Origin of the sequence: Stutzerimonas stutzeri, from assembly GCF_002909485.1 — a bacterium.
Lineage (GTDB): Bacteria > Pseudomonadota > Gammaproteobacteria > Pseudomonadales > Pseudomonadaceae > Stutzerimonas > Stutzerimonas stutzeri_AH.
Genome location: NZ_PPXG01000004.1, coordinates 1 through 115343 on the forward strand (window position 1 = coordinate 1; position 115343 = coordinate 115343).

The following is a 115343-nucleotide window of genomic DNA, read 5'->3' on the forward strand; positions in this document are numbered from 1 at the left end:
ACCAGTTTTGCATCAGGTGCACGCGCAGCATCGCCATCAGCGGATAGGCCGGACGACCGCCTTCACCCTTGGGATAATGCGGCTCGATCAAGGCAATCAAACCCTTCCACGGCACCACCCGATCCATCTCGATCAGGAACAACTCTTTGCGGGTTTGTTTGCGCTTACCGGCGTACTCGGCGTCGGCGAAGGTCATCTGCTTCATCGGGAAACTCGGTGGGTGGAATCCGGGTATTTTGCCAAAATCTGGAAGTCTTCTTCAGAGTTTCCCTAGCATTAAGCTGGGCGCGACAACAGACGTCTAGTTGGGCGGCACCTGAAGGTTTCGACCAGCCACATAACGGCCTAGGTCAATCGACGGGCAAGAATAGAATGTCTCCTATAGTCCGCTAGTGTGCGCTCTCTTGCTTGGATGGCATTACGTTCTGGCCCAACGTTACTGTAGCGAATCCGCAGCAGTATCAATCAAAGCCTCCTGTATCCCGCGTGAAGAAAGACGCTACGTTGCGCCCGTTCTTCCACGGCTTCGCTTGCCGCCCCGCTACGGCAGATTCGAAGTATTCATCGAAATGTCATCCTTTAGAAGCAGTGCGTTAACAAGGAATTTCTACCCTTTGCATCGCGAACCGCAATTGTGCGGCCAGCAATATTGCGAAAGGTGATCAAATGACGCCCCATCCGATACAGGACGCCGTGCTGCGGGTCGACCGGTTGAGCGTCGTCTATCCAGGCGGCGTGACAGCCCTACGCGATACCTCGATTGCATTTCGGCGTGGTGAGTTCACCGTGCTGCTTGGTCTCTCGGGCGCAGGCAAGTCGACCTTGCTCCGTAGTCTCAATCGACTCGTCACGCCCACTGGCGGCAGTGTCACCAGCGAACTCGGTGAACTCGGCAGCGGCTCGGCCTTGCGTCAGCATCGTCGGCGTACCGCCATGATCTTTCAGCACCACCAGCTAATCGAACGTCAAAGCGCACTGGCTAATGTGCTTACCGGTCGGCTGGCCTTTCACAACACGCTCCGCTCGCTGTTTCCTCTGCCGCGTGCCGATCAGGAGATTGCGCTCAGTTGCCTCGCTCGGGTCGGTCTGGCAGACAAGGCGCTAAGCCGGGTGGACAAACTGTCCGGTGGCCAGCAGCAGCGGGTAGGCATCGCGCGTGCGCTAGCGCAACAGCCGGCGATCATTCTGGCCGATGAGCCGGTAGCCAGTCTCGACCCGGCCACTTCGGTCCGTGTTCTCGGATTGCTGCGCGACATCTGCAAGGAAGACGGCATCACCGCCATCGTTTCGCTGCATCAACTCGAATATGCCCGCCGCTTCGCCGATCGCGTCGTCGGGCTGGCCGATTCTCAGATCGTTTTCGATGCCGCGCCCTCGGAACTCACCGATGCGCAGCTTGAGCGCATCTATGCAGGCCGCTCTACGACTCAGCCAGCGAATGCTCCGGCTGAACCACCTGTCATGCTCGAACCTTCACTGGAGATGTCCCGATGAAACGCTTATCCGCGCTCTTATTGACTTGCTTGCTGTCCGCTGTTTCAAGTTTGTCCGCCCTAGCGGCCGATGCCGATCCGGATGTGCTAAAGGTTGCCCTGCTGCCGGACGAAAACGCCTCCGAGCTGATCAAGCGTAACCAGCCGCTGAAGGATTATCTGGAAGAGCATCTGGACAAGAAGGTGCAGCTGATCGTAACCACCGACTATTCCTCGATGATTGAGGCGATGCGCTTTGGCCGTATCGACCTGGCGTATTTCGGTCCGCTGTCCTACGTCATGGCCAAAAGCAAAAGCGACATCGAGCCCTTCGCTGCCATGGTCATCGACGGCAAGCCGACCTATCGCTCGGTGATTATCGCCAATGTGGCGTCAGGCGTGAATGAGTATGCCGACCTTAAGGGCAAGAAGATGGCCTATGGTGACCGGGCATCGACGTCCAGCCATTTGATTCCCAAAACCGTGCTTCTTGAGACGGCCGATTTGACGGGTGGGCAGGACTACGAACAACATTTTGTGGGCACGCATGACGCCGTTGCCGTCAACGTGGCGAACGGCAACGCCGATGCGGGTGGGCTGTCGGAGGTAATTTTCAATCACGTAGCCGAACGTGGCCTAATCGATCCGAGCAAGGTGAAAGTACTTGGTTACAGCGGCGAATACCCCCAGTACCCCTGGGCGATGCGCTCGAACCTGAGCCCCGAGCTGAAAACCAAGGTGCGGGATGTATTCGTCGGTATCGACGATCCCGAAGTGCTGCGCAACTTCAAGGCCGAGGCCTTCGCGCCAATCACCGACGCCGACTACGATGTGATCCGCAACATGGGATCGCTGCTCGGCCTCGACTTCGCCACGATGTGAGCACCGATATGTCTACTCATTACGACGTGCAGGCGCTGCCTGCAGAGCAACGCGAGCACATCCTTCGAGGCTTCGGCCTCGGTTGGTGGCGCCAGCTGGGGCAGGTGGCGATTGTATTCGGAGTGGTGCTGTTGGCCTGCTGGTACGTGGGGCTGCTCGATGCCACCACGCTGCTGAACGGGCTGCCCTCCATCGCGACCCTGGCAGGCGAGGCCATGCCGCCAGACTTTTCGGGCTATCGAAGCTGGATTCGCCCCTTGATCGACACCTTGGCGATGAGCATCGCCGGTACGGCCATCGCAGTGGTGTTCTCGCTGGTGGTGGCCTTCGTTGCAGCGCGCAATACGGCGCCGCACCCCCTTGTGTTCGGTGTTGCCCGGGTGCTGCTCAATGCCCTGCGGTCGGTGCCGGAGCTGATCATGGGCATCATCTTCGTTGCAGCCGTAGGGTTCGGCGCCTTGCCGGGCGTGCTTGCCCTGGGTCTGCATTCGGTCGGCATGGTCGGCAAGTTCTTCGCCGAGGCCATCGAGCACGTCGACGAAGCGCCGGTGGAAGCCGCTCGGGCGGCGGGGGCTACGCCGATGCAAGTGCTGCTGCACGCGGTTTTGCCACAGGTGACGCCGCAGTTCGCCGACGTGGCGATCTACCGCTGGGAATACAACTTTCGCGCCTCCACCGTGATGGGCATGGTTGGCGCCGGCGGTATCGGCTTCGAACTCATGGGCTCGCTGCGCATCATGCAGTACCAGGAGGTTGCAGCAATCCTGCTGGTCATCCTGGCCATGGTCACGCTAGTAGACGCCTTCAGTGGCGTGCTGCGCAAACGTTTCAAATAGGACAAACCATGCTGCCGAAACTCGTTATAACTCACCGAGTACACGATGAGATCCTGCAACTGCTGGCGCCACATTGCGAGCTGATGACCAACCAGACCGACAGCACGCTGACGCGCGAGGAAATTCTGCGCCGCTGCCGCGATGCTCAGGCGATGATGGCGTTCATGCCCGATCGGGTCGATGCAGACTTTCTTCAAGCCTGCCCTGAGCTGCGTGTAGTCGGCTGCGCGCTCAAGGGCTTCGACAATTTCGATGTGGACGCCTGTACTGCCCGCGGGGTCTGGCTGACCTTCGTGCCTGATCTGTTGACGGTCCCGACTGCCGAGCTGGCGATCGGACTGGCGGTGGGGCTGGGGCGGCATCTGCGGGCAGCAGATGCGTTCGTCCGCTCTGGCGAGTTCCAGGGCTGGCAACCACAGTTCTACGGCACGGGGCTGGATAACGCTACGGTCGGCATCCTTGGCATGGGCGCCATCGGACTGGCCATGGCTGATCGCTTGCAGGGATGGGGCGCGACCCTGCAGTACCACGAGGCGAAGGCTCTGGATACACAAACCGAGCAACGGCTCGGCCTGCGCCAGGTGGCGTGCAGCGAACTCTTCGCCAGCTCGGACTTCATCCTGCTGGCGCTTCCCTTGAATGCCGATACCCAGCATCTGGTCAACGCCGAGCTGCTTGCCCTCGTACGGCCGGGCGCTCTGCTTGTAAACCCCTGTCGTGGTTCGGTAGTGGATGAAGCCGCCGTGCTCGCGGCGCTTGAGCGAGGCCAGCTCGGCGGGTATGCGGCGGATGTATTCGAAATGGAAGACTGGGCTCGCGCGGACCGGCCGCGGCTGATCGATCCTGCGCTGCTCGCGCATCCGAATACGCTGTTCACTCCGCACATAGGGTCGGCAGTGCGCGCGGTGCGCCTGGAGATTGAACGTTGTGCAGCGCAGAACATCATCCAGGTATTGGCAGGTGCGCGCCCAATCAACGCTGCGAACCGTCTGCCCAAGGCCGAGCCTGCCGCATGTTGAATCCGGTCTGGCTGAAGAGCCTGGTAGCGATCGTTCAAACAGGCAGTTTTCAGAGCGCGGCGAGGGCGTTGGGGCTGGCCCAGCCGACGGTGTCGCAGCACTTGCAGAAGCTTGAAGAGCAGGTCGGCGTAACGCTGGTGCAGCGCAGTCGTAGCGGCTGCCAGCCTACCACACGGGCGCTGGCCTTCATGCCGCATGCGACCGCCTTGCTCGACATGCACGCCCGGGCGCTAGAAGCCCTGCATGGCAATCGTGAGCGCGTCGGGGCCAGCTCCAACATCGGCACCTACCTTCTCCAGCCATTCGTGCGCAACTATCTGACGACCGCAAATGAGAGGGGCGAGGTGGATCTGCGCATCGCCGCCAACCCGGATGTGGCCGACCAGCTACTGGCGGGCCAGCTCGACGCCGCGATCATGGAATGGTGGCTACCTCACCCCGACTTCGAACACCGCCTCTGGCGGGTCGAGCCGCTGGTGCTTATCGTCAGCCCCGACCATGCGCTGGCTGAAGCAGGGTGCATAGAACGTGATCGTCTGGTGGACCTGCCGATGCTGGGAGGTGAACCGGGTAGCGGTACCGGACGGCTTCTGACCGAATACTTTGGCGAACTGGGCGTGCCTCGCAGCGGTATGCAGCTAGGCAGCACCGAGGCAGTCAAACAAGCAGTGAGGGCGGGACTCGGCGTGTCGTTGGTGATGGCTTCCGCAGTACAAGACGAAGTTCGCAGTGGCGCGCTGGTAGCTCTTCCCATCCCGGGGCTTGAAAAGCGTCTCCAACTGATCTGGCGCAAACCTCCCGGAAATCTGCACCCGCCGGGATTTGTGCGGCACTTATTGGAGGAGGCAGATCTAGCTGGATAAGGTGATGGATGGTTGCGATCCAGCGCTTGGCTTGTCAGCCTAGGGAAACTCTGAAAAAGACTTTCTGATTTGGCAAAATACCGCGACCCCAACCTCGTGAACGAGCAGACGGTGGACGAGAAAGTCTACGACCGCCTTTCCGAACGCATGAAGGACCGCTTTGATCTGTTCGGATCGTTGCCGGATGGACTTGCCCCCGCCGAACCGGACACCATCAAGGACGAATGGATTGACGACATCGAGCATCTGGGAGAATTGATGGATCAGTACATCAATGCCCAGAAGCAGGAAACCGGCTTCGATCTGCGCTACAACGCCACCATGCGCCCAACCGATAACGACTGGCGCAACTGCGCACAGGTCTTGTCACGTCGAGATTTTGAGACGCTGATGAGGAAAGGGTGGTGACCGAGGTCCAATCGGTGAGCTGGTTCGCCACTGCTTATCTGGCGCACTAAGCTCGCTCAGGAGCCTTGTTCAGTGAGGCAGGTTCATAGGTGGCATTAGATAATACCTCCTGCATCCATTTCGGCATCATGCATGCTCTAAGGGTTGCCAGTTCGACAGGGCTGAGGGCGCAGGTAATTTTGGAAAGCGTCTGCGAAGACAGCCCATCTTTGCCGAGGTAATAAAGTGCGGTCAGTGCCATGCCCACCATAGTGCCAGCGTGCTGCAAGCGATGACTGGACACATGCTGTAGGCGAACCACCGCATTACCAACCTTGATTTTGCGGGTTGCTCCGCTTGTGTAGAAAGTCGGTACTACCTGCATCTGAGTACTAAGTCCCAGCCTGCGCACAGCTTCCGCACCATGTATCTGAATCGTCTCGCCATTTGCTTTAGTGAGAATGCTCATGATGGCTAGCGGGCTAGGTATGAGCCGGCGACCGGTGTAGCGGCTAAATTTTGGTCGCATGTAAATGCCGCGAGCGACGCGCTCAAGATGACCTGATTGCACTAGCCTGGAGAATGCCTTATCGACGGCAGCACGAGAGCCAGCCTCTGCGAATAGCGAGCGAGGAAAGGGCTTCCCCTTCTGCATTCGCTTAATTCGGTTCGAGATTGCTTCTGCGACGGACATGGCACCCTTAGCGATCTGATTCTTCGAAATGGACTGACTAGAGGTCTCTCTTTCAACGTCGAGTGTTACCCGTAAGCCTATGATGCAGGCTCAGCGAGCAGGCTCTGTAACTCATCTCCAACTCTCTTTAGCAGTAACTCACGGTCAGCGGGGGCCTCTGCTCCGAGCAAATAGGTGATGGCCAGGAGGGTGACCGGGTGGACATCGAGCACCTTGCAGAGATCATCAAGCTTTTCGAGCGTAGGACTGGTAGCCGCCCGCTCCAGCATGCTGACGTAGGTGCGGCTGCTAACCATTGAGAAGTCTTCCTGGGTAAGCCCCTGGCTGTGACGCACCAACCTCAACGCTTTACTAAACGAATTCCGGACTTCCATTTTGCGCTCCCGCAAAATGGAAAGATGAAGCGTGATTGAACAATATATGACTACAAAATATATTGTTCATTAGTCGAGCATGATTCTCATCAAGGGGCCTGGGATGTTCAAGACAAATCGGAAATCTGAGCTGTTTCCTGGGCGCTCCAACGGCTCTGATGACGTTCAGTTCTGGTCATTTATTGAGCAGGATGCGGCTTGGCCTTGGTTCTATCTTCAGCTGGTGGAGGACGCTGGTGGGGAATTGTTTCGCAGCATGCTAATGGTTCCGACACCCGTACAGCTTGAGCAGGTCGTAGCCGTAAAAGATGATCATGCTTGGATTGAGCAGGCCCAGCTTGTGACTCCATCGCACATCAACGATACGGAGCGCTGGACAATGGAGCCTTTGTTGGAGGTCAGTCTGATCCTTGATGATCAGGGGCTTGAGCTCGGATATAGGTATCGCGTAGAGGGAGGTCGAGAGTACAGCGTTTCTGTCGATCCGTTTCCAGACGGACAGCTGAAAACTCACATGATCTTCTCTGCTGCATTGCACATCAGGGCGGAAGACTATTGATTTCAGGTGTTTAGCTTGTTTGGAGGTGAGGCATGACAATGCCATGCGAACGTACCCGAGCAGTGATACAGACACATGACTTTCTTCTTGAGCTCTCGCGTGATGGGTCTTTGCCCGAACGGGTTCGGCGTGATGCTCGATTCCTGCTGCGTCATTATCCAAGCCGGACTGACATGCTTATGGCCGGCCGGATTGAGGAACAGGCGGAGACGCTGCCAATTGGAGCTCTTGGCCCTGTATTCAGCTCGACAACAACTCTCTAATAGGTATCGAATCGGATGTGATCGCTCTCGCCCTCTACAATCGCGGGCCCACATGAGCGTATGAGGAAGCTTTAAGAAGGGGCTCAGTCGCGCGCGGTGGGGGGATAGGCCTGTACAACTGGGCTGGCGTTTCCCTGCGGTAACGGATAACCCATATATTGCTGCCTTCAGCCGCATCACCGGGTTCGCAGCGCGAGCCGATGCTGTCCTGGCAGCTTCTGAAGGCGAGTCACCCATGTCTGAAGACATCAAGAATACCGCGATCACCGCCGCAGGTTACATTTATCAGAACCGTCAAGGCCTCAGGGTTCTTTGCGATTGGCTTGACGCACCGGCTCGCTATACCCGGGTGAGGTTTGAGTGTGACGACGAGGCTGTCGCGCCGACAGGGCTGGATGACATCGTTGTCGAGCGTGCAGATAGCCTGCTTGATCTCCAGCAGGTCAAGTTCACCCCTGATCCAAACGCGCATCCGCTCTGCTGGGATTGGATGCTGGAAAAGACTGGCAAGACAGCGCGATCGAGGTCGATGTTGCGCAAGTGGTTCGATGCTTTCAAGGCGTTGGAACCGGCGCGTACGGGCTTATTTTCGTTGACGACCAATCGCCGGCCGGATGCCGATATCGAAGCTTGCCTCAGCGGCGGCAAGATCTCCTTTGCCAGGATCCCCGAGCCCAGGCGCTCTGAGGTCATCGCGGAACTTGGTGGCGAGCAAGACTGCGAGGCGTTTTTTAGCCAGCTGCACATTTTTCACAGTGACAAGGGGTTCGACACGCTGGAGCAAGAGGTCGATGCGCGACTTCGCAAACACGGCACTCCTGAGGGTATTGCTAACCTCAAGTACGTAGCTTTGAACTGGGCGACGCGGAAAAACTTCCCACCCCCTGACGGTTGGATCACGCTGGAGCAGGTTCGCACCATCCTGCGCTCGACACCAGCGGCGCCTTTGCCAGAGGACTTCGTTGTCCCACTGGGCTACGAGGTGCCTGATGAGACGTTCCATTCGGAGTTTGCCCGTGACACCGTCAATGCTACTGGTGGGGCGATCGTGCTCACTGGGCCGCCGGGTCGTGGAAAAAGTACCTATCTGAGCGCGTTGTGCGACACGCTCGCTGAGCGGGGCATCCCTACCGTCCGGCATCATTACTTCCTCTCGACGACGGAGCGAGGGCGAGACCGGGTGAACAGCTATGTAGTCGAGCAGTCCATCGAGGCGCAAGTCAAACGGTTTCATCCGGATGTTCAGGTGCCGGTGGGCGACCTGCGCTCGCTACTTGAAGCGTGTGCTTCTCACTACAAGCAACTGGCCAAGCCGTTCGTTCTTGTCTTGGACGGGCTGGACCACGTCTGGCGCATTAACGCCGAGGACAAGCGGCCGCTGGACGATGTGTTTGCCCAGGTGATCCCATGCCCGGACAACATGGTGCTGCTCGTCGGCACCCAGCCAGTGGACGACGTCCAGTTACCGACGGACCTGCTTGCTGTCGCGCCTAAAGCGGAGTGGCGTACGCTGCCAGCGATGTCTGAAAACGCAGTCCTGTCCTATTTGCGCAAGGCATTTCAGGAAGGCAGATTTACGACTGGATTCGAGGGCGAGGATGGAGTTGAAAGGCAACTGCAGGAGACTGCGACCGCGCTTCGTACGCAGACCAATGGTCATCCTCTGCATGTCATCTATGCCGTTGCGGAGCTTGAACATACCAGTCGCAGTTTGTCGAGGTGGGACGTCGAGCAGCTGAAGGGGGACTTAAGTAGGGAGGCACAGTTCTACTACGCATCGCTTTGGCAAAGCCTCCCTCCAAGCCTCAAGGACACATTGCGGCTCGTATGCGCCTTCTCGTTCTTCTGGCCTAGATCTGCATTCGGGGAGATCGCCACAAAAGTCGGCACGGCGGAGCCGGAGGTCGCAAAAGTTGAGCATCTGCTTCACTCCTCGGCGGCTGGCCTGAAGGTTTTCCACGAGAGCCTTGCAGTCTTCGTGCGCGCAACCCCAGGCTACGTCGACCGCATTGAGGAGCTGATGCCAGCAGTAGCAAGTTGGTTGGAGAGCTCAGCGCCCACCTCGCTACGCGTGAACTGGCTCTGGACGGTTCAGGCGAGATTGGGTGACCCCAAGAACCTTATCGCCGGTCTCACCCGCGACTGGATCATGCTCCGCCTGGAAGAGGGATACCCGGAGTCGCTTTTTGACACGCTGCTATCAGACGCGCTGGTTGCAGCGCTGGATACCAAAGAGTTTGCTGAAGCCTATCGGCTCCAGCATTTAAAGGGGCGGATGGTCGGTGGGAGCCGATACCAGATGCAGAGCGACGACATGGCCAGGCTGATCTCGTTCACCTTCTTCCTCACCACAGAGGAGAGTGTCGTGCGTGAGGCTCTAGCCTCTAGACACGAGATGGACATCCTCCAGCTCGCCGCGCTTGGGTTGGCCCTGCGTACACGGGGCGATGAGATTGTGGCTGAAATGTGTGGTGAAGAGGCGCTTCGTCGGTTCAGGGGGCTTAGTCGTTTCTCCAGCAGGTACTCGTCGAGTGCTGGCTCTGATGAGTTCCAGTTCCTGGTCGACGCATTTGCACGGCTTGGCGTCATCGGTGCGACACCAACAGCGCTAGCTCAGCTGGTTTCCGAAAACGGGGCGGCCGTTTGGCTGCCAAGAGTCCAGATATTGGTTGAGGAAGGTAATTTAGACGACTTGATGGAGGTCGCTGCTTCGCTTGCTGCTGGTAGGAGCAAGAACCTCATCAGTGACGCGTGCGTTCGCGCGGCAGCGACCGCTGGAGTGAGCATCACCGAGCGCGATGACTTCAGCGCGCTTGCCCGAACGCCCCTCGTCGCTGCCGTAGAGGCAGCTTGTAAGAGGGTTTCCAAGCCCATGAACGAGCCTATCCCCATTGAGTGGCTCAATGGTAACTACTACGAGCGCAAAGAAGATCTGGCTACACTCGCGCACCACTGGTTCTTTAGCGCCGTTCATCTGAGCCTGTCTATGGCTGTAGAAGGGCAGACCGCCTTCGAGTTCGTGCGAGCTCCCTCCTACAAAGACAAGGCGAACATCACCGACTTTCTCAACGCACTCTCTGCGGCCGGTGCACAGGTTGCGCACCAATGGTGGCAGGGGGAGTTCATAGACTTCCATGAGCTGTTCGCGTTACTCCAGACAGTGGAGTTCAGGCGTTTCAGGCAAAACCATGACGAGAGCTCTGCAGCCGAGGACTTCCGGAGCGCACTGCATCGAATTGCCTGCGACATTCGTGTAGGGAGCATCCTGCAGGGGCACTTCGACGATGTGCCCCTGACCAAGGAAACTATGGAGGCGGCCGGGCAGTACGTTTGGTTTGACAGTGAGTCCTTCCGCACTCAGTACGCGTCCGGATTGCTGGCGAGGATGGGCGATGATGCGGCGGCGGCGTTCGTTGAGTCCCAGCGTATCCTGCTTGATGCAGAGATCTGCCGTGAAACCAGCGTACATCTTCAGACACCGCTCCAGCTTTGTTCCATTGCGCTAGCCCATGGGTTGAGCGCCAGTGCTCGCGAGTTGTGTAAGCAGACCTGGGAGCTGAGTACTGGCTATGCGCATCGTAAAGACCCTACGCTGAACAACACGGTCGACGCCATCGGCTACCTAGTTGATGTCGCACCGAACGACTCCCGTCGATTGCTCGGCCGTATTGCGCCGCAGGTGCACCACGTCCTGGACTACACCGACGGGAAGGGCACCAGACATGTTCTGGCGGCCGCCGATCGGCTGCTTGCGAAGTTGAAGCCGTCTGCTCTGGTAATCAAGTACGAGGAGCACATACACGCAGGCGACTGGTCGCAAGCAGAGGACAGTCTGCGGGAATACGTGGTGCAAGGCATCGAGGACGGTTGGCCTCTGGACGCGTTGATGCGAACCGCACTACATCCTGAGATTCATGACGTGCTGAGTAAACTTGCACTCGAAGGTAACTCAAGGGCTGCAGAGCGGCTTGGCGTCCTTCGGGAGCACGTCGGTTGGGACATCGGTTTGCTGCAGAGACCGGAGTATCCCGGCAGTAGTAGCGAGAGCAAACCTTACACGGGAGATGTAACGGACTTTGCACCGGAACAACTCAGCGACCTGCTCGACAGTTTATCGGCCAGCCACAGCGAGCAAGAGAAACTCCTTCGCGACTGGTATCAGCACTGGGATAAAGCGGGGCAAGGAAAGCGACTGCTCTCGGCGCTCGACGGCTTGCTTCTGTCAGAAAAGGGCTGGCCCAGCGGAGTCTTGGTGCTGTCTGACCTGGCCTTTCAGACGAGGCGCAAACTAAGTGGCGTGAAGGCAGCATGGAAGTACCTTGTCCAGGCGCATATCCGAAACGGTGCCTGGGTCGGGTTTGCGGAGAAAGAAGAGAAGACCCTCAGCAGACTCGATTTAGTCGTCAAGCATTATCCGCAGCGCTGTGACGAGTTTGTGGCTGCGACAACCTACGCCATGTTCGGCGATCCTGAACCGCCACGTGTGGCGCCCACGGAAGTTATGGTCTACTTCTATGCGCGACAAAATAGGATCGCTGAGGCAGTGAAGTTCGCGGAGACGATGGTCAATTGCGTTATTGAAGACACCCGTACCCTGCCGTTGGAGCGGCCTCGCTGGGCGGCTGAGTTGGTATCTTCTGAGATAGCGGAGGCTTGATGGACGAGCTTCGCATCCTCGTTGCTCGGCTTGGTTGGCCGTCAACGTCTACAAGGTGGTGGGCCATGCAGGAGCTGGCAGCTAGGCTGGGGGAGCCAGGTTCGAAGGCTGAGACCGAGTCCGTGCTTCTCCAAATGCTGAGCTCACGCCAGCTTGAGGCCGAAGTGGTCGAGATCCTGTGTATCTTCTGGATGGCGGTAAGAGCATGCGGCTACTCCCCCACTTCCAAGCTGGCTGAGAGCACTTCGAGGTCATCCATCCTTTCGGACCTCGTTCTGGAAAGCTGTGGTCTGTTGCCAGAGGGCGACGACGAAGCGCTGGAGGAGGTTCCCGAGGAGTTCGAGATACCCCAGGACTTTGACGGCGTGCAGGGCTCAGATTTGCCTCGGATCTTCCGAACTTCCTTGGGAAAGCTTGAGAGTCATACTGGGCTGCCGTTCGTCCGGCAGATGGCCTTTGAGTGGACGGCGAACCGCACCGCCTACCCAGACGCTCCGTTCCAAGGAGACCCCTGGCACTTCCTGAGGCCCATGGGCGAAGGTTTTGTCGGACAGCTATCCTCGCGGGCTGCTCTTCGCGCCATCTCCGCCTACCTTCGCACGCTGGCGGTTGCCGAAGATTTGTGGGGTATGCCAACGGATCTGGCGGAAGAAAGGGCTCTCTTGGCTTTACCTGTTCATCCGACCTTAGCCTTCCTCCGACCACTACGCCCTGTTTGGTTCCCTGCAACAACCGACTTCGACGGTGACACCGAGGCAATCGAAGCCTCCCTGCGAGCTCTGATTAGTCGCGTAGAGGCAGCGCGACCAAGTGACGAACTGATCGCGTTCAGTTCGCCAATCGTGATGTCGATCGAGAGGTGTGTGGAGGTCTCGATCGTTCGCTGGTCACAAGCGGCGGGCAGCGAGATCGCTGATGTGGATTTGGCTGTACATTTGGAGAACATCTGGTCCAGCGGGCGGATGCTTCGCAGTGCGGCGCCTGAGCCTCTGAGCACGACGACTCTTTTGATACCCCCCCATCTTGGCAGCCTAATAGATGGAAAGTGCAAGGCCTGGCCGCTTGCCGCGCCGCTCGATCTCGACCGCATAGGCTATCTTCAACACGATTTGTATCCGGGGCGGCTATTCCTTCCAACGCTCCCTGGCTGCGACCAGGCCGAGTTCACCCCTTGTGGTGGGCAGTTGGAGGTCAAGGTGGGCGAGCAGGTCATCGCTGATCTCTGTTACTGGAATGCGGGCTGGGGACCCGCACGCCCCATGCAGTTCGAAGGCAACTGTGGTGCCGCACTCATTTCAAGAGGTACGAGCTATCGGGAAGCGGGGGGCTCAACGGAAGGGGCGGTTCGCTCGTTCTATCTTTGGCAGGTGCGAACACTGCACCGAGACAACACCTTTGACAGGTTTAACCAAGCGCTGGCTATGGGCGCTATGTTCGTCTAGTTAGTCCCAAATCACTGTTGATGGCCGTTTATGGCTCGGGCTGTGTAAAAACCTCTGAGTTTTGCCGCTGGTTCGGAATCCCGAAGGGCCGTATTTGAGGCGCACGTAATCCCATCGAGCAAAGCTCCTGAAGGCATATCGTGTACCAGATGAACGAAGGCGTGCATGTACCCTGATTGGAGGCTTCGATGAAGATCACAGCTATGGAACAGAGCAAATCGGTCAGTGATGTCCTGTGCGACATCTGCGGCGATAGCACGCGCGTTGAAGGGCAAGGATTGCAATTTGGCACTCTTCGCGCCAGTTGGGGCTATGGCTCGGCTCATGATGGCGAGCGCTATGAGGTCCATCTGTGCGAGTCCTGTTTTTTCAGAACGCTTTTAGGTCTCAGACGTGAGCGGATGGTGAACTTCATGTTCAGTGATGAAGACCAAGATCTCAGCGACTTTGGGCGCGTTGCTCACGATGATTTTTTCAATGAGGGTGGTAGCTCGGCCACCTAATTCCCGGCTGTGGCAGCACCCAAGTCTAGCCTGCATCTCATCTTTAATTGTGAGATCAACGTCAGCTGAGGCGACGTGATCCCCTGCGCGGAGAGCACTAAACCAAACACGTCGAGGATGCATTGCCTGCTTAAATGGCTGAGTCCGTAGGGTACTTGCAATAGCAGGCGAATATTGACTACCCGCGACTCTGTAGCCGAGCAGCCTGTTGAGCCTTTTGCTGTTCCCTTGCCACAGCCTGCTGCGCTATCCGCTCCTGAATCTGGGTGTAGAGCTGAGCATGCTCATTGTCCCGATCAGCTACAGTGACCACCAGAGAATAGGGCTCCTTCTCTGCTGCAGAGGGGTTCCAGTCACGGTCTTGCCTGACCACGACCAAAAACCACTTTTCACCCGGTTTACACTGCCGAAGCGTCCAGCGTGAAGACTGGACCGTACCGCGGTTTCTCAGCTGGGCCGAGATGTCGCGATTGCTGGACTTGGCCTCCTTGAGCACCTCCGTCTCAGCCTTGAGTTCCTTGCTAAAGTGCTTCTGAACTTCGTCTAGCGAAGTGCCTACAGCCAAGCGATAGTTGATCTGAGTGGCCAAGTAATCAATTCTGGTAGTTCGGACTACTGGCGAGTAAGCCAATGTTATCGAGAGCTCACGTGTCCCACGAGCGGAACGCAGGTAGTCGTCCGGCAAAGGCAGCTCAAAGAACTGGCATCCGTCGTTTTCAATAGTCTCCTCCGACATCAGAACTACGACGTTATCGGAAGATCTGAAGAGGTCGGCCTCACTCACTACGCCATAGCCAGCGACATCTCTCGCCACATCACGCTTCCGAGTGGCTTTAGCCTCCTTGTAGCCCTTTCTGAACTCATTAGAAAACGTGGAAATAACCTCACCTGGAAGGTAGGCCTGATTGACCAGCATCGCGCGAAGCATATTCGCTGACGCAGTTGGATATTCATTCAGCAAGCGCCCGGCCAAATGAGTGATGTATGGTGCCGCGAAGCTCGTTCCGCTAACTTCTTTGAAGATGGTGTTGCCTGCCCACTGATGGTTAAGCGTAAGTACACCCAGCCCCCGCATGTGCGGCGACCACTGAGCATTGGCCTGCCTCATGGGGCTGGCAAGGTTACCACCCGCCGCAACAAGCTCGGGCTTGAGCGCACCCTTAACCGAGGGGCCATGCCGAGTGAAAGGTGATGGTTGGTTTTCCGAGGCAGGCGAGAGCTGACTGATATCTGGATATTTCTGGCTGTCAAAAGTGGCGTTGTGCCGGGAGATGCTTCCCACCGTCAGCACCATCATTGCGGGTGCCGGATCGATGATTGCGCTTTGTTCTGCGACAAGATATTCGGGGTACTCGTCACGCCAGCTGTTTACCGGAACTGGAGGTTCTTCAGAGCCGCGGAAGTTACCCGTAGAGACCACAAACAAAATGTTATGCCGCCTTGAGAGGACGTCCAGGATGTAGGCGAGCCCCCTGACATGAGCTCCATCGTACGGAGCATTATTGTTACCCAGGGAGAGATTGAAGATCCGACATCCAAGCTCGACGAAGTACTCAACCGCTTTCGTCAGTGATGCCTCAAGCGAGAGCTCGTCATAGATCGCATCGCCAGTATGCGGACACTTCTTCATCACCTTCCCATTGAAAATCCAGAGCTCCGGGCGCCAGAAATTTGAGTTGTTGCAGGCCTCTACGTCGCCATACAGGGCCACACCGGCTACAGCAGTACCATGTCCCGCCTGGTCATCGTCTCCTTCCTCATCCACAAAGGAGGCGCTTTCAGCCATCGCAGGTTTCAAGAGGGGGTGGTTCCCGTTGATACCACTGTCCAGAATGCAGACCCGTGCCGCATCTGCGGCCGGTGCAGGTATGTTTCGAGGTAGCTCGTTGATATCCCGATTCAGCTGCTGAATGCTGATTCCGGTGGCGGGAATGAGATCAACAAGCCGGACATCGCGGTGGTTCAGCAGTAGCTGTGCTTGTTCGGGCGTCACCTCAACCCGGTACATGAGCAAGCTGTCCAGATTCAGCTTGTCGAGCCTTTTAATGCGCTCCCCTGAGAGCCAGGCCTCGAAAGCATTTGTGAGTAGGATTCGCTTCGGGTGGCTCGCTACATAGACAGGCCATAGTTCGACATCAAGCTTGAAGGTGGGGGTGTCCGGAATCCCGATATGGGTGATCGCCCAGCTCTTCCGATCCTCCGCAGACCATGTCTCCACCCCTGCGATAGCCTCCAGAATCTGGCCATAGGTCAAGGCGTCGTCCATAACACCCAGCTTCGTCAGATGGTCAGCGAACTTGGCCAAACCTTCTTCTGTCGCGAAAACAACGCAAAGCTGTTTATCCTCCTGGCTGACGAACTCCAAGCCATGGACATCAAGGTTTGAGAAGTTGAGAGTGCCGTCGTATTTCAGTTTGAGGACGTAGGGAGAGTTAGCTGTCGAGCCGATCTGCTTTTTGGCTTGCCCTTCAGCCGTAAGAAAGTAAGCATTGAGTTTCTGGCCATGCCCTCGACGATCTTCACGTTTGGTGAAGGGAGGGGGATTCTTGGTCCGGCGTGAGTTATCCAGAACTTCCCGTGCAATGTTCAGATGCTTGTAGGTAGCCACCGCTTCTTCCTTGAATTGTTATGATTCAGGACTTCCTGAGATCTTCTCTTGCAAGTGCGCTTTTCAGCTCTTTGAGGGTCAGAAACTCTTGCTCCCGCAGGATCATCCGCTTCGCGGCGCGACGTATAACTCGCTCAACATCAGCTCCGCTCTTGCCCTTAAACTCCGTCAATACTTCCTTGTCGTCAATCTCAAATTGACGCCGGATTCCTCTCAGCTTCAGTGACAAAATATCTTTCAGTTGCTTCTCATCCGGGAGCGGAAATTCGATGGATTCATCAAATCGTCGCCAAATGGCAGTGTCCAGAATCTTCTCATGGTTAGTAGCAGCCAAGATCAAACTGCGACCTTCGTATGAGTCCATCATCTGAAGCACTGCGTTTACTACACGTCGCAGCTCACCATGGTCGCCACTATCGCCGCGCTCTTTACCGATTGCATCGAACTCATCGAATAGAACAACAAACGGATGCTGGGCAATAAAATCGAAGACCTTGCGAAGGTTGGCAGCCGTTTCACCAAGGAAAGACGAAACCAGCGCATCCAATCGGACAATTGCCAAAGGTCGATCAAGTTCGAACGCTACTACCTCGGCTGCCAGTGTCTTTCCGCAGCCCGGTGGGCCGAAGAAAATCACCTTGCCCGCGGGCTTCATACCGTAGCTGCGGAGCACATCAGCACGACGGTTCTCTTCGAGTATCTCCTCTAGTGCAGCAGAGCTGCTGGGAGGGAGAATCACTTCATCAAGGGAGCGCTTAGGTGACCTTATGTCAAGCAGCGGTAAACCGCGCTCTTTATCTACGGGAACATCATAGTGAGTGCGTGATGTGCTACTAGATGCTTTGAAGTTCAAGTCGCTGCCGTAGAGGATTTGCTCTAGATCATTAGCGAGAAGATGGTGTTGTTTCTGCCGCTCTTCCTCGATAACAGCTTTAGAGGCAAGGCGAAACGCATCGGTATCACCTGCAGTGCCCGCTTTGAACAACTGGCGAAGAATTTTCCCATTGGCCATAGTCGCCACCCTCTGAGTTACCGCTATTTTATATTATATGTAGGTATTGATAAACCCAGTTGCGGCTACATAACTTGCAATAAATTGTTTCGCATTTTGATCTTCATGGTCAAGGACTCCATTCCTCATTAAATAGCTAAACACACTTGAGATTAAAAGTTTGGAGTAGTGCGGCTAATATGGCAGTGTAGCCTAACTCACGTTCTAAAAACTTTAAATAACTAGCCTTCGAAATTCCGCCGAGCGGCAGAGCATCATGCCGCCTAGCGCCCAATCGCCAATGCTACCCAAGAGTGAGGCAATGGGCCTGCAGGCCTCAAAGCCTGCTAGGCAGCTGGAGTCTGATGCTTACGCAGCTTCTTCATCATCCGCCACCTCCTCGCCCATCGGGGCGGGCGGTCGTGATGGTTGGACTCGGTTTTACATTGGGCACTATTCGCGCCCAGTTGCTTTTTGGTTTTTGAATATAGTTTCCAGCTTTGCGAGCTTTGGTGCTATTGATATCTGGCAGTATCTATTGCTTGGGTTCTTTGTGAAGAAGTCTTGGTGGTATTCCTCGGCTTCGAAGAATTCAGTTAACCTCTCTAAGGTGGTTGCCGTTGGGTTTTTCCAAAGGCCATTTTTTTCAGTTTCTAGTATTGCGGTTTTCGCGGTTACTAGCTGTTCGTCGCTATCATAAAATATGGCAGATCGATATTGGGTTCCAATATCTGCACCTTGCCTATTTAGAGTGGTTGGGTCATGTATTGCAAAGAAAATCTCAAGCAATTCGGATAGGCTGATTTTGCTACTATCAAATTCAATCTTTATTGCTTCGGCATGGCCTGTTTTGCCAGTGCATATATCATCATATGTTGGTGCGTTGAGGGTTCCCCCCGTGTAGCCACATTTCACAGACTGAACGCCCTTGATTCTCTTGAAGACTGGTTCAAGACACCAAAAGCAACCGCCTGCCAGTACTATTTTTTCGGTTTTCATACGGGTCTCTGTATAAAATTCAGGGGGCTGGGGTGCTGCCGATATGGGTGCAGTATGGCTGCTCTGCTGTCACGTAGATCGCCTGGCTGGGCTATAGCTATGCTGAGGCGCGCTAGCAATAGGATTCCTAGCATAGATTTACTCTTGACTGTCCTCCTAACCCGTGAGTCGGGTTGTGAGCCTCCCAGAAAACGCGTAACAGCGTACCGTAGTCGATCTGCTGAGGATCGAAGACCACCAGTACCGCCTCCGTATGCCCGGTAAGCCCAGAACAGACTTCATCGTACGTCGGGTTCGGGGTCAGGCCTCCGGCATAGCCGACAGCCGTCGTCCAGACTCCCGGCTGCTCCCAAAACCGGCGTTCCGCTCCCCAGAAGCAGCCCATGCCAAACACCGCCTGGCAAAGCCCTGCTGGAAAGGGTGGCTGCAGCGGGTTGCCATTGACGTAGTGGGCGGGGGGGACCGGTATGGGTGTCGAGCGGCCGGGCAAGGCCTGCTCGGCGGTGGGCAGTGCCTGTTTGTTGATCAGAATCTGCGAGCGTAGCGACATGCGAGCCTCGAGCGGGGAAGGTGGCTGACGAGCTAGGCTACAAAAGCCCGGGAGTCAGTGAAAGCGCCACGGCTACCACGCGTCGCAGAGTTCTGCGCAAACGACTGGCGCTCAGCACCATTGGGGATAGCGGCGCAGAGCCTCGGTCAGGATGTTGCCGGGGATCGGCTTGTCGAACAGGTAGCCTTGACCGATATCACAGCGATGACGACGCAGGAATTTCAGCTGCTCCGGTGTTTCGATTCCTTCAGCGACGACCTTCAGGTGCAGCTTGCGGGCCATGGCGATCACTGCCGAGGTGATCTCCACGTCGTCCTGGTTGCCCGGGATGTCCTTGATAAAGCTGCGATCGATCTTGATCACGTCGATGGGGAATTTCTTCAGGTAGCTCAGCGAGGAATACCCCGTGCCGAAGTCGTCCATGGCCAGTGTCAGGCCGAGCGCCTTGAGGCCGATCAGCTGCTGTCGGGTTTCCTCGGTGGCTTCGAGCAGGAGGCTTTCTGTCAGCTCCAGCTCCAGCTGCGCGGCGGGAAGTTGCTCTTCGAGCAGAATTGCGGCAATCGTGCCAAGCAGATCCGGATCCGAGAACTGCTTGGGTGAAAGGTTGATTGCGATCTGGGGTGTGCCAAGGCCTAGCGCGGAAAGGGTGACGCCCATCCGGCAAGCTTCCCGCGCGACCCACTTGCCGATCGGGATGATCAGCCCGGTTTCTTCCGCGACGCTGATGAACTGATCCGGGCGGATCATGCCCTTTTCCGGATGGTTCCAGCGCAGCAGCGCTTCCAGCCCCTGCAGCCGGCCGGTATGCAGGCATAGCTTGGGCTGGTAGAACACCACCAACTCGTTCTGCAGCAGCGCACGGCGCAGGTTGTTCTCGACGAACAGCTTGTAGTTGGCTTCGGCATGCAGGGCTTCGGTAAATATCTGCACCTGGTTCTTGCCGTTCGCCTTGGCCTTGTGCAGCGCTTGCCCGGCATGCTTCATCAGCGTTTCCGGGTCACGCCCGTGCTGAGGCGAGCACGCCAGCCCCAGGGACCCGCTGACGCTGATCAGCTGCTTGTCGACGAATAGCGGCTTATCGAGGATGCGCAGCACCTGGTCTGCCAGGCGGACGCCTTCATCCAGTCCCTTGTCATCGAACAGCAGGGCGAACTCGTTGCTGGCAAAGCGTGCCAGTACGGCCTGCTGGCTGAGTCCGTTGCGCAGTCGGCGGGCAAGGCTGGTGAGCAGCTTGTCGCCGGTCTGGTGGCCGAGGCTGTCGTTGATGCGCTTGAAGTTGTCGATGTCCACCAGCAACAGGCAGAGCCTGGGCTCGGCCCCGGCGGCAAAGCGCTCCTCGATGCTGCGAATGAAGTACGGACGATTGCCCAGGTTGGTCAGGTTGTCGGTATAGGCCAGACGCTCGATATGCTGATGCGCCAGTTTGCTGCGGGTGATGTCCTCGTAGATGCCGATGTAGTGGGTCAGCGCGCCTTCTTCATTGAAGACCTTGGAGATGGAAAGCTGACCCCAGTACGGCTCGAGGTTCTTGCGTCGGGAGCGGAACTCGCCCTGCCAGCTGTTGCTGTGGGCAAGTACCGAAGAGGTGTCGAACAGCAGCTCGCCGAGGTTTTCCAGAGCCTTCAGATCGGCCAGACGCTGACCGCGTACCTCGGCTGAGGAAAACTGGCTGATGACGGTGAATGCCGGATTCACATATTCCACCCGGCCTTCTCGGTCGACCAGGATGAAGGCGCTGGCGCTCTGTTCCACGGCGCGCTGGAACAGGCCGAGCATATGGGTTGCGCTGAGCCGCTGCTGATTGGCCAGCACCTGCGCATACTGATCGGCCAGCTCGCCGGCGAAGGCGATCTCGTCGGCCTGCCATGCGCGCGGTTTGCCTGTGTGTTGCAGGCTGAGAACGCCGATTACCTCCCCACCGACTCGAATGCTGGCGTCCAGGATCGAGCGAACTCCCTGCGGGCGATAGATAAGCTGGTCAAGTTCGCAGGTGCGGTGATCCTGGGACACGTCCTGCGCATCGACGGCGCGACCGCTCTGCAGCGCCTGCAAGTAGCGGGGAAAGGGTGCGAGTTCCAGGGCTGAGGGCGTTTCGTAATGGTCGCTGTCGAGTCGGTAGCACGACACTGGCTCCAGGCGCGTGCCGTCCAGATGCCAGATTGTCGCGCGGTTCAGCTCGTAGACTTCGCAGGCGGCCTGGGTGATCAGCTGTGCCGCTTCCAGTTCCGGATTGGCGGAGCCGTAGCGATGCCGAGCCAGCCTGACGATCAGGCTCTGCTGTGTGCGCGAGCGCAGCATGTGCTCGATGTGTTCGTCCTGGGCTTGCTGATGTTGCTGCAGCGCCGTGCGCAGTCGGGCGTTCTGCGCCCTGAGATCCTGATCCGATTCAGGCTGGCGTCCGGGCATCAGATAGCCCCTGAGCAGCTCGCGACCATACTGCTGGCAAACTTCGCCGAGTTCGGTGATGTCCTGCACGCCGTCAGGCGTGTGCAGTCGATAGCTGACTGAATAGTGGCTGCGGCCTGTCAGCTGTTGCTGAATCTCTTCGTGTAGCTGGTGACGGACGCTGGGCTCCATCAGGCTGGCGTAGGGGGCGTCGACCAGGGAGCAAAGGTCGCCGGCGGAAACACCGAGATAACGCTCGCAAGCGGGGTCGAGAAACAGCAGTGTCCAGCTGGACTCGTTCAAGCGCTCGAAACGCAGCATGCCGAGCCGTGAAGGCACTGGCAACTGCGTCACAACCTCGGTCGCCAGACGGCTGGCGGCATCGGTATGTATTTTCATCGAGCGGTTGGCTTCCAGTATGCTCCACGGAGTCGGGCTGGCCTGTGCTCCAGGCGCCGTTCCAGCGAAGGACGATGGCTAAATAATATTAATTTCGGCAAGGGTGCATCATGCGACAGGGACTGACAAGTCGGCTTGCAAAGTTAGTGATGGTCTCGGTTCTCTGCGTGATCGGAACACCTCTGATCGCGAGTGAAGTGGTGGAGTTCGGCTCGGATGAGTCGGCTCGCTATCTCACTGAATTGAAAAAGCTTTATCTCACCAGCAGCGATCGCGAAGCGCTGCTCGCGCATAGTAACGGATTGCTCGATACCTACGCATTGCGAGCGGGTTATCAGGTTGGTCAGGCCAATCCGCAGGACTTTCTCTACGAGCTGAGCGTGGCCTCTCCTGGCGAGTTGCGCATACGCGAGGAAGTCCGCAGCAGCAGCGGCGGTGTTGCCGTGCGCAACCGCAGTCTGTCGGTATTCGGGCTTGATCCCTACCTGCAATATCAGTGTCCTGCGCAAGGGTTCAGTTGTTCGATCAGCAGCCCCATCGACGGCCTGCCCTTGTTGGTCATTCTGCGCGACCCTCAGGGTGCCGAAGAGCTGGCCAAGGCATTGTCTTTTCTGATTCGTAATCTGCAGAAGGGTTGACGCAGCAGTTGGTGCCGTGATCCCTGCACAATAGAAAACGCCGCATCTTCTTCAGAGGATGCGGCGTTTTTCGTTTGGCTCAGCCGTTACAGCAGCAGCGTGCGGATATCCGCCAGCAGCTCCGACAGCCGTTTGGTGAAGCGTGCGGCAGCAGCCCCGTTGATCACACGGTGATCGTAGGACAGCGAGAGCGGCAGCATCAGGCGCGGCTCGAATGCCTTGCCGTCCCAGACTGGCTGCATCGTCGCCTTGGATACCCCGAGAATCGCCACTTCCGGCGCGTTGACGATCGGCGTGAAGCCGGTGCCGCCAATGTGGCCAAGGCTGGAAATGGTGAAGCAGGCACCCTGCATGGCGTCAGGCGAGAGCTTCTTGCTGCGCGCTTTCTCTGCCAGCTCGGCCGCTTCGCCAGCCAACTGCAGCAAACTCTTCTGATCCACGTTCTTGATCACCGGGACCATCAGGCCATCCGGCGTATCCACAGCGAAGCCGATGTGCACGTACTTCTTGCGGATCAGTGCCTTGCCGCTTGGCGCCAGCGAGCTATTGAAGTCCGGCAGCTCCTTGAGCAGGTGCGCACACGCCTTTAGCAACAACGGCAGCACGGTGAGCTTGACGCCGGCCTTCTCGGCGGCAGCCTTCTGGGAGACGCGGAAGGCCTCCAGTTCGGTAATGTCGGCCGATTCGAACTGGGTCACGTGCGGTACGTTCAGCCAGCTGCGGTGCAGGTTGGCTGCGCCGATCTGCATCAGGCGCGACATCGCTACTTCTTCGACTTCGCCGAACTTGCTGAAGTCCACGGCCGGGATCGGCGGAATGCCGGATCCGCCCGAGGAGCCTTCGGCCGGAGCCTGCTTGGCCTTGTGCAGCATGTTCTTGACGTAGGCCTGGACATCTTCCTTGAGAATCCGGCCCTTGGGACCGGTGGCCGGAACATCGGCCAGGTCGACGCCATACTCGCGCGCAGTCATGCGAACCGCCGGCCCGGCGTGAACCTTGGTGCCGGCCTTGCTCGGACCGCTGACGGTCGGGGCCGGCGTCGCCGCGGCCTTCGCCTCCGGTACGCCCTGCTTGTTCGGTGCGACGGCCTGCTGCTGGGAAACGGCCTCCTGCGGCCTGCTCTCGGCCTTTTTCGCTGGCGCCGAGCCCTGGACCTTGAGGGTCAGGATCAGGTCGCCGGTCTTGGCATCGTCACCCACCTTGATCGACAGCGACTCCACCACGCCCGCCTTGGGCGCCGGAATTTCCATGCTGGCCTTGTCGGATTCCAAGGTGATCAGCGACTGGTCCGCCTCGACGCTGTCGCCAGCCTTGATCATGACTTCGATGACCTTGGCGCTGCCGCTGGAACCGATGTCCGGAATACGAACCTCCTCCACGGACTCGCCTGCAGTTTCGGCCGGTGCTTCTGCGGCCTGCTCGGTCAGTTTCTCCTTGGCCGGGCTTTGTGCCTGGCTGGCCGGAGCACTGGCCGCTCCCGGCTTGCTCGAGGCGGTACCCTTGAGGATCAGGATCAGATCGTCGGTACCGACTTCGTCGCCCACCTTGACCGAAATGCTCTCGACTACGCCAGCGGCTGGAGAGGGGATCTCCATGCTGGCCTTGTCGGACTCGAGAGTGATCAGCGGTTGCTCGGCGGCGATGGTATCGCCGGCCTTCACCGAAATCTCGATCACGCTGGCCTTGCCGGAGGAGCCGATGTCCGGAACCTTGATTTCCTGCGACTCGCCTTCCTCGGCGGAGGCCGAAGGATTGTCATCTCCCGGAGGCGTAGGTGCTTCGGCTTCATCAGTCGGGCCGCCAGTGCTGGCAGCGGCAGGCTCGGCCGCGGCTTGCGCCGGCGCTTCGCTGTCAGTTCCTTCTTCGCTTTCCAGCTCAAGTAGCTCGTCACCTTCTTTCAGGCGGTCGCCGAGCTTGACCTTCAAGGCCTTCACGACGCCAGCCTTCGGTGCCGGGATTTCCATGCTGGCCTTGTCGGACTCGAGCGTCAGGATGCTCTGGTCGGCTTCGATACGGTCGCCGACCTTGACGAACAACTCGATTACTTCACCCTCACCGCTGCCGATGTCGGGTACGCGTATGGTTTCACTCACAATAGGTTCTCCTGTGCGCACGCAGCATCAGCAATCCAGCGGATTGCGCTTCTCGGGGTCGATACCGAACTCGGTGATGGCATTGGCCACAACCGTGCGTTCGATGGCGCCGCGATCAGCAAGTGCCTGCAGTGCCGCGACGGCTACCCAGCGACGGTCGACCTCGAAGAAGTCACGCAGCTTGGCGCGCGAGTCGCTACGGCCAAAGCCGTCAGTACCCAGCACCTGGTATTCACGCGATGGAACCCACTGCCGAATCTGATCGGCGAACAGCTTCATATAGTCGGTCGAAGCGATGACCGGGCCTTCGCGGCCTTCCAGACACTGCTCGACGTAGCTCTTGCGGGGTTCTTCGGTTGGATGCAAACGATTCCAGCGATCCACCGCCAGGCCATCGCGGCGCAGCTCGTTGAAGCTGGTCACGCTCCATACGTCGGCGCCCACACCCATCTTGGCGAGGATGTCCACGGCTGCGCGCACCTCGCGCAGAATGGTGCCGGAGCCCAGCAGCTGCACACGGTGCTTGAAGTCGCCCTTGGCTTCCTCAAGCAGGTACATGCCCTTGATGATGCCGTCCTCGACACCTTGTGGCATGGCCGGCTGCTGGTAGTTCTCGTTCATCACGGTGATGTAGTAGTAGACGCTCTTCTGCTGCTCCATCATCTCATGCATGCCGTGGTGCATGATCACCGCCAGCTCGTAGCCGTAAGTGGGGTCATAGCTGCGGCAGTTGGGGATGGTGCTGGCGAGGATGTGGCTGTGGCCGTCCTCGTGCTGCAGGCCTTCACCATTGAGCGTGGTACGTCCGGAGGTGCCGCCCAGCAGGAAGCCACGGGTCTGCGCGTCACCGGCCGCCCAAGCCAGGTCGCCGATGCGCTGGAAGCCGAACATCGAGTAGAAGATGTAGACCGGCAGCATTGGCTGGTTGTAGTTGCTGTAAGCAGTACCGGCAGCGATGAACGAGGAGAAGGCGCCCGCTTCGTTCAGGCCTTCCTGGAGGATCTGGCCGTCCTTCTCTTCGCGGTAGTACATCACCTGATCACGGTCGACCGGCTCGTACAGCTGCCCCACCGGGGAATAGATACCCAGCTGGCGGAACATGCCTTCCATACCGAAAGTGCGCGCCTCGTCAGCGAGGATCGGCACGATGCGCTTGCCCAGATCCTTGTCCTTCACCAGCTGCGACAGGATCCGGCCGAACGCCATGGTGGTGGAAATCTCGCGATCGCCGGAACCGTCGAGCACCGCTTTGAGCGTGTCCAGCGGCGGCGTCGGGATGCTGAAGCTCTTCGGCCGGCGCTGCGGCAGGGAGCCGCCGAGCTTTTCGCGGCACTTGCGCAGGTAGCGCATCTCGGCGCTGTCTTCGGCTGGGCGATAGAACGGTAGCTCTTCGAGCTGCGAATCGTTGACCGGAATGTCGAAGCGATCGCGGAACAACTTCAGGCTGTCGATATCGACCTTTTTGGTGTTGTGGGCGATGTTCTTCGCCTCACCGGCACCGGTGCCATAGCCTTTGATGGTCTTGGCCAGGATGACGGTCGGTTGGCCCTTGTGATTGACCGCCTGGTGGTAGGCCGCATAGACCTTGTAGGGATCATGGCCGCCGCGGTTGAGCTTCCAGACTTCCTCGTCGGACATCTTCTCGACGCGCTTGAGCAACTCCGGATCGGCACCGAAGAAATGCTTGCGTACGTAGGCGCCGTCTTTGGCTTTGTAGTTCTGGTATTCGCCGTCGATAGCCTCGTCCATGCGGCGCTGCATGCGACCGTCTTCGTCGGCAGCGAACAGTGGATCCCACAGGCGACCCCAGACGACTTTGTTGACGTTCCAGTTGGCGCCTTTGAACACGCCTTCCAGCTCTTGAATGATCTTGCTGTTTCCGCGGACCGGGCCGTCCAGACGCTGCAGGTTGCAGTTGATGACGAACACCAGGTTGTCCAGATTCTCGCGACCAGCCAGCGAGATCGCGCCCAGGGTTTCCGGCTCGTCGCACTCGCCGTCACCGATGAAGCACCAGACCCGCTGCTTGCCTTTCGGAATGAAGCCGCGGCTTTCCAGGTACTTCATGAAGCGTGCCTGGTAGATCGCGGTAATTGGCCCCAGGCCCATCGAAACGGTCGGGAACTGCCAGAAGTCCGGCATCAGGTGCGGGTGCGGATAGCTCGAAAGGCCTTTGCCATCGACTTCCTGGCGGAAGTTGAGCATCTGCTCTTCGGTCAGGCGACCTTCCAGGAAGGCGCGCGCATAGATGCCGGGGGAGGCGTGACCCTGATAGTAGATCAGGTCGCCGCCATGCTCTTCGGTCGGAGCCTGGAAGAAGTAGTTGAAGCCGATATCGTAGAGCGTTGCGCTGGAAGCGAAGGTGGAAATGTGTCCACCCAGATCCGGATCCTTGAGGTTCGCGCGCATCACCATCGCCAAGGCGTTCCAGCGGACCAGGGAGCGGATGCGACGCTCCATGAACAGGTCGCCGGGCATCTTGGCTTCACGGGTGACGGGGATGGTGTTGCGGTACGGCGTGGTGATGCCGTAGGGCAGGGGGGTGCCGCTACGTGTGGCCAGTTCGCCCATCCGGGTCATCAGGTAGTGAGCGCGGTCTTCGCCCTCGCGGTCGAGGACGGACTCGAGGGCGTCCAGCCATTCCTGGGTTTCGACGGGATCGAGATCTTGCATGGCTTGCTCCATGGCGGAAAGGCTTCCAGAATCGGTCGCCTGTTCGCTACCGGCTTTGTGGGCCGGTGCGTGTAATGTTCTTGGACGAGTGCCGGGGGTAGGACCGGGCGCCTGTAGTTTTACTACAAAACGGCGCCGGGATCAGCCCCCTGAAATACTCTTTAGTAGTAAAACTACAGATCAGCGGCGCTAGCATTTTCCTGGTAAGGCATCTGCGAGGCTCTGAATCGCGCGGTTTCACTGTATTGCTGCTGTGAAGGAAACCTCAATGAGTCTGCCATCGCTGGTTGCATTGCCGCCCTCGCTTCTGCCTTTTGTCAGTCGTGCCGAAGAGTCGTTCCTCGCCGCTGCCGGCAGCCTGTCGGAAGCCCTTGCGGCACGTTGTCGCGCTTGGCTATCAGCGCAGCGCGAGGCGTTTGCCCGCGTATGCGCGGCGAGTGATTTTGTCAGCGAACAGGTTAGTCGAGATCCGCAGATGTTGCTGCAGTTGGCCGAGCAGGGCTTGCTGGAGCGATCTTTCGCGCCTGCCGAGATGCGCGACGCGCTGAAGGAGCAGGTTGTCGCTTGCGACAGTGAGGACGCCCTGGCGCTGACCTTGCGGCGCTTTCGCACCCGTCAGCAGGTTCGGATCATCTGGCGCGACTTGACCCGTCAGGCCGATCTTGCTGAAACCTGCCGTGACCTCTCCGATCTTGCCGATGCCTCGGTCGATCTGGCCTATCACTGGCTCTATACGCGTCACTGCGAGCAGTTCGGCGTGCCGACCGGGCGTCGCAGCGGCACTGCGCAGCACATGGTGATCCTTGGTATGGGCAAGTTGGGCGCCCATGAGCTGAATCTGTCCTCGGATATCGACCTGATCTTCGGTTACCCGGAAGGTGGCGAAACCGTGGGCGCCAAGCGATCACTGGATAACCAGGAGTTCTTCGTACGTCTCGGACAGCGCCTGATCAAATCCCTGGATGTCATCACCGTCGACGGCTTTGCCTTCCGCGTCGACATGCGTCTACGCCCGTACGGCTCCTCCGGTCCTCTGGTCTACAGCTTCAATGCATTGGAGCAGTACTACCAGGACCAGGGGCGCGACTGGGAACGTTACGCGATGATCAAGGCGCGGGTCATTGGTGGTGATCAACAGGCCGGCAAGGAGCTGCTGGAGATGCTGCGCCCCTTCGTCTATCGGCGTTACCTGGACTTCTCCGCGATCGAGGCGCTGCGCTCCATGAAGCAGCTGATCCAGCAGGAAGTACGGCGCAAGGGTATGGCGTCGAACATCAAGCTCGGCGCGGGCGGCATCCGCGAAGTGGAGTTCATCGCCCAGGCGTTTCAGCTTATTCACGGCGGCCGTGACCTCAGTCTGCAGCAGCGTCCGCTGCTCAGGGTGTTGGCCACGCTGGAAGGTCAGGGCTATCTGCCGGCTACAGCCGTGGCGGAATTGCGCGAAGGCTACGAATTCCTGCGCTATACCGAGCACGCATTACAGGCCATTGCCGATCGCCAGACGCAGATGCTGCCGGAAAGCGACGTGGACCGCGCCCGAATCGCCTTCATGCTCGGCTTCGGCAGTTGGCAGGCCTTCCACGAGCAGCTGTTGCACTGGCGTGGGCGTATCGACTGGCATTTCCGCCAGGTCATAGCCGACCCGGACGAGGACGAAAGCAATGAGGGTGAAGCGCTGGTAGGCGGCGAATGGCTACCGCTCTGGGAACAGGATTGGGATGAGGAGTTCGCCTGTCGGCAGCTGTCGGAGGCCGGCTTCCGGGACGGCCAAGTTGCCTGTCAACGCCTTGCGTCGCTGCGCAATGCCAGCCAGGTGCGCACCATGCAGCGTCTCGGTCGCGAGCGATTGGATGCATTCATTCCTCGGCTACTGGCGCAAACCGTCGAGCAGGATGATCCGGATCTTGTGCTGGAGCGCGTGCTGCCGCTGGTCGAGGCGGTCGCTCGGCGTTCGGCTTATCTCGTATTGCTGACCGAAAATCCCGGGGCCCTGCAGCGCCTGCTGGAACTCTGTGCCGCCAGCCCGTGGATCGCCGAGCAGATCGCGCGCTTCCCGCTGCTGCTGGATGAGCTGCTCAATGCCGGGCGGCTCTACAGTCCGCCGCTGGCGCCTGAGCTGGCGGCCGAACTGCGTGAGCGGCTGATGCGCATTCCCGAGGATGATCTCGAACAGCAGATGGAGGCCCTGCGCCATTTCAAGCTGGCGCACCGACTGCGCGTCGCCGCCTCGGAGATCGCCGGCACGCTGCCGTTGATGAAGGTCAGCGACTACCTGACCTGGCTGGCCGAGGCCATCCTGCAGGAGGTGCTGACCCTGGCCTGGCGTCACACCGTCGCGCGTCATGGCCAGCCACAGCGCAGCGACGGCACGCTGTGCGATCCGGCCTTCGTCATCGTCGGCTATGGCAAAGTCGGCGGGATCGAGCTCGGCCACGGTTCCGATCTGGATCTGGTGTTCATCCACGACGGTGACCCTGCCGCCGAGACCAATGGCGCCAAGTCCATCGACACCGCGCAGTTCTTTACCCGCCTCGGTCAACGCATTATTCATTTGCTGACTACCCAGACCACCTCCGGTCAACTCTATGAAGTGGACATGCGGCTGCGTCCGTCCGGTGCTTCCGGGTTGCTGGTCAGCTCCCTCGGCGCCTTCGAGCGCTACCAGAGTCAGGAAGCCTGGACTTGGGAACACCAGGCGCTAGTGCGTGCGCGGGTGCTGGTTGGCTGCTCGCAGCTGACCGCCGACTTCGAGCGAGTACGCGCCGGCGTGCTCGGGCGTGAACGCGATCTGGATGCGCTGCGTCGCGAAGTCAGCGACATGCGCGCGAAGATGCGTGACAACCTCGGGACCCGCGCGACGCATGCGGGGACCGCCGAGCAAGCCTTCGACGGTGCCGCCGAGTTCAATCTCAAGCAGGACGCCGGTGGTATCGTGGATATCGAATTTATGGTGCAATACGCGGCTTTGGCGTGGTCGCACCAGCATCCCGAACTGCTGCGCTATACCGATAACATCCGCATTCTCGATGGGTTGGAGCAGGCCGGGTTGATGACCGGCGATGAGGTTCGGCTGCTGCAGGACGCCTACAAGGCCTACCGCGCAGCAGCCCACCGGCAATCACTGCAGAAGCAGCCCGGAGTGGTGAGTGGGGATCAATTCCACGACGAGCGCCGCGCTGTCATGCGCATCTGGCGTGAGTTGGGCCTAAGCTGAGCCCCTCGTCGGGCTACTGGCAAATTCGAATTCTGAGGAGCTGGCAACGATGTCGATGGCCGATCGTGATGGCGTCATCTGGTATGACGGCGAACTGGTGCAGTGGCGCGATGCGACCACCCATGTGCTGACCCATACCCTGCACTACGGCATGGGTGTGTTCGAAGGCGTGCGCGCCTACAACACCCCGGACGGCACGGCGATCTTCCGCCTGCAGGCGCACACCGACCGCTTGTTCGATTCGGCGCACATCATGAACATGCCGATGCCGTACTCGAAGGAAGAGATCAACGAGGCGACCCGCGCCGCAGTGCGCGAGAACAACCTGGAAAGCGCCTACATCCGCCCGATGGTGTTCTACGGAAGTGAAGGCATGGGGCTGCGCGCTAGCGGCCTGAAAGTGCACGTGATCGTCGCCGCCTGGCACTGGGGCGCTTACATGGGCGACGAAGCGTTGGAGCTGGGCATCAAGGTGCGCACCAGCTCCTTCACCCGTCACCACGTCAACATCACCATGACCCGCGCCAAGTCCAATGGCGCCTACATCAACTCGATGCTGGCCCTGCAGGAAGCCATTTCCGGCGGCGCCGACGAGGCGCTGATGCTGGACCCGGAAGGCTACGTAGCCGAAGGTTCGGGCGAGAATATCTTTATCATCAAGGACGGCGTGATCTACACCCCGGAAGTCACCGCCTGCCTGAACGGCATCACCCGCGGTACGGTGCTGACCCTGGCTGCCGAGCACGGTCTGAAGGTAGTCGAGAAGCGCATCACCCGTGACGAGGTGTACATCGCCGACGAAGCCTTCTTCACCGGCACCGCTGCCGAGGTGACGCCGATTCGCGAAGTCGACGGGCGCGCCATCGGTATTGGCCGTCGTGGCCCGGTGACCGAGAAGCTGCAGAAGGCCTATTTCGATCTGGTCTCCGGCAAGACCGCAGCCCATGCCGAATGGCGGACACTGGTCAAGTAAGCCTGGCGCTGGGAGCCGGCGACGCATGACTCGCTTGCCGGCCACGCTTCCAGTACCTCAGCTTATGGCTTAGAGCTTATGAACATACTGATCGTAGGACCCAGCTGGGTTGGCGACATGGTGATGGCGCAGACGCTGTTCGTCTGCCTGAAACAGCGCCATCCCGACTGCCAGATCGATGTGCTGGCGCCCGAGTGGAGCCGGCCGATCCTCGAACGCATGCCCGAGGTGCGTCAGGCGCTGAGCTTCCCGGTTGGGCACGGCGTGCTCGACATGGCGACCCGGCGCAAAGTTGCGCAGAGCCTGCGTGGTCAGTATGAGCAGGCGATCCTCTTGCCCAATTCGCTGAAGTCGGCGCTGGTGCCGTTCTTCGCCGGTATTCCCAAGCGCACCGGCTGGCGCGGCGAAATGCGCTTCGGTCTGCTGAACGATATGCGCAAGCTCGACAAGCAGCGCTATCCGCTGATGATCGAGCGCTTCATGGCGTTGGCGTTCGAGCCGGGCGCCGAGTTGCCCAGGCCGTATCCGAACCCCTCGCTGCGTATCGACCCCGTGACTCGCGATGCGGCATTGGCACGTTTCGGCCTCAGTCTGGATCGTCCGGTACTGGCGCTGTGTCCGGGCGCCGAGTTCGGCGAATCCAAGCGCTGGCCGGCCGAGCACTTCGCCAAGGTCGCCGAGCTGAAGATTCGCGACGGCTGGCAGGTCTGGCTGTTCGGCTCGAAGAACGATCACCCGGTCGGGGAGGAAATTCTCGAGCGGCTGATACCGGGCCTGCGTGAAGAGGCGGTGAACCTGGCGGGCGAAACCAGCCTGGCCGAAGCCATTGATCTGCTCTCCTGCGCCGACGCGGTTGTGTCCAACGACTCCGGATTGATGCACGTGTCGGCGGCGCTTGGGCGACCTTTGGTGGCGGTGTATGGCTCTACATCGCCAGCCTTTACTCCGCCGCTTTCCAAGCAGGTCGAGGTGGTGCGCCTGGGTCTGGACTGCAGCCCCTGCTTTGAACGCACCTGCCGCTTTGGCCACAACAACTGCATGCGTGAGCTGAAGCCGCGCGCGGCGATCGAGGCGCTGGACCGCCTGGCTCCGCAGTCGGTCGAGGTGCGCTGATTGAAGGTTCTGTTGGTCAAGACATCGTCGTTAGGTGACGTCGTGCATACCCTGCCGGCGCTGACCGACGCGCAGCGGGCGCTGCCCGGCATCCAGTTCGACTGGGTGGTCGAGGAGGGCTTTGCGGAGATCCCGGCCTGGCATCCGGCGGTGGCACAGGTGATTCCGGTGGCAATCCGTCGCTGGCGCAAGCACCCGATCCAGACCCTGCGCAGCGGAGAGTGGCGGCGCTTCAAGGCGCGTCTGCGCGAAGGCCGTTACGACCTGGTGATCGATGCCCAAGGCTTGCTCAAGAGCGCCTGGCTGACCCGCTACGTCAAGGCGCCTGTCGCTGGTTTGGACCGCGAATCTGCACGTGAACCGCTGGCGGCACGCTTCTATGATCGGTGCTACGCAGTACCGCGTGATCAGCATGCGCTGGAACGGGTGCGTCAGCTGTTCGCTCAGGCCCTCGGTTATCCGCTGCCACAGGATGTTGCCGACTACGGCCTGAATCGCGAGCAGATGGCCGCGCCGAGTGATCAGCCCTATCTGTTGTTCCTGCACGGCACCACCTGGCCGAGCAAGCACTGGCCGGAAGCCTACTGGCGTGAGCTGGCCGAGCGCATGAGCGATTTCGGCTGGGCGATCCGCCTGCCGTGGGGCAATGCCGAAGAGAAGGCACGGGCCGAGCGCATCGTCAGCGGCATAGCCGGCGCGGCGGTGTTGCCGAAGCTCAATCTTGCCGGTGTGGCCCGGGTCATCGCCGGTGCACGCGCCTGCGTCGCGGTGGACACCGGTCTCGGCCACCTGGCCGCGGCGCTGGATGTGCCGAGCATTTCGCTTTATGGTCCGACCCTGCCCGGGCGAGTCGGCGCCTATGGGCGCTCTCAGGTGCACCTGTGCGCGAGCGGGCCGAATGCCGGTCGCGGTGATCGGCGTAAGCCCTGTTTCGACGATTTGCGCCCCGAGCGCGTCGTCACCGAACTGAAAGCCCTGCTGCGGGCCCCGGAGTCCGTCTGATGCAATTGGCGTTCATTCTCTACAAGTACTTTCCCTTTGGCGGGCTGCAGCGCGATTTCATGCGCATTGCCCTCGAATGCCAGCGTCGCGGTCATGCGATCCGCGTCTACGCGATGATCTGGGAAGGCGAAGTGCCTGACGGCTTCGAGGTGCTGATCGCGCCGGTCAAGGCGCTGTTCAACCACACCCGCAACGAGCGCTTCACTGCCTGGGTCAAGGCCGATCTGGGGCGGCGGCCGGTGGACCGGGTGATCGGCTTCAACAAGATGCCGGAACTCGATGTGTATTACGCCGCCGACCCGTGCTTCGAGGACAAGGCGCAGACCCTGCGCAACCCTATCTATCGCCGCTGGGGTCGCTACAAGCACTTCGCCGAGTACGAGCGCGCGGTGTTCGCGCCCGAGGCGAAGACCGAAATCCTGATGATCTCCGAGGTGCAGCAGCCGCTGTTCGTCAAACACTACGCCACGCCCGCCGAACGCTTTCACCTGTTGCCGCCGGGCATCGCCCAGGATCGCCGCGCGCCGGCCAATGCCGCGCAAATCCGTGCCGAGTTTCGCGAGGAGTTCGAGGTCCGGTCGGAAGAGCTGCTGTTGGTGCAGATCGGTTCCGGTTTCAAGACCAAGGGGCTGGACCGCAGCCTCAAGGCGCTCGCTGCATTGCCGCGCGAGCTGAGCCAGCGCACGCGATTGCTGGTGATCGGGCAGGACGACCCCAAGCCGTTCAAGCTGCAGGCCAAGACGCTGGGCGTTTCCGGCATGGTCGAATTCCTCAAGGGGCGCAGCGATATCCCGCGGTTCCTGCTGGGCGCCGATCTGCTGATCCACCCCGCCTACAACGAGAACACCGGTACCGTACTGCTGGAAGCGCTGGTCGCCGGGCTGCCGGTGCTGGTCACCGATGTATGTGGCTATGCGCACTACATTACCGACGCCGACTGCGGTCGCGTGGTGCCCAGCCCGTTCGAACAGCGCACGCTCGACCAGCTGTTGACGCAGATGCTGAGCGACGAGCAGCAGCGCGCGACCTGGAGCCGCAACGGGTTGGCGTATGCCGCCAGCGCCGATCTGTACTCCATGCCGCAGAAGGCGGCCGATGTGATCCTTGGAGAGCAGGCATGAGGCCCATGACCGGCATGTCCCCAAGCCGATCGCAAGCTACAGGCTTGCCAACCGCACTCGAAAGCCTCGCCCCGAGCTCGGGCCCCCCACAAACGTGTCGAGTGCCCGCCGATTCCGTGGGTGGTGCGCCCTCGCGGCGATTGCAGCCTGCAGGCCTGCGCGGGTTTCCAGCTCCTCGACCAGGGTTGATGCCTCGAGCTGCGGAGGCTACATGCGACTGATTTTATCGGAGCCGTTCAAAAGCCTCTGGCACGGCAAGGATCCCTTCGTAGAAGTCGAGCGTCTCGACGGTCAGGTCTACCGCGAGCTGGAAGGCCGCCGCACGCTGCGTACCGAGGTAGAGGGACGCGGATACTTCGTTAAGATCCACCGTGGCATCGGCTGGGGCGAGATCACCAAAAACTTGCTCACGGCCAAGGCGCCAGTGCTTGGCGCTGGTCAGGAGTGGCGCGCGATTCAGCGGCTGCATGAAGTGGGTGTTCCTACCATGACCGCAGTTGCTTACGGCGAGCGTGGCAGCAATCCTGCGACTCAACACTCCTTCATCATCACCGAAGAGCTGGCGCCGACTGTCAGTCTTGAGGATTTCACGGCCAACTGGCGTGAACAGCCACCTGCGCCGTTGCTTAAACGAGCACTCATCGCTGAAGTCGCGCGCATGGCCGGCACCATGCACCGCACCGGCGTCAATCACCGCGATTTCTATATTTGCCACTTTCTGCTGCATACCGACAAGCCGGTGACAGCAAGTGATTTCCGTCTGTCGCTGATCGACCTGCACCGCGCGCAGGCCCGCAGCCAGACGCCGCGGCGTTGGCGCAACAAGGACCTGGCAGGACTGTATTTCTCGGCACTGGAGATCGGCCTGACCCGTGGCGACAAGTTGCGCTTCCTGCGCGACTACTTCCAGCAACCAGTGCGCGAAATCCTGCACGAGGAGGCGTCCCTGCTGGTCTGGTTGCAGCGCAGGGCGGAAAAACTGCAGGGCCGCAAGCAGCGCTACGGAGGGGCACTTTGATGGCTGGCTGGACACTGGATCCAGCATACGCTGACCTTCGGGATGAGTTCGGCAGCCTGATGACTGTATTTGCGCTTGAGGGTGAGCGCCTGACGAAAGACCCGTTGTCGGAAGTCATTCGTGTCGAACTCAATGGTGTGCGTTATTACGTCAAACGCTACTCGGGGGCAGGCAAGGGCTTGCGGCGATTCGTTGGGCGCCCACGAGTAAAGGCCGAGTGGCAGAATCTAATGCTCTTTCGCCGCTGGGGCATCCCGACCGCCCCAATCGTGGCATACGGCATGGAGCGCCGAGGCGGCGCATTTTTACGAGGCGCTTTGATCACCCGCGAATTGGAGCAGACCGAAGATCTGGCTTTGCTGGCGGCAAGCCATGATCCTCGCCTTCGTGATCGGCGCTGGGTACATGAAGTCAGCCTGCAACTGGCGCGCTCGACTCGCGCATTGCATGACCGGGGCTTCGCCCACAATGATCTCAAATGGCGCAACCTGCTGGTTGATCCGCAGCGGCGCTTGTATTTGATTGATTGTCCGACCGGCTCATTCTGGCGCGGCCCGTTTCTGCAGCGGCGCATCGTCAAGGATCTAGCCTGCTTGGACAAGGTGGCCAAGTACCAGCTTACTCGCACTCAGCGCCTGAGATTCTATTTGCAATATTGCCAGCGCCCGCGGCTGGCACCCCAGGACAAGCCGCGGATACGGCAGATATTGAACTACTTTCAGGGACGAGAATGACCGATTTCATAGAAGAGTCCGACCGTCCTTTACTCGAGCGCAGCGGCCTAAGTGACTTCGACGCGCTCTGGGCTGTACAGCTCGAAGCTGTGGATGAGCCGAATATCGAGCGCGGAGGGTGGAGCAGCGTCTTTCGGCTTGAGCTCAATGGCGCGGCCTTCTACCTCAAGCGGCAGAGCAATCACCTGACGCGGAGCCTGACGCACCCGTTTGGCGAGCCCACTCTCGCCCGAGAATTCCGCAGTATCCGCCGCTACGCTCAGCTTGGTGTACCGGCATTACAGGCGAGCTTTTTCGGCCAGCGCAAGGTGGGTGGAGAGCGGCGAGCAGTCCTTTTGACTCGTGCGTTGGATGGCTGGATGGATTTGGATGGTTGGCTAGCTCAATGGCCGCAGCTGGCCGAATCGCAACGCCAATCGATCCTTCGCGCAACCGGAAAGTTGGCTCGCGCCCTTCACCGAGCGGGGCAAATGCATGGCTGCTTCTATCCCAAACATATCTTCCTGCGAGAGCTAGCTGGTCAGTGGCAGGCTTGTCTTATCGATCTGGAAAAAACGCGCCCGCTGCTGTTTGGCCAGCGTGACCGTATCAGGGATTTGGAGCCACTCGTGCGTCGTGCTGCCTGTATTGGTGACGACGGCGTGCGCTCCCTGCTGTCAACTTACCTTGATGACGATCGCCTGCTCGATTCATGGGTGCAGCGCCTCAATCGTCGGCGCAGAGAAAAAGAGGCGCGTGGATGAATCTGTCCCAGTTGGCTGGTACGGGGCGTCAGCCAGGCAGCCCGCTACATGTAGCGCTGCCTGGTAATGGAGTGCTGAATATTGTTCGCTGGCTGCGGATTTTGCCTGGTCATCGATATGTCGGTTGTGCCGAGTGGAACGGTCGCACCGTACTGGCCAAGCTGATAGTGGGCTCCAAAGCGCAGCGTCATCATCAGCTCGAGCGAAGTGGCGCGCGGCTAATGGCGGAGCAGCAACTGCCGACGCCCGGCTTGCTGGCCGAGGGGTGGCAGGAGGGCGAAGGTGGCTGGCTGATTTTCGATTGGCTCGACGATGCCGAAAGCCTCTGGGATGCCTGGCGCGCTGTAGAAACTGATGTGATGCTGTCTGACGGGCAAAGGGGTGTCCTTGGCGAAGCACTTGAATTGATCGCCAGGATGCATGCGCGCGGCATCTGGCAGGCCGATCTGCATCTCGATAACTTATTGCGGGCGGGCGACCAGCTTTACGTTGTCGATGGCGGCGGTGTGAAAGCGAAAGTGCCCGGAGCTCCGTTGTGCCGCGAGCAAGTGCTGGAAAATCTTGGCGTGTTCTTCGCGCAGTTGCCCGCGGAGGTCGATCCGTTCATTGAAGAGCTGCTGGTCCACTACCTGCTCGCCAATAGCGAGCATGCGTTGCCGCTGGAAGCGTTGCTCAAAGACATTCACAAGACTCGCGCCTGGCGCTTGAACGATTATCTGAAGAAGGTAGCGCGCGACTGTAGTCTGTTCAGCGCGCGTATCGGCGCGTTTGGTGCGCAGGTGGTGCGGCGTGACGAGGAAGTAGCGCTGCGGGTTGTTCTTGCTGATCCCAATGCATTTATCGCACAAGGCGAGCTTCTGAAAGACGGTGGCAGCGCGACGGTCGCCAGCATTGAGTCGAACGGTCGAGCGCTTCTGATCAAGCGCTACAACATCAAGAATCCGCTGCATTGGCTCAAACGCTTCTGGCGCCCCAGCCGGGCCTGGCACAGTTGGGTCGAAGGTAACCGTCTCGATTTCTTAGGGATTGCCACGCCTCGCCTGCTGGCTGTGATCGAGCGTCGTTGGTTGTGGATGCGTGGCCCTGCGTGGCTAATTACCGAATTGCTGCACGGTAAAGATATAATCGCGCGTTTTAAGCCATACCTGGATGGTTGCCCGCCCGAGCTTGAGCTGTCCGCTTTGGATCGACTGTTCGCGGCGCTGATTCGTCAGCGCATCAGTCATGGCGATCTAAAGGGACATAATCTGTTTTGGGAGCAGGGTCGTTGGGTCCTGATCGACCTTGATGCTGTGCAGCAGCACGACAGCGACTCGAGCTTTGCACGCGCCTATGCCAAGGATCGTGCACGCTTTCTGCGTAACTGGCCGGTCGATAGCGCCCTGTATCGGCTGCTTGACCAACGTTTACCCGCGGTGCCCGGCACCCGTATCGAAGATTAAGAGGCATTACCCGTGGCATTGACGATTCTCGGCCTTTCCGGCGCCCTCAGTCATGATCCTTCCGCCGCCCTATACATCGACGGCAAGCTGATCGCCGCCGTTGAAGAAGAGCGCTTCGTACGCGACAAGCATGCCAAGAACCGCATGCCCTATGAGTCGGCGAAGTTCTGCCTGGAACAGGCTGGCATCAAACCGGCGGATGTCGACGTGGTGGCGATTCCCTTCGCACCCATCAGCATCTTCGAGAAGGCGCGCTGGCATTATGCCAAGCGTTACTGGTACGCACCGGATCGTGCGCTGGATGCCATTCTTATGGGCAACCGCCGCTACTACCGTTACAAGAAGCGCATCGAGTGGTGCTTGCAGCAACTGGGCTTTGACCTGAAGAAGGTCAAGCTGCAGCCGGTCGAGCATCACCTGGCCCACGCCTCCAGCGCCTACCATTGCTCGGGCTTCACCGAGAAGACCGCCATTCTCGGTATCGATGGCAAGGGGGAGTACGCCACCACCTTCTTCGGTTGGGGCGAAAACGGCAAGATCCACAAGATCAAGGAGTTCTACGATCCGGACTCCTTGGGCGGGTTGTATGGCGCGATCACCGAATACCTCGGCTTCGAGATGCTCGACGGCGAGTTCAAGGTAATGGGCATGGCGCCCTATGGCGACGCCGCCAAGTACGATTTCTCGCGACTGGCCAAATTCGAGAACGGCGAGCTGACCATTAATACCGATTACGCGAATGTCATCGGCTTCCGTCGCTACAAGGAGAAGGGCAAGGGCTACTACTTCTCTCCCAGGCTGATCGAGTGGCTGGGGCCCAAGCGCGAAGGCGATATCGCCGACGACCCCTACATCCATTACGCGGCCGCCATGCAGGCGCTGTTCGAAAAGCTCGCGCTGCAGATGATGGACTACTACCTGGGCGACATCCTCCGCGAGACCGGCAAGATTGCCTTCGCCGGCGGTTGCGCGCTGAACGTCAAGCTCAACCAGAAGATCATCGCCCGTGACGAGGTCAAGGAGCTTTTCGTCCAGCCCGCGTCTGGTGATGCCGGTACCGCGGTTGGTGCTGCAGCCTATGTTTCGCACCAGCGCGGCGTTCCCGTTGAGAAAATGGAGCACGTCTACCTTGGGCCGTCCTACTCGAACGAGGACGTGATCGCGGCCTGCGCTCGTCATCCGAACAAGCCAGCATGGCAGCAAATCGACGATGTGCCTCAGCGCATAGCGAAAATCATGGTTGAGGGGAATCCGGTCGCCTGGTTTCAAGGCCGTATGGAGTTCGGCCCACGCGCCCTTGGCGGGCGGTCTATTATCGGTTGTCCGAGCATCCCTGGCGTCGCTGATCGGATTAACGAACAAATCAAGTTCCGCGAGCGCTGGCGACCCTTCTGCCCGTCCATGCTCGATACCGTTGCGACGCAGATGCTCAAGGTCGATCATCCGAGCCCGTTCATGACCTTTACCTTCGAGGTCAACGAGGGCTGGAAGGAGCGCGTCGGCGAGGTGATCCATGAAGACGGCACCTCCCGCGCCCAGGTTCTCGAGCGCCGCCACAACCCGCGCTGGTATGACCTGATGCTTGAGTTGGAAAAGCTGACCGGCAATGGCGTGTCGCTGAATACCTCCCTCAATCGCCGCGGTGAGCCGATGATCTGCTCACCGACCGATGCGCTGAACATGTTCTATGGCTCGGATCTGCAGTATCTGATCATGGAGGATATTCTCGTGCTCAAGGGTGACAAGGAGTGGTATGACCAGCCCTGAGGCACGCTGGTGTTCGCTGCCCCTGCTTGTGAGCGAAGGTAAGGACGCGTGAACCATATTGTCTATTTCTCTAAGATGTTCCAGGCCGTTCCTCATCTAGCGCAGGTGGCCACATTGTTGCCTGGCACATTTATTTCCAATCGTCGCACTACGTTGGCGGCCACGCGCAAGCTTTACCCGCAGCTTGAGCAGGCTCGTTATTCGAGGTGGCTGGGGCGATTGGCAGCGGGTAACCGAATGATGAGCGAGGCCGATGTAATAGTTACCGGGTCGCCGTATCGCAGTTTCCTGAAGCCCTACGCGTCGAAGAAATGTACCGTTTTTCATGGCACCTACATGTTGCTGAGCAAGGATGCCTTTCTGAGCAATGCGCACTTCGACCTGCTATGTGTGATTGGGCCGCGTATGCAGCAAATGATTAACCGGTTTGCCGATCAGGTAGAGGTCAATACCGCTGCTACAGGATTTCTTCCGTTTTGCGAGTTCCCAGAGAAGTCTCCAGAGCAGCGCGAATCCGTGCTGCTTGACTTGGGCTTGGCGCCTGACCGGCAAACCATACTTTTTACGCCGAGTCGTCGTGGCGTTGGGTCATGGGATTTGCTGGCAGAGAGCTTGGTGCAGAACACTCCCGCGCAGTTCAATCTCATCTTGCGGCCTCATCCCAGCCAGGCATTGACTTCACGTGCCAAGGACCGCGATAGCTTCCGGCGAGTGGCGGCCCTGGCTAAGAGGCGCCCGCATACATTGCTGGATCTGACGTCCTATCCGCTTTCCACGCTCCTGTCGGTGGCTGACCTGATGGTGTCGGATGCCAACTCCCCTGCCGAGGAGTCTCTGTTCTACGATGTGCCGCAGCTGTTAATCGAGACCCCCCAGTTTTCGCGAGAAGTATTGGCCCAAATGGGGCGTGACGAGGGGATGCACCCTGGCGACATGGATCAGTTGTTGACGCTTTACGACTGCGGACCCTCGGTATTTATAAATGAAGAAGGGGTGGATCTTTCCTCTTCTATCGAAAGAGCTTTTGTGGAGCGAGACGATCGCGCACGGCGGCGTCAGGGTTATTTCTCGTGGGTATTTGGCAAGCGAGATCGTTTGGCCAACCAGCGGGTCGCCGAAGCTATATCCGCCAGCTTTCTTAATTAGGTGAACAGTATGTTGAGAGATAAGGTCATCCTTGTTACCGGTGGCACCGGCTCGTTCGGCAACACCTTCGTGCCGATGACCCTCGCCAAGTACAACCCCAAAAAAATAATCATCTTTTCTCGTGACGAGATGAAGCAGTGGGACATGGCCAAGAAGTTTGAGGGCGACAAGCGTGTGCGCTTCTTCATCGGCGACGTGCGTGACAAGGACCGTCTCTACCGTGCGCTGGATGGCGTCGACTACGTGGTGCATGCGGCAGCAACCAAGATCGTGCCGACCGCTGAATACAACCCCTTCGAGTGCGTCAAGACCAATGTTGACGGCGCCATGAACCTGATCGACGCCTGCATCGATAAAGGCGTCAAGGGGGTGGTCGCCCTCTCCACTGACAAAGCCAGCAGTCCAATCAACCTATACGGCGCTACCAAGCTGGCCTCCGACAAGCTGTTTGTCGCCGGTAACTCTTATTCCGGGGAGCATGGCACCCGCTTTTCTGTAGTGCGCTATGGCAACGTCATGGGATCGCGCGGTTCGGTCATTCCTTTCTTCATGTCCATCAAAGACAAGGGCGTGCTGCCGATCACCGACGAGCGCATGACGCGTTTTATGATCTCGCTTGAGCAGGGCGTCGAGCTGGTTTGGCATGCGTTCGAGGACATGGAAGGCGGCGAGATCTACGTGAAGAAGATTCCGTCAATGAAAGTGACGGATCTGGCCCGCGTTGTGGCTCCCGAGGCACAGCATGAGATCATCGGTATTCGCCCGGGCGAGAAACTGCATGAGCAGATGATCAGCGCGGAGGATGCCTACTACACGTACGAGTATCCCGAGCACTTTAAAATTCTGCCGACCATTCACAGTTGGGCCATCTGCCCGAAGCGTATCAAGGATGGCAAGAAGGTCCCCGAAGGCTTCGTCTATGCCAGTGACAACAACAGCGAGTGGATGAGCGACGCCGATTTGCAGGCCTGGATCGACGCCCATTGCGAAAAAATCGGGAGCATCTGAGCGATGATTCCCTACGGCCGTCAAGACATCACCCAGGCCGATATCGACGCGGTGGTGACTGTGCTGCAATCAGACTTCCTCACTCAGGGACCGATGGTGCCGCGCTTCGAGCAAGCCGTGGCGGAGTATGTAGGTGCTCGCCATGCGCTGGCTGTGAACAGTGCTACCTCGGCGTTGCACATTGCCTGCCTGGCTCTGGGGCTTGGTCCCGATGACTACCTGTGGACAACGCCGATCACTTTCGTTGCCTCGGCCAACTGCGGCCTTTACTGTGGCGCTCAGGTCGACTTCGTCGATATTGATCCGCGCACCTATAACCTCTGCCCCAAAGCCTTGGCTCATAAGCTGGAGCAGGCCGAGCGCGACGGCAAGCTGCCCAAAGTGGTGGTCGCCGTGCATCTGTGTGGGCAACCCTGCGATATGCAGGCAATCCACGAACTAGCCCATCGCTACGGGTGCAAGGTCATCGAGGATGCTTCGCACGCCATCGGAGGCAAATACCGCGGCGAATTCATCGGCAACTGCAGCTATAGCGACATCACGGTGTTCAGCTTCCACCCGGTAAAGATCATCACCACCGCGGAGGGCGGGATGGCGCTGACCAACGATGCGGAATTGGCCGGCAAGATGGCTCTGCTGCGCAGTCATGGCATCACTCGCGATCCGGCACTGATGACCCACGATGCCGATGGGCCCTGGTATTACCAGCAGATCGACCTCGGCTTCAACTACCGCATGACGGAGCTGCAGGCTGCGCTGGGCATAACCCAGATGGAGCGCCTGGACCACTATGTTGCGCGCCGCCATCAGTTGGCCCGGCGTTATGACGAACTGCTGGCCGGTTTGCCGATCACCACGCCCTGGCAGCATCCGGACAGCTACTCTGGCCTGCACCTCTACGTCATTCGCCTGCAGCAGGAAAAGATCGACAAGACTCATAGGCAGGTATTCGAGTTGCTGCGCGAGCTGGGCATTGGCGTCAACCTGCACTACATCCCGGTACATACTCAGCCGTACTACCAGCGCATGGGCTTCCAGGTCGGGAATTTCCCTGAGGCCGAATGCTATTACGCCGAGGCCATCAGCCTGCCAATGTTCCAGACCATGAGCGAGGATCAGCAGGACGAGGTGGTTGCCGCGGTACGCCAGGTGATCGCCTCGTGAGAGTGGCGATGATACCCGCCCGCGGCGGCAGCAAGCGTATCCCGCGTAAGAACGTCAAGTCGTTCTGCGGCAAGCCGATGATTGCCCGCTCGATCGAAGCTGCGCTGGAAAGCGGCTGCTTTGACCGGGTCATCGTCTCGACCGACGATGCTGAAATCGCTGAAATCTCCTGCAACCATGGCGCTGAAGTACCTTTCATGCGTCCGCCTGAACTTTCCGATGACCATACTGGGACCGTCCCGGTCATTCGTCATGCAATCGAGTGGCTGCTCGCCAACGGTGAGTGCCCGCAGCAGGTGTGCTGTATCTATGCCACCGCGCCCTTCATAAGTGGTGAAGATATCCGCCGAGGGTTACAGGTGCTGGGTGAAAGCCATTGTGATTACGCCTTCTCGGTCACCAGCTATGCTTTTCCGGTCCAGCGCGCGATACGCATTACTCATGAAGGTCGTGTGAGCATGCTCCAGCCTGAGCATTGCAATACTCGCTCTCAGGATTTAGAAGAGGCCTACCATGACGCGGGACAGTTCTATTGGGGGCGTGTCAGCGCGTGGCTGGAAGGTAAGCCTGTTTTCGGCTCGCATTCAGCGCCGGTCCTGCTGCCACGCCATCGTGTTCAGGATATCGATACCCCCGAAGACTGGGTGCGCGCCGAGTGGCTGTTCAAGGCAATGCAAGGGCAGACGGAGCAGTGACCATGAAGGTTGCTTTTCGTGTTGATGCTTCGTTGCAAATGGGTAGCGGCCATGTGATGCGTTGTCTGACCCTGGCCGATGCGCTTGCTGCCCGCGGTGCGGCATGCGTGTTCATCTGCCGCGCGCACCCAGGCAACCTGCTTGACTTAGTTCGCAGCAAGGGGCATGCCGCCCAAGCCCTGCCGGTAACGTCGGCATCTGCAGGAGCGAGCTCGCTTGAGTTCACTGCCATTGGCGATGAACCGGTCCCCGTCCACAGTCATTGGCTCGGGGCCACCCAGGACGAAGATGCCGAGGCCTGCGCGCCCATTCTTGCCGAGCTGCAGCCGGACTGGTTAATCGTCGATCACTACGCATTGGATGCCCGCTGGGAGCTGCTCCTCAGAGCACATTGCCGACGGCTGATGGTTATCGACGACTTGGCTGACAGGGCTCACGCGTGCGACCTGCTGCTCGACCAGACCTTTGGCCGTGATGCCAAGGACTACCAAGCATGGGTGCCCAGCAATTGCCAAATGCTATGCGGTTCGCAATATGCACTGTTGCGTCCTGAATTCGCCGCTCTGCGCGCCTACAGCCTGCAGCGGCGCGCCAGGCCGCAGCTGCGTCAATTGCTGATCACCATGGGCGGTGTCGACAAGGACAATGCCACCGGGCAAGTGCTGATGGCTCTACGCGTCTGTCCGCTCCCCGCGGACTGCCGAGTCACCGTGGTCATGGGCGCTACCGCACCCTGGCTGTCCGAGGTGAAGCAGCTAGCCCGGGAAATGCCCTGGCCAACTCGGGTTCTGGTCGGCGTGAACGATATGGCGCAACTGATGGCCGATAGCGATCTGGCGGTCGGCGCAGCAGGCGCTACCTCATGGGAGCGTTGCTGCCTGGGCCTTCCGACGATCATGATAGTGCTGGCCAACAATCAGTGGCAGGTCGCTCAAGGCCTCGAAAAGGCTGGAGCGGCGTCGGTCATTGAACGACGTCAGGACATTGCCGAGCTCCTGCCTATCCATCTTTCTGCCTTGACCGAACCTATCATATCCCTCCAGACCATGAGTCAGCTCGCTATGCCTATAGTCGAGGGGCGGGGCGCTTACCTTATCGCTCGGCTATTGGAGGCTTGACGTGACCCTAGTGCCTCAACAGCGGGTACGACCGATGACCGCAGCCGATCTTGAAAAGGTATTGGCTTGGCGCAATCATCCGGACATCCGGCGCTATATGTATACCCAGCACGAGATCTCGCTGGAAGAGCATGCTCGCTGGTTCGAAAAAGCCTCGCGGGACGCCGGGCTCCATCTGCTGGTGTTCGAAAGCGGCGCCATGCCGTTCGGTTTCGTCAAAATCCAACAGATCGCCCCCGGAGGGGTAGGCGAATGGGGCTTCTATGCCGCTCCTGATGCACCCAAGGGCACCGGGCGGCAGCTGGGCCTGGCCGCGTTGCGCTATGCCTTCACGAAGGCGGCGATGCACAAACTCTGCGGTCAGGCGATGATCTACAACGAGCGCTCCATCCGCTTTCATCAAACTCTAGGCTTCCAAAAGGAAGGGCTCCTGCGCCAGCACCATTTCGATGGGCTGAGCTACCACGACGTTGTGTGTTTTGGCCTGCTTGCGAACGAGTGGCAGGCAAACCTCTGAGAAAAATGACCATGTCGAACATTCCCAATATCAGCATTGCCGGCCGCCGCATTGCCAGCGATACGCCGCCTTATATCATCGCCGAGCTGTCTGCTAACCATAACGGCAGGCTGGATACCGCGTTGCGGATCATCGAGGCGGCAAAAAAGGCCGGTGCCGATGCAATCAAATTACAGACTTACACTGCCGACACCATTACGCTGAACTGCGATTCCGAAGAGTTTCAAATTCATGGCGGTCTGTGGGACGGAAAGAGCCTGTACCAGCTCTATCAAGAGGCTCACATGCCCTGGGAGTGGCATCAGCCGCTATTCGAGCATGCACTCAAACTCGGTATAACGATCTTCAGTTCGCCCTTTGACAGTACTGCCGTCGATCTGCTGGAAGACCTCAATTCGCCGGCCTACAAGATTGCTTCCTTCGAGGCGGTGGACCTGCCGCTGATCAAATACGCCGCCAGCACCGGCAAGCCGATGATCATCTCTACCGGTATGGCCGATGCGGAAGAAATTCAGGAGGCTATTGATGCGGCCCGCGAAGGCGGCTGCAAGGAGCTGGCCATCCTACACTGTGTCAGTGGCTACCCAGCTCCGGCTGAAGACTACAACCTGCGTACTATTCCCGACATGATGCAGCGTTTTGGACTAGTTACGGGCCTGTCGGACCATACGCTGGACAACACAACTGCAATAGCCAGCGTAGTCCTCGGCGCCTCTATTATAGAAAAGCATTTCACTCTCGACCGCACCGGCGGCGGTCCCGACGACAGTTTTTCGTTGGAGCCGACAGATCTTGCGGCATTGTGTCGGGACAGCACGACTGCCTGGGCTGCGCTGGGTGGCATCGACTACGGACGAAAATCGAGTGAGCAAAGCAATGCTCAGTTTCGGCGTTCTTTATATTTCGTTAAGCCGTTAAAGGTCGGGGAAGTTATTACTGCCGATGCGGTCCGCAGTGTAAGACCCGGTTTTGGCGCCCCCCCAAAATGTCTTGAGCAAGTACTTGGCAGTCGCGTAAATAGAGATGTTTCAGCCAATACGCCTGTAAATTTGGAAGTATTAGATTTATCAGCGTTTTCTGAATAGAATCTCAAAGGGGTTGAGGATGTCGGGTTCTCTGCGCGATTTGTACAATAATTTTCGATACGAGTATTCTGTAATAGTTCACGCGGGATTTGAAAGGCAAGCGAGTTACCTTGCGGGGGGCAAAGCTCAGCAGTTTATCTATTTCAATCCACAAAAGGTTAGGCGGTGCTTAAATAAAGTCTCGGTGCGCTCTCCCCAGTTCTGTATTGACAGAGGTTGGGCTGACAGTGACGTGGTAGATATTGCTCTGGCTCGTAGTGCGATTGTTGAAACAGTTCGTCTTATGTTTTTGGAAGGAAAAAATTATAAGGATACGCCTCAGTATGAGGTTATGCTAAAGGCAGTTCTTTCTGGCCCTGCTACGGCTAAGCAGCTTGGAGATTACTGGTGTCGAACTATCAAAGATATCGACGTCTATTTTCAATCTCTTGAGCAAGCCTATCGACGAATATCAACTGAGGGTTACAAAACCCAAGCGCAACTGACTGGCGAAGGATCTGCGCTTGGAATGAAAAAAGATGATGAAATAAAGCTTTATGTGGATCGATCTGGAGAGCTGATTTTAGGTGGGGGCGGAACTCACAGACTATGTATAGCCAAAAGTCTAGAGCTTTCTAGCATCCCTGGGATAGTGAGAGGGGTCGATTTGCGATGGGCTCGGAGCGTTTATAAAGCGAATGGTATTCGACGGCTGGATGACTCGCTGTCAGCATCCTTGCAAAGTGATAGCTGGGCTCAATGTGAGCGGCTAGCTCGAGTGCAAGGGGAGTGAGCCGTTTTGAAAATATTGATGCTTGTAATGGATGAGCAGCGCATCATTCTCGAACGTCTCTATGAGTCCGTTCGCATAAATAGTGATGAGTGCAAGATTGTACGCCTGAGCAAATCGGAGCAGAAGCGTCTAGGCAATGTGTTGCGCAAGCACGATAGTCCCGCCTATGACCGTGTTGTGATCTTTTCCCGGCTCAAAAGACTGCGGTGCCAAGTTGATGTCTTACGATGCGTTCCTGGGTTGGTGTTTATTGAGCATGACGCTTGCCAGAATTATATGCGTACTAGTAAATATCATGGTCTCTATTCGCGCTTTTACCAAAGGTTACCTTGGGCGCGGGTGGTCAGTTCGGGGGCTGGCGTGGCCAGGCGCTTGCGCAGCGAAGGGGTCGATGCCCGTTTCGTTTCTAAGGGCTATGACGAAAAGCTGATTATGGATCTGGGGCGTAAGCGCGATATTGATGCTGCTTTTCTTGGTAGCGTGAACGGTCACTCTTATCAAGAGCGAAGGAGAATGCTGGAGTCGATAGCGACGCAAACCGATTTGCTGGTTACTCGCACCGAGTCCGGGTTGCAGTATGTAGAGTCGCTCAATCGTATACGTATCTTCGTTAGTGCCGACGTCGGTATGGGCGAGTACATGGTTAAGAATTTTGAAGCCATGGCCTGTGGTTGCGCGCTGTTGGCGTGGAGCCAAGGTTCGGAAGAAGATTCTGCTATGGGATTTGAAGATGGTAAGAACGTTATGCTCTATCGTTCAGCCGATGAGGCAGTAGCGAAACTTCGACAGCTCAAAGCCGATCCAGATCTTGTTGCGCGTATCGCCCTGGCAGGCCAGGCGTTTGCTGTTGAACGCTATTCTTTTGCTCGTGTTGGGCGAGACTTGGCGCGTACGATTGCCGAGCCCATGCGCCCTTGGCCTGGGTTGAGCTGCTGGCGGCGGGCATGGGTGCGCTTACGATATGGATTGAAAACCTAACATGACGACAATCAAGCTCTACTGGTGCCGTGGAAAAGGGCGTAGCGACCCTAGTCAGCGTAATTTCGGTGACTATCTGTCGCCGCTGTTGGTGGAGATGCTGGCGGGCAAGCAAGTGGAGTATACGCCGGTCAGCCGAGCCGAAATGATGGCTATAGGCTCGATCTTGCCGAGGGAACGTAAAGCCAGGCGTTTCTTTTTGCCGCGTCGCTTGCATGTATGGGGAGCGGGTACAGATGCGCCGGGTCTGAGTTTCTCGTCGCGACACTACTACCATGCATTACGGGGCGTTAAAAGCTGCGAGCAGGTAGCTGGCTTGCGTGATAGCCCTGCGCTAGGTGATCCGGGTTTGTTGGCCGGTCACTGGTGGGGTGACCGTGTTAAGCCTGCGAAGACTCACCGAGTCGGTATCATTCCGCATTATGTTGATCGTGAGCATCCCGCCATAATTGATGCGTCGAAGTTGCCAGGTGTGTTGTTGATAGATGTTTTCTGGCCGGTCGAAGAGGTGTTGCGTGCGATACAGTCCTGCAGTTTCGTGCTGTCCTCCAGCATGCATGGTCTAATCGTGGCGGATGCCTTCGAGGTGCCCAATCGGCGCCTCCGTCTGTCTAACGGATTGATTTCCGACTTTAAGTTCGTTGATTACTATTCCGCTTTTTCGCTGAAGGAGCCCGAGCCTCTAAACGCTTCAGCCCTCCGGTGCCTTGAACGAGAGGATGTGGCTGAGTTGATTGGCGAGTATGTGCGGCCAGGTTTGTTCAACTTGCAGGCCGGTCTGCTGCGTTCGTTCCCAAATTTCTGAGGTATCTAATGACGTGGGCTGGCAAAGAGTGGCTGCGTTACGGCCCTTGTTTGTACGCAGCGCTGTTTGGATTGTTCTGTCTGGCGTTTTATCTGCCGCTGTCTTCCAAGGCGATCAATAATATTTTCTATGCAGGCTTGGCCCTACCCTGTCTTGGGTGGTTGCTGTTGCGACCAGCATCCTTGAGCTTGCTGATCCGCCCTTTTGGCTGGCTGGTAGTTCTGTTGGTGGCATTGGTAGCGCTGGATGCGGGCGATGCGGCCGGTCTGAAGAATGCGCTATACCTATTGCTTTTTTTCTCCAGTTGTCTGCTGTTGGAAGGCCGTCGCTGGGATGTGAATGCGGTTTACGGGGTATGTGCTTGGATCAGTTTGGGCATTCTGGTGTTTGTGCTCCTCGATTGGCTATGGGTCTGGCAGCAGAGCGGAAAATGGGTGCGCTACGGCCGCTTTCTTGGCGAACCGATCAATCCGGTACATTTTTCACTTCTCATTAGTCATGCTCTGATTTTCCTCTGGCTATTCCGGTTGGCAGAAGACCTTGAGCGGCGTTCGTCATTGGCTCTGTCCGTAGGGCTGCTATTGCTGGGCGGCGCCGTTCTGCTGTGTGCGACGGTCTTTCAATCTCGCTCGACGCTGGTAGGTTTCGCTCTGTTTTTTATTGGTTATTTGTTGTATCAGCGCATGGTCTTGCTGGGGTTGGTGATAATGCTGCTTCTAGGTGGGCTGCTATTCGCCTTGGGCGGAGATGAGCTGTTGCTGCGGCGTGGTTTCAGCTATCGCTTGGATATTTGGCAGGATGCCTGGTCGCGCCTGGTCAACCATTGCAGCATCTTTTTTGGCTGCGGGGTCGATGAATATCGCTTTTTGGGACGATTCGAGCACGCACATAGCGGCTACTTTGCCATTCTCTATCGTAATGGTCTGTTAGGTGGTGCGTTGTTCTGCCTATTCGCGTTGTTGTGGCTAGGCTACGCGTTGCGTACTCGCTCACGCTGGCTCTTATTGGCGCTGCTCGGCTGGGGTAGTCTGCTAACAACCAGCAATGGGGTGCTGACTTCGCCGCAGCCGCTATGGATCTATTTCTGGTTGCCTGTTTTCATGGCCGTGTTGGATGGCCAGCAAAATGCGGTAAGTAAGTATCTTTTATTACGCCGTGCTCAACCCCGCTCGCAGCTCCGATAATGTGCGATTAGGAGGTCAATAGGAAAACTCGTCAATTTGTGCCGGCTCAGGTAGTCCCTCAAATGCTGAATGTTGCGTTGCACCAGCCACGGGCTAAGTGGGCGTCGCTTGCACTGCAAATCCAAGACATCGATCAAGCCGTGGCCGCCGTCGGGCAGAAACAGAATATTTCCCAAGTGCAGAGAGCGGAAGTAGATACCTTGCCGATGCAGTTGATATATAAAACTGGCCAAAGAAGGTAGTAGCTGTTCTACCTGCAGCGGGGCTTGTCGGTACAGTTGTTCGATGGATTGTCCGGGAAGTGGGCGATAGATGCATGCACTGAGCCCTGCTTGGCGGTCGAGCCAGAGCAGCTCCACCACCGCGGGAGCTGGTACGCCAGCTTGGCGTAGCTGCCTTGCGTTATAGGCGAAACGCTTGGCGGCGGGCCGTAATCGCGCCAGCCAGGGTTGGCGACGACTATGGAATATTTTTAAGAACAAGCCGTTGGCTAAGACGACAACCTTAGGGCCCCTGGAATCCTTCTCAAGCACCTTGCCGCTAGCCAGCCAGCTTTCCAATTCCTGCGCTGTTACAATCCGCATCTTGTTCCTCTAGCCGTTTCATGGGGCTCGCCGAATGGCCAATTCTACCCAGCAATCCAGCGTAAAGGTGTATCTGCGGTTGCTGCGCTACGTGCTCCCCTATTGGGGGCTATTCACAATCAGCCTTCTCGGTTTCCTCCTTTTCGCCTCCACCCAGCCAATGCTGGGCTACATTCTCAAATTTTTCGTTGATGGGCTGAATAACCCGGATGCCAGCTTTTTCGCCCAGGTGCCCCATCTGAAAGAGCTGGAGTGGCTGGCCGAGTTGAAACTGCTGCAAGCCGTGCCGTTGTTGATCGTGCTAATTGCGTTGATGCAGGGTATCGGCTCGTTTCTCGGTAACTATTTTCTGGCCAAGGTCTCCCTCGGCTTGGTTCATGACTTGCGCGTCGCGCTGTTCAACAACCTGCTGACGCTGCCCAATCGCTACTTCGACAGCCACAACTCCGGCCATCTGATTTCGCGCATCACCTATAACGTGACGATGGTCACCGGTGCAGCGACCGATGCGATCAAGGTGGTGGTGCGAGAAGGCATGACCGTCATTTTCCTGTTCGGCACGCTGCTTTGGATGAACTGGAAGCTGACCATGGTGATGGTGGCTATTCTTCCCGTCATTGGTGTCATGGTTTCCAGCGCCAGCAAGAAATTCCGCAAGCAGAGCAAGAAGATTCAGGTCGCGATGGGTGATGTCACCCATGTCGCGTCCGAAACCATTCAGGGCTACCGGGTAGTACGTAGTTTCGGCGGCGAGACTTACGAGCAGCATCGCTTTTTCGGCGCAAGCACGGATAACACCGCCAAGCAGTTGCGCATGGTCAAGACCAACGCGGTTTACACGCCAACCCTGCAGTTGGTGATCTACAGTGCGATGGCGCTCCTGATGTTCTTGGTTCTGTTGCTGCGCGGGGATGCGTCGGCGGGCGATCTGGTGGCCTACATCACGCTGGCGGGCCTGTTGCCAAAACCGATCCGGCAGCTTTCGGAAGTCAGTTCGACGATTCAGAAGGGTGTGGCTGGTGCAGAGAGCATTTTCGAACAGTTGGACGAGGCCCAGGAAATCGATAGCGGTACGCTTGAGCGTGATCGGGTCAAGGGGCGTCTCGACGTCAGTAACCTGAGTTTCGTCTATCCAGGCACTGACAAACAGGTGTTGCACGATATCAGCTTCACGGTCGAGCCAGGGCAGATGGTGGCGCTGGTTGGCCGTTCGGGCAGCGGCAAGTCGACGCTGGCAAACCTGATTCCTAGGTTTTACCAGCATGATCGAGGGAAGATCTTGTTAGATGGCGTTGAGATCGCAGATTACAGGCTACGCAACCTGCGTCGGCACATCGCCCTGGTCACACAGCAGGTCACGCTGTTTAACGACACGGTTGCCAATAACATCGCGTATGGCGATCTGGCCGGCGCACCGCTGGAAGATATCCAGCGTGCGGCCCGCGACGCCTACGCCGATGAATTTATTGAGCAGATGCCTGAGGGTTACCAGACCCAGGTCGGAGAAAATGGCGTGCTGCTTTCCGGCGGTCAACGACAGCGTCTGGCCATCGCCCGTGCGCTGTTGAAGAACGCGCCGGTATTGATTCTGGACGAGGCGACCTCTGCGCTGGACACCGAATCCGAGCGTCACATCCAGGGCGCGCTGGATCATGCGATGACGGGGCGCACCACGCTGGTGATCGCGCACCGCCTGAGTACTATCGAAAAGGCTGATCTCATTTTGGTGATGGAGCAGGGGCGTATCGTCGAGCGTGGTACGCACGCCGAATTGCTTGTGGCCAATGGTGCCTATGCCAGGTTGCACGCAACACAGTTCAAGGATGAGGGCGAGGCCTAGGCCGAGCGGCGAACGGCGAAAACGCAGAATGATGTACGCACGGCCTGTCAGGTTCGGTCGATTTCACAGCGCCGCAGGTCCGTAACTCTCTGCGATCGCCATGCTCTCCCTGTGTTTACGGCAAGAATTCGCCAGCCCCATGCTGCTATGCTTTGCAGCGTTTTTTCTTCCGCCCCGGAGCCCTCATGAAGCTGTCCATGCCCCGTTTCGACCAAGCCCCCGTTCTGGTAGTGGGCGATGTCATGCTCGACCGTTACTGGCATGGTGGCACGTCGCGGATTTCGCCGGAGGCGCCGGTGCCGGTGGTCAAGGTCGAGCAGATCGAGGATCGTCCCGGTGGTGCGGCAAACGTCGCGCTGAACATCGCGGCGCTGGGCGCTCCGGCTGCTCTGGTTGGTGTGACCGGTGACGACGAAGCGCGTCAGAGCCTGGCTGACAGCCTTGCCGCAGCGGGAGTGCAGGCGCATTTTCAATGCGTTGGGCATCAGCCCACTATCGTCAAGCTACGCGTGATGAGTCGCCATCAGCAGCTGCTGCGCATGGATTTCGAAGAGCCGTTCGACACGGATCCGGCCGCACTGCTGGCGGATGTGGAAGGCTTGTTGGCCGGGGTCAAAGTGCTGGTGCTATCGGACTATGGCAAGGGTGCACTGAAGAATCACCAGGCGCTGATCCAGGCTGCGCGCCGCCACGGCATTCCGGTGCTAGCCGACCCGAAGGGCGAGGATTTCGAAATCTATCGCGGTGCCTCGCTGATTACGCCGAACCTTGGCGAGTTCGAGGCTATCGTTGGCCATTGTGCCGATGAGTCCGAATTGGTGAGCAAAGGCGCCGAGCTGATGAGCAAGCTTGAGCTCCAGGCGTTGCTGGTCACCCGGGGCGAGCACGGCATGACTTTGCTGCGCCCCGATCACGCCCCGCTGCACCTGCCTGCCCGCGCCCGCGAGGTGTTCGACGTCACCGGTGCCGGTGATACCGTTATCTCCACCTTGGCCGCTGCGATCGCTGCGGGTGAAGAGCTGCCGCAAGCCGTCGGATTGGCTAACCTCGCCGCGGGCATAGTGGTCGGCAAGCTGGGGACTGCCTGCATCAGCGCACCCGAGTTGCGCCGTGCGGTTCAGCGCGAGGAAGGTTCGGAGCGCGGTGTAATGACCGTCGAGCAACTGCTTACCGTGGTTGAGGATGCACGTGCCGAGGGCGAGAAGATCGTCTTCACCAATGGCTGTTTCGACATCCTGCATGCCGGTCATGTGACCTATCTGGAGCAGGCCCGTGCGCAGGGCAATCGGTTGGTCGTCGCGGTCAACGACGATGCGTCGGTAAGTCGTCTGAAAGGCCCGGGCCGGCCAATCAATTCGGTGGATCGCCGCATGGCCGTGCTGGCCGGCCTGGAGGCAGTGGATTGGGTGGTGTGCTTCCCGGAGGACACGCCGGAAAGCCTGCTGGCCCAGGTTCGCCCCGATGTGCTGGTCAAGGGCGGCGACTATGGCGTTGATCAGGTGGTCGGTGCCGATCTGGTCAAGGCGTATGGTGGCGTGGTGAAGGTGCTGGGGCTGGTGGAAAACAGCTCGACCACCGCCATCGTCGAGAAGATCCGTAGCCGCTGAGTCTGAGTACGGACGCGGCACCGCCAGCGTATCGTCAGCCAAAGGTGGATAGCCGCTTTCCGTGGCTATCCACTTCGCTTTAACGGGCTATCGCCACCGGCCGTGCCGCCCACCAATCGCGCCAGCGAACGCGCTCGTCGCGCACTACCCAGCCTTCCTGCGGCGCAAAGCTTTCCGAGAGCCACAGGCCGCGGGTGTTCACTGGGCTGAACTGGCCGTTGCGCAGTTGCAACAGCTGATCCTGTGGCTGGCCCTGATGCAGAGGAATCAGGTAGATATCGGGCCGGCTGCGCTCCAGTCGCGCGACCAGTTGGCCGTCTTCCAGGCGTTCGTCGACATGGAAAAGGCTCAGCTGTCGCGTCTCCTTCGGTAGCTCCATGCGCATGTCATAGACCAGCTGCAGCGATGCGGTCGGCAGGTGTACATAGGCGCGAGGACGCTCCATCAGCACCATGTTGCCGCACTGCACCGGGCGCGTGGCGCCGGATTGCGAGGCGAGCTTGAAGTGCACCGCCTCGCGGTAGTGCAGGCTGGCCTGGTACGGAGTGGGCAGCCAGGTATCGCCGAAACGCCCGGCAAGCCAGCCTTCAGGGGTTTCCAGCAGGCATTCTTCGGCGATTTCCTGGATGGCGGTAAGCAGCGGCAGGTTCAGCTCATGGGCCGGGATGTAGCCGGAAATCAGCTTGAGGACAACGTCACCACGGTCCGGCCGCTGCTGACGGACCAGCACCCAGTATTCGCGGCCCTGCCAGCTCATGGTCAGACGCACCGACACGCCGAGATTGGCCAGTTCGATGGCAAAGCGGCCCGGATCGGAAACATCAACCGGGCGGCGGCGCTCGATCACTTCGCTGAAGTTCAACGGCCTGCCCAGACTCTGGTAGCTCAGGTTGTCCTGACTGGCCTCGACATAGAGGGGCAGGGTCTTGAATGCGGCAGGGCTCTTGCGCACCAGAACTCTTGGCATTCGGTTTCTCCTTGCGGCGAAGACAGTAACCGCGCGGTATCAGCGTAATAAGCTCCCGCGCAGCGGATGAACGTTGCCGCCAGGACCGTTTCAGTTGCCGGTCAGAACGGCAGCAGCAGTCCGTACGTTAGCCGTCAAATGCTGCAGATTGATAGTGCCGATGATCGCGCCACTGACCCCAGGGTGGCTGAACAGCAACTCGAAGCTGCGGCGCACCGGGTCTTCACCTGGCTTGAGGCAGGCGTGGCCGCTGGCCAGGGCCTTCTTTATCAGAATGCCCTTACCGTGGGCTGCAGCGTAGTCGAGCACCGGTCGCTCGGCCTGCTCGTTGAGGTTGTAGGTGACCATTGCGCAGTCGCCCTGCTGCAGCGCCAGCAGCCCGCCATCCACAGTCTTGCCGGAAAGGCCGTAGCCGAGAATCTTGCCCTCGCGCTTGAGCTCGGCAAGGGCCTGGTAGACCTCGGCGTGCTGCAGGATGTCCAGATCGTTGCCATCGGAATGCACCAGCACCAGCTCGATGCGGTCGGTACGCAGGCGCTTGAGGCTGCGTTCGACCGAAAAGCGCGTATGCGCGGCGGAAAAGTCGAAGCGCGACTGGCCGTTCTCGAACTGCTCGCCGACCTTGCTGACGATCACCCACTCATCGCGCTGGCCGGCCAGCAGAGGGCCCAGCCGCTCTTCGCTGACGCCGTAGGCCGGGGCGGTATCGATCAGGTTGATGCCCAGATCGCGGGCCAGAGCCAGCAGCTGGCGAGCCTGAGCATCGTCGGGAATGGCGAAGCCGCTGGGATATTTCACGCCCTGGTCACGTCCGAGCTTCACCGTTCCCAGACCCAGCGGCGAGATATTCAGGCCGGTGCTGCCCAGCGGACGGTGCAACTCATGCAGCGTTGCGTTCATGGCAGCAGTCCTTCCCAGAACGGCCCGGTCAACGGTGGTCGCGGCAGTTCCGGTAGCGCGGGATGCTGGCCGGGACGAATGCCGTCGCGGGCGAGGGCGGCTTCGACTCGGTCGGAAAAGTCCGGCGATAGCGCCAGCTTGGTCGGCCAGCCGACCAGCAGGCGGCCCTGCTCGGCGAGAAAGGCATTGTCCGGACGGGCGAGGGCCGATTGCGCAGGCTCGGCGCGGTCGATGCGCAGCGTCGCCCAGTGCGCTGCGGACAGGTCGATCCAGGGCACCAGCTCGGCCAGCTCCTTCTTCGCCGCGGCGATCTGGCGGGATTCGTCGCGTGCCACGCCGTCGGCTTCGGCGAGATCGCCGCCGAGATACCAGACCCACTCGCCGTCTGCCGCCGGATGGCTGGTCACGGTGATGCGCGGTTTGGTGCCTCCGCCCAGGCAGTGGGCGTAGAGCGGCTTGAGCGTCGGCGCCTTGACGATGACCATGTGCAGCGGGCGGCGCTGCATGGCCGGCTGTTGCAGGCCGAGCGAAGCGAGCAGCTCTGCCGTTCCGCCGCCGGCGCTGAAGACGATGCGCTGAGCGCGGATCTCGCGGCTGTCGACGCGCAGGCCGACCAGCTCGTTGCCATCGAGTAGCGGTTCGACCTGCTGGCCGGCGAGCAGGCTGTTACCGGCCAGCTCGGCCAAACGGGCGATCAGGCTGGGCACATCGAGCACCAGTTCGCTGAGGCGGTAGACCTTTCCTTTGAATTTAGGATGTTGCAGCGCGGGTGGCAGTTCGTCGCCCTTGACCTGACCAACCCGCGAGCGCACCGCCTTGCTGGCGAAGAAGCTGGTGAGGTTGCCGGCCAGGGTGCCGGGCGACCAGAGGTAATGAGCATCGGAGAGCAGGCGCACGCCGCTGAGATCCAGTTCGCCGTTGCCTTCGAGAGCCTCGCGCCAGCGCCGCGGCATGTCGGCGATGGCTTCGGATGCGCCGGTGAGGGCGCCGCTCAAGGCGTACTTGGTGCCGCCATGAATGATGCCCTGGGACTTCACGCTCTGCCCGCCACCCAGCGTTCCCTTGTCCACCAGCAACGTGGCAAAACCTTGTCTGCGCAGGCGCGCGTTGAGCCAGAGGCCGGCGACGCCGCCGCCAACGATCAGGACGTCGGTGCTGAGGGATTCAGGCATGTGCAGACCTCGGATAAGGAAACGGATGCGCAGTATAACTGCATGCAGTTCGCAGGGCGTTCAGTGGCCGGTGCTGCCGAAGAGCAGCTGAATGACCGCCACACCGGCGATGATCTGGGTCATGCCGAGCATCGCCGGCAGGTCCAGGTCCAGGTCCAGGTCCAGGTGCTGGCGATAGATCATCGCCGCAGCGATGCTGACCAGTACGATGCCCGGGCCCGCCCGGATGGCGTAGGCGATCCCCACCGGAATCGTCTTCACCACCAGCGCCAGCATCCAGAACGACAGGCTATAGCAGGGGCAGAGGGCGGCTGAAGCCGGTCTGGGCTTTCATCGAGATGGTGGCGACCACTTCGGCGCAGATGGCGATGGCCAGGTAAACGTAACCGGACATGGGAAATCCTGATCGTGGGCTGGAGAAGGTGAACTTCGTTCGGTCGCGTCCTCGCCAACTAGCTAGTCACTGCGGTGGTTGTGGCTCGCCGGCAGGCGGCTTGCTAAGCTCCGCGCCCATGAATCGCACCCTCTACACCCTTCTGTTCCATCTTGGCCTACCGCTGGTATTTCTGCGTCTGCTCTGGCGCGCCAGGCAAGCGCCGGCCTATTCGCGGCGTATCGGCGAGCGTTTCGCCTTCGGCCTTCCGCCGCTTCGCCCGGGCGGTATCTGGGTACATTCGGTGTCGGTCGGCGAGAGCATCGCCGCGGCGCCGATGATCCGCCAGCTTATGGCGCGCTATCCGCAGCTGCCGATTACCGTCACTTGCATGACACCGACCGGCTCGGAGCGGATTCAGGCGCTGTTCGGTGACAGCGTGCAGCACTGCTATCTGCCCTATGATCTGCCCTGGGCGGCTGCGCGGTTTCTTGACCGCGTGCGGCCGAAGCTGGCGGTGGTGATGGAAACCGAACTCTGGCCCAACCATATCCATCAGTGTGCACGCCGCGGCATTCCGGTAGCGCTGGCCAATGCGCGCTTGTCCGAGCGCTCGGCCCGCGGCTACGCGCGCTTCGCCCGCCTGACCGCGCCGATGCTGGCCGAGCTGAGCCTGATTGCCGTGCAGACAGAGGCTGAAGCCGAGCGTTTCCGCCAGCTCGGTGCGCGCCGCGAGTGCGTCGACGTGACCGGCTCGATCAAGTTCGATCTGACCATCGACCCGGCGCTGCTGGCGCGGGCGAAGGAATTGCGCGGCCAATGGGCGGCACTGGAGCGGCCATTATGGATCGCCGCCAGTACTCACGCTGGCGAGGACGAGATCATTCTCGCTGCTCATCGCCAACTGCTCAGCGAGCATCCGCAGGCGCTGCTGATCCTGGTGCCCAGGCACCCGGAGCGCTTTGCCTCGGTGTACGAGCTGGCGGGTAGGGAGGGGTTTTCCGCCGTGCGCCGCTCGACGGGCGAGGCGGTTGGCGCCGGCACCCAGGTGCTGGTCGGCGACACCATGGGCGAGCTGCTGTTTCTTTACGCACTGGCGGATATCGCCTTTGTTGGCGGTAGTTTGGTGCCCAATGGCGGGCACAACCTCCTTGAGCCCGCAGCGCTGGGCAAGCCGGTGCTCAGTGGTCCGCACCTGTTCAACTTTCTCGAGATATCGGTGCAGCTGCGCGATGCCGGTGCTCTGCGCGAAGTGCATGATGCCGCGCAATTGTCTCTGACAGTCAGCGAGCTTTGGCGCGACCCGGATGTGGCAGAGCGTATGCGCAATGCCGGCCTCGGCGTGCTCAGGGCCAATCAAGGGGCGCTGGAGCGATTGCTGGCAGGTTTGGGGCGATTGCTCGGCTAGCGGTTGCGTCAGGCCTGGAAGGTAAAGCCTGCACGACTGCCGCCGCCGTCCGTGGTGCGCGAGCTTGGTGGGCGGAGGCCCACCCTACGGACCGGCCGCGTTGCAGCTTCCCACCGCTGGTACTTCGTTTTGCTTGGCGGCGAGCTTGGTGGGCTTGAGCCCACCAATCTGCGGGTCAATCAAACACAGCGGCTTTCTGATCAATAGTCAATTCGCACCGGCTGACCGATGGTCTGCGGCAGATCCGGCGGCAAGAAGTCGGTGTCCGGGTTGTAATCGGGCTTCAGGTAGGCCGCCAGCTGCTGCAGGTCGTCCGGGTTCAGCGTGCCGGCGGCCTGTTTCAGACGCAGGTTGTCGAGAATGTAGTCGTAGCGGGCGTTGTTGTAGTCGCGCACAGCGCCATACAGCCGGCGCTGAGTGTCGAGCACGTCGACGATGTTACGCGTGCCGACCTGATAGCCGATTTCAGTAGCCTCGAGCGCGCTCTGGTTGGAGATGATCGACTGCCGGCGGGCTTCGACCTGCTCGATATCGGTATTCACCGCCCGATGCAGATTGCGTGTGGATTCGACCACCTGGCGGCGCAGGCTTTCGCGCTGCTGCTCGCTCTGGCTGAGCTGGTAATACGCCTCGCGGCTCTGCGAGGTGGTCAGCCCGCCGCTGTAGAGCGGGATGTTCAGCTGCAGGCCAATGCTGCGTTGTTCGACATCGCCGGTATAGCGCGGCATGTCGACGCTCGGGATGCTCTGGGAATTGCTGAAACCCAGCGAGTCGTTGTCGCCCTTGCGATAGGACGCCACCGCATCGAGCGTCGGTGCATGGCCGGAGCGGCGCTGGCGCAGGGTTTCTTCCGCCGCTGTCACCGCGTAATTCACTGCCAGCAGGTTGAGGTTCTGCCGCGTCGCCGTATCGACCCAGGCCTTGGCTTCGTTAGGTATCGGGGCCAGCACCGGCAGGGTGTGGCGGATGCCTTCCAGCGCGATGTATTCGCGGTTGGTCAGGGTGAAGAGAGCCTGGAAGGCGTCGTCAACCTGGCGCTGCGCGATGGAGCGGTTGGCCCGCGCGGTATCGAATCCGGCCTGGGCCTCGAGCACGTCCGTCTTGTCGGAAAGGCCGACCTCGAAGCGCTCGTTGGCCTGATCGAGCTGGCGCTTGAATGCGGCTTCTTCGGCTTTTACCGCGGCCAGATTGTCCTGCGCGCGTAGCACGGCGAAGTAGGCCTGGGCGCTCTGCAGGATCAGGTCCTGCTCGGCAATGGAGTATTCGATTGCGGCTTGCTCGCTCACGGCTTCCGCGGCCTTGAGCTGGAACCAGCGATCGGCACGGAAGATCGGCTGGCTCAGCGTTGCCTGATAGGCGGTGCCACTGCGTGACAGCGAGGTGGAGCCCATGCTGGTGTCGACGTCGGTTTCAGTGTCACTCATCTCGGCGCCAGCGCTGAGATTGGGTAATAGGCCAGCGCGTGCCTGCGGCACGATCTCCTGGCGAGCACGGAATTGCGCGCGGGCTGCAGCCAGGTCGGCGTTGTTGTTGACGGCTTGCTGATAGACGCTGACCAGGTCGGTCTTGCTGGCGAGCGGGACGGTCTCCTGCGCCCAGGCCGCTCCGGCGGTGATGGTGGCCACGGCGAGAGCCAGGGGGAGTCTGCGCAGCATTGTTGGGTCCATCCTGAATAGAGCTGAGGAGCAAGGCTAAGCGGCAGTTGACAAGGGGTCAAGGCGCATGTGCGGGCAGGCCGGTAGCGGCTATGTCAGGCGGGGTGAATGACCGAACGGTCGACTACTTTCGCCGTCGCCATGGCGTTCGCACCGGCTCTTGATTAGACTCGATGGCGTTCTTGTCGGGGTGCCTTGAAGCGAAGGCTGAGATCGGAAAGTTCCGGATCCCGTTGAACCTGATCAGGTTAAGGCCTGCGTAGGGAACAAGATGTGCTCGCCAGTCGTTCGGCCAGCTCTCTCGGCGCCAGTTCCGGCGCGCCCGATGCCCTTGCCATCCGTGTTTTCAGGTTCGCTCCGACAATTCTCTAGGAGCCAGCCTGATGCGTGTAGAACAACAAAACCTGAGTGAGTCCGCCCAGGTCGACCAGCAGTCGATCCAGCCCTTCCCGCGCTCGCAGAAAGTCTATGTGCAGGGTTCACGCCCTGATATCCGCGTGCCGATGCGTGAGATCAGTCTTGATGTAACGCCTACGGATTTCGGTGGTGAAATCAATGCGCCTGTAGTTGTCTACGATACCTCCGGTCCCTATACCGATCCGAGTGTGCAGATCGACGTGCGCAAGGGCCTGGCCGATGTGCGCAGCGCCTGGATCGATGACCGTGGCGACACCGAACTGCTCGACGGCCTGACCTCGAATTTCGGCCAGCAGCGGCTGGCAGACGCCGAGCTGACCAAGATGCGCTTCGCACACGTGCGCAACCCGCGCCGCGCCAAGCCGGGTAAGAATGTCAGCCAGATGCACTACGCGCGTCAGGGCATCATCACGCCGGAAATGGAATTCGTCGCCATCCGCGAGAACATGAAACTGCAGGAAGCCCGTGCCGCCGGTTTGCTCACCGAACAACACGGTGGGCAGAGCTTTGGTGCCTCGATCCCGAAAGAAATCACGGCTGAGTTCGTGCGCGAAGAAATCGCCCGTGGCCGCGCCATCATTCCGGCGAACATCAACCATACCGAGCTCGAGCCGATGATCATCGGCCGCAACTTCCTGGTGAAGATCAACGGCAACATCGGCAACAGTGCCCTCGGCTCGAGTATTGAGGAAGAGGTCGCCAAGCTGACCTGGGGCATTCGCTGGGGCTCGGATACGGTAATGGACCTGTCCACCGGCAAGCACATCCACGAAACCCGCGAGTGGATCATCCGCAACTCGCCGGTACCCATCGGCACCGTGCCGATCTACCAGGCGCTGGAAAAGGTCAATGGCGTTGCTGAAGACCTGACCTGGGAGCTGTTCCGTGACACACTGATCGAGCAGGCAGAGCAGGGCGTGGACTACTTCACCATCCATGCAGGCGTGCTGCTGCGTTACGTACCGCTGACCGCCAAGCGGGTCACCGGCATCGTCAGCCGCGGCGGCTCGATCATGGCCAAGTGGTGCCTGGCGCACCATAAAGAGAATTTCCTCTACACTCATTTCGACGACATCTGCGAAATCATGAAGGCCTATGACGTGTCCTTCTCCCTGGGCGATGGCCTGCGTCCGGGCTCGATTGCCGATGCCAACGACGCCGCGCAGTTCGGCGAGCTGGAGACGCTTGGCGAGCTGACCAAGATCGCCTGGAAGCACGATGTGCAATGCATGATCGAAGGCCCCGGCCACGTACCGATGCAGCTGATCAAGGAGAACATGGACAAGCAGCTGGAATGCTGCGACGAGGCGCCGTTCTACACCCTCGGTCCGCTGACTACCGATATCGCCCCAGGCTACGACCACATCACCAGCGGCATCGGCGCGGCCATGATTGGCTGGTTCGGTTGCGCCATGCTCTGCTACGTCACGCCGAAGGAGCACCTAGGTCTGCCGAACAAGGATGACGTCAAGACCGGGATCATCACCTACAAGATCGCCGCGCACGCCGCCGACCTTGCCAAGGGCCACCCGGGCGCACAGATCCGCGACAATGCCCTGTCCAAGGCGCGCTTCGAGTTCCGCTGGGAAGACCAGTTCAACCTCGGCCTGGACCCGGACACCGCCCGCAGCTACCACGACGAAACCCTGCCTAAGGATTCGGCCAAGGTGGCGCATTTCTGCTCCATGTGCGGGCCGAAGTTCTGCTCGATGAAGATCACCCAGGAAGTGCGCGAATACGCGGCGCAGAACGGGCTGACTGACGAGCAAAAAGCAATTGAGGCCGGCTTCGCCGAGCAGTCCTCACGCTTCAAGGACGAGGGGTCAGTGATCTACAAACAGGTGTGATTGACGAGGCCTGAGCGAGACGTTGCGGGCCGGTGGATTTAGCCGGCCCGTGCCATCCTGATCAGAGATATTCCGGTTTCAAAATGCCCTTGAGCTGTTCACGCGGTATGACCAGCTCGGGGTGCCCGCTTGAATACGGAGCGATGCTGTACACATCGTATTTGAGCAGCACACTGTCCTTGAGCAGCGCGACATGAGCGGTCTGCTGGAACGGCCAGAAGTCGATGAACTCGGCGTCCTGATCGTGCTCGTTCTCCACCAGCCAGCGCTGATGCGTCTGGCGTGCGGCGCGCCAGAAGTTGCCCTCTTGCCCTGGGATCAGCAGATCTTCCAGGCGCAGTTCCTTGTTCCGCTCCCGGTCGTAGTTGATGAATCCACGGCCAGGCATTCCATGGGCTCCACCTACGTAGAGATAGCTGGACAGCTCGATAACCAGAATATCGCCGTGTTGTTCACGTAGTTTGGCCTGCAGGTAGCTGCTCCAGGTCGGCTCAGCCGTGCTCAGGAACTGCTCCTCATAACTCCGTAGCGATTCAGGTAGTCGATCATCCGGACCATTGATGGTCATCCGCCGCAGACGCGCATCGATCAGGCGATTCAGTTCCGGTTCGTCGGCAAATTCCAGGGAGTCGATGTTTACCAGCGGGCAGCTTTCCTCTTTGCAACCCGCAGGTCGCTGTTCCGTAACGTTCTGGCGGACCTCGAGTGGGCGTTCCGACGCGAAGTGCTGGCAGCCGCTCAGCAGCACGGCAAGGCTGCTCAGCATGATGAGATTGCGGATGGATGCGGTTGGATTCATGGTTCGTCCAGACATGACAGTGCGCTTTCGATTACCGACCAGGCGTGAAGTTCGTACAGTTCGGCCAACGGAGCTTTCTTCGACTAAGGTGGTCTGCAAAGGGCTGCGCCAGAGGCGATGCCGCGTTAGGATGGCCATGATGCCGCTCACGACGTGACGGTTGCAGTCATTCGCCGCCGCGTCCGGCGCGGATCAAACCGATATGAGTAGTACCCCATGAGCGAGACCTTCAAGCCCGGCCCGGATGATGTCGAGATCCTCCGACGAGAGCAATGCTTCAGCGGTTTCTACCGGCTGGAACGCCTCCACCTGCGCCATCGCCAGTTCAGCGGCAGCATGGGCAGGGAGCTGACTCGCGAGCTGTTCGTACGCCACGATGCCGTTTGCGTGCTGCCTTACGATCCGCAGCGCGATCAGGTGGTGGTGATCGAGCAATTCCGGGTGGGTGCGGTGGGCAAGGTCGAGAATCCCTGGTTGATTGAGCTGGTGGCAGGCCTGATCGACAAAGACGAGTCGCCCGAAGAGGTTGCCCGACGCGAGGCGATCGAAGAAGCGGGTTTGGAGCTGGGCGAGCTTTTGCCGATTACACAGTACTTCCCGTCTCCGGGCGGCAGCGACGAGCGGGTTCATCTTTATGTCGGTCGCTGCGACAGCGAGGGCGCGCAGGGGGTCTTCGGCCTGGCCGAGGAGGGCGAAGACATACGCGTACACGTCTGGTCGCTCCAGGAGGCACTCCGTGCAGTAAATGACGGTCGTATCGACAATGCGGCAAGCATCATTGCGCTGCAGTGGCTGGCTTTGAATCGCGAGCAGGTGCGGGGGGCATGGACATGAGAAAGACGCGCGAGCGATACCGGGTCGACCTGCTCGAACTGCAGTCGGCCTGCGAGGCCAATTATTTTCGCCTGATGCGACTGCTGCCCGGCATGCGCAACGGTTGCGACGAGCGCCGCATCGCCATCAGCCAGGGCGACCAGCTGCTCGGGGTGCTGGTGCTCGAAGTGCTGGAGACCTGCCCCTACACCACGACCTTGCAGGTCAGCCAGGAGAACTGCCTGACCTGGCTGCCGGTGCCCAAGATGGAAGTGCGGGTGTACCACGATGCGCGCATGGCCGAGGTAATTCGCGCTGAAAATGCGCGGCGTTTCCGCGGCATCTATCACTATCCCAATGCGCAAATGCATCAGCCGGACGAGAAGAATCAGCTCAACCTTTTCCTCGGTGAGTGGCTGGGCCACTGCCTGGCCTGCGGGCACGAGCTCGAGCCAGTGGTGTAACCGCTTCATCTACTCTGCAAACAGGCTGGCGCTTGGCCGTCTTTGGTGTGCGCTGCACGGTTCTGTGACCCACGCCCACATCCTGCGGTTTACCCTCCTGATGGGCTCCTACCATAATTCCGTTGCGTTTTAGCTCAAGGAGAAGGGTCTTGCCTGGCGCGTCCCTGACTGCTGTTGAAGATTCGGTAATGCTGGTGCAATTTACCGATAGCCATCTGTTCGCCGAAGCGGACGACAACCTGCTGGGCATGAATACCTGTGACAGCCTCGATCGGGTGGTCGAGCTGGCCATTGACGAGCAGCCGCGTATTGACCTGATTCTGGCCACCGGTGACCTTTCGCAGGACGGTTCGGTTACGTCCTACCAGCGTTTTCGCCGCACTGTAGAGCGTATCCAGGCTCCAGCGCGCTGGTGTCCTGGCAACCACGATGAACTATCGGCGATGCGCGAGGCGGCCCATGGCAGCGCGCTGATGGAGCCGGTTCTGGACATTGGCGGCTGGCGTGTGGTGATGCTCGATACGCTGGTGGCGGGTTCGGTTTTTGGCATGCTGCGCGGTGATCAGCTAGAGCTACTTGATCGTGCGCTGAGCGAAGCGACGGGTCGCCATCATCTGATCTGTCTGCACCACCACCCTGTTTCCATTGGCAGCCGCTGGATGGACACCATCGGGCTGCGTAATTCCGATGCGCTATTCGACGTGCTGGACCGTCACAGCAATGTGCGCGCATTGCTCTGGGGGCATATTCACCAGGAGTTCGATCAATGGCGCAATGGTGTACGCCTGCTTGCATCGCCGTCGACTGGGGTGCAGTTCACCCCGCAGAGCGAAGAGTTTCAGGTCGACAGCGCAGCGCCGGGGTACCGCTGGTTACGCCTGTATCCGGATGGGAGGTTAGAGACCGAAGTTTCTCGAGTCAGCGGCATTGAGTTCGAGATCGATTACAGCGTCAAAGGTTATTGAACGTCGTCGTAATTGGGTAAACGCCCTTATATCCACTGGCCTAGTTGGCCGCCGAACCGGCTATCTTTTTTTCGCCTCTCCGCTGCTTGGCCCGGTGTAACTGCCAGGGCAGGCAGCTTGCAGAAGGCGGCGGGTGCCTTGTAGCCTTGCGCTTTTAAATGAACTGTATTCATGTCCAGTTACCCGCCTGCCATTCTCTATATTCACGGCCTCAACAGCTCACCTCTTTCACAAAAGGCGAGCCAGCTGTCCGGTGCGCTGGAGAAGCTCGGCCTGGCCGAACGGCTGCGGGTGCCCGCATTGCACCATCATCCACGCCAGGCCACCGCTCAGCTCGAAGCCTGTATCGCCGAGCTCGGGCGACCGCTGCTGGTCGGCAGCTCCCTTGGCGGCTACTATGCGACGCACCTCGCCGAGCGCCATGGCCTGAAGGCTTTGCTCATCAATCCGGCAGTGGCGCCGCACCGTCGCTTCGACGGTTATCTCGGGCCACAAACCAACCTGTACAGCGGCGAAGTCTGGGACCTCACCGTGGATCACGTGGCTGCTTTGGCGGAACTGGAAACCGCGCCACCCCAGGATGCCGAGCGCTATCAGGTTTGGCTGCAGACGGGCGACGAAACGCTGGATTATCGTGACGCCGCGCAGTTCTACCGTGGCTGTGCACTGCGCATTCAGGCTGGGGGCGACCATGGCTTCCAAGGGTTTGCTGAGCGTTTGCCGGCGCTCTTGGCGTTTGCCGGCTTGGAGCCGGAGGCGTACCTGGAGCAGCTCTGACAGAATCATGTGCAGGATGTAGCAACGGCGATCTTCGCCATGTGCGGCGCAGTCGTTCTTTTGCCTTCGCTAAAGCTGATCTGCACGCTTCATTCCGGCCGGTGCGCTGGTTTTTTCACGGCTCTTAGGGGTCGATTGTTCAGAACATAAGGACAGTGCCAGACAGATGTCTTATACCGCAGAAGCCATCGAGGTTCTTTCCGGCCTCGACCCGGTGCGCAAGCGCCCGGGTATGTACACCGACACCTCGCGGCCCAACCATCTGGCCCAGGAAGTCATCGACAACAGTGTCGACGAAGCCCTTGCCGGTCATGCTCGCGCGGTCCAGGTGATCCTGCACCAAGACAGCTCGCTAGAAGTGATCGACGACGGCCGCGGTATGCCGGTGGACATCCACCCTGAAGAGGGGGTGCCCGGCGTTGAGCTGATCCTTACCAAACTCCATGCCGGCGGCAAGTTCTCCAACAAGAACTACCAGTTTTCAGGCGGTCTGCACGGCGTCGGTATCTCTGTGGTCAACGCCCTGTCGACGCGGGTCGAAGTGACCGTCAAGCGCGATGGCAGCGAGTACCGCATGAGCTTCGCCGACGGCTTCAAGGCCACCGATCTGGAAGTCATCGGTAGCGTCGGCAAACGAAACACCGGCACGAGCGTGCGTTTCTGGGCTGACCCGAAGTACTTCGACTCTCCCAAATTTTCCATCACCCGCCTCAAGCATGTCCTCAAGGCCAAGGCGGTCCTGTGCCCCGGGCTTAACGTCAGCTTCGAGGACAAGAGCACCGGCGAGAAAGTCGAGTGGCATTACGAGGATGGCCTGCGTTCCTATCTGGTCGACTCGGTCAGCGATTACCTGCGCCTGCCCGATGAGCCCTTCGTCGGCGCGCTGGCGGGTAACACCGAGGCAGTGGATTGGGCGCTGCTGTGGCTGCCTGAGGGCGGCGAGAGCGTCCAGGAAAGCTATGTCAACTTGATTCCCACGGCCCAAGGCGGCACCCACGTGAACGGCCTGCGTCAAGGGCTGCTGGATGCCATGCGTGAGTTCTGCGAGTTCCGCAATCTGCTGCCGCGTGGGCTGAAATTGGCTCCAGAGGATATCTGGGAGCGCATCTCTTTCGTTCTCTCGATGAAGATGCAGGAGCCGCAATTCTCCGGCCAGACCAAGGAGCGCCTGTCTTCTCGCGAGGCCGCTGCTTTCGTTTCCGGCGTGGTCAAGGATGCGTTCAGTCTTTGGCTCAATGGGCATCCCGAACTGGGCATGCAGCTGGCCGAGCTGGCGATCAACAACGCCGGGCGTCGTCTCAAGGCCGGCAAGAAGGTCGAGCGCAAGAAGATCACTCAAGGCCCCGCCCTGCCCGGCAAACTGGCCGACTGCGCGGGGCAGGACCCGATGCGCGCTGAGCTTTTCCTGGTCGAAGGGGATTCGGCCGGTGGTTCGGCCAAGCAGGCGCGGGACAAGGAATTCCAGGCGATCATGCCGCTGCGCGGAAAGATCCTGAACACCTGGGAAGTCGACTGCGGTGAAGTGCTCGCCAGCCAGGAGGTCCACGATATTGCCGTAGCGATTGGCGTCGACCCGGGAGCGGCGGATCTGGGGCAGCTGCGTTACGGCAAGGTCTGCATCCTCGCCGATGCCGACTCCGATGGTCTGCACATCGCCACGCTGCTGTGCGCCTTGTTCGTCCAGCATTTCCGTCCATTGGTCGAAGCCGGACATGTCTATGTTGCCATGCCGCCGCTGTATCGAATCGATCTGGGTAAGGACATCTTTTACGCGCTCGATGAGGCTGAGCGCGACGGCATCCTCGATCGTCTGGTCGCCGAGAAGCGCCGCGGCAAGCCTCAGGTCACTCGATTCAAGGGGCTCGGCGAGATGAACCCGCCGCAATTGCGCGAGACCACCATGGACCCCAACACCCGCCGCTTGGTGCAGCTGACCCTGGACGACTTCGAGGGGACTCGCGAAATCATGGACATGCTGCTCGCAAAGAAGCGCGCTGGCGACCGCAAGAGCTGGCTTGAGTCGAAGGGTAATCTGGCGGAGGTGCTGGTTTGAGCCGCCGTTGGCTGGCACTGCTGTGCCTGGCTTCTGCGCCGCTGTGGGCCAACGAGCCGGCGCCCGAACTCAAATTGCTCGGCGAGTATCCGGTTGAGGGCATGACCGGCGGCAACCTGTCAGGGATGGCCTGGTGTGGCGACGCACTATGGGCTGTATCGGACCGTGAGGACGACGTTCTCTATCGCCTGGATACCAGCGTCTCGCCATGGCAAGCGGAGCCTGAGCGCTTCGAAGCAGGCCCTCCGCCAGACAGCGGACTGCCCTGGGGCATGCGTATGCGGGCCTGGCTCAGTGGCCATGTGCGAGGTGGTCATCTGGACTTCGAGGGGCTCAGCTGCGACAGCATGGGCAATCGCTATGTGGTCAGTGAGGCCCATGCGGCCGTGCTGCGCGTTAGCCCGGCAGGCACCGCGGAATGGCTTCGCCTGCCCGATTCGTTGGTTCGCCAGGCGCGGGCCAGCGGTATGCTCTGGCACTTCAATGCACTGTTCGAAGGCATTGCGGTCGACCCGAAGGCCGAGCGCATGTGGTTGGCCGCCGAGCGAGAGCGCCGTGGATTGCTGGTATTGCACCGCAAACAGAGCAGCTGGCAATGCACCGGCGGCTGCGTATTGATGGCTCAAGGTGGTAACCATCAGCCACCGGAAGCGCTGGGTGAGATGCCGGTACCGCGCAGTTTTTCGGCCATCTCGTTCTTTCGCGACAAGTTGTTCGTACTGGAGCCATCGGCCTACCAGATTTGTCGCCGCAGCCCGGCCACCGGCGCGGTCGAGCGGTGCTGGTCGTTTGCCGCCGAAGCCTTGACCGAGGAGCGCCGTTACGGTGAGCCCTACGGCAACGCTGAGGCGTTGTGGGTCGATGCCGAAGGCGCCTGGATCGGTGTCGACAACAACGGCAAGGCACGTGGCGATGGCGAGAAGCGTCCGATCGTCTGGCGTTTTGCTGCTCCAAATGGCGGCTGGGGCGCGCGGCCGTGAGCCAGACTGCCGGGCGTCGCGCCGGGCGTGTGATGCTGGTGCTGGCTTGGGGGGCAGGGTTATTCCTGGCTACGCGATTCTTCGCGGCTTGGGAGGAGGGTCGGGCCAATCCAAATCGCGAGCCGCTTTCCTACGTGCAGGGCGAGCAGATCGAAGTGCAACTGGCCGGTAATGCCCAAGGGCACTTTGTCGCCAGTGGGCGTATCAATGGCCAGCCGGTGACCTTTCTGCTCGACACCGGCGCCACCGATGTCGCCATTCCGGCCGAACTGGCCGAGCGCCTGGGCTTGCAACGTGGTGCAGCGGTGATGTTGCACACCGCCAACGGCCAGACCACCGGCTACCGCACCGTACTGTCGAGCCTCGAACTGGGTGACATTCGGCTGCGTGATGTGCGCGCTATCGTCGCTCCCGGCTTTCGCGGCGACCAGGTACTGCTCGGTATGAGTGCCCTGAAACAACTTGAGTTCACCCAGCGCGCTGGCACCCTGGTGCTGCGCCAGCAACTACCAGAGAGGCGAGCACAATGAGCGCACTTATACAGGCCACCGTGCCGGTGCTGGCTTCGCTGAACCTCGATGAAAGCCGTGACTTCTACACGAGGTATCTCGGCTTCCATGTACTGCTGCAGGCTTCTGACTACCTGATCGTGGTGCGTGACGGGGCAGAGCTGCATTTTTGGCTCTGTGCGCAGCGGCATATCGCACAAAACACCTCCTGCTATGTACGCACCGGGGACTGTCAGGCGCTGTATCAAGAGTTCAGCCAGCGTGGCTTGGTCCTTGATGCCCCTGTTTCGCGGTCCTGGGGTATGAAAGAGCTTTACGTCATCGACGCCCACGGCAATTTGCTCAAGTTCGGCGAGCAACAAGTCGTGAGTCATCCAACCTTTGCTGAAGAAAACTGCTGATGAGCGAATCCCTCGACCTGAGCCTGGACGGCGTGGAGCGACGCTCCCTCGCCGACTTCACCGAGCAGGCCTACCTCAACTATTCCATGTACGTGATCATGGATCGCGCATTGCCGCATATCGGCGACGGTTTGAAGCCAGTGCAGCGGCGGATCATCTACGCGATGAGCGAACTCGGCCTGAACGCCGATTCCAAGCACAAGAAGTCCGCACGTACCGTAGGTGACGTGCTCGGTAAGTTCCACCCCCATGGCGACAGCGCCTGTTACGAAGCCATGGTGTTGATGGCGCAGCCGTTCAGCTACCGTTACACGCTGGTGGACGGCCAAGGCAACTGGGGCGCCCCAGACGATCCGAAGTCGTTCGCCGCGATGCGTTACACCGAGGCGCGGTTGTCGCGCTATTCGGAGGTGCTGCTCAGCGAGTTGGGTCAGGGCACGGTGAATTGGGTGCCGAACTTCGATGGCACCCTCGATGAGCCGGCGACGCTGCCGGCACGGCTGCCCAACCTTTTGCTCAATGGCACTACCGGTATCGCCGTGGGCATGGCCACCGACGTACCACCGCACAACCTGCGCGAAGTGGCGGCTGCCTGCGTGCGCCTGCTCGACGAGCCGAGCGCTAGCGTCGAGCAACTCTGCGAGCACGTGCTTGGTCCGGATTTTCCGACCGAGGCGGAGATCATCACGCCGCGGGCCGATCTGCTGAAAATCTACGAGACGGGTCGAGGTTCCGTTCGCATGCGGGCCGTCTACCGTGTCGAAGACGGCGACGTCGTGGTCACCGCGCTGCCGCATCAGGTTTCCGGGTCGAAGGTACTTGAGCAGATCGCCGGGCAGATGCAGGCCAAGAAACTGCCGATGGTTGCTGACCTGCGCGATGAGTCCGATCACGAGAACCCCTGCCGCATCGTCATCATTCCCCGCTCCAATCGGGTCGATGTGGATGGACTGATGCAGCACCTGTTCGCCACCACCGATCTGGAGTCCAGCTACCGGGTCAACACCAACGTCATCGGACTTGATGGTCGCCCACAGGTTAAGAACCTGCGCACCCTGCTCAGCGAATGGCTGACCTATCGCATCGGTACGGTACGCCGTCGTCTGCAGTTCCGCCTGGACAAGGTCGAGAGGCGCCTGCACCTGCTGGAAGGCTTGCTGGTGGCCTTCCTCAATCTTGATGAAGTCATCCATATCATCCGTACCGAGGATCAGCCCAAGCCGGTGCTGATGGCACGCTTCGAACTGTCCGAGCTGCAGGCCGACTACATTCTCGATACCCGACTGCGGCAGCTGGCGCGGCTGGAGGAGATGAAGATACGCGGCGAGCAGGATGAGCTGGCCAAGGAGCGTGAGAAGCTGCTGGCACTGCTGGGTAGCGAGACCAAGCTGAAGAAGCTGGTGCGCAAGGAGCTGATCGAGGACGCGGAAACCTATGGCGACGACCGTCGCTCGCCGATCGTCGCGCGGGCCGAGGCGCGGGCGCTGTCGGAAAATGAACTGCTGCCTTCCGAGCCGGTGACCGTGGTGATCTCCGAGAAGGGCTGGGCCCGCTGTGCCAAGGGCCACGATGTGGATGCCGGTGGGCTCTCGTACAAAGCCGGAGACGGCTTCAAGGCCGCCGCGGCCGGGCGCTCGAACCAGTACGCAGTGTTTATCGACTCAACCGGCCGCAGCTATTCGCTCGCGGCGCACTCGCTGCCCTCGGCACGTGGACAGGGCGAGCCGCTCACCGGCCGCCTGACGCCGCCGCCGGGCGCGAGCTTCGAATGCGTAATGCTGCCTGACGACGATGCGCTTTATGTAATCGCCTCGGATGCCGGCTATGGTTTCGTGGTCAAGGGTGAGGATCTGCAAGCCAAGAACAAGGCAGGCAAGGCTCTGCTGTCGTTGCCCAAAGGTGCCAAGGTCGTTGCGCCACGCCCACTGGCCAGTCGTGATGACGATTGGCTGGCTGCTGTAACCACCGAGGGCCGCTTGCTGGTGTTCCCGGTACGCGATCTGCCCCAGTTGGGTAAGGGCAAGGGCAACAAGATCATTGGCATCCCCGGCGAGCGGGTTGCCAGCCGCGAGGAGTACTTGATCGACCTCGCCGTGCTGCCGGCGGGTGCCACATTGGTGCTGCAGGCTGGCAAACGCACGCTGTCGCTCAAGGCCGAGGATCTCGAGCATTACAAGGGTGAGCGTGGTCGGCGTGGCAACAAGTTGCCGCGAGGCTTCCAGCGTGTAGAAGGGCTGCTGGTCGAAGTGTGACATGTGCATTGGCGCTGGAATCGGCGGCCGCTTTCACGGAAGATAGCGGCCTTTCCAGCCTGTGGCGCTTCGCCCGGTGCTTCATTCGCGTCGGCGGATTCGATTGCCCGGCGCGCGATACAGGAGCATTGGTGGCCTAACGGGTCGTGAGCGGCCTGAACTGTGGTGTTATGACGGTAATGAAGAACTTGCTGCGCGTTCCGGGTGTTTTGTTGCTGGTCAGCATTGGTTTGACCGGCTGTATCGGCCTGCAGCCGGCGCCGATGTATCGGCTCGACAGCGGTACTTCCGAAGTGCCCGAGCGGACTGATGGTGCCTCCGTGTTGCTGGCACCTGTCACGCTTGCCGATTATTTACAGCGTGACGCATTGCTTCAGCGTCTGGCTGACGGAAGCCTGGCTGGCAATGCTCAGCAGGCCCGGTGGGCCGGGAGCCTGAAGGCTGATATCGAACAACTGCTGCTAAGGCAGTTGGCTTGGCAGCTGGACACCCAGAGCCTGGTGCTTGGCCCTGCCGATGAAGGTTTCGCGCCGGAAGTTCAGATCGAACTGTCCATCACGCGCCTCGATTCCGGTCCCGAATACCCTGCCGTACTCGAAGCGCAGTGGCGGCTGCGGGACAAAGCGGGTAAGCATCTGGGCAGTCGTCTGGTGCGCCTGCAGGAAGAACATCAGGGCAGCGCAGCTGATCAGGTGCGTGCGCAGAGCCTGTTGTTGCAGCGGCTGAGCGAGATGGTCGCCGGGGCGGTCGAGCCTGCTCTTGTCGCCAAGACACCACCCAAGCCTGCCCCAGCCAAACCACAGGTGAACAGGTCTGCTGAGGCGCCGGCGCCACGCATTCCGGCCGCCGAACCGATCCGGACCGATATGGAAGTGTTCCGCTTCTGAGTCCAACCCCAGCGGCAACTGAAGTATCTGCAGTAGCAAAAAAGCCCGGTCAGGCAAGCGTTCTCCGCTTTCTGACCGGGCTTTTTTGTGTGGCTCGTTGGCGCTGCCGCCTCGGCGGATTATCTGCAGCGCTCACGGGCTGATACTTGCGCTGTGCTCGCGAGCCGCTTCAGTTGGCGCGATTGCGCAATTCGTGCATGCGCGCGAGCTGGCGTTCCAGCAGCGAAGGGTAGGGTTCCAATAGGCGCTCGACACAGCATGCGCCTTCCGGGCTGGCAATCGGGCGGATACGTGCGCGTTGCTGAATCAGCGAATCCTCACTGATGCTGCGCTCGACCAGCAGCAGGTTGCGGCTGTGCAGCGACATGTCCAGAGCCGCCTGCGCCGGCTCGCTGAGCAGCAGGTCGCCCTGACTGAGATCGACCAGGTTTTCGCCGCGAGTCAAGCCGAGCTGCAGCTGCAGAGTGATCCCGCTGTCCGCAACCTCGATCTGCAAGGCGTGACCAAGGGCGCGCATCAGCTCACCGCAGCAGATCGCGTGGGTGAGGTAGTTCTGCTCGTCGTCCTGGCTATGGAACAGCATCAGGCTGCTGCCGTCATTGAGCGTATGCAGCTCCGCCTGGTACAGCGTGGCAGCCTGTTGCAGGCAGTCGCGATAACGCTGCAGCAACTCGGTCAGGCGTGGCCGAGGCAGGCGGCGCAATTGCTCCTGACCCCCGAGCTGGATGGCCAGCACGGCGCTGCGGCTCGGGCGTGGTGCTGCTGCAGGTTGTGGGGCTCTGGCAGCCGTGGGTGGCGTGTCGAAGGTTACTTCGTCGTCCAGCACCTCCAGCTCGTCGTCGGTGCTCGCGGACAGTCGTGGCGAGCGCCGTGGCTCGTCGTCCAATTCCATATCAAAGCGCTCGAACTGCGGCGCATATGGCTGTTCGGCGGAGCTGCGCTCGCCACTCTGGTCGAAATAGTCATCGTCCAGCGCATCGCTCATATCCAGCTCCGGTTCCGGTTTTTCTGGAACCAGGCGTGCCTGCAGTTGGCGTGCGAGGTCGCCAATCTCGTCCTGTCGGCCGGCACCCGGAGCGGGATCGTCTGGGTCACGCAGCCACAGACGCAGCTGCATCAGCGGAGTCGCCAGCTGACGGCCCAAGCGCAAGCTCAGCATTAGTGTCAAAGCCAGCAGAATCAGGCTCAGCAGCCCCATGCTCTGCAGGCTGATGGTCATCGGCTGTTGGAACTGCCGCATGTCCAGGCTGACGCGCAGGTGCCCGGCAATCACTTCCTGAAAGCTGACGGGCGTCGAGTAAAGACCATTGTCGTCGCCGAGCAGACCCTGCTGAGGGCGCGTACCTGATTCGGCGAGCACGCGGTTGTCCACGCTATAGATTGCCGCGTGGGCAACCAGCGGATTCTTCACCAGATTACTCAACAGCACGTTAAGGCTGAGGATATCGTTGGCGACCAACAGGTCGGTGGCCGAGGCAGCAGTCTGGGTGACCAGGCTCTGACCGAGGGCGTCGGCCTGCTGCTCCATGGCATGCTTGAACTGCATGCCAATCACCCACGCATAGATGACCAGCGCCAGCGCCACTAGCAGCAGCGTATGGCTGGCAATACGCAGCACAAGCGGCACACGATGCTGGCGCACTGCGCGATAGACCATCAGGAAGAAGTTGTCTGGCTTTACGGATGCGGGCCGGTTCACAGAGCGCGGCTCTTCTCGTCGGGAATTTGCCGAGCAGTATACGGAAAGCGCGACAGGCGCTGTAGGTCTGCGACGGTAAGCTGACGAATTGCGTAGAAACCACTGATCTGCGGCTCGGCATTTTCTTCCGGATAACCAAGTGCAAGAGGCGTGGGCGCTGTCCAGCGGTCAGACCAGCTGATGTAGAATGCCAGCTTTCATTGCTTGCCATGGGAGCTGCGCCTTGCGCGAAATCGTCCTGATCAATATCACCGGTGAGGACCGCCCGGGCCTCACCGCAGCCATCACCGGCGTGCTCGCCCAGGGTGGCGTGACCATTCTCGACATCGGTCAGGCAGTGATCCATGACACCCTGTCGTTCGGCATCCTGATCGAGATTCCGGATAACGAGCGCGCGTCGTCTGTGCTCAAGGACGTGCTGTTCATGGGCTACAAGCATGATCAGCAGGTGCGCTTCACCCCGGTGGCCGAGGCCGACTACCAGCATTGGGTGGCCGGGCAGGGCAAGCCCCGGCACATCGTTACGCTGCTGACTCGCAAGGTCACTGCCGAGCAGCTGCAAAGAGTCAGCTCGATCACTGCCAAGTACGGGCTCAACATCGATCATATCGATCGCCTGTCCGGGCGCATGCCGCTGGACATGCCGGAGGAGCTGGGCAAGGGCTGCGTCGAATTCTCGGTACGTGGCGAGCCGGCCGATACCGCGGCGCTACGCGCGGAGTTCCTCAGCGTGGCGCAGGAGCTCAATGTCGATATCGCTTTCCAGCGTGACTCGGTCTACCGGCGTAACCGCCGTTTGGCTGTGTTCGACATGGATTCGACCTTGATCGAGGCCGAGGTGATCGACGAACTGGCCAAGGCGGCTGGTGTAGGTGAACAGGTCTCCGAGATCACCGAGCGCGCGATGCGTGGCGAGCTGGATTTTCGCGCCAGCTTCAAGGAGCGCCTGGCGCTGCTTGAGGGCTTGTCGGAAGACGTGCTCGTCGATATTGGCGCCAGCTTGCGCCTGACGGAGGGCGCTGAGGTGCTATTCGCTGAACTCAAGCGGTTAGGTTACAAGACCGCAATTCTCTCAGGTGGCTTCAGCTACTTCGCCAAGCAGTTGCAGGCCAAGCTGGGCATCGACTACGTGTTCGCCAACGAACTTCAGATCGAGAACGGCAAGGTCACCGGTGTGGCGGTCGAGCCGATCGTCGATGCACAGCGCAAGGCTGATCTGCTGCGCCAGTTGGCGGAGCAGGAAGGGCTCTGTCTGGAGCAAACCATTGCGGTTGGTGACGGCGCCAACGACTTGCCAATGCTCGGCTTGGCGGGCTTGGGCGTCGCTTTTCGCGCTAAGCCACTGGTCAAGCAGTCGGCCAAGCAGGCGATTTCCACCCTTGGGCTGGACGGCATCCTCTACCTGCTCGGCTTTCGCGATCGCGAGGGCACGGAGTAATAGGTGCTGCGAGCTTCAAGAAAAAGCAAAGCCCTGGGTCGGTTCCGGCCCAGGGCTTTTACTTGCCGCCTGAAGCTTCAGGCTTGCAGCTGTTTCAGGGTTTGATTGCCACCTTCAGTACACCATCGCGCTGATTGGCAAACAGATCGTACGCTTCGCTGATGTCGTCCAGCGCATATTGATGGGTGACCAGCGGGCCAAGATCGACACGTCCGGAGGCCACTACGCTGAGCAACCGGCGCATGCGCTCCTTGCCGCCAGGGCAGAGCGAGGTGACGATCTTGTTGTCGCCCAGACCGGCGTGGAAGGCGCCGAGCGGAATGGTCAGGTCGCTGGAGTAGACGCCGAGGCTGGACAAGGTTCCGCCTGGCTTGAGTACCCGCAATGCGCTTTCGAAAGTGGACTGCAGCCCAAGCGCCTCGATCGAAACATCGACGCCACGTCCCCCGGTTAGTTTCAGCACTTCCTCTACCACGTCGACGTTTCTGAAGTTCAGTGTCACGTCTGCGCCCATCTTCCTGGCGATGTCCAGGCGCGCGTCGACGCCGTCGACCGCGATAATGGTGCCGGCGCCACGTAGTTTGGCCCCTGCAGTGGCGCAAAGGCCAATGGGCCCCTGAGCGAAGATGACCACGATGTCGCCGATCTTGATGTTGGCTGCCTCGGCACCGGCAAAACCGGTGGACATGATGTCGGGGCACATCAGCACCTGTTCATCGGTCAGGCCATCCGGCACCGGTGCCAGGTTGGCCTGGGCATCGGGCACCAGGACATACTCGGCCTGAGTGCCGTCAATGGTATTGCCGAAACGCCAGCCGCCCATGGGCTTGTAGCCATGGCAGGAGCAACCACCGTCCTGTGATGACAGGCCGTCCTGGCAGGCGTAGGAGGTGAAGCTCGGGCAGATCGCGCCGGCGATTACGCGTTGGCCTTCCTGATAGCCCCTCACGTTGCTGCCCAGCTTCTCGATAATGCCCACCGGCTCATGGCCTATGGTCAGGCCAGCGTTGACCGGGTACTCGCCTTTGAGAATGTGTACGTCTGTGCCGCAAATAGTCGTCGTAGTGATGCGCAACAAGGCGTCGTTGGGCCCAACTTCGGGGATGGGTTTGTCCTGCAGTTCGATGCGGCCCGGCTCGACGAATACGGCAGCTTTCATCATGACCATGGTGGGACTCCTCTTGGACTGGAAGGCGTCCGGTCACTCTAGCCCAGCGCAGGGGTTGGCCAGTGATCGTGATCAATAGCAGGCAAATGCGAGCAGATGAATCGGCCGGCAGATTGCGCCGGCCCGAATCGACCTACTCCTCGTCGGAGGAGAAGTTGTAGTCCATGGATTGACTGGGGCCTTGCAGGTAATGGCCCTGAATGTAGCTGACGCCCGCCTGCCACAACGTCGCGAGCACTGTGGCGCTTTCCACGAAGGGCACGATGCTCTGTTTCCGTTGTTCGTGCAGATCGCAGAGCAGGGTCTTGAGCGCTTCCTGATTCTCCTGCCGAGTTAGGTCCTGGGTGTAAGAGCCGTCGACCTTGATGAACTCGGCATCCAGATGCTTGAGCGTGTTGAACGGGTTGAGCACGCAACCGAACTGGGCCAGGGCGATGCGGCATCCGAGACTGCTCAGCCCTTGCGCCAGTGCCTTTGCCTGTTTCAGATAAGCCACGGCGTCGGCTTCACCGAACTCGAACGCCAATGAGTCGCCAGGCAGCCGGGAGGCCTTCAGCACGACCCCGATCCATGGCAGCAGGCTGGGGTCCTGAATGCTGGCGGCGGACAGATGCAGGAAGAGGCGCGTGCTATGCCCTTTGGAGCGGTGGTCTGCCAGCAGCTTGATCGAATTGAGGATCACCCAGCGGTCGATCTTGGTCGCCAGGCCGACGTCGCTGGCCGTGCTGAGGAATTCGCTTGGCGGAACTTCCACGCCCTGCGGATCAAGTAGCCGCAGCAGGACTTCGTAATGCTCGAAATTGTCGCCACGCAGGCTGATGATCGGCTGAAATAGCAGGCGGAAGCTGTTGTTCTCCAGAGCTTGCTTGAGCATGGCGACGATATCGCCGCGGTTGGCCGCAGCGGCCAGTTCATCGGCCGGATTGAATATCTTTAGCGCGTTGCCGTCGCTCAACTCGTCGGCGCAGCGGTGGGCGCGCTCGATCGCGTCCTGAGCCTTGGCGGTCTTTTCGTCCAGGCCCGCTACGCCGATGCTGAGGGTAGTCTGCACCGTTCGCCCGCCGACATCGAGCAGAAGGCCTTCGACTCTGCTCAGCAGCTTGCGCAGTTCCGGTTCGGCCTGTTGCGGTGTTATTCCAGGCTGCAACACGGTGAAGACGTCATCGGCAAAGCGAGCGAGCTGTGTTTCATTAGCGAAGTGGCCGCGGAGCAGGGTGGCCAGCTGACCCAGCATCTGATCAGAGTCAGTCAGGCCGATGTCGGCTTGCAGTGCAGCGAATCGATCAACACGGACGTACGCAAGGCTGGCACTTTGCCCGGCATTGACCGCGCGTTCGACTGCGGCGTCCATCACCTCGAGGAAGCTGTTGCGATTGAGCAGTCCGGTCACCGGGTCCTGGCTGCTGATCTCGCGCAGCTTCTGCAATTCGGCGCTATCGTTCTCGGCGCGTATTACGACCTGGATACAGGGCTCGCCGTCATAGGCTGCCGGCGAAAAGTTCATGCGGGTCTTGAGCGTTTCGCCATCGGCGCGAACGCCGCCGCAGGCCAGCTCGGCAGTGCCTTCCAGGGTGTGATAGTTCTTCAGGAAGGTCTTGAAACGGCTCTGATCGCTGCCGCTGATCAGGTCGATCATCGGCATACCTTCCAGATCTTCCGCGTCGGCGTAACCGAATAGTTCGCGATAGGCGCGGTTGACGTAGATGTGCATGCCGTCGTGCACATAAGCAATTGCGTCCACAGAACTGTCGAGCAGCAGCTGGCAGCGTTTTTCCGCCTCGCGCAGGGCCACTTCCGCCGAGCGGCGCGCACGGCGCTCTTCAAGATTGACCAGTTCGCGATTGGCGACCAGTAGCAGCCACTCATCCTCTCCCTGCGGCAAGGCATCCTGGGCGCCGAGCATCAGCGCTTCGGTGATCGCTTCGGCGTCGTTGTCTGCGGTGAGCTGGATGATCGGGATGTCCTTGGCCTGCCGGCGAATAGCGCTGATCGCTTCGCTAGGGTCGAGGTTTTCGCTTTGCGGGGAGCTGATCAACAGATCCCAAGTGTGCTTCAGGGCTTCTGCCAGATCGTCGCTGGACGTGAGTCGATGGACACGGGTTGCCTGGCCGGCATTGCGGAAGAGGCTGACCAGACGTTCGGCTTCATTCTGCGAGTCTTCAAGGATCAGCAGGCGGATGGTTTTCTTTTGCAGGGCCATGTTCAGGGTCTGTCGCCAATTCGTCGCGCGGCGCGTTGCAGTGCAACCCGAAGGGCTGAAGCCGTGTTTGCGCGGTGCTGCGTTATTCGTCGTTCATCTGCGATGACCAAACTTCTCTCCTCATGCCGTGCTCCGCACAAAAACGGACTCCGGCGTGGCCGTGAACGAAATGGCAATGAACCCTACCATTTGAGAGTGCGTCGAGGCGGCGCGGGCAGGCAAGAATGCGAGATCCGGCAATCTACAGCGACTTCCAAAGTGAGTCAAAATCTTCATCCCCGCCTGCTGTGTGGGTTTTCCAGCCTGTGACCGGTGTCTCTCGCTCCGGCGCGAGCTGACCGATCAAGCGATAGTCGAACTGATTGTAGTTGCCGGTATTGCCTTGCCGCCGGTTGAGGACGGCGCGCTGTTCTTCTCCGTTGCGATTGATCTGCACCTTGTGCCCTTCCTGGAACGGCAGGCGCGGTGCTATCAGCGTCGCCGGTTGCGAAATGGCGCTGATCTCCGGCAGCAACAGGGCGCGAAGGTACTCGCTGCCCTGATCGACTTTGCGAAGCAGACGCAGGCCGCATGGCTGGGCCTGCGGCGCGATCAGCTCGACACCCATCTGCGTGTTACCGCCTCGCACCTGACGGACCCATCGCACCAACGCGATGCTCCAGGTTTGCGCATTACCTTCGCGTAGTCCGAGCAGCTCGCCCGCCTGCAATTGGCTCGGCACTTCGCCGTTCCATGCCAGGCAATAGCCGCCGGGGCTGTGGTCAATTAGCTGGACCTGATAGACCGGATGATTTTCTGCTGTGGCGTTGTTCTTGGTGCTGCTGCCAGGGGCAGCAGCTTTTGCACCAGGCGCCATACGCGAGGTTTCGGGTCTGATGAATTCGATGTGGTCGTGGTTGGGTAACAGCTCGACCGTGCTGCTCTGTGCATCGAATGCATTGGCCCAGACGTCTGCAGCGCCGTTGTGCAGTTTGTAGACGGCCCGGTTCGAGGTGCGGGGTAGCTCCAGCACTTCATTGAAAGGACGCTGCCCGGCGAGCTGATAATGAAGTGCGGTCATGCCGATGCAGAGGCTGAGCGTGCCTTGTGCGGGTATGCGCTGGAAGGTGCGTTCGGATATGGCGCCCCAGGCAGAACTCAGATGTCGCAACAGATCGTCGTCAAGTCCTGCTGCTGCAGGGAGGCGTGTCAGTCGACGATTGTCTGGAGCCAGGCGCAGGTGCTCCTCGATGGCATCTACCAGCGTCCGGGTGTCGATGCCCAACAGGTTTTGCTGATCCTTGTCGGTAAACAGCGATCTGTAGCGTGGCGGCCCGTCAACCACCGGGGAGAGCAGGAATAGGCCGCTGGCTGCGCTGGCAGCCTGGACATGAACCATAGCGCCCCAGGCCTCCAGCGCTGCGGCCAATTTGACGATGCTCTGCTGGCGCAGCTGGTTGCAGCGGGCGCAACCGAGTAGCAGCGACGCCACATAGCTCTGCTCCGCACTGAGGCCCTGACCATGTCGCGCCAGCGGGTCGCGGATCAGCAAGCGTTCGGTGCCTTGCTCGACTGCCAGCTGATAGAGCTGATGCAGTTCGAGCCACAGACCAGGCGCTGCTGGGCCATAAAGCTGCGTAGAGCGTATCAGCAAGGCACCCAGGCTATGGATGGCGCGCTGCAGTGCGACGGACAGCAGCTGATGGCGGTCTCGGTCAGGCTGAGATACCGCGCGGACCACGATCAGCTTATAGCCGACCGCGAGGTGATTCTGTAGCGCCTGGCAGAGTCCGGCGACCTTGCGCGGTCGCTCGCTGAGAACGATGGGTTGATTAACGTAGTGCTTTTCCAGCTGCGTGCAGACGAAATGCACGTCCGGTCGAAGCAGCTCCAGCATTTGCAGCCGGGTCTCCGAGGCGATGCGCAACTGGTTGAGTTCGATCAGTGCCTGATAGAGTTGGCGCGCGGTTTCACCGATGTTGGCTTTCGGCAGGCCGGCGAGCCAGCCGGTGACACCGCGAACACTCGCGTCGCAGAAGGACAGGGTCTGCTGGGTCGGTGCGGGTGCGCGCAGCAGCAGATGGTGGCTCTGTCTATCCAAAACGGGCAGGCTCCACGGCGGTCAGGGCATGGGTAATGTGAACTCTATCAATATCTGCCGCGACGGGCAGGACTGAATGATGGCTTATTGATGTTAGCCGACATTCGGCAGTCGTTGGCTACCGAATGTCGTATCGCCCGATCAGAGCTGCTCGGCTGGTTCAACGATCGGCGGACTAAGAACCGCCTGCCCCAGCGCTTCACCCATGCAGACGGGGCTCAGAGCGCCCAGTTGCTCGGCCCAGCGCACCTTATCCGGTCCGAATAGCAGAACCACGGTCGAACCCAATTTGAAACGACCCATTTCCGCACCTTTCTCCAAATGGATAGGCGCACGCGCTGCTTCGTCGTAGCGGAACGTCTTGAGGCTGCGCTTGGGCGGCGTCACCAGCCCCGCCCAGACGGTTTCGATGCTGGCAACGATCATTGCGCCGACCAGCACCATGGCCATGGGGCCGTGCTCTGTGTCGAACAGGCAGACTACGCGCTCATTGCGAGCGAAGAGCTCCGGCACGCCCCGAGCTGTCACGGTATTGACCGAGAAGATCCGCCCTGGGACGTAGACCATTTCACGCAGCGTGCCGCTGACCGGCATATGTACGCGGTGGTAGTCCTTGGGGGAGAGATAGACGGTGGCGAAGGCGCCGCCCATGAACGGTGCGGCACGTTGATGATCACCGCCAAGCAATTCCATGGCGCTGAAACTGTGGCCCTTGGCCTGGAAGATGCGGCCCTGCTCGATCCTGCCAAGTTGGCTGATGGCGCCGTCGCAAGGGTTGAGAATCGCGCCTGGGGTGGGGTCAAACGGACGGGCGCCATCCTTTAGAGCGCGGGTGAAAAAGGCATTGAAGTGCTCATAGGCTGTCGGCTCCTCGGTCAGCGCTTCACGCATGTCGACCTGAAAGTGACGGACGAACCACTTGATGAATGTGTTTTTCACCCAGGGCAGGCGGTATTCGGCCAGACAGCCTGCCAGACGCGAGATGAGGTGGTGGGGCAGCACATACTGGCTGATAACGAACAGACGATCTTTCATGTTGGACCTTTTCATTGCTGCACCGGGGTATCAGGCAAGTTGCCCCACTCGGCCCATGAGCCGGCATAGGCTTTGACGCGGGGATAGCCCAGGGACTTGGCCAAAAGGTAGGTGAGGCCCGAGCGGTGGTGAGTTTGGCAGTGGGTGATGATTTCTTTTTCCGGCACGATGCCTAGTTTCCTGAGTTGCTCGGCGATGTCGGTACGTATGCGCAGTGCACGGGCGGCATCCATGGCTGCGGTCCATTCAAAGTTGACTGCCCCTGGAATGTGACCGCCGCGTGCAGCAAACAGCTTTTCGCCGCGGTATTCGGCAGGAGAGCGTGCATCCCAGATCACCAGGTCGTCGGCGCCGAGGCGGCTTTCGATGTAAGCGTGAGTCGCTGTGGGCGTATCGTCCAACGACAGGCGGAGCGCCGCTGTGCCTGCCTCGGGTATTTGCTGGGTCACCGGATGGCCCTCGCTCAGCCAGGCGCGCAGCCCTCCGTCGAGATAGTGATAACGGTGATGGCCGATCACGTCGAGCAGCCAGATGAAGCGTCCGGCCCAGCCACCTCCCTCGTCGTCGTATACCACGTAGACCGCATCGGGACGATGGCCCAGAGCGCCGAACAGGTGTTCGATCTGGCTCAGGCCAGGCAGCAGTCCAGGCGCAGGTGGTTGGCCGAGTTGGGTCTGTTTCGGATCAACGAAGCGAGCGCCGGGAAGGTGGCCTTCGGCATAACGGGCTGCATTGGTCAGGTCGACCAAAATCAGCTCCGGCGCGGCCAGGCGCGCGGCCAGGTCGACCGGCTCGATCACCAGTGGCAGGTTGGAAAAGGCAGACACGGCAACCCTCGACTAGTCGTAGAAGGGGCGAAGTCTAGCGAAAAAGCTCAGACCCCGCGCCTGCTGAAGACACTCAATGCGCGCTCAATGCACTGCGTTGTTTTAGCGAATGTTTGCAGCGCTGCATCGGAAATGGGGGCGCCGTTCTGGTCGGCCACCACCAGCATCAGCACGCGACCTTCCACGCCCAATGATCGCAACAGTAGATGTTCGCCGGCGAAAAGGGCTTTCAGAGCACCTGGCAGCAATGCTGAAAACTGCGCCATGTTGGCTGGTTGCAAACGCAGTTGCGCGGGCTTTTCCAGCAGCCTTCGAACAATCTGGCTCTGTTCCACTGGCAGGCTCAGGCGTGCAGCGTCGCTTGGCAAACCGTCGCATTGCTGGGCAACCAGGCGGTTTTGTTTGCGATCGAGCAGCATCACCATTGAGCGCTGCATTCCTGCGCTCGATAAGGCCTGGCTGGCAGAGGCGGTCAGTTGCAGAATATTGCTGAACGGCGTCGGCTCGGTTAGCAAACGGCGGCATTGCGTGCGCCATTCGGCCAGATCGGCTTCGTTCGGCTCGGCCGCGTCGCGCAGACGCTGGAAGCTTGTGTCGAATGGCCAAAGCAGTCCCTGGGCGGGGTGCCAGAGATCGGTTGGACCGATCTCGCGAGCGCTGATAACCGCCTGCTGGTGAACCATCTGCTGTAGTTCGCCCAGAGTTACCTGCAGGTACAGTCCGGCCAGACGTTGCCAGCGCAGGCTGTGGACGCCGCTCCAGCTATGGTGCGAGGACAGCGCCAAGCCGTTGGCCAGGACGATGGTGTTGCTTGGCAGTGTTAGCCATCGGCGCAATTCGGGGTCGGCGTCGAGCATCTGCTGCTGGTGCAGCGGGTGCTCGTTGTCACGGGCGATATGCAGAGCCTTGATCAGCATGCGCCGATCACCGTTGAGCAGGCGGTAGCCCTGAATGATCCAGTCCGGTAGGCGCCAGTGCTCGGCCAGCTTCAGGCACAGCTCCAGCAGCGGAACACCGAGCAGTTCCCTCTCGATCCGACTGGCTGGCTCGCCTTTTACCAGGACTCGCTGTTCCCAGGTTTCAAGCAGGTGCGGATAGGCGCCTACCAGCGCCCAAGCGGGTGACAGGAACAGCAGGCTGCCCCAGTGGATGTCCTGCCAAAGGCGGGCGAGGCGGGCGGCAAATAGTCCGCTGGCCTGCTGGCTGGCGTGACGACTGATGAGCACCAGCTGGCGCAGCGGCAACGGGATATCGCGTGCTTCCATGGAGGGAATGCGAGCCAGTAACGCCTCGGCTCGCTGCAGGCCAATGCGGCTGAGTGCAACCTCCAGGCTTTCGGCAGGTTGGCCATCACCGATGCCGCGGTTGGCTTCCTGTATGAAGCGCAGTGCCAGGACAGGGCTGGTCTGGATTAGCTCTGCGATTTGCCGCATCGAGTTGCTGCTGTCACGCAGTGCCAGGCGCACCTTGCCATGAACGGCGGCAAAGGCGGGCAGGGGAGCGTCGTCGAGTGCCTTGATCCAGGCGGGTATCGTGCGTGGCAGCAGAGGTGTCGTGGTCATGGCCGAACTAGCTTTTCATCGGGATGGCCTTTAGTCTGGCGCAAAAGTTCCGATAACCAGAACAATTCTTCAAACATTCCTTTCGCAAGGTTGTCTGGCGGCGATTCAGGGCATTTGTTTCCCGTATGCCGGACGGCTCGTAACCAGGTTCAGACGTACCTCCTATGGTCAAACTCATCGGCATCATCGTCGTGTTCGCCAGCGTGCTGGGCGGCTTCGTGCTGTCTGGCGGCAAGGTCGGCGCACTCCTTCATCCGTTCGAAGTGATGATCATCGGAGGCGCTGCGCTAGGTGGCTTTCTCCAGGCCAACCCCGGTAGCACCACGATGGTGGTGTTCAAGAAGTCGCTGAAGATGTTCAGCACACGCTTTACCCACGCCTACTACCTTGAAGTGCTCAGCGTGCTCTATGCAGTTCTCAACAAGAGCCGTCGCGAGGGCATGATGGCCATCGAGGCTGACCTCGAAGATCCGGCCGCCAGCCCGTTGTTCAGCAAATACCCCGGCTTTCTGCAGGATGAGCGGATGACCGCCTTTACCTGCGATTACCTGCGCATCATGTCGTCGGGCAACATGGCCCCCCATGAGCTTGAAGGCCTGTTTGACATGGAAATGACAGGACTGAAAGAAGAGCTCGACCATCCGGCTCATGCTGTGGCTCGCGTGGCTGACGGGCTGCCGGCGATGGGTATCGTTGCAGCGGTGCTCGGCATCGTGATCACCATGTCGATTCTAGCCTCCGCTACCAACGCCGAGATTGGGGAGAAGGTTGCCACGGCGCTGGTGGGTACCTTTCTCGGTATTCTTGCCTCTTATGGCTTTTTCGGCCCGCTGGCATCGGCCTTGGAGCACGATGCCAAAGAAGAGCTGAATGTCTATGAGGCAATCAAGGCAACTCTAGTGGCGTCGGCCTCGGGCATGCCGCCGACCTTGGCCGTTGAGTTTGGCCGTAAGGTCCTGTACCCGGCGCACCGGCCAAGCTTTGCCGAGCTCGAACAAGCGATGCGCGGCGCCTAAAGGTTCGTCATGGACAATACCCAGCCGATCATCGTCAAACGGATCAAGAAGGTCGCAGGTGGCCATCATGGCGGAGCCTGGAAGATCGCTTTTGCCGACTTCGCTACGGCGATGATGGCGTTCTTTCTAGTGATGTGGCTGCTGACTACGGCCACGCCGGAGCAAAAGCTGGCGATTTCCGGGTACTTTCAGGACCCCCTTGGCTTCACCGAGAGCGCCAGCCCTCATGTCATCGATCTGGGCGGGACACCTACACCTTCGCCGGAGCGCACTCTTAACCAGGAGCTCGAGCCGGCGCCGATCGAGATGCAGGCCGACCCTGGGCAGGCGGAAAACTTTGCCGAGCAGTTGGAGCGCGAGCGCCTCGAGCTGGTGTTGCAGGAGCTGCAGAACAAGGTCGACGAAAACCCCGAACTGCAGAAGTTCAAGGATCAGATCCTCTTCGAGATCACTCAGGACGGTCTGCGTATCCAGATCATGGATGCCGCGAACCGGCCGATGTTCGCTCTCGGTAGCGCGCAGCTGCAGCCCTATTTCGAGGACATCTTGCTGGCGCTGGTCGAGACCATTGCTGCCATACCGAACAAGATCAGCATCAGCGGCCACACTGACGCGAAGCCCTTTGCGGGTCGTGGGGATTTCGGCAACTGGGAGCTCTCGGCTGGGCGTGCCAATGCCGCACGTCGGACGCTGGTGATCGGCGGTTATCCGGAGGACCAGATTGCGCGAGTGGTGGGCTACGCATCGTCAGCGCTGTTCGACCGCAAGGATCCGTACAACCCGGTCAATCGACGCATCGATATTCTGGTGCTGACCAAAAAGGCACAGCGTTCGATCGAAGGTGAGCAGCCCGATGCGGCCGATACTCCTGCGCCGCAGCAGGCTCCAGCCACTGATGAGCCGCTTCAGCCGCAAGCGCTACGCGAGCGGCTGAATATCTTCGAAGACGGTGTGCTGCAGCTCAGTCAACCGGAAAAACGCTGACTGCCAACTCAGTATTCCGGCTCTGGCAGGCTGCTGAGGATGTGTCGGTAGCTGGCCATGCGCTGGGGTTGGATGCGCCCGTCTTCCAACGCTTGGAGCAGTGCGCAACCGGGCTCGCGATCATGTTTGCAGTCGCGGAAACGGCAATGCCCGAGCAGATCCTGGAATTCGATGAAGCCCGCTTCTACATCGGCTCGGCTGACATGGCCAAGGCCGAACTCGCGAATACCGGGTGAGTCGATCAATTCGCCGCCGCCGGGAAAGTGGAACAACCGTGCAGTGGTGGTGGTGTGAGTGCCCTTGCCGGTCATTTCCGAAAGCGCTCCGACCCGCGTGTCGACGCCAGGCAGCAGGCTGTTCACCAGCGAAGACTTGCCCACGCCCGACTGCCCGACGAAAACGCTGACGTGCCCGTCCAGTCTCGCCTTGAGCGTATCCATGCCGTCGCCGCCATGGGCAGAGACTTCCAGTAGCGGATATTCCAGCTGGCGATAGACTGCGAGCAAGCGGCTTAGAGCCGGTTCGTTGTGCTCGTCGATCAGGTCGGCCTTGTTCAGCAGCAGCAGCGGAGTGATGCCGGCATGCTCGGCTGCAACCAGGTAACGGTCGATCAGGTTGGCGTGGGGCTCAGGCAGCGGTGCAAAGACGATGACGATCAGGTCGACGTTCGCCGCCACCGGCTTGAGCTGGCCGCGGGTGTCCGGTCGGCAGAGTTCGGAGTGTCGCGGCAGCTGTGCAACGATGACGCCGATCCCTTGATTGCCGGGGCGCCAGACCACGCGGTCGCCGGTGACCAAGGCTGGCAAATTGGCGCGTAGGTGGCAGCGGAACACCTGGCCGCTCTGATCGCCTTCCAGCGCCTCGACCTCGACCTGCACGCCGAAATGCGCAATGACCAGGCCAGTCTGCTCTGGTCCGAGATCGCCGCCTTCGAGTTCTTCGAGGGTGCGGCTCTCGCGACGCGCGACGCGGGCGGCGCGCTCTTCCTGGATTTTCTCGATGCGCCAGTTCTGGCGGCGGTTGAGTTGGCGTTTGGCCATGGAGTCGGGCTGTCTCTGGGGTTGGTGAGCGAGTCTAGCACGCCGCACCTTTGCGGCTGGCGGCCTGTATGGCGAAGGGGCTGGCGGGTAGACTGTGGCCCTCACTTGATGATGGCCGTCATGTCCGTGTCTGTCCTTACTCGCCTGCCCGTTCTGCGCGCGTTGCTTGCCCAGCTATTGGCGCTGCCGGTCATCTGGCTGCTGTTGCTGGGCTTGGCATGGGCGTTCGGTGTCAGTCCAAGTCTTATCGGCATCGCCGTGGCCCAAGGCTGCATTGCGGCGGTTGTCGGTGCTCGCCTAGGGCTATCGGCTTGGTGGCTGCCGATCAATCTGGCCTTTGTGCCCGGTCTGCTGCTGATGCAGGATCTGGCCGTGCCGGGCTGGTTGGCGCTGGGTGCATTCGCCCTGTTGCTGCTGGTGAACTGGAACGCCTTTACCGAACGGGTGCCGCTTTACCTGACCGGCCGCGAAGCTGAGCGCCAGTTGCATGACCGGCTGGCTGTGCTACCGGGCAACTTCCGTTATATCGACCTGGGCAGCGGACTGGCCGGTACGCTGACGCGACTTGCCCAGGCGTTTCCGGCGGCTCAGTTCGTGGGCGTTGAAACCGCGCCGTTGACGTTCGCTCTGTCCTGGCTGCGCTGCCTGCCCCGGCGTAACTGTCATGTCCGCCTGCTCAGCTTGTGGCGGGTCGACCTGGCCGGGTACGACGTCGTGTATTGCTTTCTTTCGCCAGCACCCATGGCGGCGTTATGGGAAAAGGCGCACGCGGAAATGCGCCCCGGCGCCCTGTTGGTCAGCAATAGCTTCGAAATCCCCGGGGTCGAGCCGACAGAAGTGCTCCAGCTCGATGACTGGCGTGGCTCGCGCCTTCTGATCTGGCTTCCTGGTGGCCCGGCACCTGACGGCGCCGGTACGAGCGGCTAAACTGCGCCGCACAGCCAAGGAGCCCGCCATGCAAAACCCGCAGAACCTGATTTGGATCGACCTGGAAATGACCGGTCTGGATCCGGACAACGACGTCATCATCGAGATGGCGACCATCGTCACCGACAGTCAGCTCAATGTGTTGGCTGAAGGGCCGGTCATCGCGGTACACCAGAGTGATGAAACGCTTGCGCGCATGGATGAGTGGAACACCCGCCAGCATGGCGGCTCGGGCCTGACCCAGCGGGTGCGCGAGAGCAGGATTTCCACTGCAGAGGCCGAGCAGCTGACGTTGGCCTTCCTCGAGCAATGGGTGCCCAAGGGTAAGTCACCCATCTGCGGCAACAGCATCTGTCAGGATCGACGCTTCCTCTACCGGCAGATGCCAGAGCTGGAAGCCTATTTCCACTACCGCAACCTGGACGTGTCGACGCTCAAGGAACTGGCGGCACGCTGGGCGCCGCAGATCATGGAAGGCTTCAAGAAGAGCGGCACACACCTGGCGCTCGATGACATTCGTGACTCCATCGCCGAGCTGCGCCATTACCGCGAGCATTTCATCAAGGTCTGAAGGCGGCGTGAGCCGTAAGGCCCATGAGAAAGCCTGGCGAGGCCAGGTGGATGTAAAAAGCGACATCCACCCTACGTCACTATCGCCTGCGGGCGCGTGTGACGAACCGCCTCTATGGCAGTAGCCCGCACCCGAGAGCAGAAGGCCCGCTGAACTATTTCCCCAACTTGCGCAGTTCGTCCGACTCAACGATGCGCACGCCTTCGCCCTCTTCCAGCGCCAGTCGCCATAGTGCGCGAGCAAGCGTGCAGGTCTCGATGCCGTGGTACTTGCCTGGCAGCAACTGCGACAGCGGCGCCGCGATGCGCTCGCTCAATCGCGGCTCGAGGCGCGGGCCGATCAGCTGAGAGGGGCGGGCGATGGTCAGCTGTGGCCAGTTCTGCTGCTGTAGCGCCGCTTCCATTTCGCCTTTGACCTTGAGGTAGAAGATCGAGCTGTCCGGATTGGCGCCCAGCGAGCTGATCACCAGTAGATGACGCGCGCCCATTTCCTTCGCCCGGCGGGCAAATGCCAGTACCAGATCGTGATCGATGGCGCGAAACGCTTCCTGTGTGCCGGCCTGCTTGAGCGTGCTGCCCAGGCAGCAGAAGGCTGTATCGATCTCGCCGCTCAGGGTGGGCAGCAAGGGCTGCAGTTCACCGACCGGATTTTCCAGGCGCTGATGGGTGGCCAGCGGCTTGCGCGTAGGCGCCAGCACGCGCTCGACGGTGGGTTCGTTGAGCAGGCGATCGAGCAGGTGCTCGCCAGTGAGTCCGGTGGCGCCGGCAAGCAAAATACGCTGTGGCGTCAAATACATGGTCTAGCTCCTGTGGCGATCATTGGGTGGCATTCCGCTGCAGCAGTTGCTGCCAGCGTTGGACAACCGATTCAGGTGCCCACAATTGCGGTTCCGATGCCTGATAGTCGTCGGCCTGCTCGCGTTCGGCAACCTTTGCCGCTGCCAGCGTGAACGCTTGCACTATATCGTCGGTTTCCTGCAGCGCTTCGGCGAACAGCGCACGGCCGAAGTAAGTGAAATCGCTCTGTTCCGAGCAGCCAAAGGACACCCGATCGGCGCGTGCGGCGGTCATGATCAGCGTGTGATCGTTTTTCAATGGCTCGATGAAGCCGCCGGAATAGCAGGCCGAGATAACCAGCACGGTGTTACGCCCGGCGAGCGGCGCGAGCAGTTGCGCCAGGTCGGCCGCGGGCAGGTCGTCCAGCGAAAGGCGTGGCTGGTTCAGCACCAGTTCGTGATCGGCCGAACCATGGCTTGTGAAGTAGAGAAAGATCAGATCTTCCTCGCCGCTGCGTTCGGCCAGCGCGCGAACTGCCCGTGCCAGGTTTTCCCGGGTCGCCAGCGGGCGATCGGCCAGGCGATCACGATGGTTGACCAGGCTGAGCTGGCCGTGAGCGGCGAAGCGTTCGGCAAGCAGTTGCTGCACATAGTCGGCCTCGCGCATGAACACGCTTTGGCGGCCGTCGCCGGCAACCGTAAGCGTGTAGAGCTCCTGGGCCGGGCTGGAGAGGGGCAGTGCTTCGATGGCCCGTTGGAGTAGGGTGCCCTGTTCGAGCAGGGCGATTTCGAGCGGGTCCGGCAGGGCGCGTCCTCGCTCGTCGCGCACGCGCCTGTCGTTACGCCAGATGCCGCGAAGCGTGGTGCCGTCGGCCTGGGTCAGTACGCCATCGCCGTCGAAATGCCCGCGGCGGAAACCGCCGGTATAGAAGCTGCCGTCGGCGCGATCGAGGCGGCCCTGGCCGTGGTAGCGCCAATTGCCCAACTGACCGCTGTAGCGGCTGCCTTCGGCAGTGACATGCGTGCCGGTGCCACTCAGTTCGCCGCGGACGAAGGTGCCGCTCCAGACGTTGCCCTCGCTGTCCTCGTAGCGGCCCTGGCCGTGGAACTGGTCGTTCTCGAACTGCCCGCTGTAGCGCTCGCCCTGATCAGTCGAAAAGCTGCCCTCGCCGTTCAAGCTGCCGGCGCTGAAATGGCCGCTGAGCAGGCCGTCGGCGTCGCTGCGGGTGCCGGGGCCATCCGGCTGGCCTTTGCTGAATTGGCCTAGATGGCTGAAACCATCGGCGTATTCCAGCTTTCCCTGACCGTGGTAGAGGTTGTTTCGAAGCTCGCCTTCGTAGACCGTACCGTCCTGGCTGAAACGGCCATGACCGTGCATCTGACCGCCCTGGAATTCGCCTTCGTAGACGCCGCCCTCGGAATAGCTGAAACGGCCGAGGCCGTCGAACAGGCCGTGCTTGAACTCACCCTCGTAGCGATCGCCGGTTGCGCTGTGCCAGGTGCCCAGGCCGTGCCACTGGCCGTCCTTGAACTGGCCGAGGTAATAGCTGCCATTCGGGTAGTCGATGCGCCCGCCGCCTTGCAGCAAGCCGTCGACGATGTTGCCGCGATAGCGGCCGCCGTCTGGCAGAACCGCATCCGCTGGCAGGAGTGGTTCGCCCTCACCGCAGGCGGTAAGCAGGGCGATCAGTAGAAGGGGAACGAGGCGCAGCATGCGGACATCAGCTCAATCAGGAAGCCCGCAGTATGCGGACATCAGCTCAATCAGGAAGCCCGCAGTATGCCGCAAACCGAACGGGCTGCGGCAATGGCGCAGTGACAGTCAGAGGATGCACAGCGCCAGGGTTTCGGCGATGTAGGCCGGTTTTTCCGAGCCTTCGATCTCCATCACCGCGCGTGCTTTGAGCAGCCATTGCCCCGGGTTCTTTTCAAAGGCATCAATCAGCGTCAGCCCAAGGCGTACGCGCGAACCGACACGCACCGGCTGGATGAAACGCAGGCTGTCCAGGCCGTAGTTGACGCCCATCCGAGTGCCTTCCGGTACGACCAACAGATCCCCGGACAGCATCGGCAGCAGCGATAGCGACAGAAAGCCGTGGGCGATGGTGCCGCCGAATGGTGTTTGGGCCGCTTTCTCTGTGTCGATGTGGATGAACTGGTGGTCACCTGTGCAGTCGGCAAACTGGTTCACACGCTGCTGATCGATGGTCAGCCAATCGGAATGGCCCAGTTCTTTGCCGATGTAATCCTTGAGCTGTGCGACGGGTACCTGTGGCATGTGTCCTCCTGATTGTTCTTGTGCTGCTGCATTGCTGTGCAGCCAGAGGTGCGGCGGCCAGGCCGAATCGATTGCCGGTGTCTCGCGCCGCGTGCCGGGCTAGATCAGCACGGGTGTGCGTTGCCGCAAACCAGCATCGGCAGCGCGAATGGCCTGTCATAGCGTCGCACGGGCGGCTGTCGGCGTTGCCCTTTATACTGTCGCAATTTTGCGGGAGGCTCCCATGCTGCTCAGAGGTCTGACCTGGCTGGTCGCGTTCCAGTTGCTCGGCACCGTACTCAACGTGCTGTTCCTGCCGATGCTGCCGGGGCCGATCATCGGAATGGTGCTGCTGTTTGCCGGGCTATTGGCGCGTGGTCGCGCCAGCGAGTCGCTGCAATTGGCGGCGAGCAGTCTGTTGCGCTATCTGCCGTTACTGCTGGTGCCGCCGGCGGTGGGGGTTATGGCCTACACCGAGGCGATTCTCGACGACTTCTGGGCCATCGTCGGCGTGCTGGTGATTTCGCTGCTGCTTTCGCTGATCTTCACCGGTTGGCTTATGCAGACGCTGATCCGGCGCAAACAGCGTCGGCAGGAGGGCACATGATGGAGCTGCATTGGCATGCCGCCTGGCAGGCGCTGATCCATCATCCGCTGTTTGGCGTAGGCATCACCCTGGCGGTCTTTCAACTGGCCTATGCCGCGTACGAGAAAACCCGCTGGGTATTTCTGCAGCCGGTACTGGTGTCGATGACGCTGATCGTCGGCGTTCTGCTGCTGTGCGGAATCGACTATGACGAATACCGCATTAGTGCGCAGTGGCTGACCATCCTGCTTGGCCCTGCCACCGTCGCCCTGGCCGTGCCGCTGTACCTGAACCTGCGGCGGATACGCGAGTTGTTCGGCCCAATCGTGATCACGCTGTTGATTGCAGGCGTGTTTGCCACGGCGCTGGGTATGGCGTTGGCCTGGTTGTTTGGCGCAGAGCGGATGATTCTGATGACGCTGGCGCCCAAGTCGGTGACCTCGCCAATCGCCATGCTCGTGGCCGAGCAGATCGGGGGCGTGGTAGCCCTGGCTGCGGTGTTCGTGATGATCACCGGCGTGCTCGGCGCGATTCTCGGTCCGGAACTGTTGCGCCGGTTTGGCGTTCAGCATCCTGCGGCCCGCGGCATTGCGCTCGGGCTGACCGCCCATGCCGTGGGTACCGCGCAGGCGCTGCAGGAAAGCGAAGAGTGCGGTGCGTTCGCGGCCCTGGCCATGAGCCTGATGGGGGTGATGACTGCGGTGCTGTTGCCGCTGGTGGTTGCCTTGCTGTTGTGATGGAGTCCCCATGAGATTGCCGTTGTTCCCGCTGGATACCGTGCTGTTCCCAGGTTGTTTCCTCGATCTGCAGATCTTCGAGGCGCGCTATCTCGACATGGTCAGCCAGTGCCTCAAGGCCGGACATGGCTTTGGAGTGGTGCATATTCTGGAGGGCAATGAAGTCGGCGCCGCGCCGGCATCGTTCGCTCATATCGGTTGCGAAGCGCTGATTCGTGACTGGCAGCAGCTGCCCAATGGCCTTTTAGGCATTCGGGTGGAGGGGGGAAGGCGGTTCAACGTGGATTCATCCGAGGTGCTGCGTGACCAGCTGGCCGTTGCGCAGATCACTTGGCGCAACGAGGCCGCTACCCGGCCGCTAGCCGAGCAGCACGCCGACCTGGTGGTGTTGCTTGCGGCCCTCGGCCAGCACCCGATGGTGAAAACACTTGGGCTGGGTGGTGCCGTGAGCGATCAGGCGTCCCTGGCCAGTCAACTGGCCTACCTGCTGCCGTTCGAGCCGGAACAGAAGATCGAACTGCTCGGGTTGGATGAGCCGGAGCTGCAGCTCGCGCAGATCCAGAGTCTGCTCGAACAGTTACAGGACGGGGCGTAGTTCGACTGTGCGACGGTCGGCGCGCGTGCCTACTGGTACTGATACATCTGCATCGCCGTTGGCAAAGCCCAGATGCTGAATGCACCAAGCAGGCCCAGGCAGGCCGGCAGGATCAGCCACCATACTTTCGGGGGCATTGGGGCCAGCGGACTGCGCCATTGCACCAGGGTCAGGCTGGCTGCGCATATGCTCGAGGCCAGCAGGGCGCCGGCGGTGACATCGCTGGTCCAGTGCACGCCCAGATAGACTCGTGAGAGCGCAATCGCCGTAGCCGGCAAGCTGGCCAGCACCAGCCAGGCGAGGCGCAGCCGTGGTGGTTGGCCGCGGCCAGCGAGAACGCCTAGGGTGAGAAAGAAGGCGAATGCCGCCGAGCTGTGCCCGCTGGGGAAGCTATAGCTGCTTAGCGGCTCCATCAGCACCTCCGGGCGAACGCGGGCGAAGGTTGCCTTCAGCGCGCCGTTGGCCAGGGCCGTACCCAGAAGCGTGATGACGGCGAACACCGCAGTGCGCCACTGACGCAAAACGAGGAGCAAAACGCACAGCAATACCGCGGCCCATAGCTGAGTGTGGAAGTCGCCGGCACGTGTGACGACCACCATGATGCGATCGAAGGTGGTGCTGCGCTCGCCCTGGATGACCGCGAGCAGCCCTTCGTCTAGCTCCTTCAAATGTGGCCAGCCGAAAAACAGGCCGAGCAGAATGGCGACGCTGATCCCGGCCGACAGCGCGGTCACCCAGCGGAGCTGTCGCAAGCTGCCGAATGCCGTTGCTGCAATCAGCGTCAGCAGGGCGCCGACCACAACTGCGGCCTCGCTCCAGAATCCTTCTTCCAGCGGCAGGCGCATGGCGGCTCCAGCGCTCCAGCCTGGCAGCAGGTAGGCCATCGACCAGCCTGCTGCGGCAAACAGGCTGACCAGCAGGAAGCGCCCGAATGGCATGTCGAGCATGCCGGCGGTCATCGGCAACATCGGCCGCAAGGGGCCGATGAAGCGGCCCACCAGCAGGCTGGCCACGCCATAGCGTTGAAAATAGTGCTCGGCGCGCAATAGCCACTCCGGATGGTCGCGCAAGCCGCGCAAGCTGCGAATGCCCTGGTGATAGCGTCGCCCGAGTGCATAGGAAAGCAGGTCGCCTATCAGTCCGCCGATAAACCCCAGCAGCAGCGTTTCGCCGAGGGTCAGGACGCCACTGCCAGCGAGAACTGCGATGGCAAAGACGAGCACCGTCCCTGGGATGATCAGGCCGACCACCGCCAGGCATTCCATGCAGGCGACGATCAACAGCGCCAGGCCGAGCCATTGTGGGTGGTTGGTCAGCCATAGGGTGAGGGTGTCGAGCCATTGGCTCATGCGAAATTCCTTGAAACGGGACCGCCTTTCGACCTGACGAAAGGCTCGTGGGTTTCCTAAGGCGATGATACCTGCGCAGTAAGGCCGTACGCGGCGCCCTATGGACTTGGAGGGCACCGCTACATTCGACGACCCTTTCGCCGGGCGCCGCTGTGCGGGAACGTCCGGGGTGGCTATAATCAGCGGCTTTCCCTTCAGTCAGGCCAGCTAGATCCATGACCGAGTCCGTACTCGATTACATGACCCGCCTGGGCCGCGCCGCGCGCGAGGCCTCGCGAGTGCTCGCGCGCGCCAGTACGGCGCAGAAGAATCGTGCGCTGCAGGCCGCTGCGGCTGCGCTCGACGCCGCCCGTGATGAGCTGGTGACCGCCAATGAGCTGGACCTTGCTGGTGGGCGTGCTAACGGTCTGGACGCAGCGATGCTCGATCGGCTGGCGCTTACGCCCAAGGTGATCGACGGCATGATCGAAGGCCTGCGCCAGGTCGCCGCACTGCCGGATCCGATTGGCGAGATCAGAGATATGCGTTACATGCCTTCCGGTATCCAGGTCGGCAAGATGCGCGTGCCGCTAGGCGTGGTCGGAATCATCTATGAGTCGCGCCCGAATGTGACCATCGACGCCGCCAGCCTGTGCCTGAAGTCGGGCAACGCGACGATCCTGCGAGGCGGTTCCGAGGCAATTCACTCCAACCAGGCCATCGCCCGCTGCATCCAGCTCGGTCTCGCCGAGGCCGGGTTGCCGGCAGCCGCCGTGCAGGTCGTGGAGACCACTGACCGGGCCGCGGTCGGCGCGTTGATCAGCATGCCGGAATTTGTCGATGTGATCGTGCCGCGCGGCGGCAAGGGCCTGATCGAGCGCATCAGTCGCGACGCACGCGTGCCGGTGATCAAGCATCTGGACGGTATCTGCCATGTCTATATCGACATCGCGGCAGACGTGGACAAGGCCATCCGCATTGCCGACAACGCCAAGACCCAGCGCTTCGCGCCTTGCAATACCATGGAGACGCTGCTGGTTCATCAGGGCATTGCCGAGAAGGTCCTGCCACCGCTGGCCGCCATCTATCGCGAGAAAGGTGTTGAGCTGCGTGGCTGTATGGGCACCCAGACGCTGCTTGGCGGCGATGTGCTCGCGGCCAGCGAAGAAGACTGGTCCACCGAGTACAACGCGCCGATCCTGTCGATTCGCATCGTCGACTCGCTGGATGCAGCCATCGAACACATCAATCGCTACGGCTCGCAGCATACCGACGCGATCGTCACCGAGAACTTCACCGATGCACGGCGCTTTCTCACCGAAGTGGATTCCGCTTCGGTGATGGTCAATGCCTCGACACGCTTCGCCGATGGTTTCGAGTACGGACTGGGGGCGGAGATCGGCATCTCTACCGATAAACTCCACGCCCGCGGCCCGGTCGGGCTGGAAGGGCTGACCAGCGAGAAGTACGTGGTTTTTGGCGACGGACACGTCCGTACCTGATGAGCCAAGGCAGCGGCGCCCGGCGCATCGGTATTCTTGGCGGCACCTTCGATCCGGTGCACATCGGTCACCTGCGCGGCGCGCTGGAAGTGGTCGAGATGTTCGGCCTTGATGAGCTGCGGCTTATACCCAATGCGCGGCCGCCGCACCGCGACACCCCCAATTGCTCGGCGCAGGATCGCCTGGCGATGGTCCGCCTAGCGGTGCAGGATCTGCCACCGCTGTGCGTGGACGCTCGCGAGCTGGAGCGGGAGAAGCCGTCCTATACCATCGATACGCTGATTTCCTTGCGCGCCGAGTTGGGCGCGGACGACCAGCTGCTGCTGGTGGTGGGCTGGGATGCCTTCTGCGGGCTGCCTACCTGGCATCGCTGGGAGGAGTTGCTTGATTACTGCCATATTCTGGTCCTGCAGCGGCCGGATGCCGGCAGCGAGGCACCGCAGGAGCTGCGCGATCTTCTCGCCGCGCGCAGTGTGCCCGACCCCCAGGTGCTCTGCGGGGGCAGCGGGCAGATTGCCTTCGTTTGGCAGACACCGTTGGAAGTGTCAGCTACACAGATTCGTCAATTGCTGGCCAGCGGCAAGTCGGTCCGATTTCTGGTTCCCGATGCTGTACTGGCTTATATCAACGCGCACGGGCTGTACCGGGCGTCGAACTGAGGTTGTTTTCACGTTATGCAAATTGAAACTTTGGTCCAGCTGGCGGTAACCGCCCTGGAAGATCTGAAAGGCCAGGACATCACTACCATCGATGTCCGCGGCAAGACCAGTGTCACCGACTACATGATCATCGCCAGTGGCAGTTCCAGCCGGCACGTCAAATCCCTGGTGGAGAATGTGCTGGAAAAGGTCAAGGAACAGGGTGTGCGTCCGCTCGGTAGTGAAGGCCTCGAGGGTGGCGAATGGGCCCTGCTCGACCTGGGTGATGTGGTCGTCCACGTGATGCAGGTGCCGACCCGCCAGTTCTACGACCTGGAGCGCCTCTGGCAGGGTGCGGAGCAGAGTCGCGCGCAGCACGGCCACGAATCGGAGTAAACGTGCGTATCAAGCTGATTGCGGTCGGCTCGAAGATGCCGCGCTGGGTCGAGGAAGGCTGGCAGGAATACGTAAAACGCCTGCCCTCCGAACTGCCGCTGGAACTGCACGAGATACCGCTCAATACCCGCGGCAAGAATGCCGATGTAGCGCGGTTGATTCGCCAGGAAGGCGAGGCGATGTTGGGCAAGGTGCAGGCGGGTGAGCGCATCGTCACGCTTGAGGTGCATGGCAAGCCTTGGAGTACCGAGCAGCTGGCAGCGGAGATCGAACGCTGGCGGCTCGACGCGCGCAACGTCAATCTCATGGTCGGCGGTCCGGAAGGGCTGGCTCCTGAGGTTTGCGCGCGCAGCGAGCAGCGCTGGTCGCTGTCACCTCTGACGCTACCTCATCCGCTGGTGCGTATCCTCGTCGGCGAACAGATTTATCGCGCCTGGACGCTATTGTCCGGTCATCCTTATCACAAGTAGTTCGCGAACCTCCTCACCATGCCGCAACCGATTCAGCTCAAGGACCATGAAAAGGACGCCCTGCTAGTACGCCGGCGCGTCATCGTGGGCCTTGCTGTTGTATTGGCGCTGATCGGCGTGCTGGTTGCGCGGATGTATTACCTGCAGGTGGTGCAGTTCGAGCACCATTCGACGTTGTCGGAGAACAACCGCGTCCATGTGCAGCCGATCCCGCCCAACCGTGGCCTGATCTTCGATCGCAAGGGCCGTGTCATCGCCGACAACCGCCCCAGCTTCAGCCTGACCGTCACACGCGAGCGGGCCGGTGACTGGAAGGCAGTGCTCGACTCGGTTGTCGCGGTGCTGGAGCTGAGTGAGGAAGAGCGCGGTCTGTTCGAAAAGCGCGTGCTGCAGGGGCGCCGACCATTCGAGCCGGTGCCCATCATGTATGAGCTCTCAGAGGAACAGATCGCGCGCATTGCCGTAAACCAGTTCCGTCTGCCGGGCGTCGAGGTGGCCGCGCAGCTGGTTCGGCACTATCCACAGGGCGCGCACTTCGCCCATTCGGTGGGTTACGTCGGGCGGATCAACGAGCAGGAGGTCAAGCAGCTCGATCCGGTCAATTACAGCGGAACGCACCACATCGGCAAGACGGGAATAGAGAAATTCTACGAAGACGAATTGCATGGGCAGGTCGGCTACGAAGAGGTTGAGACCAACGCCCGTGGCAGAGTCCTGCGTGTGCTCAAGCGAACCGATCCGGTACCTGGCAAGGACATCACCCTGTCGCTCGATCTGGATTTGCAGGAAGCCGCCGAGAACGCGCTGGGTGGGCGTCGCGGCGCGATCGTCGCGTTGTTGCCCGCCACAGGAGAGGTCGTGGCGATGGTCAGCCAGCCGAGTTTCAATCCCAACCTGTTCGTTACAGGTATCAGTTTCAAGGATTACGGCGAGCTACGCGATTCCATCGATCGCCCGCTGTATAACCGCGTGCTGCGGGGGCTGTATCCGCCGGGCTCGACGATCAAGCCGATGATGGCCGTCGCAGGTCTCGACGCGGGTGTGATCACTCCGACCAGTCGTGTCTTCGATCCGGGCTTCTTTCAGCTGCCCAACGTGAAACACAAGTACCGCAACTGGAACCGCAGCGGCGACGGCTGGGTGGATCTGGACCTGGCCATTGCCCGCTCCAACGACACCTATTTCTACGATTTGGCCCACAAGATGGGGGTCGATCGTATGCACGACTACATGACCCGGTTCGGGCTCGGGCAGCGCGTTTCGCTGGACATGCATGAGGAGACCGCCGGTCTGATGCCGTCGCGCGACTGGAAGCGCGCGCGTTATCGCCAGCCCTGGTATCCGGGGGAGACCGTCATTCTCGGTATTGGCCAGGGCTACATGCAGACAACGCCGCTCCAGCTGGCCCAGGCTACCGCCTTGATGGCTAATCGCGGCAAGTGGATTCGTCCGCACCTGGCGCGCAGCATTGCCGGCAGGGCGCCCGTCGATCCGGACCCGATTCCTGACATCCAGCTGCGTGATCCGCGCTTCTGGGATTATGCGAACCATGGAATGGAGCAGGTGCTGCACGGTGCTCGCGGCACGGCACGGAAGGTTGGTGAAAGCTCGGTCTACCGTATCGCCGGCAAAAGCGGGACCGCCCAGGTGGTCGCAATCCGCCAGGGCGAGAAGTACGACAGCGCCAAGCTTGCTGAGCGGCATCGTGATCATGCGTTGTTCGTCGCGTTCGCTCCGGCCAATGATCCGAAGATCGCGGTGGCGGTAATGGTCGAGAACGGCGAATCCGGTTCCGGTGTGGCCGCGCCCGTAGCCAAGCAGGTAATGGATGCCTGGTTGCTGGACGAAGAGGGCAAGCTGCGGGTGGAATTCGCTCCGCCGCTGACTGTAGAAGGTAAGGCGCCATGAGCGGCAACTTCGACCGTACCCTGTCGCGCGAAGACGTGCTGCGGCGCCGAGCCAGTCTGCTGCAGCGCCTGCACATCGATGGTCTCCTGCTTGTCCTGTTGCTAATACTGGCCGCGGGTAGCCTGTTCATTCTTTACTCGGCCAGCGGCAAGAGCTGGGACATGGTCATCAAGCAGGCGACGTCGTTCGGCATTGGCCTTGGCGTGATGCTGGTGATCGCACAGTTCGAGCCTCGATTCATGGCGCGTTGGGTTCCGCTGGGCTACCTGGCCGTTGTGGGATTGCTGCTGGCGGTCGAATTCGTTGGGTATACGGCAATGGGCGCAACGCGCTGGATCAACATACCCGGCGTGATCCGTTTTCAGCCCTCCGAGTTCATGAAAATCATCATGCCGATGACCATCGCCTGGTATCTGTCGTCGCGCAGCCTGCCCCCCGGCATCAAGCACACTGCTATCAGTCTGGCGATGATCCTCATCCCCTTTGTGCTTATTCTCAAGCAGCCCGACCTTGGTACTTCATTGCTGATTCTGGCCTCCGGTGCCTTCGTGCTATTCATCGGTGGGCTGCGCTGGCGCTGGATTATCGGTGTAGTGACGGCGTTCGTGCCGATCGCCGTGGCGATGTGGTACTTCGTCTTGCGCGATTATCAGAAGCAGCGCGTGCTGACGTTTCTCGATCCTGAAAGCGATCCGCTGGGTACGGGCTGGAACATCATTCAGTCGAAAGCGGCGATTGGCTCAGGGGGCGTGTTCGGCAAGGGGTGGCTGGCGGGTACCCAGTCACATCTGGATTTTTTGCCGGAAAGTCATACTGACTTTATCATCGCCGTTCTCGCCGAAGAGTTTGGCTTGGTTGGCGTCTGTCTGCTCCTGGTGGTGTACATCCTGCTGATCACTCGAGGGCTGGTGATCACGGCGCAGGCGCAAACGTTGTTCGGAAAGCTGCTGGCCGGTGCATTGACGATGACCTTCTTTGTTTACGTTTTCGTCAATATCGGTATGGTCAGTGGTCTGCTGCCGGTTGTGGGGGTGCCTTTGCCCTTCATAAGCTATGGCGGAACTTCATTGGTGACCCTGCTGTCAGGGTTCGGGGTTTTGATGTCGATCCACACCCATCGCAAGTGGATCGCGCAGGTTTGACGAGAGTGACTTTGTTGATTTCATTACGGCGTGGCTGGATGGCACGGATGCTTGGGGGCGTGAGCTTGACTGGCGCCTTACTTGGGAGTCTGCCGCTGCAGGCTGCGGACTACACCGGGCCCAATGTGGAAGAATTCATCGCGGAAATGACCCGCGACTACGGCTTCGTCGGCGACCAGCTGCGTGACCTGTTCAAGCAGGCCGAGCGCAAACAGGCGATTCTCGACGCCATTTCGCGGCCGGCCGAGCGAGTCAAGCCGTGGAAGGAATACCGGCCGATCTTCCTCACCGATTCGCGGGTCGCCCAGGGCGTCGACTTCTGGCGGGAGAACGAAACAGCCTTGGCCCGCGCTGAGACTGAATATGGTGTGCCGCCGGAAATCATTGTCGCGATCATCGGTGTAGAAACCTTCTATGGCCGCAACACTGGTAGTCATCGGGTCATCGATGCGTTGTCGACCCTTGGTTTCGATTATCCGCCGCGCCAGCCGTTTTTCCGCCAGCAGCTCAAGGAGTTCCTTCTGCTGACCCGCGAGGAGCAGGTCGACCCCCTCACGCTCAAGGGCTCGTACGCTGGAGCCATGGGCCTGCCGCAGTTCATGCCGAGCAGCTTCCGCGCCTATGCGGTGGATTTCGATGGCGACGGTCGCATCGATATCTGGAATAACCCAACCGATGCCATCGGCAGCGCCGCCAGCTACTTCAAGCAACACGGTTGGGCCGCTGGCGAACCCGTTGTGGCGCGGGCGAAGGTATCCGGTGAGCGCTACGAAGAAGGCCTGACCGTAGGCCTGGAGTCGCAGAAGAAGGCGGGCGAAATGCGTAGCCTGGGTTGGCAGTTCGACAAGGCAGTGGCGGACGACACAGCCATCACGGCCTTTCGCCTGGAAGGTGCGGAGGGTGACGAGTATTGGTTGGGCCTGCCGAATTTCTACGTCATCACTCGCTATAACCGCAGCGTGATGTATGCCATGGCCGTGCATCAGCTGTCGCAAATGCTGGCCGAAGCGCGAGGCGAACAATGAGCGTTCTCTGGACCAGACTGGTCGCGCTAGGTGTTACTGGCGTGCTGTTGGCAAGCTGCTCGTCGACACCTGCCCCCAAGTCTGGCAGCACGCCGAGCAAGAGCACTAGCATCAGTGGGCCGGGTGATTTCTCCCGGCCTCACAAGGACGGCGCGCCGTGGTGGGATGTGGACGTCTCGCAGATCCCGGATGCGGTTCCAATGCCTCATTACGGGGCTTACAAAGCCAACCCCTACACGGTGCTGGGAAAAACCTACTTCCCTATCAGTGACGGTCATCGTTATACGGCTACCGGTACGGCGTCCTGGTATGGCACCAAGTTCCATGGCCAGCCTACCGCCAATGGCGAGAAGTACGACCTCTATGGCATGAGCGCTGCGCACAAGACGTTGCCGTTGCCTACTTACGTCAAGGTCACCAACCTGGATAACGGGCGTACCGTGACATTGCGGGTCAATGATCGCGGTCCGTTCTATTCCGACCGGATCATTGATTTGTCCTTTGCAGCTGCGAAAAAGCTCGGTTTCGCCGAAAGCGGTACGGCACGGGTCAAGGTCGAAGGTATCGATCCCACTCAGTGGTGGGCGCAGCAGGGGCGGCCGGTACCGAGCATGATGGCGCAGCCGCAAATGGCCGCTAACAAGCCGGCCAGTAATATCGCGCAGCCCATCGAGCAGTACACGCCGCCGCCTCAGCAGCATGCCGCGGCGACGGTGCCGCTGGAAATCGACGCAAAAAAAAACGCTTCGCGCGCAGCGTCTGGCCTGTTTCTCCAAGTTGGCGCCTTCGCCAATCCAGATGCGGCTCAGCTACTCAAGGACAAGCTGAGCGGAGTGGTGTCTGCTCCGGTGTTCATCAGCTCGGTGGTACACAATCAGCAGACGCTGCACCGCGTGCGGATGGGGCCCATCGACACGCCGGATGAGGCCATGCAGCTCGAAGAAAGCGTTCGCCTGGCCAACCTTGGCCAGCCGCGGCGGGTTGCCGCCGACTGAGCGTTTGTAATTCTTTGCCTTTGTTTTACCTGACTAACTTGAGATTCGGATGAAAATCACCAGCCTCGTGCAACGCATCATAGTCCTGACTCTGCTGACGGTCGCGCCGACCGCCTGGGCAGCGCAGATCGTACCGTCCGCTCCGCAACTGGCTGCCAAGTCCTACCTGCTGATGGACGCCGCCAGCGGCGAGGTGCTGGTGGAGCACAATGGCGACGAACGCCTGCCGCCGGCCAGTCTGACCAAGCTGATGACCGCCTATATCGCCACGCTGGAGATCCAGAAGGGCCAGATCAGCGACAACGACATGGTCACGGTGAGCGAAAAGGCATGGCGCACCGGCGGCTCGCGGATGTTCATTCAGGTCAACACTCAGGTTTCGGTCGACGATCTGCTGCACGGCATCATCATCCAATCGGGTAACGATGCCAGCGTCGCGATGGCCGAACACATCGCCGGCAGCGAAGAAGCCTTTGCCGATCTGATGAACAGCACCGCCCAACGCCTGGGTATGACCAATAGCCATTTCGTCAATGCCACCGGCCTGCCGGATCCGGATCACTACTCCTCGGCGAATGACATGGCCAAGCTGGCCCGCGCGATCATTTACGAAGATCCGGCGCACTACGCCATCTACGCGCAAAAGGAATTCTTCTGGAACAACATCAAACAACCCAACCGCAATCTGCTGCTGTGGCGTGATAAGACCGTCGACGGATTGAAGACCGGGCATACCGAAGAGGCCGGCTTCTGCCTGGTTGCCTCTGCAGTGCGTGACAACATGCGCCTCATTTCGGCCGTGTTCGGCACCGACAGCGAGCAGGCTCGTGCAGCAGAAACCCAAAAACTGCTGACCTATGGGTTCCGCTTCTTCGAGACGCGCACGTTCTACCAGAAGGGCACCGAGTTGGCTCAGGCTCAGGTCTGGAAAGGACAGCAGGACAAGCTGAAGGCCGGTCTGGCGCAAGATCTGACCATGACGCTACCGCGTGGTCAGGTGGAGAAGTTGGAGGCGGTGATGAGCTTCAACAGCACGCTCACTGCACCGATCCAGCAGGGCGATGTTATCGGTAAGGTAGACGTCAAAATGGCGGACAAGGTGATCCGCAGTACCGATCTGGTGGCGCTGGAAACCATCGAAGAGGGTGGGCTGTTCCGCCGCTTTTGGGATAGCATTCGCCTGTTCTTCTTCAGCCTGTTCAACTGACCACGCTCGAGTGCGCCCCGGCTGATCCCGCCGCGGCGCATGTGCGGATCACGAGTCCGTTACCCATGACCGATAATCAAGACGATATATCTGCCCCCAAGATCGACTTTCCTTGCGAGCGCTACCCGATCAAGGTGATCGGCGATGCTGGTGAGGGCTTTCGTGAGGTCGTGATCGACGTCATCCAGCGCCACGCGCCAGATTTTGACGAGACCACCGTCGTGACCCGCGACAGCCGCAACGGCCGCTTCCTTTCACTGCAGGTGCTTATCACCGCTACCGGTGTCGAGCAGCTGCAGGCCATCCATGTCGATCTGCGGGCCACTGGCCGTGTTCACATGGTGCTGTGATGACCCACCAAGTGGGTATACGTGATCTCGGACTGATCGAGTACCGGTCTGCCTGGCAGGCCATGCAGCATTTCACCAATACCCGCGATGCCGGTAGCGAAGATGAGATATGGCTGCTGCAGCATCCTCCTGTATTTACCCAGGGGCAGGCCGGCAAAGCCGAGCATTTGCTGTTTCCAGGTCAAATACCGGTGGTGCAGGTGGATCGCGGCGGTCAAGTGACCTATCACGGGCCCGGACAGCTGGTTGGCTATCTTCTGCTCGATGTACGGCGGCTCGGCATAGGTGTGCGGGAGCTAGTCAGTCGTATCGAGCAGAGTCTGATCGAGTTGCTCGCCGGCTATAGTGTCGAGGCAACAGCTAAAGCTGATGCGCCAGGTGTTTATGTCAACGGCGCGAAGATCGCATCCCTGGGCCTGCGCATACGCAATGGCCGGTCCTTCCACGGCCTGGCGCTGAACGTGGACATGGATCTAGAACCTTTCCGGCGCATCAACCCCTGCGGTTATGCAGGGCTGCCTATGACCCAATTGCGTGACCTGATCGGGCCGATCGACATCTCTGAAGTGGCCGATCGACTGCGTGATCAACTGGTTCAGCAGCTCGGATACGCGCAACAGAAGACCCTCGCGGGCGGAATCGAAGCATATGAGTAGTGTAGAAACGGCAGGCAAGCGCCCGGCCAAGGTTGAGGCTGGCGTCAAGCTGCGCGGTGCCGAGAAGGTTGCGCGGATTCCGGTGAAGATCATTCCTACCGATGAGCTGCCGAAGAAGCCGGACTGGATTCGCGTGCGTATCCCGGTTTCTCCCGAGGTCGACCAGATCAAGCAGACCCTGCGCAAGCACAAGCTGCACAGCGTTTGTGAGGAAGCCTCCTGTCCCAACCTGGGTGAGTGCTTCTCCAGCGGGACCGCAACGTTCATGATCATGGGCGACATCTGCACGCGTCGCTGCCCGTTCTGCGACGTTGGCCATGGCCGCCCGAATGCGCTAGATCCGGATGAGCCGAAAAACCTGGCCCAGGCCATCGCCGATATGCGGCTGAAGTACGTGGTGATCACCTCGGTGGACCGTGATGACCTGCGGGACGGCGGCGCCCAGCATTTCGCTGATTGTCTGCGCGAGATCCGCAAGCTGTCGCCGTCTATCCAGTTGGAAACCCTAGTGCCCGATTACCGCGGGCGCATGGATATCGCGCTGGACATCACTGCCAGTGAGCCGCCGGACGTGTTCAATCACAACCTGGAAACCGTGCCGCGGCTGTACAAGTCGTCGCGCCCGGGCTCGGATTTCGAGTGGTCGCTCGACCTGCTGGAGAAATTCAAGCAGCGTGTGCCGGGCGTGCCCACCAAGTCGGGCTTGATGCTCGGCCTGGGGGAGACCGACGAGGAAGTGATCGAAGTCATGCACCGGATGCGTCAGCACGACATCGACATGCTTACCCTCGGTCAGTACCTGCAACCATCACGCAACCATCTGCCGGTACAGCGCTTTGTTCATCCCGATATCTTCGCATGGTTCGCCGAAGAAGGAATGAAGATGGGATTCAAGAACATCGCTTCCGGCCCTCTGGTGCGTTCCTCGTACCACGCTGATCAGCAGGCCCATGGGGCCAAGCAGGGATAAGTCTAGTCCGGCCGATCAAAATGATAAGAAACGCGCATGCAGCCTCAACTGTATGCGCGTTTTTCTTTGGCCTTAAAGAGTGCAAGATTTGCCCTCGAATCGTGTTGCATTCTGTGTGGTGAACTGGTTGGCAGGAAAATTGCGGCATTACGCCGCATTAGACTTTGGTCTATAGTGGCGCTCGTTTACACCATGAGGCCAACCGAGGGCCACTGCAGATGAACGAACCCCAGTTAAAGGACTTGCTTGACGACCTGGATGGCGCAAAGGTCGAATGCGACGCGATGAGCCGCCTCGTTGTAACGCGGCTTGCCAAGCAGCACATCCCATACCGAGCGATGTTGGGGCAAGTCGAGCTGGACGGTAAGGTGGTTTCGCCGCATTTCTGGGTCGAAGCCGATGGTTGCGTAATCGATTACCGTGCCCGCCAGCGATTGGGCGGCGATCAGCGGGTGCCTCATGGAGTCGTGCCGCGCGAAGCGGTGAAGGCTCATTACCAAGGGCAGCAGGTAGTTATTGATCCGTTACCGGATTACCTCTACGAGGTCGCTATCAAGCACTGAAGCCTTTCAGCATTGTAGGCGTTGGCTTGAAAGCAAAAGCCCCGGCAGAAGCCCTGCCGGGGCTTTTTGTATTCCCCTCTATCGATCAAGGCTGAGCGCGCAGACGACCTAGCAGTTCCTGAGTTGGATGTCCGTCGGCCGGCCAGCCGAGACGCTGTTGAAAGCCGCGAATGGCCTTGCGGGTATTTGCGCCGATGATGCCATCCGGAGTACCTGGATCGAAGCCTTGGGCGACCAGGCGTTGCTGCAGCTCGAGGCGCTCTGAGCGGCTAAGCGGCTGTTCGCCCCGCGGCCAGCTACCTTCTACCTGCCCCTTGCCCTGGAGATTCTCTGCCAGCAGGCCGATGGCTAATGCGTAGGCGGAGGAGTTGTTGTAGCGGAGGATGGCGCGGAAGTTGTCCATGACGAGGAATGCAGGGCCGCGGTGCCCAGCAGGTAGCAACAGACTGGCATTGGCCTCGTCGTAGCCGGTGGGCAGGCTGCGCAGGCCCAGACGGCGCCATTCGGCGATAGGCTTGCGTATTTCGGAGTCGGCCAGAGCATAGTCGAACTCCTTGGGTAGCCGTACCTCGAACCCCCAGGGCTGCCCCTGTTTCCAGCCAGACGCTTGCAGGTAGTGCGCCGCTGAAGCCAAGGCATCGGCCGAACTGTTCCAGATATCGCGTTTGCCATCACCGTCGAAATCCACGGCGTGGGTGTTATAGGTGGTCGGGATAAACTGAGTCTGGCCCATGGCGCCGGCCCAGGAACCGCGCATACGCTGGGGTGCAACGTCGCCGTGCTGCAGGATTTCCAGCGCGGCAATTAACTGACTCTTGGCAAACGCCGGTCTGCGCCCTTCGTGGGCTAGGGTGGCCAAGGATCGAATCACCGACTTGTCACCCATGATCTGGCCAAAGCTGCTCTCCAGCCCCCAGACGGCGACCAGTGTTTCGCGATCAACCCCGTAGCGCGCCTCGATCTTATCCAGTGTGGTGGCGTGTTCATTCAGCAGGCGTTGGCCGCTGCGCACACGCTGGGGTGAAATAGCGCCTTCCAGGTACTGCCACACAGGTCGAGTGAACTCGGGTTGACTGCGGTCGGCCTCGATCACTGCGGGGTCGGGCTGCACGCCGGCGAACGCACGGTCGAAGGTCTCGGCGCTGATGCCTGCAGCGAGCGCCTCGACGCGGAACTGATCGCGCCACTGGCTAAAGCTTAGATGGACGACTTCCGGGCGGACGTCGACGCTTACGCTGCCTTGACTGGCTGGGGTGGTGGCATTGCTGACCGGTGCGGACTGCGCAAGGGGTTCAGCTGCACAGGCGACTACCAGGCTCATGGCCGAGGCAGCGACCAGGGTACGCAGCAGCAGAACGGGAACGAAGGTGTGATACATGCACCACTCTCGAAACGTGTCGTCGGCCGCAGACATTATCACGCTTTCGGGGGCATTGGGTTTTCAGGCCGCCAGAAGGACCGAAGCCTCCCAGTTGGTGGACTGGGAGGCTTCGCGGCGGTAGCTGCCTTTGCCTTTTTTCGGCGTTTCCTGGCGGAGGCGGAACAGCGGTTGCGCGACCAGGTGTTTGGCCTTGTTCGGCCGTTTCTTGCGTGTGCTCATTCATCTTTCCCTCGTGGTGCCCACCGTCGGGCGAGAGAATCATAGGCGTTGTACGAAAAATGTCCAGTACGGCTGGCGTATTGCGGCCGGCTTGCGATCGCGCATCACGCTCCGATACGTTTTCCGCTCAGCTGCAGACAGATATTGGCCAGTCCTATCCAGGGGTCCCCGGCGGCTTGCCCCTTGATTTGCTCGTCAATGCGTTGCGCATCCATCAGCAGCTGGCTCCAGCCGGTTGCGCTATGCCGTTGCAACGCTTTGGAAACCAGCGGTCGGCGCTTATCCCATACTGGCGGGCGGGCCTGGGCAAAGGCACGGTCCAGCGGAATGCCCTGGCCATGCTGCTGGGCAATATTGGCCAGCAGACGCAGCTCACGGGCCAGCGCCCAGAGGATCACTGGCGCCTCCACGCCTTCGCCGCGTAGGCCATCCAGCATGTGCAGGGCATGCGCCGCCTGGCCGTGCAGCGTGGCGTCGATCAGGCCGAAGACATCGTAGCGGGCGCTGTCGGCAACGGCGGCCTGGACGGTGTCGGCGGTTACTTGCCCGGCTTCGGCCAGCAGTTTGAGTTTCTCGATTTCCTGGGCGGCAGCCAGCAAATTGCCTTCGACCCGGGCGGCAATCAGCTCGACAGCCTCCTGGTTGGCAGAAAGACCAGCCTGGGCCAGACGTTGTCGAATCCACTGCGGCAACTGTCCGGCATCCACCGGCCAGATTTGCAGGAACTGTACGTCCTTGCCTTCGATCAGGGCCTTCGCCCACTTGGTCTTCTGGCTGCTGCCGTCGAGCTTGGGCAGGCTGATCAGCAGTACGGTGTCCTCGGCGGGGCGGGCGAGGTATTCGATCAAGGCAGCCGCACCTTTGTCGCCGGGTTTGCCGTTGGGGATGCGCAACTCAAGCAGACGCTTCTCGGCGAACAGCGAGAGGCTTGCGCCCGCTTCGATCAACAGGCCCCAGTCAAATCCGGTTTCGACATGGAAAACCTGGCGCTCGCTGAAGCCCTGCGTACGGGTCGCAGCCCGAATCGCGTCGCAGGCTTCCTGGCACAACAGGTGCTCGTCGCCTGAGACCACATAGGCTGGCGCTAGCGGGCCTTGCAGATGCTTACCTAACTGGGCGGGGGACAGTTTCATAGATGCGAAAACGGGGGCTCGGGACCCCCGAACCTGTCACTGGATAGGCAGTTGGATAGGCGACTGTTGCGGCTGTGCATCCTGAGCGCGACGGGCCGCTTCCACGGCTTCCGCTTCGGCGCGTGCCTTGGCTTCGGCTTCCTGCTGCAGGCGGTCGAGTTCTGAAGGGGTGATGCGCTGTATGCGCAGGGCGAGCTGCTGAAGCAGCTCTCGGCGCATTTCCTGACGCAGCTGGTCGCCTTCCTGAGAGGAGCCGATCAGATTGTTGCTGTCATGCACGTAGACTTTCTGCACTTCGATACTGTCTTCGAGCAGCAGCGTGTTTTGCGGGCCGCGGAATTCGTAGTCGAGCGTGCTGGTCAGCTCGTACTCGGCGCTGCGCGCCGAACTGGTGTAGCTGGCTGTGCGCTGGCGGGTCTGCTCGCGGGCCAGATTAAGGCTGTACTTGGCACCTGGATAAATCCGCACCCCGTTGCTCTTGAGCAGGTCTTCGAGCTGCTGCACGGTTTCGCCGTAGCTGTTGCGGGCTTGAAGATCGATCTCCTTGAGACCGAACTCCACATCGCCGGTACCGCGCAGTTGGAAGCCGCAGGCGCTCAGCAGCAGGGTCAGGCCCAGCACGACCAGATTGCGTTTGTTCATATTGTTATCCCCTTGCAGGCCCGGCGCTGGCGCCGGGGCCGAATCAGTTAGCGACGATGTTGACCAGCTTGCCCGGTACCACAATGACCTTGCGGATCGTCAGGCCTTCAGTAAAGCGCAGCACGTTTTCATTGCTGCGTGCGGCCGCCTCGATCGCTTCACGAGTGGCGGTCGCCGGCACTTCGATCTGGCCGCGCAGCTTACCGTTGACCTGTATCACCAGGGTCAGACTGTCCTGCACCAGCGCGGACTCGTCGACTTTAGGCCATTGCGCATCGATGATTGCGCCCTGCTTGCCCAGTTGCTGCCAAAGTTCGTGGCAGATATGCGGCGTAATCGGCGCTAGCAGCAAGGCGACGGTTTCCAGGCCTTGCTGCAGCAGCGCGCGATCCTGCTCAGTATCTGTCGCGGCTTTTTCCAGCACGTTCATCAGCGTCATTACCTGGGCAATGGCGGTGTTGAATTTGTGGTGTTGGCCGACATCCACACTGGCCTGTCTGATCGCCAGGTGAATCGCGCGGCGTACGGCTTTTTGTTCATCACTCAGGCTGCCGATATCCAGAGCACCCGGCAGGCCAGCGCTTACATGCGCGTGGGCCAGACGCCAGACTCGGCGCAGGAAGCGGCTCGCGCCTTCCACACCCGAATCGGACCACTCCAGGCTCATGTCCGGTGGCGAGGCGAACATCATGAACAGGCGGCAGGTGTCCGCGCCGTAGGCATCGATCATGGCTTGCGGATCGACACCATTGTTCTTCGACTTGGACATCTTCTCGGTGCCGCCGATCTCCACCGGCAGCCCATCCGACTTCAGCCTCGCGCCAATGACCTTGGCCTTGGCATCGCGTTCTACCTCCACATCGGCCGGGTTGAACCAGTCCTTGCCGCCGTTTTCCAGCGTGCGGTAGTAGGTGTCGGCGATGACCATGCCTTGGGTCAGCAGGTTCTTGAACGGTTCGTTGGAGCTGACCAGGCCTTCGTCGCGCATCAGCTTGTGGAAGAAGCGCGCGTACAGCAGGTGCAGGATGGCGTGCTCGATACCGCCGATGTACTGATCAACTGGCAGCCAGTGATTGGCGGCCTGCGGGTCGACCATGCCGCCTTCGTAGTTCGGGCTGGCGTAGCGGGCGAAGTACCAGGACGACTCGACGAAGGTGTCCATGGTGTCGGTTTCGCGCTTGGCCGGCGCGCCGCACTTCGGGCAGCTGCATTCGTAGAATTGCGGCATGCGCGCCAGCGGGCTGCCGGCGCCATCCGGAACCACGTCTTCGGGGAGCACGACGGGCAGCTGGTCTTCGGGCACCGGCACGTCGCCGCAGCTTTCGCAATGGATGATCGGGATCGGGCAGCCCCAGTAGCGCTGACGGCTTATGCCCCAGTCGCGCAGGCGGAACTGGGTGCGTGCCTGACCAAGGCCTTTCTTCTGCAGCGCCACTTCGATGGCATCGAATGCGCCGTCGAAGTCGAGGCCGTCGAAAATGCCGGAATTGATCAGCTCGCCATGTTCGCCGTAGGCGTCCTGCCAGGGCGCCGGGGTATGGTCGCCGGCGCTGGTGCGCACGACCGGCTTGATCGGCAGGTCGTATTTCGTGGCGAAGGCAAAGTCGCGCTCATCATGGGCGGGTACGGCCATGACTGCGCCTTCGCCATAGTTCATCAGCACATAGTTGGCGACCCACACCGGCAGCAGTTCGCCGGTCAACGGGTGTTGCACGCGCAGGGAAGTGGCTAGGCCCTTCTTCTCCTGGGTAGCGATGTCGGCTTCGGCGACGCCGCCACGCTTGCACTCGTCGATGAAGACCTGCAGTTCGGGATCGTTCTGCGCAGCGAGGGTTGCCAGCGGATGTTCGGCCGCCACGGCTACGTAGGTGGCGCCCATCAGGGTATCGGGACGGGTGGTGAAGACCTTCATCACCCCTTCGCTGCCGATGCTCGCCACGTCGTAGGGGAAGCTGATCTCCATGCCTCGCGACTTGCCGATCCAGTTGCGCTGCATGGTCTTTACTTGCTCGGGCCAGCCGTCCAGCTCGTCCAGGCTCTCCAGCAGCTCATCCGCATAGGCGGTGATCTTGAAGTAGTACATCGGGATTTCGCGCTTCTCGATGAGCGCGCCGGAACGCCAGCCACGGCCATCGATGACCTGCTCGTTGGCCAGCACGGTCTGGTCGACCGGGTCCCAGTTGACGGTGCCGTTCTTGCGATAGATCACGCCTTTTTCATACAGGCGGGTGAACAGCCACTGCTCCCAGCGATAGTAGTCCGGCTTGCAGGTGGTGACTTCGCGTGTCCAGTCGACTGCCAGGCCCAGGCTTTTGAGCTGAGCCTTCATGTAGGCGATGTTCTCGTAGGTCCACTTCGCCGGTGCGACCTGGTTCTTCATCGCAGCGTTTTCCGCTGGCATGCCGAACGCGTCCCAGCCCATAGGCTGCAGCACGTTCTTGCCCTGCATGCGCTGGTAACGCGCGATCACGTCACCGATGGTGTAGTTGCGCACGTGGCCCATGTGCAGCTTGCCGCTGGGGTAGGGGAACATCGACAGGCAATAGAAGGTGTCCCTGCCGGGCTGTTCACTTACTTCAAAGGATTTCTGCGAGTCCCAGTGGGACTGCGCGGCGGCTTCGATCTGGCTGGGCTGATACTGTTCGTGCATGGCTACTGGCGTTGGAAATAGAGGCTGGCTCTCCGCGGAAATGCTGTCGCAGGGGCGGTTGGCGGGTCCGGCGGACCTGGCGCAAACCGTGACCCAGCAGGTTGCAGGCGGAGGC

The 115343-nt window shown here is 60.3% G+C and carries 99 protein-coding genes, 3 pseudogenes and 1 riboswitch; of the genes and pseudogenes, 68 read left to right on the forward strand and 34 right to left on the reverse strand.

Translation table 11 applies throughout. From position 1 onward, the window contains the following. Window positions 1-205: pseudogene (locus tag CXK91_RS10390) on the reverse strand (IS5/IS1182 family transposase); the annotation flags it as partial. A gap of 461 nt (window positions 206-666) precedes the next feature. On the opposite strand from CXK91_RS10390, the gene phnC reads away from it, so the two are divergent. The 6 genes from phnC (at window position 667) to CXK91_RS10420 (ending at window position 5480) form a co-directional block, all read left to right on the forward strand. Further along, on the forward strand, window positions 667-1494 hold the full coding sequence (gene phnC, locus CXK91_RS10395) for a phosphonate ABC transporter ATP-binding protein (protein ID WP_003118432.1): 828 nt from the start codon (window positions 667-669) through the stop codon (window positions 1492-1494). Continuing rightward, window positions 1491-2354: a phosphate/phosphite/phosphonate ABC transporter substrate-binding protein gene (gene phnD / locus CXK91_RS10400; RefSeq protein ID WP_010466255.1), complete on the forward strand. Its 864-nt coding sequence runs from the start codon at window positions 1491-1493 to the stop codon at window positions 2352-2354. The genes phnC and phnD overlap by 4 nt, the downstream gene beginning before the upstream one ends. Before the next feature lie 8 nt (window positions 2355-2362). Continuing rightward, window positions 2363-3190, forward strand: coding sequence for a phosphonate ABC transporter, permease protein PhnE (phnE, locus tag CXK91_RS10405; protein WP_010466252.1), 828 nt, complete (start codon window positions 2363-2365; stop codon window positions 3188-3190). An 8-nt stretch (window positions 3191-3198) separates the two neighbouring features. After that, window positions 3199-4209, forward strand: coding sequence for a phosphonate dehydrogenase PtxD (gene ptxD / locus CXK91_RS10410; RefSeq protein WP_003118429.1), 1011 nt, complete (start codon window positions 3199-3201; stop codon window positions 4207-4209). Beyond that, window positions 4203-5072, forward strand: coding sequence for a LysR family transcriptional regulator (locus CXK91_RS10415; RefSeq protein WP_010466239.1), 870 nt, complete (start codon window positions 4203-4205; stop codon window positions 5070-5072). Before ptxD ends, CXK91_RS10415 begins: the two co-directional genes overlap by 7 nt. Before the next feature lie 111 nt (window positions 5073-5183). Further along, entirely contained in the window at window positions 5184-5480 is a 297-nt protein-coding gene (locus CXK91_RS10420; RefSeq protein WP_256055741.1) for a hypothetical protein, read from the forward strand. A gap of 46 nt (window positions 5481-5526) precedes the next feature. Here the strand turns inward: CXK91_RS10420 and CXK91_RS10425 are convergent, their stop codons facing one another. After that, window positions 5527-6153, reverse strand: a complete 627-nt coding sequence (locus CXK91_RS10425) for a DUF6088 family protein (protein ID WP_023118212.1) — start codon at window positions 6151-6153, stop codon at window positions 5527-5529. Between the two features lie 77 nt (window positions 6154-6230). Further along, on the reverse strand, window positions 6231-6527 hold the full coding sequence (locus CXK91_RS10430; RefSeq protein WP_015275429.1) for a helix-turn-helix domain-containing protein: 297 nt from the start codon (window positions 6525-6527) through the stop codon (window positions 6231-6233). Between the two features lie 103 nt (window positions 6528-6630). On the opposite strand from CXK91_RS10430, the gene CXK91_RS10435 reads away from it, so the two are divergent. The 5 genes from CXK91_RS10435 (at window position 6631) to CXK91_RS10455 (ending at window position 13951) form a co-directional block, all read left to right on the forward strand. Then, window positions 6631-7086, forward strand: a complete 456-nt coding sequence (locus tag CXK91_RS10435) for a hypothetical protein (RefSeq protein ID WP_103456440.1) — start codon at window positions 6631-6633, stop codon at window positions 7084-7086. A 38-nt stretch (window positions 7087-7124) separates the two neighbouring features. Next, a complete protein-coding gene (locus tag CXK91_RS23000) occupies window positions 7125-7349 on the forward strand; it encodes a BPSL0761 family protein (RefSeq protein ID WP_282611471.1) in 225 nt (74 codons plus the stop codon). 235 nt (window positions 7350-7584) lie between these two features. After that, on the forward strand, window positions 7585-12006 hold the full coding sequence (locus tag CXK91_RS10445) for an NACHT domain-containing protein (RefSeq protein ID WP_015275432.1): 4422 nt from the start codon (window positions 7585-7587) through the stop codon (window positions 12004-12006). Between the two features lie 65 nt (window positions 12007-12071). Next, on the forward strand, window positions 12072-13448 hold the full coding sequence (locus CXK91_RS10450) for a multidrug DMT transporter permease (RefSeq protein ID WP_225775526.1): 1377 nt from the start codon (window positions 12072-12074) through the stop codon (window positions 13446-13448). A 188-nt stretch (window positions 13449-13636) separates the two neighbouring features. Continuing rightward, window positions 13637-13951, forward strand: a complete 315-nt coding sequence (locus CXK91_RS10455; RefSeq protein WP_015275434.1) for a hypothetical protein — start codon at window positions 13637-13639, stop codon at window positions 13949-13951. Window positions 13952-14129: 178 nt separating this feature from the next. On the opposite strand, the gene CXK91_RS10460 is transcribed toward CXK91_RS10455, so the two are convergent. The 5 genes and pseudogenes from CXK91_RS10460 to CXK91_RS10480 all read right to left on the reverse strand — a co-directional run bounded on the left by CXK91_RS10460 (window position 14130) and on the right by CXK91_RS10480 (window position 21883). Further along, window positions 14130-16559 (reverse strand): S8 family peptidase, encoded by a 2430-nt coding sequence (locus tag CXK91_RS10460; protein WP_058182856.1) that lies wholly within the window; start codon window positions 16557-16559, stop codon window positions 14130-14132. A gap of 25 nt (window positions 16560-16584) precedes the next feature. After that, window positions 16585-17571 (reverse strand): AAA family ATPase, encoded by a 987-nt coding sequence (locus CXK91_RS10465; protein ID WP_003246630.1) that lies wholly within the window; start codon window positions 17569-17571, stop codon window positions 16585-16587. 432 nt (window positions 17572-18003) lie between these two features. Continuing rightward, complete coding sequence (gene msrA, locus CXK91_RS10470; RefSeq protein WP_003246627.1) at window positions 18004-18549, reverse strand: peptide-methionine (S)-S-oxide reductase MsrA; 546 nt, start codon at window positions 18547-18549, stop codon at window positions 18004-18006. A gap of 157 nt (window positions 18550-18706) precedes the next feature. After that, window positions 18707-19099, reverse strand: a pseudogene (gene msrA, locus CXK91_RS10475) (peptide-methionine (S)-S-oxide reductase MsrA); the annotation flags it as partial. A 111-nt stretch (window positions 19100-19210) separates the two neighbouring features. After that, window positions 19211-21883, reverse strand: a complete 2673-nt coding sequence (locus CXK91_RS10480) for a bifunctional diguanylate cyclase/phosphodiesterase (protein WP_103456083.1) — start codon at window positions 21881-21883, stop codon at window positions 19211-19213. A 149-nt stretch (window positions 21884-22032) separates the two neighbouring features. Between CXK91_RS10480 and CXK91_RS10485 the strand changes: the two genes are divergently transcribed. Beyond that, complete coding sequence (locus CXK91_RS10485) at window positions 22033-22521, forward strand: hypothetical protein (protein WP_103456084.1); 489 nt, start codon at window positions 22033-22035, stop codon at window positions 22519-22521. A gap of 86 nt (window positions 22522-22607) precedes the next feature. Here the strand turns inward: CXK91_RS10485 and aceF are convergent, their stop codons facing one another. Together aceF and aceE are read right to left on the reverse strand one after the other, a co-directional pair. Continuing rightward, the gene (gene aceF, locus CXK91_RS10490) at window positions 22608-24614 is read right to left on the reverse strand and encodes a dihydrolipoyllysine-residue acetyltransferase (RefSeq protein WP_103456085.1); all 2007 of its coding nucleotides are present in this window, start codon (window positions 24612-24614) and stop codon (window positions 22608-22610) included. A gap of 27 nt (window positions 24615-24641) precedes the next feature. After that, window positions 24642-27287 (reverse strand): pyruvate dehydrogenase (acetyl-transferring), homodimeric type, encoded by a 2646-nt coding sequence (gene aceE / locus CXK91_RS10495; protein ID WP_103456086.1) that lies wholly within the window; start codon window positions 27285-27287, stop codon window positions 24642-24644. Between the two features lie 268 nt (window positions 27288-27555). Here aceE and glnE point away from each other — a divergent pair, with 268 nt between their 5' ends. The 21 genes from glnE to CXK91_RS10595 all read left to right on the forward strand — a co-directional run bounded on the left by glnE (window position 27556) and on the right by CXK91_RS10595 (window position 50886). Then, complete coding sequence (gene glnE / locus CXK91_RS10500; protein ID WP_103456087.1) at window positions 27556-30501, forward strand: bifunctional [glutamate--ammonia ligase]-adenylyl-L-tyrosine phosphorylase/[glutamate--ammonia-ligase] adenylyltransferase; 2946 nt, start codon at window positions 27556-27558, stop codon at window positions 30499-30501. Between the two features lie 49 nt (window positions 30502-30550). Further along, window positions 30551-31474 carry a branched-chain-amino-acid transaminase gene (ilvE, locus tag CXK91_RS10505; RefSeq protein WP_023445089.1) on the forward strand — a complete coding sequence of 308 codons (924 nt, stop codon included), beginning with the start codon at window positions 30551-30553 and terminating at the stop codon, window positions 31472-31474. Window positions 31475-31552: 78 nt separating this feature from the next. Further along, the gene (waaF, locus tag CXK91_RS10510) at window positions 31553-32587 is read left to right on the forward strand and encodes a lipopolysaccharide heptosyltransferase II (protein ID WP_103456088.1); all 1035 of its coding nucleotides are present in this window, start codon (window positions 31553-31555) and stop codon (window positions 32585-32587) included. Beyond that, window positions 32588-33589: a lipopolysaccharide heptosyltransferase I gene (waaC, locus tag CXK91_RS10515; protein WP_103456089.1), complete on the forward strand. Its 1002-nt coding sequence runs from the start codon at window positions 32588-32590 to the stop codon at window positions 33587-33589. Continuing rightward, window positions 33589-34710 carry a glycosyltransferase family 4 protein gene (locus CXK91_RS10520; protein WP_103456090.1) on the forward strand — a complete coding sequence of 374 codons (1122 nt, stop codon included), beginning with the start codon at window positions 33589-33591 and terminating at the stop codon, window positions 34708-34710. The genes waaC and CXK91_RS10520 overlap by 1 nt, the downstream gene beginning before the upstream one ends. A gap of 211 nt (window positions 34711-34921) precedes the next feature. After that, window positions 34922-35728 carry a lipopolysaccharide core heptose(I) kinase RfaP gene (gene rfaP, locus CXK91_RS10525; protein WP_058064950.1) on the forward strand — a complete coding sequence of 269 codons (807 nt, stop codon included), beginning with the start codon at window positions 34922-34924 and terminating at the stop codon, window positions 35726-35728. Next, window positions 35728-36462, forward strand: a complete 735-nt coding sequence (locus tag CXK91_RS10530; RefSeq protein WP_003285226.1) for a lipopolysaccharide kinase InaA family protein — start codon at window positions 35728-35730, stop codon at window positions 36460-36462. The genes rfaP and CXK91_RS10530 overlap by 1 nt, the downstream gene beginning before the upstream one ends. Continuing rightward, the gene (locus CXK91_RS10535; protein ID WP_102832214.1) at window positions 36459-37205 is read left to right on the forward strand and encodes a lipopolysaccharide kinase InaA family protein; all 747 of its coding nucleotides are present in this window, start codon (window positions 36459-36461) and stop codon (window positions 37203-37205) included. Before CXK91_RS10530 ends, CXK91_RS10535 begins: the two co-directional genes overlap by 4 nt. After that, the gene (locus tag CXK91_RS10540) at window positions 37202-38647 is read left to right on the forward strand and encodes a lipopolysaccharide kinase InaA family protein (RefSeq protein ID WP_103456091.1); all 1446 of its coding nucleotides are present in this window, start codon (window positions 37202-37204) and stop codon (window positions 38645-38647) included. Before CXK91_RS10535 ends, CXK91_RS10540 begins: the two co-directional genes overlap by 4 nt. 12 nt (window positions 38648-38659) lie before the next feature. Continuing rightward, window positions 38660-40414, forward strand: a complete 1755-nt coding sequence (locus tag CXK91_RS10545; protein WP_103456092.1) for a carbamoyltransferase family protein — start codon at window positions 38660-38662, stop codon at window positions 40412-40414. 48 nt (window positions 40415-40462) lie between these two features. Next, the gene (locus tag CXK91_RS10550) at window positions 40463-41560 is read left to right on the forward strand and encodes a hypothetical protein (protein ID WP_103456093.1); all 1098 of its coding nucleotides are present in this window, start codon (window positions 40463-40465) and stop codon (window positions 41558-41560) included. Between the two features lie 9 nt (window positions 41561-41569). After that, on the forward strand, window positions 41570-42568 hold the full coding sequence (gene pseB, locus CXK91_RS10555) for a UDP-N-acetylglucosamine 4,6-dehydratase (inverting) (RefSeq protein ID WP_103456094.1): 999 nt from the start codon (window positions 41570-41572) through the stop codon (window positions 42566-42568). A 3-nt stretch (window positions 42569-42571) separates the two neighbouring features. Further along, entirely contained in the window at window positions 42572-43732 is a 1161-nt protein-coding gene (pseC, locus tag CXK91_RS10560) for a UDP-4-amino-4,6-dideoxy-N-acetyl-beta-L-altrosamine transaminase (protein ID WP_103456095.1), read from the forward strand. After that, the gene (pseF, locus tag CXK91_RS10565; protein ID WP_103456096.1) at window positions 43729-44427 is read left to right on the forward strand and encodes a pseudaminic acid cytidylyltransferase; all 699 of its coding nucleotides are present in this window, start codon (window positions 43729-43731) and stop codon (window positions 44425-44427) included. The genes pseC and pseF overlap by 4 nt, the downstream gene beginning before the upstream one ends. A gap of 2 nt (window positions 44428-44429) precedes the next feature. Next, window positions 44430-45545, forward strand: a complete 1116-nt coding sequence (gene pseG, locus CXK91_RS10570) for a UDP-2,4-diacetamido-2,4,6-trideoxy-beta-L-altropyranose hydrolase (protein WP_103456097.1) — start codon at window positions 44430-44432, stop codon at window positions 45543-45545. Window positions 45546-45579: 34 nt separating this feature from the next. Continuing rightward, window positions 45580-46062, forward strand: coding sequence for a UDP-4-amino-4,6-dideoxy-N-acetyl-beta-L-altrosamine N-acetyltransferase (pseH, locus tag CXK91_RS10575; protein WP_103456098.1), 483 nt, complete (start codon window positions 45580-45582; stop codon window positions 46060-46062). 11 nt (window positions 46063-46073) lie between these two features. After that, entirely contained in the window at window positions 46074-47147 is a 1074-nt protein-coding gene (gene pseI, locus CXK91_RS10580; protein WP_103456442.1) for a pseudaminic acid synthase, read from the forward strand. A 19-nt stretch (window positions 47148-47166) separates the two neighbouring features. Further along, entirely contained in the window at window positions 47167-47919 is a 753-nt protein-coding gene (locus CXK91_RS22590) for a hypothetical protein (RefSeq protein ID WP_146048129.1), read from the forward strand. Between the two features lie 6 nt (window positions 47920-47925). Further along, a complete protein-coding gene (locus tag CXK91_RS10585) occupies window positions 47926-48897 on the forward strand; it encodes a glycosyltransferase (protein WP_103456099.1) in 972 nt (323 codons plus the stop codon). Between the two features lies 1 nt (window position 48898). Then, window positions 48899-49702, forward strand: a complete 804-nt coding sequence (locus CXK91_RS10590) for a polysaccharide pyruvyl transferase family protein (RefSeq protein ID WP_103456100.1) — start codon at window positions 48899-48901, stop codon at window positions 49700-49702. Between the two features lie 8 nt (window positions 49703-49710). Next, window positions 49711-50886, forward strand: coding sequence for a hypothetical protein (locus tag CXK91_RS10595; protein ID WP_103456101.1), 1176 nt, complete (start codon window positions 49711-49713; stop codon window positions 50884-50886). Here the strand turns inward: CXK91_RS10595 and CXK91_RS10600 are convergent. After that, window positions 50862-51470, reverse strand: coding sequence for a phosphotransferase (locus CXK91_RS10600; protein WP_103456102.1), 609 nt, complete (start codon window positions 51468-51470; stop codon window positions 50862-50864). The genes CXK91_RS10595 and CXK91_RS10600 overlap by 25 nt on opposite strands. A gap of 34 nt (window positions 51471-51504) precedes the next feature. On the opposite strand from CXK91_RS10600, the gene msbA reads away from it, so the two are divergent. Beyond that, window positions 51505-53310, forward strand: a complete 1806-nt coding sequence (gene msbA, locus CXK91_RS10605; protein ID WP_103456103.1) for a lipid A export permease/ATP-binding protein MsbA — start codon at window positions 51505-51507, stop codon at window positions 53308-53310. A gap of 185 nt (window positions 53311-53495) precedes the next feature. Continuing rightward, window positions 53496-54917 (forward strand): bifunctional D-glycero-beta-D-manno-heptose-7-phosphate kinase/D-glycero-beta-D-manno-heptose 1-phosphate adenylyltransferase HldE, encoded by a 1422-nt coding sequence (hldE, locus tag CXK91_RS10610; RefSeq protein WP_103456104.1) that lies wholly within the window; start codon window positions 53496-53498, stop codon window positions 54915-54917. 79 nt (window positions 54918-54996) lie between these two features. Here the strand turns inward: hldE and CXK91_RS10615 are convergent, their stop codons facing one another. From CXK91_RS10615 to CXK91_RS10630, 4 genes and pseudogenes are all read right to left on the reverse strand, one after another. Next, window positions 54997-55884: a metal ABC transporter ATPase gene (locus CXK91_RS10615; protein ID WP_103456105.1), complete on the reverse strand. Its 888-nt coding sequence runs from the start codon at window positions 55882-55884 to the stop codon at window positions 54997-54999. 90 nt (window positions 55885-55974) lie between these two features. Further along, complete coding sequence (locus CXK91_RS10620; protein ID WP_103456106.1) at window positions 55975-56784, reverse strand: aldo/keto reductase; 810 nt, start codon at window positions 56782-56784, stop codon at window positions 55975-55977. Beyond that, on the reverse strand, window positions 56781-57956 hold the full coding sequence (locus tag CXK91_RS10625; RefSeq protein ID WP_102820751.1) for an NAD(P)/FAD-dependent oxidoreductase: 1176 nt from the start codon (window positions 57954-57956) through the stop codon (window positions 56781-56783). The genes CXK91_RS10620 and CXK91_RS10625 overlap by 4 nt, the downstream gene beginning before the upstream one ends. A gap of 60 nt (window positions 57957-58016) precedes the next feature. Beyond that, a pseudogene (locus CXK91_RS10630) lies at window positions 58017-58350 on the reverse strand (SMR family transporter). Between the two features lie 118 nt (window positions 58351-58468). Between CXK91_RS10630 and waaA the strand changes: the two are divergent. Next, window positions 58469-59737: a lipid IV(A) 3-deoxy-D-manno-octulosonic acid transferase gene (gene waaA / locus CXK91_RS10635; protein ID WP_103456107.1), complete on the forward strand. Its 1269-nt coding sequence runs from the start codon at window positions 58469-58471 to the stop codon at window positions 59735-59737. A gap of 200 nt (window positions 59738-59937) precedes the next feature. On the opposite strand, the gene CXK91_RS10640 is transcribed toward waaA, so the two are convergent. Continuing rightward, a complete protein-coding gene (locus CXK91_RS10640) occupies window positions 59938-61392 on the reverse strand; it encodes a TolC family outer membrane protein (RefSeq protein WP_103456108.1) in 1455 nt (484 codons plus the stop codon). A gap of 176 nt (window positions 61393-61568) precedes the next feature. Further along, window positions 61569-61675: riboswitch (TPP riboswitch) on the forward strand. A 100-nt stretch (window positions 61676-61775) separates the two neighbouring features. Between CXK91_RS10640 and thiC the strand changes: the two genes are divergently transcribed. Further along, window positions 61776-63656 (forward strand): phosphomethylpyrimidine synthase ThiC, encoded by a 1881-nt coding sequence (gene thiC, locus CXK91_RS10645; protein WP_103456109.1) that lies wholly within the window; start codon window positions 61776-61778, stop codon window positions 63654-63656. Between the two features lie 61 nt (window positions 63657-63717). Here thiC and CXK91_RS10650 read toward each other — a convergent pair whose 3' ends face one another. Continuing rightward, window positions 63718-64455 carry an RsiV family protein gene (locus tag CXK91_RS10650; protein WP_103456110.1) on the reverse strand — a complete coding sequence of 246 codons (738 nt, stop codon included), beginning with the start codon at window positions 64453-64455 and terminating at the stop codon, window positions 63718-63720. Window positions 64456-64671: 216 nt separating this feature from the next. On the opposite strand from CXK91_RS10650, the gene CXK91_RS10655 reads away from it, so the two are divergent. From CXK91_RS10655 to CXK91_RS10700, 10 genes are all read left to right on the forward strand, one after another. After that, window positions 64672-65289: an NUDIX domain-containing protein gene (locus tag CXK91_RS10655; RefSeq protein WP_103456111.1), complete on the forward strand. Its 618-nt coding sequence runs from the start codon at window positions 64672-64674 to the stop codon at window positions 65287-65289. Next, window positions 65286-65732 (forward strand): DUF1249 domain-containing protein, encoded by a 447-nt coding sequence (locus CXK91_RS10660; protein ID WP_103456444.1) that lies wholly within the window; start codon window positions 65286-65288, stop codon window positions 65730-65732. The genes CXK91_RS10655 and CXK91_RS10660 overlap by 4 nt, the downstream gene beginning before the upstream one ends. 149 nt (window positions 65733-65881) lie before the next feature. Next, window positions 65882-66697 carry a 3',5'-cyclic-AMP phosphodiesterase gene (gene cpdA, locus CXK91_RS10665; protein ID WP_103456112.1) on the forward strand — a complete coding sequence of 272 codons (816 nt, stop codon included), beginning with the start codon at window positions 65882-65884 and terminating at the stop codon, window positions 66695-66697. Window positions 66698-66868: 171 nt separating this feature from the next. Next, window positions 66869-67474 carry a YqiA/YcfP family alpha/beta fold hydrolase gene (locus CXK91_RS10670; protein ID WP_103456113.1) on the forward strand — a complete coding sequence of 202 codons (606 nt, stop codon included), beginning with the start codon at window positions 66869-66871 and terminating at the stop codon, window positions 67472-67474. Between the two features lie 166 nt (window positions 67475-67640). Further along, a complete protein-coding gene (gene parE / locus CXK91_RS10675; RefSeq protein ID WP_103456114.1) occupies window positions 67641-69527 on the forward strand; it encodes a DNA topoisomerase IV subunit B in 1887 nt (628 codons plus the stop codon). Continuing rightward, window positions 69524-70507, forward strand: a complete 984-nt coding sequence (locus CXK91_RS10680; RefSeq protein ID WP_103456115.1) for an esterase-like activity of phytase family protein — start codon at window positions 69524-69526, stop codon at window positions 70505-70507. Before parE ends, CXK91_RS10680 begins: the two co-directional genes overlap by 4 nt. Then, window positions 70504-71037, forward strand: a complete 534-nt coding sequence (locus CXK91_RS10685) for a retropepsin-like aspartic protease family protein (RefSeq protein WP_103456116.1) — start codon at window positions 70504-70506, stop codon at window positions 71035-71037. Before CXK91_RS10680 ends, CXK91_RS10685 begins: the two co-directional genes overlap by 4 nt. Continuing rightward, complete coding sequence (locus CXK91_RS10690) at window positions 71034-71417, forward strand: bleomycin resistance protein (protein WP_103456117.1); 384 nt, start codon at window positions 71034-71036, stop codon at window positions 71415-71417. The genes CXK91_RS10685 and CXK91_RS10690 overlap by 4 nt, the downstream gene beginning before the upstream one ends. Next, window positions 71417-73669, forward strand: coding sequence for a DNA topoisomerase IV subunit A (parC, locus tag CXK91_RS10695; protein ID WP_103456118.1), 2253 nt, complete (start codon window positions 71417-71419; stop codon window positions 73667-73669). Before CXK91_RS10690 ends, parC begins: the two co-directional genes overlap by 1 nt. Window positions 73670-73848: 179 nt before the next feature. Beyond that, the gene (locus CXK91_RS10700) at window positions 73849-74556 is read left to right on the forward strand and encodes a PqiC family protein (protein WP_103456446.1); all 708 of its coding nucleotides are present in this window, start codon (window positions 73849-73851) and stop codon (window positions 74554-74556) included. Window positions 74557-74725: 169 nt separating this feature from the next. On the opposite strand, the gene CXK91_RS10705 is transcribed toward CXK91_RS10700, so the two are convergent. Next, window positions 74726-76255: an AhpA/YtjB family protein gene (locus CXK91_RS10705; protein WP_103456119.1), complete on the reverse strand. Its 1530-nt coding sequence runs from the start codon at window positions 76253-76255 to the stop codon at window positions 74726-74728. Window positions 76256-76478: 223 nt separating this feature from the next. On the opposite strand from CXK91_RS10705, the gene serB reads away from it, so the two are divergent. Beyond that, window positions 76479-77693: a phosphoserine phosphatase SerB gene (serB, locus tag CXK91_RS10710; RefSeq protein ID WP_103456120.1), complete on the forward strand. Its 1215-nt coding sequence runs from the start codon at window positions 76479-76481 to the stop codon at window positions 77691-77693. A 94-nt stretch (window positions 77694-77787) separates the two neighbouring features. Here serB and CXK91_RS10715 read toward each other — a convergent pair whose 3' ends face one another. The 6 genes from CXK91_RS10715 to CXK91_RS10740 form a co-directional block, all read right to left on the reverse strand. After that, the gene (locus tag CXK91_RS10715; protein ID WP_103456121.1) at window positions 77788-78861 is read right to left on the reverse strand and encodes an NAD(P)-dependent alcohol dehydrogenase; all 1074 of its coding nucleotides are present in this window, start codon (window positions 78859-78861) and stop codon (window positions 77788-77790) included. Between the two features lie 133 nt (window positions 78862-78994). Next, window positions 78995-81061: an EAL domain-containing protein gene (locus CXK91_RS10720; RefSeq protein WP_103456122.1), complete on the reverse strand. Its 2067-nt coding sequence runs from the start codon at window positions 81059-81061 to the stop codon at window positions 78995-78997. Window positions 81062-81302: 241 nt separating this feature from the next. Next, complete coding sequence (locus CXK91_RS10725; protein ID WP_103456123.1) at window positions 81303-83141, reverse strand: molecular chaperone; 1839 nt, start codon at window positions 83139-83141, stop codon at window positions 81303-81305. A 141-nt stretch (window positions 83142-83282) separates the two neighbouring features. Next, window positions 83283-84176, reverse strand: coding sequence for an archaetidylserine decarboxylase (gene asd / locus CXK91_RS10730; RefSeq protein WP_103456124.1), 894 nt, complete (start codon window positions 84174-84176; stop codon window positions 83283-83285). Between the two features lie 11 nt (window positions 84177-84187). After that, window positions 84188-85003, reverse strand: coding sequence for a rhodanese-like domain-containing protein (locus CXK91_RS10735; RefSeq protein ID WP_103456125.1), 816 nt, complete (start codon window positions 85001-85003; stop codon window positions 84188-84190). A 47-nt stretch (window positions 85004-85050) separates the two neighbouring features. Then, complete coding sequence (locus tag CXK91_RS10740; RefSeq protein ID WP_103456126.1) at window positions 85051-86565, reverse strand: HDOD domain-containing protein; 1515 nt, start codon at window positions 86563-86565, stop codon at window positions 85051-85053. A 164-nt stretch (window positions 86566-86729) separates the two neighbouring features. Here CXK91_RS10740 and motA point away from each other — a divergent pair, with 164 nt between their 5' ends. Further along, entirely contained in the window at window positions 86730-87581 is an 852-nt protein-coding gene (gene motA, locus CXK91_RS10745) for a flagellar motor stator protein MotA (protein ID WP_003285182.1), read from the forward strand. 9 nt (window positions 87582-87590) lie between these two features. After that, complete coding sequence (gene motB, locus CXK91_RS10750) at window positions 87591-88565, forward strand: flagellar motor protein MotB (RefSeq protein WP_103456127.1); 975 nt, start codon at window positions 87591-87593, stop codon at window positions 88563-88565. An 8-nt stretch (window positions 88566-88573) separates the two neighbouring features. Here motB and rsgA read toward each other — a convergent pair whose 3' ends face one another. Further along, on the reverse strand, window positions 88574-89605 hold the full coding sequence (gene rsgA / locus CXK91_RS10755; protein ID WP_103456128.1) for a small ribosomal subunit biogenesis GTPase RsgA: 1032 nt from the start codon (window positions 89603-89605) through the stop codon (window positions 88574-88576). Window positions 89606-89725: 120 nt separating this feature from the next. Here rsgA and CXK91_RS10760 point away from each other — a divergent pair, with 120 nt between their 5' ends. Both CXK91_RS10760 and orn read left to right on the forward strand, forming a co-directional pair. Continuing rightward, window positions 89726-90532, forward strand: a complete 807-nt coding sequence (locus CXK91_RS10760) for a class I SAM-dependent methyltransferase (RefSeq protein ID WP_103456448.1) — start codon at window positions 89726-89728, stop codon at window positions 90530-90532. A gap of 28 nt (window positions 90533-90560) precedes the next feature. After that, window positions 90561-91103 carry an oligoribonuclease gene (gene orn, locus CXK91_RS10765; RefSeq protein WP_103456129.1) on the forward strand — a complete coding sequence of 181 codons (543 nt, stop codon included), beginning with the start codon at window positions 90561-90563 and terminating at the stop codon, window positions 91101-91103. Window positions 91104-91257: 154 nt separating this feature from the next. Here the strand turns inward: orn and CXK91_RS10770 are convergent, their stop codons facing one another. The 3 genes from CXK91_RS10770 to CXK91_RS10780 form a co-directional block, all read right to left on the reverse strand. After that, a complete protein-coding gene (locus tag CXK91_RS10770; protein WP_103456130.1) occupies window positions 91258-91899 on the reverse strand; it encodes an oxidoreductase in 642 nt (213 codons plus the stop codon). A 19-nt stretch (window positions 91900-91918) separates the two neighbouring features. Continuing rightward, the gene (locus tag CXK91_RS10775) at window positions 91919-93592 is read right to left on the reverse strand and encodes a C13 family peptidase (RefSeq protein ID WP_103456131.1); all 1674 of its coding nucleotides are present in this window, start codon (window positions 93590-93592) and stop codon (window positions 91919-91921) included. A gap of 108 nt (window positions 93593-93700) precedes the next feature. Further along, window positions 93701-94156 carry a MaoC family dehydratase gene (locus tag CXK91_RS10780; protein WP_103456132.1) on the reverse strand — a complete coding sequence of 152 codons (456 nt, stop codon included), beginning with the start codon at window positions 94154-94156 and terminating at the stop codon, window positions 93701-93703. 223 nt (window positions 94157-94379) lie between these two features. Between CXK91_RS10780 and CXK91_RS10785 the strand changes: the two genes are divergently transcribed. The 3 genes from CXK91_RS10785 to CXK91_RS10795 are packed head-to-tail and all read left to right on the forward strand — an operon-like array spanning window position 94380 to window position 96053. Continuing rightward, window positions 94380-94742 (forward strand): CidA/LrgA family protein, encoded by a 363-nt coding sequence (locus CXK91_RS10785; RefSeq protein WP_103456133.1) that lies wholly within the window; start codon window positions 94380-94382, stop codon window positions 94740-94742. Window positions 94743-94747: 5 nt separating this feature from the next. Then, window positions 94748-95458, forward strand: a complete 711-nt coding sequence (locus CXK91_RS10790; protein WP_181003949.1) for an LrgB family protein — start codon at window positions 94748-94750, stop codon at window positions 95456-95458. Between the two features lie 10 nt (window positions 95459-95468). After that, window positions 95469-96053, forward strand: coding sequence for an LON peptidase substrate-binding domain-containing protein (locus CXK91_RS10795; protein WP_103456135.1), 585 nt, complete (start codon window positions 95469-95471; stop codon window positions 96051-96053). Window positions 96054-96082: 29 nt separating this feature from the next. Here CXK91_RS10795 and CXK91_RS10800 read toward each other — a convergent pair whose 3' ends face one another. After that, the gene (locus CXK91_RS10800; RefSeq protein ID WP_103456136.1) at window positions 96083-97402 is read right to left on the reverse strand and encodes a bifunctional DedA family/phosphatase PAP2 family protein; all 1320 of its coding nucleotides are present in this window, start codon (window positions 97400-97402) and stop codon (window positions 96083-96085) included. A gap of 215 nt (window positions 97403-97617) precedes the next feature. Between CXK91_RS10800 and CXK91_RS10805 the strand changes: the two genes are divergently transcribed. The 13 genes from CXK91_RS10805 to CXK91_RS10865 all read left to right on the forward strand — a co-directional run bounded on the left by CXK91_RS10805 (window position 97618) and on the right by CXK91_RS10865 (window position 109203). Continuing rightward, a complete protein-coding gene (locus CXK91_RS10805; protein WP_103456137.1) occupies window positions 97618-98883 on the forward strand; it encodes a glutamate-5-semialdehyde dehydrogenase in 1266 nt (421 codons plus the stop codon). Then, window positions 98883-99542, forward strand: a complete 660-nt coding sequence (gene nadD / locus CXK91_RS10810) for a nicotinate-nucleotide adenylyltransferase (protein WP_103456138.1) — start codon at window positions 98883-98885, stop codon at window positions 99540-99542. The genes CXK91_RS10805 and nadD overlap by 1 nt, the downstream gene beginning before the upstream one ends. A 15-nt stretch (window positions 99543-99557) precedes the next feature. Further along, a complete protein-coding gene (rsfS, locus tag CXK91_RS10815; protein ID WP_103456139.1) occupies window positions 99558-99917 on the forward strand; it encodes a ribosome silencing factor in 360 nt (119 codons plus the stop codon). A gap of 2 nt (window positions 99918-99919) precedes the next feature. Then, window positions 99920-100387 carry a 23S rRNA (pseudouridine(1915)-N(3))-methyltransferase RlmH gene (gene rlmH, locus CXK91_RS10820; RefSeq protein ID WP_103456140.1) on the forward strand — a complete coding sequence of 156 codons (468 nt, stop codon included), beginning with the start codon at window positions 99920-99922 and terminating at the stop codon, window positions 100385-100387. Between the two features lie 18 nt (window positions 100388-100405). Beyond that, the gene (gene mrdA, locus CXK91_RS10825; protein ID WP_103456141.1) at window positions 100406-102295 is read left to right on the forward strand and encodes a penicillin-binding protein 2; all 1890 of its coding nucleotides are present in this window, start codon (window positions 100406-100408) and stop codon (window positions 102293-102295) included. Window positions 102296-102333: 38 nt separating this feature from the next. Then, window positions 102334-103437, forward strand: a complete 1104-nt coding sequence (gene rodA, locus CXK91_RS10830) for a rod shape-determining protein RodA (RefSeq protein WP_181003950.1) — start codon at window positions 102334-102336, stop codon at window positions 103435-103437. A gap of 47 nt (window positions 103438-103484) precedes the next feature. Further along, window positions 103485-104462 carry a lytic murein transglycosylase B gene (gene mltB, locus CXK91_RS10835; protein WP_103456143.1) on the forward strand — a complete coding sequence of 326 codons (978 nt, stop codon included), beginning with the start codon at window positions 103485-103487 and terminating at the stop codon, window positions 104460-104462. After that, entirely contained in the window at window positions 104459-105457 is a 999-nt protein-coding gene (locus CXK91_RS10840; RefSeq protein ID WP_103456144.1) for a septal ring lytic transglycosylase RlpA family protein, read from the forward strand. The genes mltB and CXK91_RS10840 overlap by 4 nt, the downstream gene beginning before the upstream one ends. Window positions 105458-105506: 49 nt before the next feature. After that, window positions 105507-106664: a D-alanyl-D-alanine carboxypeptidase family protein gene (locus tag CXK91_RS10845; RefSeq protein ID WP_103456145.1), complete on the forward strand. Its 1158-nt coding sequence runs from the start codon at window positions 105507-105509 to the stop codon at window positions 106662-106664. A 65-nt stretch (window positions 106665-106729) separates the two neighbouring features. Next, a complete protein-coding gene (locus CXK91_RS10850; protein ID WP_003285156.1) occupies window positions 106730-107014 on the forward strand; it encodes a DUF493 domain-containing protein in 285 nt (94 codons plus the stop codon). After that, window positions 107014-107670 (forward strand): lipoyl(octanoyl) transferase LipB, encoded by a 657-nt coding sequence (gene lipB / locus CXK91_RS10855; protein ID WP_103456146.1) that lies wholly within the window; start codon window positions 107014-107016, stop codon window positions 107668-107670. The genes CXK91_RS10850 and lipB overlap by 1 nt, the downstream gene beginning before the upstream one ends. Then, complete coding sequence (gene lipA / locus CXK91_RS10860) at window positions 107663-108640, forward strand: lipoyl synthase (protein ID WP_103456147.1); 978 nt, start codon at window positions 107663-107665, stop codon at window positions 108638-108640. Before lipB ends, lipA begins: the two co-directional genes overlap by 8 nt. A gap of 218 nt (window positions 108641-108858) precedes the next feature. After that, window positions 108859-109203, forward strand: a complete 345-nt coding sequence (locus CXK91_RS10865; protein ID WP_103456148.1) for a hypothetical protein — start codon at window positions 108859-108861, stop codon at window positions 109201-109203. Window positions 109204-109288: 85 nt separating this feature from the next. On the opposite strand, the gene CXK91_RS10870 is transcribed toward CXK91_RS10865, so the two are convergent. From CXK91_RS10870 to leuS, 5 genes are all read right to left on the reverse strand, one after another. Further along, window positions 109289-110581 (reverse strand): lytic murein transglycosylase, encoded by a 1293-nt coding sequence (locus CXK91_RS10870; RefSeq protein WP_103456149.1) that lies wholly within the window; start codon window positions 110579-110581, stop codon window positions 109289-109291. Between the two features lie 63 nt (window positions 110582-110644). Beyond that, window positions 110645-110803, reverse strand: a complete 159-nt coding sequence (gene arfA, locus CXK91_RS10875) for an alternative ribosome rescue factor ArfA (RefSeq protein ID WP_003285150.1) — start codon at window positions 110801-110803, stop codon at window positions 110645-110647. Window positions 110804-110907: 104 nt separating this feature from the next. Continuing rightward, complete coding sequence (holA, locus tag CXK91_RS10880; protein ID WP_103456150.1) at window positions 110908-111936, reverse strand: DNA polymerase III subunit delta; 1029 nt, start codon at window positions 111934-111936, stop codon at window positions 110908-110910. A 36-nt stretch (window positions 111937-111972) separates the two neighbouring features. Next, window positions 111973-112578, reverse strand: a complete 606-nt coding sequence (lptE, locus tag CXK91_RS10885) for an LPS assembly lipoprotein LptE (RefSeq protein WP_103456151.1) — start codon at window positions 112576-112578, stop codon at window positions 111973-111975. 43 nt (window positions 112579-112621) lie between these two features. Further along, window positions 112622-115228: a leucine--tRNA ligase gene (leuS, locus tag CXK91_RS10890; protein WP_103456152.1), complete on the reverse strand. Its 2607-nt coding sequence runs from the start codon at window positions 115226-115228 to the stop codon at window positions 112622-112624. Window positions 115229-115343 lie beyond the last annotated feature (115 nt).

Coding starts and splice junctions, on each gene's coding strand:
- aceE (WP_103456086.1), bottom strand. CDS start 27,287: ATGCAAGATCTCGATCCCGTCGAAACCCAGGAATGGCTGGACGCCCTC.
- CXK91_RS10865 (WP_103456148.1), top strand. CDS start 108,859: ATGAACGAACCCCAGTTAAAGGACTTGCTTGACGACCTGGATGGCGCA.
- CXK91_RS10760 (WP_103456448.1), top strand. CDS start 89,726: ATGTCCGTGTCTGTCCTTACTCGCCTGCCCGTTCTGCGCGCGTTGCTT.
- lptE (WP_103456151.1), bottom strand. CDS start 112,578: ATGAACAAACGCAATCTGGTCGTGCTGGGCCTGACCCTGCTGCTGAGC.
- CXK91_RS10620 (WP_103456106.1), bottom strand. CDS start 56,784: ATGAACGCAACGCTGCATGAGTTGCACCGTCCGCTGGGCAGCACCGGC.
- CXK91_RS10660 (WP_103456444.1), top strand. CDS start 65,286: ATGAGAAAGACGCGCGAGCGATACCGGGTCGACCTGCTCGAACTGCAG.
- CXK91_RS10770 (WP_103456130.1), bottom strand. CDS start 91,899: ATGTATTTGACGCCACAGCGTATTTTGCTTGCCGGCGCCACCGGACTC.
- CXK91_RS10715 (WP_103456121.1), bottom strand. CDS start 78,861: ATGGTCATGATGAAAGCTGCCGTATTCGTCGAGCCGGGCCGCATCGAA.
- mltB (WP_103456143.1), top strand. CDS start 103,485: ATGCTTGGGGGCGTGAGCTTGACTGGCGCCTTACTTGGGAGTCTGCCG.
- lipA (WP_103456147.1), top strand. CDS start 107,663: ATGAGTAGTGTAGAAACGGCAGGCAAGCGCCCGGCCAAGGTTGAGGCT.
- CXK91_RS10690 (WP_103456117.1), top strand. CDS start 71,034: ATGAGCGCACTTATACAGGCCACCGTGCCGGTGCTGGCTTCGCTGAAC.
- waaF (WP_103456088.1), top strand. CDS start 31,553: ATGAACATACTGATCGTAGGACCCAGCTGGGTTGGCGACATGGTGATG.
- CXK91_RS10435 (WP_103456440.1), top strand. CDS start 6,631: ATGTTCAAGACAAATCGGAAATCTGAGCTGTTTCCTGGGCGCTCCAAC.
- CXK91_RS10655 (WP_103456111.1), top strand. CDS start 64,672: ATGAGCGAGACCTTCAAGCCCGGCCCGGATGATGTCGAGATCCTCCGA.
- CXK91_RS10450 (WP_225775526.1), top strand. CDS start 12,072: ATGCAGGAGCTGGCAGCTAGGCTGGGGGAGCCAGGTTCGAAGGCTGAG.
- arfA (WP_003285150.1), bottom strand. CDS start 110,803: ATGAGCACACGCAAGAAACGGCCGAACAAGGCCAAACACCTGGTCGCG.
- CXK91_RS10840 (WP_103456144.1), top strand. CDS start 104,459: ATGAGCGTTCTCTGGACCAGACTGGTCGCGCTAGGTGTTACTGGCGTG.
- CXK91_RS10740 (WP_103456126.1), bottom strand. CDS start 86,565: ATGACCACGACACCTCTGCTGCCACGCACGATACCCGCCTGGATCAAG.
- CXK91_RS10805 (WP_103456137.1), top strand. CDS start 97,618: ATGACCGAGTCCGTACTCGATTACATGACCCGCCTGGGCCGCGCCGCG.
- CXK91_RS10455 (WP_015275434.1), top strand. CDS start 13,637: ATGAAGATCACAGCTATGGAACAGAGCAAATCGGTCAGTGATGTCCTG.
- CXK91_RS10845 (WP_103456145.1), top strand. CDS start 105,507: ATGAAAATCACCAGCCTCGTGCAACGCATCATAGTCCTGACTCTGCTG.
- CXK91_RS10480 (WP_103456083.1), bottom strand. CDS start 21,883: ATGAAAATACATACCGATGCCGCCAGCCGTCTGGCGACCGAGGTTGTG.
- CXK91_RS10720 (WP_103456122.1), bottom strand. CDS start 81,061: ATGGCCCTGCAAAAGAAAACCATCCGCCTGCTGATCCTTGAAGACTCG.
- CXK91_RS23000 (WP_282611471.1), top strand. CDS start 7,125: ATGCCATGCGAACGTACCCGAGCAGTGATACAGACACATGACTTTCTT.
- CXK91_RS10415 (WP_010466239.1), top strand. CDS start 4,203: ATGTTGAATCCGGTCTGGCTGAAGAGCCTGGTAGCGATCGTTCAAACA.
- phnC (WP_003118432.1), top strand. CDS start 667: ATGACGCCCCATCCGATACAGGACGCCGTGCTGCGGGTCGACCGGTTG.
- glnE (WP_103456087.1), top strand. CDS start 27,556: ATGAGTCTGCCATCGCTGGTTGCATTGCCGCCCTCGCTTCTGCCTTTT.
- CXK91_RS10520 (WP_103456090.1), top strand. CDS start 33,589: ATGCAATTGGCGTTCATTCTCTACAAGTACTTTCCCTTTGGCGGGCTG.
- CXK91_RS10485 (WP_103456084.1), top strand. CDS start 22,033: ATGGTCTCGGTTCTCTGCGTGATCGGAACACCTCTGATCGCGAGTGAA.
- CXK91_RS10670 (WP_103456113.1), top strand. CDS start 66,869: ATGTCCAGTTACCCGCCTGCCATTCTCTATATTCACGGCCTCAACAGC.
- CXK91_RS10615 (WP_103456105.1), bottom strand. CDS start 55,884: ATGCCAAGAGTTCTGGTGCGCAAGAGCCCTGCCGCATTCAAGACCCTG.
- hldE (WP_103456104.1), top strand. CDS start 53,496: ATGAAGCTGTCCATGCCCCGTTTCGACCAAGCCCCCGTTCTGGTAGTG.
- nadD (WP_103456138.1), top strand. CDS start 98,883: ATGAGCCAAGGCAGCGGCGCCCGGCGCATCGGTATTCTTGGCGGCACC.
- CXK91_RS10795 (WP_103456135.1), top strand. CDS start 95,469: ATGAGATTGCCGTTGTTCCCGCTGGATACCGTGCTGTTCCCAGGTTGT.
- parE (WP_103456114.1), top strand. CDS start 67,641: ATGTCTTATACCGCAGAAGCCATCGAGGTTCTTTCCGGCCTCGACCCG.
- asd (WP_103456124.1), bottom strand. CDS start 84,176: ATGAAAGATCGTCTGTTCGTTATCAGCCAGTATGTGCTGCCCCACCAC.
- CXK91_RS10445 (WP_015275432.1), top strand. CDS start 7,585: ATGTCTGAAGACATCAAGAATACCGCGATCACCGCCGCAGGTTACATT.
- CXK91_RS10535 (WP_102832214.1), top strand. CDS start 36,459: ATGACCGATTTCATAGAAGAGTCCGACCGTCCTTTACTCGAGCGCAGC.
- waaA (WP_103456107.1), top strand. CDS start 58,469: ATGAATCGCACCCTCTACACCCTTCTGTTCCATCTTGGCCTACCGCTG.
- phnD (WP_010466255.1), top strand. CDS start 1,491: ATGAAACGCTTATCCGCGCTCTTATTGACTTGCTTGCTGTCCGCTGTT.
- holA (WP_103456150.1), bottom strand. CDS start 111,936: ATGAAACTGTCCCCCGCCCAGTTAGGTAAGCATCTGCAAGGCCCGCTA.
- rfaP (WP_058064950.1), top strand. CDS start 34,922: ATGCGACTGATTTTATCGGAGCCGTTCAAAAGCCTCTGGCACGGCAAG.
- orn (WP_103456129.1), top strand. CDS start 90,561: ATGCAAAACCCGCAGAACCTGATTTGGATCGACCTGGAAATGACCGGT.
- CXK91_RS10425 (WP_023118212.1), bottom strand. CDS start 6,153: ATGTCCGTCGCAGAAGCAATCTCGAACCGAATTAAGCGAATGCAGAAG.
- motA (WP_003285182.1), top strand. CDS start 86,730: ATGGTCAAACTCATCGGCATCATCGTCGTGTTCGCCAGCGTGCTGGGC.
- CXK91_RS10595 (WP_103456101.1), top strand. CDS start 49,711: ATGACGTGGGCTGGCAAAGAGTGGCTGCGTTACGGCCCTTGTTTGTAC.
- CXK91_RS10640 (WP_103456108.1), bottom strand. CDS start 61,392: ATGCTGCGCAGACTCCCCCTGGCTCTCGCCGTGGCCACCATCACCGCC.
- lipB (WP_103456146.1), top strand. CDS start 107,014: ATGACCCACCAAGTGGGTATACGTGATCTCGGACTGATCGAGTACCGG.
- leuS (WP_103456152.1), bottom strand. CDS start 115,228: ATGCACGAACAGTATCAGCCCAGCCAGATCGAAGCCGCCGCGCAGTCC.
- mrdA (WP_103456141.1), top strand. CDS start 100,406: ATGCCGCAACCGATTCAGCTCAAGGACCATGAAAAGGACGCCCTGCTA.
- pseB (WP_103456094.1), top strand. CDS start 41,570: ATGTTGAGAGATAAGGTCATCCTTGTTACCGGTGGCACCGGCTCGTTC.
- pseI (WP_103456442.1), top strand. CDS start 46,074: ATGTCGAACATTCCCAATATCAGCATTGCCGGCCGCCGCATTGCCAGC.
- CXK91_RS10430 (WP_015275429.1), bottom strand. CDS start 6,527: ATGGAAGTCCGGAATTCGTTTAGTAAAGCGTTGAGGTTGGTGCGTCAC.
- ptxD (WP_003118429.1), top strand. CDS start 3,199: ATGCTGCCGAAACTCGTTATAACTCACCGAGTACACGATGAGATCCTG.
- parC (WP_103456118.1), top strand. CDS start 71,417: ATGAGCGAATCCCTCGACCTGAGCCTGGACGGCGTGGAGCGACGCTCC.
- CXK91_RS22590 (WP_146048129.1), top strand. CDS start 47,167: ATGTCGGGTTCTCTGCGCGATTTGTACAATAATTTTCGATACGAGTAT.
- pseH (WP_103456098.1), top strand. CDS start 45,580: ATGACCGCAGCCGATCTTGAAAAGGTATTGGCTTGGCGCAATCATCCG.
- CXK91_RS10650 (WP_103456110.1), bottom strand. CDS start 64,455: ATGAATCCAACCGCATCCATCCGCAATCTCATCATGCTGAGCAGCCTT.
- msbA (WP_103456103.1), top strand. CDS start 51,505: ATGGCCAATTCTACCCAGCAATCCAGCGTAAAGGTGTATCTGCGGTTG.
- pseC (WP_103456095.1), top strand. CDS start 42,572: ATGATTCCCTACGGCCGTCAAGACATCACCCAGGCCGATATCGACGCG.
- CXK91_RS10850 (WP_003285156.1), top strand. CDS start 106,730: ATGACCGATAATCAAGACGATATATCTGCCCCCAAGATCGACTTTCCT.
- CXK91_RS10775 (WP_103456131.1), bottom strand. CDS start 93,592: ATGCTGCGCCTCGTTCCCCTTCTACTGATCGCCCTGCTTACCGCCTGC.
- CXK91_RS10530 (WP_003285226.1), top strand. CDS start 35,728: ATGGCTGGCTGGACACTGGATCCAGCATACGCTGACCTTCGGGATGAG.
- CXK91_RS10540 (WP_103456091.1), top strand. CDS start 37,202: ATGAATCTGTCCCAGTTGGCTGGTACGGGGCGTCAGCCAGGCAGCCCG.
- CXK91_RS10465 (WP_003246630.1), bottom strand. CDS start 17,571: ATGGCCAATGGGAAAATTCTTCGCCAGTTGTTCAAAGCGGGCACTGCA.
- msrA (WP_003246627.1), bottom strand. CDS start 18,549: ATGAAAACCGAAAAAATAGTACTGGCAGGCGGTTGCTTTTGGTGTCTT.
- ilvE (WP_023445089.1), top strand. CDS start 30,551: ATGTCGATGGCCGATCGTGATGGCGTCATCTGGTATGACGGCGAACTG.
- CXK91_RS10780 (WP_103456132.1), bottom strand. CDS start 94,156: ATGCCACAGGTACCCGTCGCACAGCTCAAGGATTACATCGGCAAAGAA.
- rsgA (WP_103456128.1), bottom strand. CDS start 89,605: ATGGCCAAACGCCAACTCAACCGCCGCCAGAACTGGCGCATCGAGAAA.
- CXK91_RS10590 (WP_103456100.1), top strand. CDS start 48,899: ATGACGACAATCAAGCTCTACTGGTGCCGTGGAAAAGGGCGTAGCGAC.
- CXK91_RS10800 (WP_103456136.1), bottom strand. CDS start 97,402: ATGAGCCAATGGCTCGACACCCTCACCCTATGGCTGACCAACCACCCA.
- CXK91_RS10785 (WP_103456133.1), top strand. CDS start 94,380: ATGCTGCTCAGAGGTCTGACCTGGCTGGTCGCGTTCCAGTTGCTCGGC.
- phnE (WP_010466252.1), top strand. CDS start 2,363: ATGTCTACTCATTACGACGTGCAGGCGCTGCCTGCAGAGCAACGCGAG.
- CXK91_RS10870 (WP_103456149.1), bottom strand. CDS start 110,581: ATGTATCACACCTTCGTTCCCGTTCTGCTGCTGCGTACCCTGGTCGCT.
- CXK91_RS10700 (WP_103456446.1), top strand. CDS start 73,849: ATGAAGAACTTGCTGCGCGTTCCGGGTGTTTTGTTGCTGGTCAGCATT.
- CXK91_RS10625 (WP_102820751.1), bottom strand. CDS start 57,956: ATGCCTGAATCCCTCAGCACCGACGTCCTGATCGTTGGCGGCGGCGTC.
- CXK91_RS10600 (WP_103456102.1), bottom strand. CDS start 51,470: ATGCGGATTGTAACAGCGCAGGAATTGGAAAGCTGGCTGGCTAGCGGC.
- rsfS (WP_103456139.1), top strand. CDS start 99,558: ATGCAAATTGAAACTTTGGTCCAGCTGGCGGTAACCGCCCTGGAAGAT.
- motB (WP_103456127.1), top strand. CDS start 87,591: ATGGACAATACCCAGCCGATCATCGTCAAACGGATCAAGAAGGTCGCA.
- pseG (WP_103456097.1), top strand. CDS start 44,430: ATGAAGGTTGCTTTTCGTGTTGATGCTTCGTTGCAAATGGGTAGCGGC.
- thiC (WP_103456109.1), top strand. CDS start 61,776: ATGCGTGTAGAACAACAAAACCTGAGTGAGTCCGCCCAGGTCGACCAG.